Source organism: Streptomyces sp. NPDC016469 (genome assembly GCF_040632905.1).
Lineage (GTDB): Bacteria > Actinomycetota > Actinomycetes > Streptomycetales > Streptomycetaceae > Streptomyces.
Map to the genome: position 1 here is coordinate 1 of NZ_JBEYCQ010000010.1, position 114,426 is coordinate 114,426.

The window sequence follows — 114,426 nt, forward strand, 5'->3', positions numbered from 1 at the left end:
CCCCGATCTTCGACCTCGTCGACTACGGCGTCGTCGGCGACCTCTTCGACGTCGTCCCCCAGCTCACCGAGGAGATCAACACCCGCAAGGGCTGACGCTTCCTCAACTCCGGTGGCCGGCCGGGGCGGTGGGTGCGGATATCCGCTCACCGCCCCGGCCGGGCCCGTTTCAGCCGAGCAGTTCCTCCACCAGGTCGGCGGCCCGCCGGGTGCCGCCCTCCGCCCGGGCGTCCTCGCGCAGCCGCGCCGAACGCCGGGCGACCTCCGGGTCGGTGACGAGCGCGGTGAGCGCTTCCCGCAGGGCCTCCGGGGTGGCGTCGTCGGTGTCGACGCGGCGGGCGACGCCCAGCTCCACGAGCTTGTCGGCGTTCATGAACTGGTCGACGCCCTGCGGCACGGCGATCATCGGCACCCCGCTGTACAGCCCCTCGGAGCTGCCGCCCATCCCGGCGTGCGTGACGAAGGCGTCCGCCTGCTGGAGGATGGCCAGCTGCGGCACCCACCGGTGGACCTCGACGTTGCCGGGTACGGTGCCCAGCTCCGCCAGGTCCGTCTGCTTGCCGACCTGGAGCACCACGTGCCAGCCGGGCAGGTCGCCGTAGGCCGCCAGGCAACTGCGGTAGAACTCCGGGCGGTTGGTGTACGCGGAGCCCAGCGAGATCAGCAGCACCTTCTCCGCACCGGCGGGGCGGGTCCAGGTCTGCTCGTCTCCGCGTCCGGCGAAGCACGGCCCGACGAACGTGACGGTGTCCATGTCCACGTCGTCCGCGTGCGGTTGCATCGCCCGGGGGATCAGGGCGAGGGTGTGGCCGGGGCGCCCGGTGAAGTCCTCCAGGTCCAGCGTGGTCGCTCCGCAGCCGGCCAGCCAGTCGGTGAACCTCGCCCGGTAGGCGTCGGCCCCGGGCAGCGCCCACAGCCGGGCCGCCACGTCCTCCGCGTAACTCCGCCAGCCGACGAAGGTCGGGTAGAGCTGCATCAGGCGGCGGTTCTGGGACTCGGCCAGCACCCGGGCCGGGTACGCGCCGATGTCGTACAAGTACAGGTCGGCCGGGTCCTCGTCGTAGACGGCGCGCAGCTGCGGCAGGGCCTGGACGGCGTCGTCCAGGAAGAGGCCCATGGCGGCGATCGGGTCGTCGGGCCAGTTGCCGTCACCGGCCGGGAGCACGGAGTCGTACGGCACGAAGGTGGCGCCGGCGGCCTCGATGCGCTCGGCCATCACGGGGTCGTTGGCGTAGGTGACGCGGTGGCCGCGGGCCACCAGTTCGCGGATGAGCTCGATGCTCGGCAGCACATGGCTCACGACGGGAATGCCGACCATGGCGATATGGGCACGGCGAGGTGACATGAGGAATCACTCGTTTCAGTTCTGCGGCGGAAGTGGATACGGCAGACCGCCGCGTCGCCACCCCGGCGATGGCCGGGCGGTGGGCGCGCGTGCGCGGTGTGCCGGACGGGTCGGGGCGGAGCCCCCGCCGCGTCAGCCGTAGAGCTGGACGATGTTCATACGGCGACCCTAACCGCCGCCCATTCCGCGCGCACGTGGATTTTCGGGCGGCGGGGCCGTCACGCCCCGGGGGTGGCCGCTTCGAGGTCGTCCACCGTGCCGGACATGAGGGTCCGGATGTGGGCGGTGATGTGCTCGGCGGGCCAGTCCCACCAGGCGAGCGCGAGGAGGCGGGCGATGTCCTTCTCCTCGTAGCGGGTACGCAGCAGCCGGGCCGGGTTGCCGCCGACGATCCCGTAGTCCGGCACGTCCTTGGTGACCACCGAGCCGCTGCCGATGATCGCGCCGTGCCCGATCCGCACGCCGGGCAGCACCGTCGCCCCGTGCCCGAACCAGACGTCGTTGCCCACGACCGTGTCGCCCCGGTTCGGCAGCCCGGCGAGCAGGTCGAAGTGGTCGGCCCAGGAGCCGCCCAGGGTCGGGAACGGGAAGGTGGAGGGGCCGTCCATCCGGTGGTTGGCGCCGTTCATCAGGAAGCGCACGCCCGTGCCGAGCGCGCAGAACCTGCCGATGACCAGCTTCTCCGGGCCGTAGTGGTAGAGCACGTTGCGGGTCTCGAACGCGGTGGCGTCGTCCGGGTCGTCGTAGTACGAGTACTCCCCCACCTCGATCAGCGGCGAGGTCACCAGCGGCTTGAGCTGCACCACTCTCGGCTGGCCGGGCATCGGGTGGAGCACGGTCGGGTCTGCGGGTACGGGCAGCGGCATGGGGTCCTCACGGTCGCGGGGCGGTCCGCCGACCATGATCTCCGCGCCGCGGCCCGCACGACAGCGGTTTACGGGAAAGCCCGCCCCGGAAGGACCGGGGCGGGCGGGTGCGGGCGAGGGGTCAGGGCTGGATCGGCATCGACCAGCAGTTGGAGACGGACCGTTTTCCGGCGAGGCGGTCGGTCATCCAGGAGATGGCGTCGCCCTGGTCGGTGATGAGCGGGACCATGTGGTTGGTGAGGATCTTGTCGCCGAGGTTGGGCAGGATGACGGCGTCGTAGGTGACGTCTGCGCCCTTGCGGCACCAGTCGACGGCGAGTTGACGCGCCTGGCCGTGCGGCACTATGTCGTCCTGGGTGCCGGTCGCCACCCGCACCGGACCGGACGGCTTGAGGGTACCGATGCGCTGCTTGTCGAGTGCGGCCTGCGCCTTGGGCTCGGCGGCGATGATCTCGCCGAGGGACTTGCCGGTGGTGGTCCACTTGCTGCTCTTCGCGAAGCCGTAGCCGAGGATCGCGTCACCGACGCACATGGTCGAGGCGTCCTTCAGCGCGGCCCGCCCGGCGTCGTTGATGTTGGCCTCCACGACGTCCCGCAGATCTGCGTCGGCCTGCGCGAAACCGTTGATCGACCAGGCGAGGGCGCCGGCCAGGGCGCTGCCGTCGATGCCCTTCATGGTCGCCGTCAGGTCGGCGGGCGGGGCTCCGGCGTACGTCCCGGCGAGCTGGATCTCGGGGGCGTACGAGGGCTGGAGCTCGGCGGCGGACGCGCTGGCCCCGCCGCCCTGGCTGTAGCCGTACAGGCCCGTCCGGGAGTCGGGCGTGAGCGAGGTGGCGGGCAGCCGGTGGGCGGCGCGGACCGCGTCGAGCAGCGCGTGCCCCTCGTCCACCCGGTTGACGTAGGTGTGGAGGCGGTCGGTGGTGCCGAGGCCCACGTAGTCGGTGACGACGACGGCGACACCGGCGGAGAGCAACCGGTAGACGGACAGGGTCTCGTAGCCGATCGAGACGGTCTCCGTGGTGGCGGTCAGCGGGTGCTGGAGGGCCAGCGAGGGGGCGCACTGGTCGCCCTGCCCCATCGTGCCGGAGGCCAGCGCGACCAGCGGGCGGGCGCCGCCGCCCTTCCAGGCGGCCGAGGGTTCGATGTAGGCGCCGGTCACCGCGGCCGGCTGCCCGTTGGAGTCGGTCGTCCGGTACATGAGGCGGGTGGCGGTGCCCGGCATCGGGCGCCCGTCCAGGCCGGGCAGGCTCAGGGCCAGCGGCAGGGGCTCGGTCCGGATCAGCGCCCCGTTGGCGGCGGGCAGCTGGGCGGGCGGGTGGTAGAAGGCGGGGATGGTCACGCCCCGGGACACGACGGGCTCGGTGCCGTCCGCGGCGGACGCGGGCGCGGCGTACGCGGCCACGCAGGCCGCCGCGGTCACGGCGACGGCCGCGGCGCGCAGGGGACGGACGCGGCGTGGGGGAAGGGTGGAACGCGAACGGTCCTTGCGGCTCAAGGCTCACTCCTCGCTCTGCTCCGGAATACGGGTGAGCGCAAGCTAACAGCAGGGATTACCGGTGGTAACCCATCAGTAAGTTACGCATTGGTAACTGTCGTCGGCGGTCGAACTCTCCCTGCTCGGCGCCGGAGTTGCTTAAGGTGGGCCCGAGCTGATCATCCGCAGCCTCCCGCACCCTGGAGTTGGCCATGTCCCGACCGGAGAACGCCCCCACCGCCCCGCTCATCGACACCAGCAAGCCGCATCCCGCGCGGATGTACGACTGGTTCCTGGGCGGCAAGGACAACTACCCGGTGGACGAGGCCATGGGCCGTCAGATGCTGGCCGTCGAGCCGAACGTCCCGGTGATGGCGAAGATCAACCGCGCGTTCATGCACCGCGCCACCCGCTGGCTGTCCGCCCAGGGCGTCCGCCAGTTCCTCGACATCGGCACCGGTATACCCACCGAGCCCAACCTGCACCAGGTCGCCCAGGAGGCCGCCCCCGCCACCCGGGTCGTCTACTGCGACAACGACCCGATCGTGCTGGCCCACGCCGAGGCGCTGCTCAAGGGCACGCCCGAGGGCGTCATCGACTACGTCCAGGCCGACGCGCGGAACGTCGACACCATCCTCGAACACGCGGGCAGGACGCTGGACTTCAGCGAGCCGGTCGCGCTGTCGATGATCGCGCTGCTCCACTTCGTGAGCGACGAGGACGGCGCGTACGAGCTGGTGAGCCGGCTGACCGACGTCCTCGCGCCCGGCAGCTACATGGTCATCTCGCAGATCACCGCCGACTTCCACCCGGAGGAGGCGCGCCAGGTGGACGAGATGTACAAGGCCAACACCCTGACGCTGGCGCCGCGCACCCGCGACCAGTTCGGTGCTTTCTTCGACGGGCTGCAGATCGTGGAGCCGGGCATCGTCGCCGCCGAGGCCTGGCACCCCGAGCTCGGCGAGCCGGTCCCCGGCACGGGTGAGGTCGTCACCCCCGGGTACGTCGCGGTCGGCCGCAAGCCGTAGCCCGACGGGCCTCATCCACGGCAGCCCGGTGGGCACTTCGGTGTCACCGGGCTGTGTGATGATGCACGGAAAACGGACCGGCGGGCAGGCCGTGAGGGGCGGGAGCGCAGCGTGGGCCAGAGCGGGTCGTCCATACCGGACGAGGAGTGGGAACGCTTCCTGCGGGAGGCCGAGGCCGGGACCCCCGGCGCCCCCGAGGAACCGTCCGCCCGGGCCCGGATGGTGGCCCAGCGGCTGCGCGAGGAGACCGCCCCGCCCACGGGGTGGCGCACCCATCAGCCGTCCCGGCGACGCGGCAGGGTCTGGTACGTGGTGGGCCTGGTGGTCGTCGTCGCGCTGCTCGTCGTGGCGCTTGTCCCGGGCCGGGCGGCGGGCTGGCTCGGCTTCCACGGCGGGGGCGGCTCCGCGGCGGCGTCCGGACAGCCCACGCTGGACGACCCGTTCAAGGGGTCGCCGGCAGAGCACTGGGCCGCCGGGACGGCCGGGATCACGATGCCCTCGGCGCGGGCGACCGGGTGGATGAGCGAGCAGCAGGTGTCCGACGCACTCGACAGCAGCCTGGCCTTCCTCTCCGACGCCGGCCTCGATCCGGCGGTGCTGCGCGGGGAACGGCCGGTGAAGGCCATCGCGGCGCTCAACCCGAAGCAGGCCGACGTCAAGGAGTACCTGGCGCACGCCTTCGACACCCCCACCCGGAAGAACGACCCGCTGCTGCTGTTCAGCCGCTTCGACCCCTCGTACGCGCGCCTGGCCGGTGACGTGATCAAGACGCGCGGCGAGATCACCTACCGGGAGGGCGAGCGGGGCGCGGTCGAGGTCACCGCGGACGTCACCTTCGTCTACCCCGTCGTACGGGCCTCCGGGGACAGCGACGAGGTCGCCCGGACGATCGCCCGCCGGGAGATCGTGATGAGCTGGGACGACCCGGACAAGGTGATCATCGCGCCGGGGACCTTCTCGCTGAAGGCGTACCGGCTGGACTCCGCCAACGGGGGCTGCGAGAACACCACCGGCTACTTCGTCCCCGAGTTCGGCAAGGAGCGCGGGCCCTCGGACGACGGCACGAAGATCGACCCGTACGAGCGGAGCACGTCCATGGACGAGCGTATGGGGGACCGGGACGCCGCGGACTGCGACACCGCCACCCGCACCTGACTCGGGGGGCGCGATACCCGGGCGGGGCGCTCCCCCACGACGTACGCTTCGGGCGTGACGAGCAAACCCGACGCGGCACACGGCCTGCGCGACCTCGCGCGGCTGCGCCGGGTCCGCGACCGGATCGACCGCGAGTACGCCCAGCCGCTCAACGTCGAGGCGCTGGCGCGCGGCGCGCACATGTCGGCGGGCCATCTCAGTCGCGAGTTCCGGAGGGCGTACGGGGAGTCCCCGTACGGCTACCTCATGACCCGGCGCATCGAGCGGGCGATGACACTGCTGCGCCGGGGGGACATGAGCGTCACCGAGGTCTGCTTCGCGGTCGGCTGCTCCTCGCTCGGCACGTTCAGCACGCGCTTCACGGAGCTGGTGGGAATGCCTCCGAGCGTCTACCGGCAGGAGGCGGCGCAGGCGACCGCGGGAATGCCGTCCTGCGTCGCGAAGCAGGTGACGCGGCCGGTCAGGAATCGAGAAGCCCCGCTGCCGGGGACGCCGCTAGCGTGAAGGCGTGAACCGGGAAAGCAGCCGGTGACGACGGGGCTGTACGACGGCCCCGCCAATCCAGGGAGAGCACGATGAGCAGGGCCACAGGTACGCGGACGCACGCCGCCGACAGCCACGATCTGATCCGTGTGCACGGGGCACGCGTGAACAATCTCAAGGACGTCAGCATCGAGATCCCCAAGCGCCGGCTGACGGTGTTCACGGGCGTCTCCGGGTCCGGCAAGAGCTCACTGGTGTTCAACACCATCGCCGCCGAGTCGCAGCGGCTGATCAACGAGACGTACAGCGCCTTCGTCCAGGGGTTCATGCCCACCCTGGTCCGGCCCGAGGTGGACGTCCTGGAAGGGCTGACCACCGCGATCATCGTGGACCAGCAGCGGATGGGCGGCGACACCCGCTCGACCGTGGGCACGGCGACCGACGCCAACGCCATGCTGCGCATCCTCTTCAGCCGCCTCGGCACCCCGCACATCGGCCCGCCCAGCGCGTATTCCTTCAACACCGCGTCCGTGAAGGCGAGCGGTGCGATCACCGTCGAGCGCGGCAACAAGAAGGCGGTGAAGGCGACCTTCAACCGGACCGGCGGCATGTGCACCGAGTGCGAGGGCCGGGGCACCGTCTCGGACATCGACCTCACCCAGCTCTACGACGACTCCAAGTCCCTCGCCGAGGGTGCGTTCACCATCCCCGGCTGGAAGTCCGACAGCTTCTGGACCGTCCGGGTCTACGCCGAGTCCGGGCTCCTCGACCCGGACAAGCCGATCGCGAAGTTCACCAAGAAGGAGATGCAGGACTTCCTGTACCGGGAGCCCACCAAGGTCAAGGTGGAGGGCGTCAACCTCACGTACGAGGGGCTGATCCCCAAGATCCAGAAGTCGTTCCTGTCCAAGGACAAGGACTCTCTGCAGCCGCACATCCGGGCCTTCGTGGAGCGCGCGGTCACCTTCACCACCTGCCCGGCCTGCGACGGCACCCGGCTCAGCGAGGGCGCCAGGTCCTCGAAGATCGCGGGGATCAGCATCGCGGACGCCTGCGCGATGCAGACCAGCGACCTGGCCGCCTGGATCCGCGACCTGGACGAGCCCTCGGTGGCGCCGCTGCTCACCGCGCTCGGGCAGACCCTCGACTCGTTCGTGGAGATCGGCCTCGGCTATCTGGCACTCGACCGCCCCGCCGGCACGCTGTCCGGCGGCGAGGCGCAGCGCGTCAAGATGATCCGCCACCTCGGCTCCTCGCTGACCGACACCACGTACGTCTTCGACGAGCCGACCGCCGGGCTGCACCCGCACGACATCCAGCGGATGAACAACCTGCTGCTGCGCCTGCGCGACAAGGGCAACACCGTGCTGGTGGTGGAGCACAAGCCGGAGACGATCACGGTCGCCGACCACATCGTGGACCTGGGCCCCGGCGCCGGTGCGGCCGGCGGCACCGTCTGCTTCGAGGGCACCGTCGACGGGCTGCGCGCCTCCGGCACCGTCACCGGGCGCCACTTCGACGACCGGGCCGCGCTCAAGAAGTCCACCCGCGAGCCCAGCGGCACGCTGGAGGTGCGGGGCGCCTCGGCGAACAACCTGCGCGGCGTCGACGTGGACATCCCGCTCGGCGTGCTGACCGTCGTCACGGGCGTCGCCGGGTCCGGGAAGAGCTCGCTGATCCACGGCTCGGTCGCCGGGCGGGACGGCGTGGTCACGGTCGACCAGAGCGCGATCCGCGGTTCGCGGCGCAGCAACCCGGCCACGTACACCGGGCTGCTCGACCCGGTCCGCAAGGCGTTCGCCAAGGCCAACGACGTGAAGCCGGGCCTGTTCAGCGCCAACTCCGAGGGCGCGTGCCCCACGTGCAACGGCGCGGGCGTCGTCTTCACGGACCTGGCGATGATGGCGGGTGTCGCCACGGTCTGCGAGGAGTGCGAGGGGAAGCGGTTCCAGGCCTCGGTGCTCGAATACCGGCTGGGCGGGCGGGACATCAGCGAGGTGCTGGCGATGTCGGTTGCCGAGGCCGAGGAGTTCTTCGGCTCCGGTGACGCGCGTACGCCGGCCGCGCACCGCGTTCTCGAACGGCTGGTGGACGTCGGCCTCGGCTACCTCAGCCTCGGCCAGCCGCTGACCACGCTCTCCGGCGGTGAGCGGCAGCGGCTGAAGCTGGCGACGCACATGGGCGAGAAGGGCGGGGTGTACGTGCTCGACGAGCCGACCACCGGGCTGCACCTCGCGGACGTGGAGCAGCTGCTCGGGCTGCTCGACCGGCTCGTGGACTCCGGCAAGTCGGTCGTCGTCATCGAGCACCACCAGGCCGTGATGGCGCACGCCGACTGGATCATCGACCTGGGCCCCGGCGCCGGTCACGACGGCGGCACGCTGGTCTTCGAGGGCACCCCCGCCGACCTGGTCGCCGCGCGTTCCACCCTCACGGGCGAGCACCTGGCGCGGTACGTGGGCGCCTGAGCGAGCTTCCCGCGCGCGCCCGGCCCGTGGTGGCCGGGCGCCCGCGGACAGGGGTCCCTTCCTAGGATGCGGGCCATGACCGATCGTGTGCTCGAACTGCTCCGCAGCCGTCCCGACCTGGCGGAACTCGCCGCATTCCCCTTCGACTTCGATGTGGAGCGGGCCTACCACGTCGAGGCGGTGCACCTGGCGTCCGGGATGGAGCTGGAACCGGTCGCGGGGGACGACACCGGGGGTACGTACTTCCTGTGCGGCGGTACGGCGGTGCTGTACGCCTCCTCCGAGGGCGACGCGGTCCTGATCGCCGACAGCGTCTCCGAGGCGCTGGAGATGCTGGTGCGGCTGCCCGGTTGGTGCGAGGGGCTGTCCGCGGAGCTGGACGAGGAGGGGCTGCGGGCCGCCGTGCGCGCCGGGGACGCGGAGGCACGCGAGGAGTTCGCGCCCGAACTGGACGCCCAGCGCGCCGCGTTGATCGAGGGCCTGGGGCTCCCGGAGCGGCCGCTCACCGAGCTCTTCGCCCTGTCGGAGTCCGCCGCCCGGCGCACCGAGCCGGACTACCTGCTCCTCAACTCCGCTGAGCTGTGCGCCTACCGGCTGGACGAGAGGTACCGGATGCGCCTTCGGGACGTGGTGCGCGGGGAAGAGGGAACGGAGCCGGACGCGTTCGCCCTGGTCGAGCTGGCGTGCCGTCAGGGGATGTGGCAGCACGCCAAGGTGGCGCTGATCCGGATGCTGGACGACACGGGTCCCGACGCGGACCGGCTGCGGGCGCTGAGCCGGGCGCTGGAACGGCTGGGCGAGTACGGGCAGGCGGCTCGCGCCCAGTTCAACCTGCTCTCGCTCCAGGACACGGACCGGGACCGCGCGGCGGAGGCGTACGTGCTCGCCCGGATCGAGCGCGGCAAGGGCGATCTCCCGGCGGCGGCGCGCGCGTTGGGGCGGGCGCGTGCAGCGGTGGGGCCGGCTGGCGGGGATGGCCGCGGGCGTGGTTCCGGCGCGCCGGACGGCACCGCCGAGGAGTGGCATCGGCGCGGCCTCGGCCGCCTCATCGCGGAGCAGCACCTCGAACTCGTGCTGGCGGCAGCGGAGTCGGGCGATGCGGAGCTGGCGCGCACGGTGATGGGGGATGCCCGGCAGGTCCTGCGGCGGATCGCCAAGGGGTCGGCCAAGGCGCTCGCCCCGCTGTCCGCGCGGGCGCGGTGGGCGGTGGCCGCGCTGGAAGAGTGATCAGGTCAAGGCGGCGTGCCGTGGAGGTCATGTGCCTTTTGAGGATGGCCTGTTCACTGCGGTGCAGGGGTGGTGACGAACCATCGCCTTCGCTAATCGGACGCGACTTCTCCCGACATCACGCACCTTTGTGAAGCCTGTCGGGCCGTGCACACCGGGGCCAATCCGGCGCCCAACAGTCACACTTGACCGAATCCGACCGCATTCGCGCAACTAACTGAACGCAAATTTTCGACGCTGCACGCATCCGGCGTTGTGCACTAGGCATAGGATCAAGCCGCGCAATGTGAACCCCACCCACCCCACCCGTCCCATTCGTAACTGTGCGCACGATGTACGAGCGTCCCTACCGACACCCCACAACCCGTTAACAGGTATCTGCGTGTCACCGATACTCAAGCCCGGTTCCGGCGACGGAGCCGCGCAGTGAAAATCAATCGCCGCCTCGTCCTGCTGGTCACCGCTCCCCTCACCGTCGCGGTCGCGTTCTCGGCCCTGGCCCTCGCACCCGCGACCAATCAGGCACTGCAGGCGAACCGGCTGGCCGACATGGTCGACGTCGCCGCCGGTGCAGCCGACTTAACCCACCAGTTGCAGCGTGAGCGCGCGGCCGCCACCGCGCTGGTCTCGGACCAGGGGGACTCGTCCGCCTTCCAGGCGAGTTCCGACGCGACCGACAAGAGCATCGCCGCCTTCAAGAGCCGCACCGGCGGACTCTCCGAGGTGCCCGGAAGTGCCCGCGAGGCACTGGTCCGCGTCGACCGCTTCATCGATGAACTCCCCGCCCTGCGCGCCCAGGTGCGCTCGGGCAGCACCACCATCTCCGCGCTGGCCTTCGGCTACCGGATCGTGATCGCGGATCTCAACGGCTATCGCGACGGCATCGCGCAGGCCGACGGTGTCGACGCCGACATCGCCGACCGCATCCGCGCGGCCGCGGCGCTCTCCGAGGCCGCCGAGCACACCGCGCAGCAGCAGATCACCGTCATGAGGGCGCAGGCCGCGGGTGGTTTCACCGCGGCCTCCCAGCGGACCTTCGACGCCAGCCGGCTCGGCTACACCGAGTCGACGAGCGTCATGTTCAGCCTCGGCCCGAGCGAGTGGCGGTCCTGGCTGGAGCGCACCCTCTCCGGACCGAAGGCCCTGGAGTCCCGCAAGCTGGAGGACCGGATCGGTCGCACGGACACCAGCAAGCGGATCGGCGTCACGCCCGAGAAGTGGCAGAAGGCGTCCGACGACCGGCAGACCCTGCTGCACCAGGTGGAGGAGCGGATCGACGAGTCCGTCGCCGCCACCGTCGACGCGGAGCGCACCAGGCTGCTGTGGACCGCCGGGGGCGAGGTCGCCCTCGTGCTGCTGACCCTGGTCGGTGTCGTCCTCGTCGCCGTCCGCCTCGGCCGGGTCATGATCCGCCGGCTGCGCGACCTGCGCAACGCCGCGCACGAGGTGGCCCACACCCGGCTGCCCGCCATCATGAGCGAGCTGTCCCAGCCCGGCGCGCTGAGCGGCGCCACGCCCGAGCAGGTAGCCGAACGCACCGGCAACCCCGTCGAGACCACGAGCGGGGACGAGATCGGCGAGGTCGGCGAGGCGTTCAACGCCGTCCACCACGAGGCCGTGCGCCTCGCGGCCGAACAGGCCCGGGTGCACGAGCAGTTCGCCGAGACCCTGGTCCGGGTCGCCCGCCGCGGCGCCCAGCTGACCAGCGTCATGGTGTCCGAGCTGGACACGGTGCAGCGCGACGAGGCGGACCCGGAGCGCATGAAGACGCTCTTCGCCCTCGACCACCTCGCGATCCGCATGGAGCGCAACACCAACAACCTGCTGGTGCTGGGCGGTTACGGCAACGCCCGGGTGCGCTCCGCCGACATCGGCTGCTCCACCGTCATCGTGGCGGCCGCCCAGCAGATCGAGCGCTTCGACCGGGTGTCCCTGGGCGCGATCGAGGCGGGCATCGGCATCGCCGCCCGCGCCGTGCACGACGTCGCGCACATCCTGGCGGAACTCCTCGACAACGCCACCCGCTTCTCCCCGCCCGACGCCCAGGTCGGGGTCGCCGTCTGGCGGCTGTGGGACCGGGCCGTCGTCCAGATCGTGGACGAGGGCGTGGGCATCTCGGCGGACCGGCGTGCCGTGCTCAACGCCGGGCTGCGCGAGCCGAAGTCGGGCATCGGGGACGTGCGGTCCATGGGTCTGCACGTGGTGGCGCGCCTCGCCGCCCGCCACGGCATCGTTGTCGAGCTGCGCGACTCCTCGGGCCCCGGCACCATCGCCGAGGTCACCCTGCCCAGGGGCGTGCTGGCCGAGGTGTCCGAGGAGCCGGCCCCGCCGACGGAGAACGGCTTCGAGTCGCCCCGTACGGTCGTCACCCGCCGGAAGCCGGACCACGTACGCGGACCGGCCGGCCGCCCGGTCGGCGCGAGCGTCGGCGCCCGTGCGGGCGCCCCGGCGGCCCCGGGCACGCGCGAGGAGCACGAGGCCCCGGCCCGTACGGACGTCGCCGACGCGCCCGCCCCGCACCCCGTGCACGACGAGCCGGCCTCACGCATCGCGGGCGTCAGCGCGTCCGGCCTCCCGGTCCGCAAGCGCACCGCGCCCCAGCAGTGGCCCGCACGGGAGAAGCGGGCCGGTACCGAGCAGCGGTCCGGCGCCGGTGCGCCGCGGCCGACCCCCCGCCGCCGGGACTCCCGGCAGGTATCCGACGTCCTGGCGGCCTACGCCCAGGGCATCAGCCGGAGCACGAACCCCCGCGGGCGTCCCGCCAGCAACGACGACACCGAACGGACCATGAAATGACCTCACCCACCGACCTGAGCTGGATCCTGAGCGACTTCGCCGGACGCATCCCGGAAGTCACCCAGGCGATAGCCGTGTCCGTGGACGGACTCGCGCTCGCGTACACCGGCGTGGAGCGCGACGACGCCGACCGGCTGGCCGCCATCGCCTCCGGCGTCGTGAACCTGCTGTCCGCGGCCGCCCAGCTGACCGACACCGACCCGGTGGAGCACAGCCTCACCGCGATGGAGGGCGGCTACATGTTCTCCATGGCCGTCTCCAGCGGTGCCTCGCTCCTGGTCATGACCACCAGGGACGCGGACATCGGCGAGGTCAGCTACATGATGTCCGAGCTGATCAACCAGGTCGGTGACTCGCTTTCCCCCCAGGTCCGTTCCCCGCACACCTCCCCCACGCACTGACCCGGCCGTCCCCCACGGCCGTACACCGACCCGTCCGCGGAGCCCACGCCCCGCGGTCGGGTCACACCGTTGCCCAACCACTCCCCCGATGAGAGCACTCATGTTCTTCGACATACCCCGCCGCACCCGCCACCGCAGATTCGTCCGGCCCGTCGGTGCCGCCGCCCTCGCCCTCGGCCTGGCCGCCGTCACCGGCTGCAGCAGCGACAGCGGCTCCGGCGACGAGACCGTCAAGGTCGGCCTGGTCGCCTCGCTCTCCGGCACCTACAAGCCGGTCGGCACCGACCTGCGCGACGGCTTCCAGCTGTACCTGAAGACGCACGACAACAAGCTGGGCGGCCGCAAGGTCGACCTCATCGTGGCCGACGAGGGCGACGGCCCGCCGACCGCCGTCCCGGCCGCCACCAAGCTGGTCAAGAAGGACAAGGTCGACGTGCTGACCGGCCTGGTCAGCGGCGGCTCGGTCAACGCGGTCCTGCCCCTGGTCGGCCAGGCGAAGATCCCCTTCCTCGGCTCCAACGCCCGTCCCGAGGTCAAGGACCCCGAGTACGTGTGGACGACGAGCTTCATGTCCGACGAGCCGGGCAAGGCCATCGCCCCGTACGTCAAGGAGAAGGTGGACGGCCCGGTCTACGCGATCGGACCGGACTACCAGGGCGGTTACGACGAACTGCGCGGGTTCACCGACGAGTTCAAGCGCGTCGGCGGCAAGCTCGCCAACCCGGACGGCAAGACCAAGTGGACGCCGTTCCCGAAGACGACCAACTTCATGCCGTACTTCGCGGAGATCGCCAAGACCGACGCCAAGGCGGTCTACTGCTTCTACGCCGGCAAGGCCGCGATCGACTTCGCCAAGCAGTACGCGCAGTCCGACGTCGCCGACCTGCCGCTGTACACCGCCTTCGTCACCGAGGGCAGCGTGCTCCAGGCCGAGGGCCAGGCCGCCAAGGACATCTACTCCGTCCTGAACTACGCGCCGGACCTCGACAACGCGGCCAACCGCAAGTTCGCCGCCGACTGGACCGCCGAGCACGACACCCAGCCGACCACGTACGCCATGTCCTCCTACGACGCGGCCGCCGTGCTCGACAAGGCGATCGCGGACGCCGCGAAGAAGGGTGACGTGACGCCGCAGACGATCAACAAGGCCATCGCGGACCTGGGCCAGATCGACAGCCCGCGCGGCAACTGGGAGTTCAGCGACAAGGCGCACGCGCCGGTGCAGACGTGGTACCTGCGCCAGGTGCGACCGGACGGCAACCAGCTGTCCAACGTCATGGTCCAGGACCTGGCGACGCTCGGCGGCTGACATGGATCTGCTCGATGCCCACCTCGTGCCGGCGGTGGACGGAGTCGCCTACGGGCTGCTGCTGTTCGTGGTCGCCGCCGGCCTGAGTCTCGCGTTCGGCACGGCCGGCGTACTGAACCTCTCGCACGGCATGCTGTACGCGATCGGCGCCTACACCGGCGCCGAGCTGAGCGACGGAACCTGGGGCGGCCTCGCCCTCGGGCTCGCGGCCGGAACGGCGGCCGCCGCCCTCGCCGGGGCGGGACTCTCCGCCGCCACGGTTCCGCTCGCCCGGCGCGGGCATCTCGCCCAGGCCCTGCTGACGTTCGGGATCGCCCTCGTCGGCGGGGACCTGCTGATCCAGTTCTTCGGGGCGGACGAACTGCCGGTGCGCGTCCCCGGCGCGCTCGACTCCTCGGTCCACCTGCTGGGCCACCGCTACCCCGCCTACCGGCTCTGCTTCATCGCGATGGCCGTCGTCCTGGCGGCCTTCGGTACGTGGGTGCTCACCCGGACCCGGGTGGGTGCGGCGGTACGCGCGTCGGCGGACGACCCCCAGATGCTCGCCGCCACCGGCCACAACCCCCGGGCCGTGCACACCGGGGTGCTCGCGGCGGCGGGCGCGCTGGCCGGTGCGGCGGGCGTGCTCGGGGCGCCGATCATCGGCCCCGGGCCCGGCACCTCCGAGAACGTGCTGATGCTGTCCCTGGTGGTCGTCGTCCTGGGCGGGCTGCGCTCGCTGTGGGCGACGTTCGCCGCGGCGGTCGCCGTGGGCGAGGTCCAGACCCTGGGCGTCTCGGTGCTGCCGGACCTGGCGCCGTACCTGCTGTTCGCCGCGATGGCGGCGGTGCTGGTGTTCCGCTCCCGCTTCACGGAGCCGGAGGCGCACGAGGAAAGGGGCCCCGGCTCCGACCCGGTCTCCCGCCTGCGGCGGCTCCTCGCCGTCCGCTGGGAGAACCGGCCGCGCGCGGCGGCGACGCCCGCTCCGGCGGCCCCCGGGCGGCTCGCTGCCCGGCTGCACTCGGCCGGGTGGCGGCAGGCCGTCCCGCTGCTCGTCCTGCTGGTCGTCCTCTTCGCGCTCCCCGGGATGCTCGACTCGTACAGCATCTCGCTCGCCGGGTCCGCCCTGGCGCTCGGGCTGCTCGCGGTCAGCGTCACCGTGCTGACCGGGTACGCCGGTCTGCCCACACTCGGGCAGACCGCCCCGTTCGCCGTCGGCGCGTACGCCACCGCCAACCTGGCCGACGCCGGGTGGACGGTGGGCCCGGTCCAGATCGTCCTGTCGGCGCTCGCGGCCGCCGTGTTCTCGGCGGTGACCGGGCCCGCGGTCGTCCGGGCCCGGGGCACGACCGTGCTGATGATCACGCTGGCCGTCGGCGAGCTGACGAGTGCGGTGATCAACCAGGTCAAGTCCGTCACCGGCGGCGCCGACGGGCTGGTCGGCTTCCCGGCCACCCAGGCGCTGTGGGGCGGCGAGGGCATGACCGAGGAGCGCGAGCTGTACGTGTACGCGGCGGTCGTCGCGGTCGTCGCCGTCGCCCTCACCCTGCTGGTGCTGCGCTCCCCGGCCGGCAAGCTGCTCACCGGGACCCGTGGCGCCGAGGCGCGGATGCGCGCGTCCGGACACCCCGTGGGGCGCTATCTCCTGGTGGCCCACATCTGCGCCGGCGCGCTGGCCGGGGTGGGCGGCTCGCTGATGGTCACCGTGCAGCAGTACCTCTCCCCCGCCGACGTCGGTTTCGAGATCGCCGCGTTCGCGCTGCTCGCGGTCGTCATCGGCGGTACGACGTCGGTCATCGGCGCCCTCCTCGGCGCCGGGCTGATCGTGTTCACCCGGGACTGGGTCGCCGGCTCCTGGCCCGGCCACGGGCCGCTGCTGCTCGGGGCGCTGTTCATCGCCGCCGTGTACCTGCTGCCGCGCGGCCTGGCCGGCCTGCGCACCGTCGTCGGCCGCCCCGCCCCGGCCGCGCCCACCGTGTCCCCCGCCGGGAAGGTCTCCCCATGACGGCCGCGACCGAAGCGACGCCCGCACCCGGAGCCGCGCCGCCGGCCCCCGTGCTGGACCTCGACCACCTCACCCGCAGGTACGGCAGCCTCACCGCCGTGGACGACGTCGCGCTGCGGCTGCCCCCGGGCGCCCGGCACGCCGTGATCGGCCCCAACGGCGCCGGCAAGACGACGCTGCTCAACCTCATCGCCGGCACCGACCGGCCCGACCGGGGCACGATCGCCCTGAACGGTACGGACGTCACCCGGGCGTCCACCGCGAAGCGCAGCCGTCTTGGCATCGCGCGCAGCTTCCAGCAGCCGTCCGTCATCGGCGAGCTGACGGTGCTGGACAACATCGTGCTGGCCGGCTGGGCGCACCACCCGAAGCGCCGGGGCGCCTGGCGCAGCCCGTCCCGTTACCGGCTGCACACCGAGTCGGCGGGGCAGCACCTGGAGACCGTGGGGCTCACGCACCTGGCGCACCGGCCGGCCTCCGAGCTCTCGCACGGGCAGCGCCGCATGCTGGACCTGGCCGCGGCCCTGGCGGGCGATCCGCGCCTGCTGCTCCTGGACGAGCCGGCGGCCGGGCTGACCGACGGCGACATCGGCCGGCTGCTCGGCATCCTCGGGGCGCTGCCCGCGAGCGTGGCGGTCGTGCTGGTCGAGCACCACGTCGAGGTCGTCGCCCAGGTCGCCACGTCGGTCACCGTGCTGGCGGCCGGCCGGGTGCTGGTGACCGGGCCGACCGCGGAGGCGCTCGCCCACCCGGAGGTCCGCGACGCGTATCAGAACACGGTGTCGGACCTCGTCACCGACAGCCCCGAAGCGAGAGGATGACCGACCCCCGATGCTCGAACTCACGGGCCTGACCGCGGGCTACCACGGCGGCACGGTCCTCCACGGCCTCGACCTGTCCGTCCCCGCCGGCACGGTGCACGCCGTCGTCGGCCACAACGGCGCGGGCAAGACGACGCTCGTCCACACCGTCGCCGGTCTGATGCGTCCGGACGCGGGCACCGTACGGCTGGCCGGCCGGGACCTGACGGGGCAGCCGGCGCACCGGATCGCCCGCGCCGGCGTCGGCCTCGTGCCGCAGGGCCGCCGGGTCTTCGCGAACCTCAGTGTCGCCGAGCACCTGCGGCTCTCGCACCGTCCGCCGCGCCGGGGCGACGCCTCGCGGCCGAGTGTGTGGACGCCCGAGCGGGTCCTCGACCTGCTGCCGAGGCTGGGTGAGCGCCGGGGCAACCGGGGCACGGACCTGTCGGGCGGGGAGCAGCAGATGCTGGCCCTGGCGCGGGCGCTGCTCGGTTCGCCGAGCGTGCTGCTGCTGGACGAGCCGACGGAGGGCCTGGCCCCGGCCCTGGTCCGTCAGGTGCACGACCTGGTGACGACGCTGGCCGACGAGGGCATCGCCGTACTCCTGGTGTCGCCGAGTCCGGCGACGGCGGCCCGGTGCGCGGACACGCTCACGGTCCTGACGTCGGGCCGGGTGGCGCTGCGGCTGGACGGGGCGGAGGCCCGACAGGACCCGACGGCCCTGCACGCGGCGCTGGAGCTCGCGCCGACGGGCGTCTGACGGACCACGCGCGGAGGGGACTGCCCTGACGGGGCGGCCCCCTCCGCGTGTGTGCGGCTACTTCACCTTCAGGCTGTGGCCGCCGAAGCCGCTGCTGCGGTCGGAGCCGCTGTTCTGGTCCTGCCACCAGGCGTCGAACTCGGGCTGGTGCATGGCCGACCAGTCCGGGGTGTTCTCGACCTGGGTGCTGCCCATGCGGCGGGCGAGGGCCACCATGGCGGAGCCGACCGCGCCGCGCCCGGCGTCGTACCGTTCCAGCACGTCCTTCCAGCTGTCCCCGGCGGCCCAGGCCGCCTCCAGGGCGGTCGCGTCCTGGAGCGCCTTCACGCTCCCGGCACCGACATGCGGACGGGCGACACTGGCGGCGTCGCCGACGAGCGCCATGCGGCCCGAGGTGTAGTGCGGGACGACCAGGTCGTAGATGGGCTGGATGAAGGTGGTTTCGGCGGGCGTGCCGAGGACCTTGTCGGCCCAGAAGGGCGGGAAGTGGTCGGCGACGAGCGCGCGCAGCCAGTCGGTCAGCTCCGAGTTGAGGCGGCCCGGCGGGAGCGAGGTGGGGGTGCGCAGGTCGGGGTGGAGGCCGTCGGTCTGCGGGGGCGTGGTGTAGAGCACCCAGTTGAGGCGGTGGCCGCCGGTGCCGTCCGGGATGCGGTAGATCATGCAGTGGCCGCCGGGGAAGACGATGTTGTGGGCGTCGAGCCCCTCCGAGGGCAGCCCCTCGACGTCCTCGGACGCGCCCCGCCAGCCGATGTATCCGGCGTACTCGGGGCTGATGCCGGGGAACATGGCCTCGCGGACCACGGAGCGGTAGCCGTCGGCGCCGATGACCAGGTCGAACCGTTCCTCGTGGCCGTCGGCGAGCCGCAGGGTCACCCCGTCGTCGGCCGGCTCCACGGCGGTGACGACGGCGCCGGAGCGGTAGTCGACGCCCTCGGGCACCCGGCTGCGCAGCTCGCTCCACAGCGAGCCCCAGTTGTAGGCGCGGAACGGGAACGGCTGCTGTCCGAAGCCCCGGCCGTGCGGCGCGTCTCCGTCCCGTACGCTCCACACCCGCCGGGTCAGCGGTGCCCAGGGCATCTCGGGGGCGACGTACCCGGCCTCCCTCAGCTCCTCGTAGCGGTCGCTCTGGAGGGCGATTCCGACGCCCCGGTCCCGGAGTTCGGCGTCGGCGCGCTCGAAGACGGTGACGCGGTCCGCTCCGGCGCGCGACACGGCCAGGGCCGTGGCACACCCCGCTATGCTCCCGCCGACCACGGCGATGCTGCCTCCACGCATGACTGGCTCTCCACTCACTTGATGTCCCGCCCGGCCGCCCGGCCGCTCTCCCGCCGGGGCGCAGGCGCGGAAGTACGCTTGCGTTTGCGCTGGTTGGCCCGCGCCTTCGCGGTGGGGCCCGCACCGAATCCTAGCGAGGGACGCGTGGCGCGTGAGTGGCCAGGTGATGTCACTTTCGAGCCACCGATACATCGTCAATAGTCGTCCTGTGTGCGCTCCTTGGTCATTTATGTTTAGTGTTCTGTCATGTCCCCATCGCCGGTGAACCGCTCAGCCCCCCACCCGGCGGCCGGCTTCGGCAGCGGGTTGACCGGCCGCGGCGGCCCGTGTCCCGGCCTGCCCGCCGGTGCTCGCGCGGCCGGCGGACCCCTCCCCCTCACTTCCGCGAGGACCCCATGACCGAACCCATATTGATCCTGCTCGCGCTGGCAGCGGGAGCCTGCGCCTCGCTGTGGTTCCTGCGCCGCGCCCGCGCCGAGAAGCGGCGGGCGGACGAAATCCGGCAGCAGCGCGAGCAGTTGGCCCAGCAGATCCGGGCCGCCGAGCAGTACGTGGCGCATATCGCCCAGAGCGTCGTCCAGGCGGCCGCCTCCGAGGCGCAGACCGGCCGCCCCTACCAACTGGATTCGGCCATCCCGCCCCAGCTGGCCCACACTCAGCTCGCCAACGGGCTGACCGCTCTGGCGAATCAGGTGCGTTCCGCGATCACCATGACGGGCCGCCTCGCGCAGAGCGCCGCCGAGGAACAGCTCACCCAGGTATGGGCGGAGACGGAGCGTCAGATCGCTCAGGTCCGGCAGGAGTCGGTGGACACGGCACGGGCGGCGGTACGCGCCTTCGCGTCCAGCACCGTGCACCGCGCGGCGAAGCTGAGCAGCACGATCAGCGCCGGAGTGCGGCGCCATGTGTCGGACGACGCGTACGCGACGCTGGTCGAGATGGACCACCTGGCGCAGCAGATGCTGCTCACCGCGTCCGGCTACGGAGTCCTCGCCGGTGACAAGCTGTCGCGGCGCTGGCCCGCGACGACGCTGACCGATGTGGTGCGCACCGCCATGGGCCGGGTCGAGGGCTACCAGCGGGTCCAGCACACGGACCTGGAGTCGTTCGCGGTGCGCAGCCGGTCCGTGGAGGCGGTCGTCCACACCCTGGCCGTGCTGCTGGACAACGCCCTGCGCTACTCCCCGCCCAACGCCCTGGTGCACGTCTCCCTGGAGCACGGGGCGAACGCCGCGTTCCTCGTCGTGGACGACGCCGGTCTCCGGATGGAGGACGAGCGGCTGACCTGGGCCCGCGAGGTGATGTCCGGCGAGCAGCGGGACGACATCACGCGGCTGGGCGCCTACCCGCAGACGGGTCTGCGGGTGGCCTCGGTCCTGGCCCACCAGTACGGCTTCCGCGTCGAGCTGACCGCGCCGAACCTGTACGGCGGCACCCGCGCGATCATCGTGCTGCCGCAGGAGCTGCTGACGACGCCGGGGCCGTCCCGGCCGGTGTCCGCGCAGTCGCTGCCGACGGCCCGCAAGGCCACCGTCCCCCCGGCCCACCGGCCGGCCCCGCTCCCGGAGGCCCCGCACATGACCGGGTCCGCACCCGAGCCCGCCGCCCCCGCTCCCGCTCCCGCTCCCGCCGCAGCCGTAGAGCCCGCGCCCGCCCCCGTGTACCCGCCCGCCGATGAGCCCGCGTCCGGTCCGGCGCCGGCGACCACGGCCGGCGGGCTCACCGTCCGCCGGCGTGGGCCGCGGCCCGCCACCGGGGCGCGGCCGGGGCCCGAACCGGACGTCGGGCCGGGCAGGCCCGCGGTGGCCGCCGCGTGGATGGCGGGCAGCCGCCGCAGCCGGGACAACCAGAGCAATCCCCGTACGGACGAAGGACGTTGATCATGACGGACACGCACGCGAACACCCTGGGCTGGCTGCTGGACGAGCAGCTCGGATCGGTGGAGGGCGTCCGGTACGCCGTGCTGATGAGCGGCGACGGACTGCTGAAGGCGCGGACGCGCACCATCAGCCAGGAGGACGGCGAGAAGCTGGCCGCCCTGACCGCGTCGCTTCGCGCGTCGGGCCGGGCCTGGGACGAGTTCACCGGCGGGCAGGGCGTGCGCCAGCAGCTGATCGAGTCCGTGTCGACCATCGGGCTCACGACCGCGGCCGGGCACCACACCATGCTGTCCGTCGTCACCACGGGCCCGCACGCCGACGTCGGCCTGATCAGCCACCACATGGCCCTGCTGGTCGTCCGCCTGGGCGAGCAGCTGGGCACGAGGGAGCGCACCCCGGTGCTCCAGCCGGACGGGGGCCCCGCCGCATGAGCGGCCCACGGCACGATCCGGACATGGTCAGGCCCTACGTCCGTACCGGCGGACGGGTCCGCCCGGACCGGGACGTGCGCCTGGAGAGCGTGGTCGTCGCCGCGCCGGGCCCGGCCGGTGAGCTGGGACCCGACGCGCGGCGGGTGATGAGCCTGTTCGCGGTGGGCCGGGGCGGTCTGGCGGTCGCCGACATCGCCGCCGCGCTCCAGCTGCCGCCCTCCACCGTCCGGATCATCGTGTCCTCCCTGATGGACAGCGGCCATCTGGCCAGCCCGGCCGCCGCCGCCGGTGACCAGCCCCGAAACGACCTCCTCCAGAAGGTGCTCGATGGACTCCGAGAACTGGTCTGACGCCTCGAACGGCGTCTCGTACGTACCGGCCACGGTGACCCAGTCCGCCAAGATCGTGATCGCCGGTGGCTTCGGCGTCGGCAAGACCACCTTCATCGGCAGCGTCTCGGAGGTCCGGCCGCTGCGGATGGAGGAGCCGATCACGGAGGACAGCGTCGGCGTGGACGATCTGCGCGGGGTGCCGGACAAGACCACGACGACCGTGGGCATGGACTTCGGCCGCATCCACCTGGCCGGCGGCGCCCTCGCCCTCTATCTGTTCGGCCTGCCCGGCCAGGTGCGGTTCCAGCCGGTGTGGGAGGACCTGGCCCACGGCGCGCTCGGCTGCCTGGTGCTGGCCGACACGCGCGACCTGGACGCGAGCCACGAGGCGCTGGGGCTGCTGGAGGACCAGGGAATTCCGTACGCGGTCGCGATCAACGTGTTCCCGGACGCGCCCGGATACGACCTCGCCGAGATCCGCGAGGCCCTGGCGCTGGACCCGGAGACGCCCCTGACCACCTGTGACGCCCGGGACCGTACCTCCTGCGTGTACGCCCTGATCACGCTCACGGAATACCTCGCCGCGCAACGATCGGCCCTCTCCCTGGAGCCCACGCCATGACGTCCCCCAGCACCACCCTGCCGTCGGCCCCGTCGGGCCGGGTCGCGCTCTACGACCCGGCGTACGCCGCCGACCCGCATGCCGCGTACGCGAGCATGCGGGCGGCGTACGGGCCGCTGGTGCCCGTCGAGCTGTCCCCGGGCATCCCGGCCACCCTGGTGATCGGCTACTTCCAGGCCCGGCGCATCCTCAACGACCCCCTGTACTTCCCGCACGACCCGCGGATCTGGCAGGAGCAGGTGCCGGCCTCCTGCCCGGTGCGGCCGATGATGGAGTGGCGGCCCAACGCCCTGCGCAGCGGCGGCACCGCGCACGCCCGCTACCGGTCCGCCAACACCACCGCGATCGACGCCGTGGACCAGCACGAGCTGCGGGCCCGGGTGGAACAGCTGGCCGCGGCCGCGATCGCGGACTTCATCGCGGCGGGCCGGGCCGATGTGCTCACCCAGTACGCGTGGCCGATCGCCTTCCGCGTCCTCAGCTCCCTGCTCGGCTGCCCGGACGAGATCGGGGCGCGCATCGCGGACGGGATGTCCCGGATCTTCGAGGCCACGGACGCCCAGCGGGGCAACGAGATCCTGGGCCAGGCGGTCGCCGACCTCGTCGAGCTGCGCCGGCACCACCCCGCCGACGACATCACCTCACGGCTCCTCGCCCACTCGGCGCAGCTGACCGACGAGGAGATGAGCCACCAGCTGGTCACGTTGTACGGGGCGGGCATCGAGCCGCTGACCAATCTCATCGCCAACACCCAGCTGAAGATCCTCACCGACGAGGAGTTCTCCGCCGGGCTGCACGCCGGGCACTCCACCGTGCGGGACGCGCTCGACACCGTCCTCTACACCGACCCGCCGATGGCGAACTACTGCATCACCTATCCGCCCTACCCGGCGGACGTCGACGGGGTGCTGCTCCCCGCCCACCAGCCGGTCCTGATCTCGATGGCCGCCTGCAACAACGACCCGGCGATCGCGCGGGCGGCCGGCGGCATCGCGGGCAACCGGGCCCATCTGGCGTGGAGCATCGGCCCGCACACCTGCCCGGCGCGCTCGCACGCGTACCTGATCGCGGAGACCGCGGTCACCTATCTGCTCGACGCCCTGCCCGAGATGGACCTCGCGGTCCCGGCCGGCGAACTGCGCTGGCGCCCGGGCCCGTTCCACCGCGCACTGGAATCCCTCCCCATCGTCTTCCACGCCTCCCACTGAAGGAGACCCCCATGTCCGAGCAGCCGATCATCGTCCTCGATCCGGCCGGCACCGACCGCCACGCGGAGTACCGGGCGCTGCGCGAGCGCGGCCCGGCCACGCGCGTCGACGTCCTCGGGGTCACCGCCTGGTCCGTCAGCGACCCGGTCCTGCTGAAGGAGCTGCTGACCAGCTCCCAGGTCTCGAAGGACGCCCGCGCGCACTGGCCGGCGTTCGCCGAGACGGTGGCCACCTGGCCGCTCGCCCTGTGGGTGGCGGTGAACAACATGTTCACCGCGTACGGCGGCGACCACCGGCGGCTGCGCCGGATGATCGCCCCCGCGTTCAGTGCCCGCCGCATCCAGGACCTGCGCGCCTCGGTGGAGAAGGTCGTCTCCGAACTCGTCGACGGCCTCGCAGCCCGGCCCGTCGGCGAACCGGTCGACCTCCGCACCGAACTCGCCTACCCGCTCCCGATCGCGGTGATCGGCCGGCTCATGGGCGTCCCCGAGGACCAGCTCGACGGCTTCCGCTCCAAGGTCGACGGCGTCTTCGACACCACCCTCACCGTCGAGCAGGCCACCGCCAACACGGCTGCCCTGTACGAGGCGCTCGGCCGGCTCATCGCCGCCAAGCGGGCGCAGCCGGGCGACGACATGACCTCGCTCCTGCTCGCCACCCGCGACGAGGAGGGCGACGGCGGCCGCCTCAGCGACGAGGAACTGCGCGACACGCTGCTCCTGATGATCTCGGCCGGTTACGACACCACGGTCAACGTGATCGACCAGGCGATCACCGCCCTGCTGACCCACCCGGAACAGCTCGCCCACCTCCGCGAGGGCCGCGCCGACTGGAACGACGTGGTGGAGGAGACCCTGCGCCACGAGCCCGCGGTCAAACACATCCCGATGCGCTACGCCCTCGCGGACATCCCCCTGCCCGACGGGCAGAAGATCGCGCGGGGCGAGGCCATCCTGGTCTCCTTCGCCCCCGCCAACCGCCACCCCGACTGGCACGGCGAGACCGCCGACGACTTCGACGTGACCCGCACCGCCAAGGAGCACCTGGCCTTCGGCCACGGTGTCCACTTCTGCCTCGGTGCGCCGCTCGCCCGCCTGGAGATCGCCACGGCCCTCCGTCAGCTCTTCGACCGCTTCCCCGGCATCAGCCTCGCGGTCCCCGCCGAGGACCTGCTCCCGCTGCCGTCGCTGATCAGCAACGGTCACCAGACCCTTCCGGTCCACCTTCACCCGACGGCGGGCTGACGGGCCGCCGGTGACGGCGGTGGCTGGTGTCGCACCAGGGGTACACGCGGCTGCGGCGGCAGGTGCAGACGGCGACGACGAAGCGGTCGGAGGTGGCGGTCGAGCCGTCCTCCCGGACGATCTCGACCGGCCCCTCGATCAGCACGGGGCCGCCCGGCTCGATGGTGAGGCGACGGGGTTCAGGGGCGTTCGGCACGGATGACCACCAGTTCCTCGGTGTTGTCGTGGGGGCCGAGCAGACCCCGCGCCCGGAGCCACGGCAGGCGCTCGGTCATCACCGGCCCGAAGGGTACGGAGGACCGGCTCGTCACCGCGGCGCGCAGGCCGCTCGCGGTCAGCCGGGCCAGGGTCTCCTCCGCCCCGCACAGCCCGGAGTGAACGAGGAGCAGCACGCCGTTCGGGTGGAGGGCGTCGTGGGCGTGGGCGCAGATGCGGTCCAGGGCCTGCCGGCCGCAGAGCCCGGCGTCCCAGGCGACCTCGGGGCCGTGGCCGCGGGCGCGGCGGACGTGGGGGGCGGGGACGTACGGGGGGTTGCTCACGATCAGGTGGAAGCGCCGGCCGGCGACGGGTCCGGTGAGGTCGCCGCGCAGCACCCGGACGCGGTGGCCGGCGCGGGCAGCGTTCAGGCGGGCGGTCAGGACGGCCCGCAGGGAGATGTCGATCGCGGAGACCCTGGCCCCGCTGCGGGCGGCCAGCAGGGCGAGCGCGCCGCTGCCCGTGCAGACGTCGAGCACGTCCATGTCCGCGGTCGGGCCCTCGGCCTGGAGCGCCCGCGCCAGCAGGTGGGTGTCGGCCTGCGGGGCGTACACCCCGGGCAGGGTCCACAGCCTGCCCAGGTCCACGGGCGGAGCGGCGGCAGTCGTCATCCGAATCCTCCATGAGGGGGAAGGCGGTTCTCGTTCTCACCGGCGCGGGCTCGTCCAGTCCAGCGTGGCCGGGCCCGCCGTCCGCCGCGACCCGGGCGGCTGTCTACGGCCTCCTGCCCCGACCCCGTCACCGCATGCCGGGCCGCTCCCGCCGCGCGCATCCGGCACCCCCGGGTGACCATGGCCGGAACAGGGCGCCCCGGCCCTATGTCACCGCGAAGGAGTCCCGTGACTGACCGGAAGCACCTGCTGAGCGGCCGTACGGCCGTGGTGACGGGCGGAGCGCGCGGCCTGGGCAAGGCCGTGGCGCGGGAGCTGGCCGCCCGTGGCGCCCGGGTGGCCCTGCTCGGCCTGGAGGAGGAAGCGCTCGCCGGGGTCGCCGGGACGCTCCCCGCACCCTCCGGGCACTGGCACGTGGACGTCACCGACGACGCGGCGATGGTCCGCGCCGCCGATGAGGTACGCCGCCGGCTGGGCCCCGCATCGGTGGTCGTCGCCAACGCGGGCGTGGCCGAGGGCGGGCCGTTCGCGGACTCCGACCCGGCGAGCTGGCGGCGCGTGATCGAGGTCAACCTGATCGGCAGCGCGGTCACCGCCCGGGCGTTCCTGCCCCAGCTCCTGGACACCCGGGGGCACTACCTCCAGATCGCCTCGCTGGCCTCCATGGGGGCCGCGCCGATGATGAGCGCGTACTGCGCCTCCAAGTCGGGCGTGGAGGCCCTGTGCCACTCCCTGCGCGCGGAGCTGGCGCCGCGCGGTGTCGGCGTGGGCATCGCGTATCTGAACTGGATCGACACCGACATGATCCGCGACGCCGACCAGTACCCGGTGCTGCGTGAGCTGCGCGCCCATATGCCGCCGCCGGCCCGGAAGACCTACCCGGCCCCCTACGTGGCCCGGCGGGTGGTCGCCGCGATCGAGCGGCGGTCGCCGTCCGTGTACGTCCCCCGTTGGCTGCGCGGCGTCCAGGCCGTGCGGGCCGGGCTGCCGGGGGTGGTGGCCCTCGCGACCCGCAAGGAGCTGAACCGCTCCGAGTTCACGCCCACCGGCCTGCTCGGCGCGGGAGGCCGAGCGGCGGAGTCGGCGGGCCCCGCGCGACCGGACTGACCCGCGCCTCAGCGCCGCAGCCGCTTCCGCAGCGCCGCGCGCGCCGCGTTCGCGCCCGGGGCGCCGTGCACGCCGCCGCCCGGGTGCGCCGAGGCCGAGGCGAGGTAGAGGCCCCTGACCGGGGTCTCGGGGCGGCCGGTGCCCGGGGTCGGGCGGAACACCAGTTGCTGGTGCGCCGACGCCGTACCGCCGTTGATCGCACCCCCGGGGAGGTTGGCGTCCATGGACTCGATGGTCGGCGGTGCCAGCAGGCGGCGGGCCCTGATGCGGGAGCGGAAGCCGGGGGCCCAGCGCTCCACCTCGTGCTCCATGCGGTCGGCCATGGCTTCCTGCTCGCCCCGGTCCCACCGTCCGGTCAGCCCGTCCTCGCCCGCGTCACCCTTGATGCGGTGCGGGACGTGGGTGTAGGCCCAGGCGGCCTCGGTGCCGGCCGGTGAGCGGGTGGCGTCGGCGGTGCTCATCTGGCCGAAGAGCAGGAACGGGCGGTCCGGCACCTGTCCCATGGCGATCTGCGCCGCGAACCGGGTGAGGCCGTCGACGCCGTCCGCCAGGTGCACGGTGCCCGCCGTGGCGGCCGCGCGGGCGGTCCAGGGCACCGGGCCGTTCAGTGCCCAGTCCACCTTGAACGTCGCGAAGTCCCACTGGAAGCGGCGCAGGTCGTCCAGGAGCCGGCCGGGCAGGTGGCGTGCGTCGACCAGTCCGCCGTAGAGCGCGGGCGCGGACACGTCGGCGAGCACCGCGCGCGACGCGGGAACGGCCTCGCCCTTCGCGGTGCGTACGCCGACGGCGCGTCCGCCGCGCACGACGACCTCCGTGACCTGCTCACCGCAGCGGAGCACGCCACCGTGCCGTTCGAGCCGCCGCACCAGGGCCGCCGTGAGCGCGCCCGCGCCGCCGACCGGCACCGGGAAGCCGTAGGTCTGCCCGAGCATGGACATCAGCCAGCCGAAGCCGCCGCTCCCGGCCGCCTCGGGGCCCAGGTCCGCGTGGAGCGCGGTGCCCGCCAGCAGGATCCTGGCCGCCTCGCCGCCGAACCGCTCCTCCCCCAGGCGGCGTACCGGTAGCAGCAGGGTCCGCGCCAGGCGGAGGCCGCCGGCGGCCCGGAGCCGGGCGGCGAGACGGACGCCGGAGCGCACCGGCGGAAAGGGGGTGAAGAGGGCGCCCAGCACATCGCGGCGCACCCGGTCCCACGTGTCGCACAGCTCCAGCCACGCCGCCCCGTCCCCCTCGGCGAACGCGTCGAGGCCCGCCGCCGTGTCCCGCGCGTCGTCCTCCAGCACCGCGCACCGGCCGTCCGGCAGCGGGTGCGCCAGGACGCGGGGGGCACGCGACCAGCGCAGCCCCTCCTCCTGGAGGCCGAGCCCGCCGATGACCGGAGAGGCCGCCGCCAGCGGGTAGAACGCGCTGAACAGGTCGGTGACGTAATCGGGGTGCACCCGGCGGTCGCTGCGCACGGCCCCGCCGGGCTCGGGCTGCGCCTCCAGGACCTCGACGCTCCACCCGGCGGCGGCGAGCAGGTTCGCCGCGACGAGACCGTTGGGTCCCGCGCCGATGACCACGGCGTCCGGCATCGATGCCTCCAAGTGGGGTCGCTGGAAAGGCGTCAGACCGCTTCGCGGGCGCCCTTCGGGGCCGCCTCGACGGTCTGCGCCAGCTGGGCGAGGACACTGCGGTGACGGAGCTGGATCACGGCGTCGATCACGGTGTTATGGAGCTTTCCGGCCGGTCCGCGCAGGGGGTGTTCGTCCAGGGTGACCAGGGCGTTCTCGCCCCACTGCCGCACCTCCAGGGCGATCCGGGCGGTGCCGATCCGCCCGCTGTCGGCCTCCAGTTCCAGGATGTGCGGGGCCTCGCACCGCCGGACGATCGTCCGGCCCTGCACGGACCAGCGGCCGATGCCCAGGGTGTACGTGAGGCTGGCGCCGACCTCCGGCCAGGTGCCCCGGCGGGGGCGCGAGCCGGAGGTCCCGACCACCCAGTCGCTGTAGAGCGAGGGGTCCGCGAGGACCCGCCAGACGTCCGCCACCGTGGCCTCGATCAAGCGATGCCGTACCGCCATCGGTCCTCCAAGTTCTCGTGGGTCGCGCCGAGGTTCAGGGTGTGACGATCGCGAAGTCCGGATCCGATGCGTCGAGGTGGCCGAGGAGTTCGGCCAGCCGGCCGGCGTCCCCGGTGACCTCGACGCCGGGGCGGGCCGCCAGGTCGCCGGGCTGCACCGCGCCCATGAGGACGTCCCGCAGGTCCGCCTCCGTCAGCGCGAAGGCGACGTCGGGCTCGCCCGCGGCAGGTCCCGTGCCCACGACGTGGGTGAGGACGCCGTTGCGCAGCCGCATCGTGAGGGGTTCGGCGCCGGCGATGTCCCAGCGGACGGTGATGTCCGCGTCCCAGGCCCGGGGGCCGTTGACCCGGATCGCGAGCGCGTCGACCAACTGGTCCAGGGTCAGGGCCGCCAGAACGTCCGACGAGGCGGTGTCGGTGGGGGTGCCGAGGCTGCCGTGGCGCAGTTCCCGGGCGCCCATCAGGTAGACGTTGCGCCAGGTCCCGTTCTCACTGCCGTAGCCGAGCTGTTCCAGCGCGTCGGCCTGGAGGGCGCGTGCCCCCGCGTGGTCCGGGTCCGCGAACACCACGTGGTTGACGACCTCCGCCACCCAGCGGTAGTCGCCGTCCTCGAAGGAGCGCCGGGCCCTGCGCAGGACCTCGTCGGCGCCGCCCATGAACTCGACGTACCGGCGGGCAGCCACGACCGGGGGGTGCTGCCACAGGTGCGCCGGGTTGCCGTCGTACCAGCCCAGGTAGCGCTGGTAGACCGCCTTGGCGTTGTGGCTGACGGAGCCGTAGTAGCCGTGGGTGTGCCAGACCCGCTCCAGGGCCGGCGGCATCACGATCTCCTCGGCGATCTCCGGCGCCGTGAGGCCCTGGTTGAGCATGCGCAGCACCTGGTCGTGGAGGTACGCGTACAGGTCGCGCTGCTCCAGGAGGAAGGCGATCACGCGCTCCCGGCCCCAGACCGGCCAGTGGTGCGAGGCGAAGGCCACGTCGGACAGCTCGCCGAACAGGCTGACCGACTCGGTGAGGTAGCGGGACCAGACGTGCGGGTCGCGGACCTCGGCGCCGCGCAGCGTCAGCAGGTTGTGGAGGTTGTGGGTGACGTTCTCCGCCATGCACAGGGCGGAGAAGCCGGGGAAGTGGATGTTCAGCTCGGCCGGAGCCTCGGTGCCCGGGGTGAGCTGGAAGACCATGCGGATGCCGTCGACGGTCTCCGTCTGGCCGGTGCGGGTGATGTCGAGGGTGGGCGGGATCAGCCCGGGCGCGCCCGTCGAGACGCTCTGCCCGAGGCCCGCGCCGATCTGGCCCCGGGGGCCCTTCGGGAGGGCGGCGCCGTACATGTACGCCGCGCGCCGGCTCATCGCCGTACCCGCGTAGACGTTCTCGCTGACGGCGTGCTCCAGGAAGCCGTGCGGGGCGAGGACCGGGACTCCGGCTGCGACGTCCTCGTCGGTCAGCACGCCGCGTACGCCGCCGAAGTGGTCGACGTGGCTGTGGGTGTAGAGCACGCCGGTCACGGGCCGCTCACCGCGGTGGGCGCGGTACAGCGCGAGGCCGGCGGCCGCCGTGGCGGCGCAGATCAGGGGGTCGATGACGAGGACCCCCCGGTCGCCCTCGACGACCGTCATGTTGGACAGGTCGAAGCCGCGTACCTGGTAGATGCCCTCGGTCACCTCGAAGAGCCCGTGCTCGGAGCAGAGCCGGCTCTGCCGCCACAGGCTCGGGTTGGCGGTGTCCGGGCACTCCTGGTCGAGGAACCCGTAAGCTTCCAGGTCCCAGACGGCGCTGCCCGTGGCGTCCCGGATCACGGGGTCCTGCGCGGTGCCCATGAACCCGCGCCGGGCGTCCTCCAGGTCCTGGGTGTCGCCGAAGGGGTAGTCGCGCCCTACCGCTCGGTTCGCCTGGGCCACCGTGGGCTCGGCGGGCCTGGCGTCGGTGTCCTGCGGCATGTCGGCCTCCCTCACGGCGACGGCCCGGCTCCGCTCGGTGCGGGCATCGCCACCCTCACCCGGCGTACGGGGCCCCACAAGCGGGTGTACGCCGTACGGGGCACCGAACGGGGTAGGATATACCCCTAGGGGTATGAGACCCGTGGGGGTAGGCCCGTGCACTGGGAGGAACCGTGGAGCTGGACATGGCGGCCGACGAGCTGAAGTCGGTGCTCAACCGGCTGAAGCGGGCCCAGGGCCAGATCGCCGGGATCGTCAGGATGATCGAGGAGGGCCGGGACTGCGAGGACGTGATCACGCAGCTGGCCGCCGTCTCCCGCGCCCTGGACCGGGCCGGTTTCGCCATCATCGCGACGGGCCTCCAGCAGTGCATGACCGACGGCGACCAGCCCGCCGTGGACCGGGACCGGATGCGGGCCCGCTTGGAGAAGCTGTTTCTCTCCCTGGCGTGAGGACGTTTCCTCAGGCGGGGGCCGTCCCCAGGAGTGCCCGGGTCTCGGCGACCACCCGCGCGCTGAACTCGGGGTCGTGCACCTGTGTGGAACCCCGCATCGGACGCCCCTTCTCGTCGTAGTAGACGCCGGTGGCGTCCGACTCGTCGGTGAGGACCCGGGTGATCACACGAGCGGCGGCGCCGGGGTTGGTCCAGTACTTGATGAGCGGGGCCGGAGGCGAGAGCACGTACTTCGACAGCAGACGCAGGAACAGGCCGGCGTCGCGGCCGAGATTCGTGCCGGGGGCGAAGCCGGGTTCGATGGCGTTGAACCGCAGTCGGGGTGTTTCGCGGGCGAAGGCGAGCACCGTCGCCAGGTTGCACTGCTTGGATGTGGCGTAGGCGTCTCCGCCGGGCAGTTTCGAGCCACCGGGCCTCCACTCGCCTCGGGCGCTCGCTTCGGCGGAGACGTACCGGGCGCCGCGAAAACCGGACATCGTGGCGGGCTTGCGCTCCGGATCCTCCACAGCGGAGACGATGAACACCACCTGCGTGCCGTCTTCGAGGTGGGGCATGAGCGTCTCCGTGAACACGAAGGGCCCGATGTGGTTGGTCGCGTAGGCGGTGTCCCAGCCCAGGCCGTTCGTACCGGGCCGGCGGGGGAAGATGCCGGCGTTGTTGAGCACGCCGGTGATCGGGAGGCCGAGCTCGATGATCCGGGCGGCGGCGCGTCGCACACTCCTCAGGTCCGAGAGGTCGCAGACGACGGCAAGGGCTTCTCCACCCCTGCCTTCAATGCGTGCGCGTACGTCGTCGAGCTTGGCGGCGTCGCGCCCGACCAGCACGACGGTGCCGTGCCGGGCCAGTTCGAGGGCGGTGCGGCGGCCGAAGCCGGAGGTCGGGCCGGTGATGACGTAAGCCTTGTCCTTGTCGGGCATGACGCTCCTTAGCCATCTGACTAGTCAGTCATTCATGGGTATGCGTAAAACGAGGGGGTGGATCAGGGGCGGGGCAGTCAGCCGATCATGCGCCAGAGCGCGTCGAAGCCGGACCGCTTGTGCTCGTCGGCGCGATCCGGGTCACCGATGATGTAGTCGATCGTGGCCTCGGCCAGGGCATTGCACAGCATGAAGACCAGAGCCGCCGGGGCGTCGCGCATGGGGCCGTTCGCCCGGCTGCGCTCCATGACCTCTCCCATGCCCGACACGGTCCGGCTCGCGGACTCGTGGGTGGACGCCGTGATCTCGTCGGAGACCTGGAGCTGCGCCAGTGTGCGGCGCTTCTGAGGGTTGGCTGTCGCCCAGTCCATCCATCGCGACCACATGTGCAGCATCTGGGCGCGCGCGTCGGCCGCGGGCAGGCCGCCGAGAGCGGCCGCCCCCATCTCCCCCTTCAGCTCCAGGTAGAGCTGGTTGAGCAGATCCGCTTTGGTGTCGAAGTAGGTGAACAGCGACCCGTTGGAGACGCCGGCCTCCTTCGCGATCGCCGCCGTCGTCGCGCCCAGCCCCTGAGCAGCGATGATCCGCGTGGCGGCCGCGATGATGGCCGCGCGTTTGTCGTAGCTCCTCGGCCTGGGCATGAGTACAGCATGTAGGAGAGTGGCCAGTCAGTCAACTAGGGGGCGCGCCGCAGCGGCCATGACCGGCATCCCTGGTGCGGCAACCGCCCCAGCGTTACGCCTTGCGGGCGAGCAGGTGCACTTCCTGGAACTGGCGCCGGTCGTCCGGCCGGGGCTCGCGGACCATCCGGGCCGTCTCGGTCAGCCCGTGGGCGCGCAGCAGGCCGGCGAGATGGTCGGGCGACCACCGGTAGGCCGTAGCGACGGCGTGGTCGAAGGACTGCGTGGGGCGGTCGGGCCCGTCGGTGGCGGAGAAGCCGATGAGGAGGTGGCCGCCGGGCGCGAGCACCCGGCCGAACTCGGCGAGTACGGGCGGGAGTTCCGCCGGCGGGGTGTGGATGACGGACCACCGCGAGAGGACGCCGCGCAGGGCACCGTCGGCGATGTCGAGCGCGGCCATCGACCCGACGTCGAACCGCAGCCCCGGGCAGGCCGCCCGGGCCAGCTCGATCATGGCGGGCGAGGCGTCGACGCCGAATGCGTCGAGCCCCAGCCCGGCGAGGTGGGCGGTGACATGCCCGGGCCCGCAGCCCAGGTCCGCCACCCGTCCGCCCGCACCGACGGCCTCGGCGAAGACGTCCAGCATCGCGCGGTCCAGCGGGCTGTCGCGCAACGAGTCGCTGAAGAGCCGCGCGTACAGCTCCGCGGCGTCGTCGTAGGCGGCACGGGTGACGGAGAGGGCTTCGTGTTCGACCATGGCGGCGAGAGTAGTGCCCGGGCCGCGGACCCGTTACGGAGCAGGGTCCGTCACGAGCCTGGCGTGCGTCTCGACGTCGTAGCGGACACCGTCGTACTCCAGCTTCCGCCGCTGCAGCCCCTCGGCGGCGAATCCGGCGGCCAGTGCCACCCGGCAGGAGGCGGGGTTGTTGGTACGGTGTCCCAACTCCAGCCGGAAGAGATCCAGTTCGGTGAAGCACCGGTCGGCGAGGGCGCGGCAGCCGAGGGTCGCCACTCCCCTGCCGCGGGCCGTGGAGCCGGTCCAGTAGGAGACCCACCCGGCGGCGTGCCGGGCGTCCAGGCCGCTCACGGCCACACCGCCGAGCGCGGTGCCGGACGGGTCCGCGACGGCGAAGGCGAAGGCGGCCCTCCGGCCCCGCTGGCCCTGCCGCCGCCGCACCCACTGCTCGGCGTCGGACACCGTGGCGAGGGGCGTGTCGGCCTGCCGCTCCATCCCCGGCTCGGCGAACGCCTCCCGTACGGCGGGGGCGTCGGACATCTCCCAGGGGCGCAGGCTCAGCCCGCCCGGCAGTCGTATGCGGTCGCTCATCCCGCGGATTATCCGGGCAGCCGCCGGGGACCCGGGCGAGAACGGGCCGCGCCCTCGTTACGCGTACGGCTCAAGGCACTCTTCGGTCGTGCCGCCCGCACCCTGCGGACCCACGCTCCGCCGCACCCGGGCGGCATCACCGTCCACGAGGCGGGTGACCGCGTACGGAAGATCGCGGGCCGCTGCCGTACGCACCCCGAAGTACGCCTCGCTGCGGGGCCCCGGCGGACCGTGGGCCCGCCCTCCCGGGTTCAGGACTCGCTGTCCAGCAGCGCCATCAGGGGCGCCGCGTACCGCGTGCCGGCCACCGCGCCGGGTGGGACGGCCGCGTCGATCGCGGCCAGGTCGGATGCGGTCAGGGTCACCTCGGCCGCCTTCAGTGCCTCCGTGATGCGGTGCGGCCGGCGGGCGCCCAGGACGGCGACGACGTCGCCGGTGCCGCCGCCGCGGGCGATGACCCATGCGGTGGCGAGCTGCGCGACCGTGATGCCGTGCGCGTCGGCGAGCGGGCGCAGCCGGTCGACCAGGGCGAGGTTCGTGGCGAGGTTGCCGGGATGGAGGCGGGGCAGCCACCCGGCGCGGTGGTCGCCACCGGCGGGCTGCCGGTAGGCGCCGGTGAGCAGGCCGTGGGCGAGGACGCCGTAGGCGGTGACGCCGATCCCCAGCTCGCGGCAGGTGTCCAGGATGCCGTTGGTCTCGGGGCCCCGGCTGAAGAGCGAGTACTCGATCTGCACGTCGTGGACCGGGTGCACGGCGTGGGCGCGGCGGATGGTCTCCGCCCCCACCTCGGAGAGCCCGACGTGGCGTACGTGGCCGGCCTCGATCATCTCCGCGACGGCGCCGACGGTCTCCTCGACCCGGGTGTCGGGGTCGAGGCGGGAGGGGCGGTAGATGTCGATGTGGTCGGTGCCGAGGCGGCGCAGTGAGTAGGCGAGGGCGTTCTTCACATGGGCGGGCCGGCCCTCGATGCCGACGAAGGCCCCGTCCGGGTCGCGCAGCCCGCCGAACTTGACGCTGAGCACCGCCTCGTCGCGCCTGCCGCCGCGCAGCGCCCGGCCGATGAGGTCCTCGTTGTGGCCCATGCCGTAGAAGTCGGCGGTGTCCATGAGCGTGACCCCGGCGTCGAGCGCCGCGTGGATCGTGGCGACGGAGCCGGCCTCGTCGGCGGCTCCGGTGTGGTCGGACATGCCGGCACAGCCCAGGGCGACCGGGGCGACGTGCGGGCCGCCGTTTCCGAGGGTGCGAGTGCGCATGGAGATCCTTGCCCGGGAGGAGGGGCGGCCGCGTGCGGGCCGCGTACCACCGCTGCTAGCGTTGACATCTCAACACTAGGAACGGATGCGTTGATATGTCAACATCGGGCGGCGCGACTCCCGGCCCCGTGGACCTCTGGTCCGCCTTCAAGCGGGCCCACGAGGCGGTCAGGGCGCGCGTGATCGCCGACACCGCCGACGCGGCGGGCCTGTCCGAGCCGGACCTGACGATCCTGGTCAGCCTGAGCAAGGCGGGCGGTTCGCTGCGCCAGAGCGAGCTGGCCGCGTCGCTCGGCTGGGACCGTACGCGCGTCTCGCACCAGCTCACCCGCATGAGCAAGCGCGACCTCATCGCCCGCGAACGGTCCGGCGGCGTCACCGTCACGCTCACCGAAACGGGGCACCGGACCGTCGCCGCCGTACACCCCGGCCTGGAGGCCGCCGTACGACGCCACTTCACCGGCAAGCTGACGGCGCAGGAGACGGAAACCCTGGACGCGCTCCTCCGCCGGCTCTGAAAGCGCCGCTTTGCGCACGACCACCGGAAGCAGCCGAACGCCTGGGGGCACCATGTCATGGACCGAGCACACCGTCGTACGCGAAGGGGTCCGGCTCGTCTGCCGGGACCGGGGCGGGCCCGGCCGGCCCGTCGTCCTGCTGCACGGCCTCGCCGGCCACGCGGGCGAGTGGGACGCGCTCGCGGACCGGCTGGCGCCCCGGCACCGGGTCGTCGCGGTGGACCAGCGCGGGCACGGCGCGAGCGAGCGCCGGCCGGACGACGTCTCCCGTGCCGCGTACGTGGAGGATGTCGTCGCCGTCGTACGACGTCTGGGGCTTGAGCGGCCCGTCCTGGTGGGGCAGTCGCTGGGCGGCCACACGGCGATGCTGACGGCCGCCGCCCACCCGGACCTGCCGGGCGCGCTCGTGCTGGCGGAGGCGGGGTCCGGCGGCCCGAACCCGGGCGTCGCCGAGGAGATCGGCGGCTGGCTCGGCTCGTGGCCGGTGCCGTTCGCCTCCCGTGAGGCGGCGGCCGCGTTCTTCGGCGGGGGGCCGGGCGGTGCGGGGTGGGCGGCGGGACTCGATGAGCGCGAAGACGGCTGGTGGCCGCGGTTCGACCGGGACGTCATGACCGGTTCGCTCGCGGAGAACGCCCGGCGCTCCTTCCACGAGGAGTGGGAGCGAGTCGCCTGTCCCGCCCTGCTCGTCCTCGGCCGGAAGAGCTTCGTCCCGGCCGACGAGGTGGACGAGATGCTGCGCCGACGCCCCGAAACCCACGCGGTGAGCGTCCCCGGCACGGGCCACGACCTGCATCTGGAGCGGCCGGACGCGCTGTACGGGGCTCTCTCGGCGTTCCTGGACGGGCTTGCCTGACGGCCTGGGCCCCGCCGGGGGGACGAACCGGCGGAGGCCCGGTGCGCTGCCCGCCGAAGGCCACCTCCGCCGCGACCGGGGGCGACCCCCTGCCGTTCATCGTCGTGATTACGATCTGACGAGGGGCGCACCGGCCGCCCGGGCCGTCCCTCGTCGCCGCTCCCCGACGAAGAAGGCAACGATGAGCAACCGCCCCGAGGCCCCCAAGAGCTGCTGCACCCCGTCCCGGGGAGAGTCCGCCGGCGCCGAGCCGGTCCTGAGCGTCGGCCCGGTGGCCCGCCGTGCCCCGGAGGCGGCGTACGCGGACCGCGTCGAGCTGCCCGGCGGCACGTTCCGCATGGGCAGCGAGGACCCCGACGTCAACGCGGGCGACGCGGAGGGTCCGGTGCGCGAGGTGAGCGTCGGCGCGTTCGCGATCGACGCGTACACCGTCACCAACGACCGGTTCGCCGCGTTCGTGGAGGCCACCGGCTACCGCACCGAGGCGGAGGAGTTCGGCTGGAGCTACGTCTTCGCGAAGTTCCTTCCCGGCCACCTCCGCAAGGTCTCGCCCCGCCCGCAGCAGACCCCCTGGTGGTGCGGGGTGAACGGTGCCCGCTGGGACGTCCCCGAGGGGCCGGGCAGTCACATACGCGACCGGGGCGACCATCCCGTCGTCCACGTCACCTGGCGCGACGCGCTCGCCTACTGCCAGTGGGCCGGCGCCCGGCTCCCGACCGAGGCCGAGTGGGAGTACGCCGCCCGGGGCGGCCTCGACCAGGCCCGTTACCCGTGGGGCGACGAGCTCACCCCGGACGGCGCACACCGCTGCAACATCTGGCAGGGCTCGTTCCCCACCCGCAACACCGAGGAGGACGGGTACGCCGGTACGGCCCCCGTCCACGCCTACGCGCCCAACGGATTCGGGCTCCACAACACGGCCGGCAACGTCTGGGAATGGTCCGCCGACCCCTGGCAGCCCGGCACCCCGGACCGCCGCACCATGCGCGGCGGCTCGTACCTCTGCCACGACTCGTACTGCAACCGCTACCGCGTCGCGGCCCGCACCTCGAACACGGTGGACAGTTCGGCGGGCAACATCGGCTTCCGGGTCGTGTGGTCGCCGAAGGCCGCTTAGGGCTCGCCCGGGCGGTGCTCCCACACGGGAACAGCGCGCGGGGGTACGCCCCGCCGGGCGTACGAAAGTCGTACCGGACCCCCTGATCGACGCCCCCCAGGAGCAGCCCCGATGGACCCGACCACGGCAGACGCCCCGATCCCCCTCACCGAGGCGTTTCTCGACGTCCTGCGCGGGAAGCTGGGCGATCTCGTCGACGCTTCGGCCACGACCCGGGCGGTCTACTCGACCGACGCGTCGAACTACCGGATCGTCCCGGGGGCCGTGCTCATGCCGCGGACGAAGGACGACGTGATCACCGCGGTCGGGATCGCGCGGGAACACCGGGTTCCGGTCACCGTCAGGGGCGGCGGGACCTCGTGCGCCGGGAACGCGGTGGGGCCGGGGCTGGTGATCGATTTCTCGCGCGCGATGAACCGCGTGCTGTCCGTCGATCCGGTCTCCGCGACGGCCGTGGTCGAGCCGGGCGCGGTCCTGAGCACGCTGCAGAGGGAGGCCCTGCCGCACGGGCTGCGGTTCGGTCCCGATCCCTCGACGGCCACGCGCTGCACGATCGGCGGGATGATCGGCAACAACGCGTGCGGGCCGCACGGCCTCTCGTACGGGCGTACGGCCGACAACGTGGTGTCGATGACCTGGCTGACGGGCAGCGGCGAGGTGATCACGGCCGGCTCGGGGCCGGAGGCGCTCGCGGCGGTGCCGGGGCTGGACGCGTTCGTCGCGGAGAACCTGGCGGTGCTGCGCACCGAGTTCGGACGCTTCGGACGGCAGATCTCCGGTTACTCGCTGGAGCACCTGCTGCCGGAGAACGGGCGCAACCTCGCTGCCGCGCTGACCGGCACGGAGGGCAGCTGCGGCATGCTCCTCGAAGCCACGGTCGGGCTGGTCCCGCAGGCACCCGCTCCGGCGCTCGCCGTCCTCGGTTACGCGGACATGGCGACGGCCGCGGACGACGTGCCGCACCTGCTGCCGCTCCGCCCGCTCGCGCTGGAGGGCCTGGACGCGCAGCTCGTGGACGTGGTCCGCCGGGCGCACGGCGACGGCGCCGTCCCCACGCTGCCCGGGGGCGGCGGCTGGCTGATCGCCGAGGTCGGCGGAGCGACCTCGGCGGAGGCGGTCGAGGCGGCGCGGGCGCTCGTCGCGGCCTCGCACGCCGCCGACAGCGTCGTCCTGCCCGCCGGCCCCGAGGCGACCCGGCTCTGGCAGATCCGCGCCGACGGGGCCGGCCTGGCCGGACGCACCGCCGACGGCAAGCAGGCGTGGCCCGGCTGGGAGGACTCCGCCGTGCCGCCGGAACGGCTCGGGGACTATCTGCGCGGGCTCCGGGCACTGCTGGCCGAGCAGGGGCTCTCCGGCCTGGCCTACGGCCACTTCGGCGACGGGTGCGTCCATGCCCGTATCGACTTCCCGCTCGACGCCGGGGGCGCGCCCATGCGCGACTTCCTCGCACGCGCCGCCGCCCTGGCCGCCGAGCACGGCGGATCGCTCTCGGGCGAGCACGGAGACGGCCGCGCCCGCTCCGAGCTGCTGCCGGCCATGTACGGCCCCGAGGCGCTGCGCGCGATGGAGGCGTTCAAGGCGCTCCTGGACCCGGAGGACGTCATGAACCCCGGTGTCGTCGTCCGCCCGGCGCCGCTCGACGCGGACCTCCGGCGGCCGGGGGCGCGGCGGCTGCGGGCGACCGACGGTTTCGCCTTCGCGCACGACGGCGGGGACGTCACGGATGCCGTGCACCGGTGCGTCGGGGTGGGCACGTGCCGGGCGGACCTGCGCGGCCGGGGCGGCTTCATGTGCCCCTCGTACACGGCCACCCGCGACGAGAAGGACTCCACGCGGGGCCGGGCGAGGGCGCTCCAGGAGATGCTGAACGGCGGCCTCGTCACGGAGGGCTGGAGCTCCCCGGAGGTCCACGAGGCCCTGGACCTCTGCCTGAGCTGCAAGGCGTGCGCCAACGACTGCCCCACCGGGATCGACATGGCCACGTTCAAGTCGGAGGCCCTGCACCAGACGTACAAGGGCCGCCGCCGCCCACTGAGCCACTACACCCTGGGGAGGCTCCCGCAGTGGCTGCGCCTGCTCGCGCCCCTGGCCCCCGTGGTCAACCTGGCCGGCCGGGTGCCGGTGCTCCGGCGGACGATGATGGCCCTGATGGGCGCGGACCCCCGCCGCTCACTGCCGCCGTTGCCGGCGAGGCCGTTCCGGTGGAGCGGGGCGGGAAAGACCGCTTCGAGGTCCGACGGCCCCGAGGTGCTGCTCTGGGTCGACTCCTTCTCGGACGCCCTCGCACCGGACATCCCCCGGGACGCCCTGGAGGTCCTGACCGCGGCCGGCTGCGACGTGGAGATCGCCGCCCCGGGCGCCTGCTGCGGCCTGACCCTGATCTCCACGGGCCAGCTGACCGCCGCCAGGGCGAAGCTCCGCACCACGGTGGACCTGCTGCTCCCCCACGTCCGGGCCGGCCGGACGGTGATCGGCATCGAGCCGAGCTGCACGGCGACGCTCCGCTCCGACCTGGTGGAGCTCCTGCCGGACGACCCCCGGGCGGCGGAACTCGCGGGCGCGGTCAGGACGGTCGCCGAGTTCCTCACCTCGATCGACTGGACGCCCCCGCAGGCGGCGGAACGCCTCCTGGTCCAGCCCCACTGCCACCACTACGCGGTGATGGGCTACGAAGCGGACCGCTCGCTGCTGCGGTCGATGGGCTGCGACGTCGAGGTCTCGGCCGGATGCTGCGGCCTGGCCGGAAACTTCGGCATGGAGAGGGGCCACTACGAGGTCTCCGCGAAGATCGCCCAGGACGGCATCCTCACCAGGGCGGCCGCCCACCCGGACCGCCGTATCCTCGCGGACGGCTACTCCTGCCGCACCCAGGTCCGGGACCTGGCGGGCCTGGAGAGCCGGCATCTGGCGCAGATCATCGCGGAGGCGTTGCGGCGCTGACCGTCGCAGGTCAGGACACGGGAAACCACTTCGCCAGGCGCTTGGCGATCACCGGCACGTCGAGATGGTCCTGCGCGACGTCCTCGACGAACGGACCGGCGACGGCGACCGGCCGGCGGGACCGCAGCGGCACCAAGGCCGTTGAACCGCAGGAACACACGCATGGCCAGCCAGGCGGTGCGCTTGTTGCCGTCGGTCAGCGCATGGTTCCGGGCGAAGGAATGCAGCAGCGCCGCCGCCTTCTCGTACAGCGTGGGATACGGCTCGGCCCCGAACACATGCGTCCGGGACCGTTCGATCGCTGACACGAGGAGTCCCATGTCGCGCACGCAGTGCTCCGTACCGTTGACAGCGCGGGCGTTGGTCAGGATCTCGTCGATCCGGACGTCACGCATCTGGGTCGCATCAGGTAGTCCAGGATCTCCGCGTCGCTGACCAGGAGCTCGGCCAGGACGTCCCCGACCTTGAGCTCGGCCCTTCCTGGCCCTCGCGAATGGCCTCGATCGCCAGCTCCTGCTTGCTGCGTCCCTCCCGGCGGGCACGCTCGATGAGCTTCGCGTCGAACTCGTCCGGGAGCCGGAGTGTCATCGCCACACGGAGAGATACCGCGCGGGTATCTGCCACGCGGGTGCCGCTACCGCCGACAGCACGCGAGGGGACCCCGCGTGCCGGACCTCCTCGACGCCCCCGCCCCCGCCCCGCCCAGGACATCGGCTGCGGCAAGGCGGTACCGAACCGGCCGATGAGGGCTGGGCGCCCGGACGACCCCCCGGAATCCGCCAGTCATGCCCATTCACTGTATGTGACAACCACCAGGTGGGTAGGGTGCGGCGGAGCAACCGGGAGGCAACCGGGCGGGGCTCATCGGGGGGCGACGGATGGGATGGCGCGAGGAGATCGCCTCGGCGCTCGGCGAGTGGATCGCCGTCGAGGGGGGCGCGGGCAGGCAGCCGCGCTGGCAGCTCGTGGGCCGGGCGGCCCGGACCGGTGAACCGGGCTGTTACGTGGTCGACCTGCGCGGCTCCGACATCGGACCGGACCAGCTGGACGCCCTGAGGCTGGCCGGACCGGACGACGACGGCATCGAGACCAAGGGCTTCGCCGCCTCCGAAGCCGTCCAGAACGGTTCCCTGCTCACCCTGCGGGTTCCGGAGTTCGCCGAGGTCACCGACCCTCATCTCTGGATGCTCAAGCAGCCCCCCACCTTCCTGATCGAGGCCCTGCGCGACGGCATCACGGGGCTGGGCGAGCATCCCCTCGCCACTGCCCTGGCTACCGCGACGATCGGCGGCTCCTCGGCCCACGCCGTCGCGCCGCCGGGCTTCCATCCCGCCCAGGCGGACGCCTACCGGGCCTGCCTCGGCGAGGGCGTACACCTGGTGTGGGGGCCACCCGGCACCGGAAAGACCACCGTGCTCAAACGGGCCATCGGCGACCTGATCGCCCAGGGCCGGCGCGTGCTGCTGGTGTCGGCGACGAACATCGCCGTGGACAACGCCCTGCTGGGCGTCGTACGCGAGAAGCGCCACCGGTCCGGTGACATCGTCCGGGTGGGGCCGCCGCACCTGCGCGAGGTGGCCGACGACCCCTCGGTCTCCCTGCCCCTCATGGTCAGGGCCCGGCTGGCCGAGGCAGCGGAGCGGCGCACGGAGCTGGAGACGGCACTCGCCGGCATCGGCGAGCGGGCCCGGCAACTGGCGGCGCTGGAAAGCAGCCTCGAAGGATTCGACGCCCCGGCGTACTTCGCGGCGCTGAAGTTCGTGCGGACGCCCGGGCAGGACGTGGCCGCCACGCGGGCCCGGGCGACGGCGGCGGAGGAGCGGCTCGTCGGGGCGGCCCAACGCCTGGAACGTCTCGCCGACGCCGTCGGGACGGCCCGAGCACGCCGTAAGGCCGCCGAAGCGGCGAAGGCCCGCTGGCGCGAAGCCGACGGTCTCGCCGAGGAGATCGACCGGGTACGCGAGGCCGCGCAGAACAAGGAGACCGACGCCCTGCTGGCCGACGACCGCCGCCGCGCCCTGGAGCTGCGCCTGAAGGATCTCGCGGGCCAGGGCATCGTCGGCAGGTGGAAGCACCGTGACACGATCATGGACCTTCAGGACCGGCTGGCGGACGCCCGGCAGGCGGCCTCCGAAGCCCGCACGGCAGCGGAGGAGGCCCGCGCCACCGCCGCCGCCCACATCGCCCGGCTCAACGCCCGGATGGAAGCGACGACCGGAACAATCCCGCTCACCCGGGGGCAGATCGCCCGCATCGACGCCGACGCGGCGTCGCTCCTGGCCGAGACCGAGGAGGCGGAGCGGCAGGCACGCGCCCTTGAGAAGGATGCCGTCCGGGCCTCCGAGACCGCGGCCCGCGCCCGGAAGGCCCACGCCCTGGCCGAGGAGGCCGCCGCGCGGGGCTGGCCGGCCCTCCACGACCGGGCCGAACGGCTGCGTCCCGAGGCGACCGCCGGCCTCACCCGGCGTCCGGAGCTGGAGAAGCGGTACAAGCTGGCGCAGGAGGAGTACGACCGGCTCGCCCGCAACGCCCAGGGCGAGATCATCAAGTCGGCCAGGCTGGTCGCCACGACCCTGGCCCGGTTCCGCACCAACCGGACGGTCCTGGAGGGGCCGTACGACGTGGTGCTCGTGGACGAGGCGGGTGCCGCGACCCTTCCCGAAGTCCTGCTCGCCACCGGCAAGGCGGACCGGGCGGCCGTTCTGCTCGGGGACTTCATGCAGCTCGGACCGGTGATCCCGCCGGCCCTCGGCAACAACGACCGCCCGGACATCAAGCGGTGGCTGCAGCCGGACGTCTTCCAGCACTGCGGCATCCATGAACCGGCGGACGCCGAGGCGCACCCGTCGTGCGTCACGCTCACCGAGCAGCACCGGTTCGGCCCCGCCGTCATGCGCCTGGCCAACGACCTCGCGTACGGCGGTGTCCTCTCGGGCGGCCCCCAGGTGCGGCGGCAGCGGCCGGACAACGACCCCGAGATCGTCCTCATCGACACCGACGGCCTGGACGAGCTGGCGCGCGCCCACCCGACCGGGAGCCGCAAAGGCTGGTGGCCCGCCGGGTCGCTCATCGCCCGGGCTCTGGTGGAGCTCCACCGCGAGCAGGGCGAGGACGCCGGCATCGTCACACCGTACGGCGTCCAGGCCGAGGCCACTCTGGAGGCACTGCGCGACGTGGAGGACGCGGGGCGCCCGCTCGCGGAGGTCGGCACGGCCCACCGGTTCCAGGGCCGGGAGTTCGACGTCGTCGTCTTCGACACGGTGGAGGGCAGCGGCGACAGCCGTGAACTGTGGATGGCCCTCGCTCACCGGCAGCCCGGGGCCGACGCCTGGCACCGCAACGGCCTCCGCCTGTTCAACGTGGCGGTGACCAGGACGAAGACCCGGCTTTACGTCGTCGCCGGCGGCGCCCGCGTCAGGAACGCCAAGCCCGGAACGGCCCTGGCCCGGCTCGCCGCGCTGATCGGCTGCCCCGGCGTCCGGGTCCTGAAGGCCAACCACCTCGTCGCCCCGCCGACGGCTCCGGTCCCCCGCGGCACGTTCGGCACGGCCCTGGCGGAGGTCCTGGGCCGGCATGTGGAGGTGACCGACGTCCATGACGAGACGACGTTCTACGACACCTTCGCAGAGGAGATCAACCGCGCACAGCACTCCCTGTGGCTGTGGGCACCGTGGGTCGCCAGGCGCCTCCGTTCCCTGCTGCCCGCCCTCGCGGCCGCGTCCGGCCGAGGCGTACGGATCACGGTCTTCATCCGCGACGACACCGACCACTTGCAGCACAAGCCCGCGAACCAGGCTCTGATCGCCGATCTCCGCGCCGTGGCCCACACGGTGGTCCCGATGAACGTCATGCACCAGAAGATCGCGGTCTTCGACGAGTCGACCGTGCTTCTCGGCAGTCTCAACGCCCTGTCCCAGAGCTGGACAAGGGAGGTGATGGTCACGATGCGCGGCGCGCACTTCGCCCGCAAGCTGCTCGCACACGAACACGCGAAAACCTTCTCCCGCCCACCGAAGTGCGGCCGGTGCGGGGGCACGGAGATCGAGATCCGGCGCCGGAGGAACGGCAACTGGTTCTGGCGCTGTTACGCCACCGCGTGCAAGACGACCGCTACCGGCCGTTCCCACGCCTGGACGCAGGACATACGCCTACGAGGCAGCCGTTGACTCCCTCGGCCCCCGCGCACGGCCGCATCTCAGGCCGTCCCCTCCCCTCCGAAGACCTGGAGCTGCGTTGAACACGTCACCGGTCAACCCCGGGGCCGACCGTCCGTACCGGCTCGACCCGGCCGGGGGTTGCCCGCACGCACCCAACGCACGGCTGCTGGCGCAAGGGGCGGTCGCCCCGGTGGTCCTTCCCGGCGAGGTACGCGGGATGGCGGTGCTGGGCCACGACGTGCTGAAGGAATTCCTGGCGCACCCCGATGTCGCCAAGAACGCACGGCACTTCGCGGCGCTCCAGGCCGGGGAGATAGCCGACGGCTGGCCGCTGAAGACCTTCGCCACGGTGCAGGGGATGACGACCGCGGACGGCGACGACCACCGGCGGCTGCGGTCGCTGATGGGCAAGGCGTTCACGGCCCGCCGGGTCGAGGAACTGCGCCCTTACGTGGCGGAGCTGACGGCCCGTCTGCTCGACGGCCTGGAGGAGGCCGCCGCCGAGGACGGGGCGGCCGATCTGCGTGCCCACTTCGCGCTGCCGCTGCCCATGGGCGTCATCTGCGAACTGCTGGGCGTGGACGAGGCCCACCACGACCGGCTCCACCACCTCTCCAACCAGCTCGTAGCCACGGACATCGGCCCGGCCGAGGTGATGGCGGCCAACCGGGAGACGGCGGAGACCCTGAGTGCGGTCGTAGCCGCGAAAGCCGCCGATCCGGGGAACGACCTCACCAGCGCGATGATCGCGGCCCGTGAGGAGGACGGCGACCGATTCAGCCCTCAGGAGCTGATCGGCACACTCATGCTGACCATCGTCGCGGGGCACGAGACCACGCTGAACCTGATCACCAACGCCGTACGCGCCCTGTGCGCCCACCGGGACCAGCTCGACCTGGTGCTCTCCGGCTCGGCGAGCTGGGCCGACGTCGTGGAGGAGACCCTGCGCTGGGACAGCCCGGTCAGCTACTTCCCGTTCCGCTACCCGACCCGGGACCTGACCCTCGACGGCACCCTGATCCCCCGGGGCACGCCGGTCCTCGCGGGCTATTCGGCGGCCGGTCGTGACACCCGGGCCCACGGCCCGGACGCGGCAACCTTCGACATCACCCGCACCGGCCCCCGCCACCTCTCCCTGGGGCACGGCGCCCACTACTGCCTGGGCGCGCCCCTGGCCCGCCTGGAAGCCACCACGGCCCTGGAACAGCTCTTCACCCGCTTCCCGGCCCTGGACCTCGCCGCCCCGGACCCGGAACTGCCGCGCCACCGCTCGTTCGTGGGCAACAGCGTGCGGAGGCTGCCGGTACGGCTGCGGGGTTGAGACGGGCGCCCCGGAACCCGTGCGGGGTCACGCGTCCCCCGGCGTGGCGGGCAGGTCGCGTCGTGCGCGCAGCGGTCCGGCGAGAAGCAGCAGGGGGGTGACGGCGAGTCCGGCGGTCAGCAGCCACAGCGTCGGCCGCAGTCCGAGTGCCGTGCCGAGCACTCCGCCGAGCAGGGAGCCGAACGGGATGGCGCCGAAGCTCGCCACCGAGATGCAGGCCGTGACGCGGCCGAGGAGCCGTGCCGGGCAGTACTGCTGGCGGAAGGCGCCCTGGATCACGTTGGCGAGCACCACGCCGAGTGCGAGCAGGGCGTTGCCCGTCACGAGCGCGGCGAGGCTCCAGCCCTTGCCGCCCATCGGGATCAGGAGGCCGAAGGGTGCCGTGGAGGCGGTGGCGACCAGCAGGCCGCGGGCGGTGCCCCAGCGGGCGGTCACCTGCTTGACGCCGAGCGCGCCGAGGATGCCGCCGACGCTGCTGGAGGCCATGAGCCAGCCGATGGCGCCCTCCGGGACGTCCAGTTCCCGGATCAGGAACACCGGCATGATCGCCTGATACGCCGTCAGCAGGAGGTTGGTGACGGTGCCGTAGGCGGTCAGTACCCGCAGGTACGGGTCGCGCACGGTGTGGCGCAGGCCCTCGCCGACCTCCCGGCGCAGCAGAGCGCGTTCGGCCGGGGGCTCGGGCGTCCGCTCCCGGCTGCGGATGCCGAGCAGGCACAGCGCCGAGACGACGAAGGTGCAGGCGTTGACGAGCAGTCCGGAGACGGCGCCGAAGCCCTGGGCGAGGAGGCCGCCGCCGCCGAGGCCCGCCACCTGCGCCACCGACTCGCTGCCCTGGAGCCGGGCGTTGGCCTGCTGGAGGCTGCCACGGTCCACGATCGACGGCAGGTAGACCTTGTAGGAGATGCCGAAGAACACCGCGGCCAGGCCGTTGAGGAGGCCCACCACGAGGAGCTGGGTCATGGTGAGGACCCCGAGCCAGGCGGCGACCGGGACGCTGGCGAGCAGCACGACCGAGGAGGCGTTGCAGACCAGCATCAACGGGCGGCGCCGCATCCGGTCCACCCAGGCCCCGGCCGGCAGGCCGATCAGCAGCCAGGGCAGCCAGGGCAGCCAGGGCACGGCGGCCAGCACGCTGACCGCGAGCGTGCCGGCGTCCAGGGTGACCACGGCCACCAGCGGCATCGCGACGGTGGTGATGTTGATGCCGACGCGGTTGGTGGTCTCGCCGAACCACAGCAGGCGGAAGTCGCGGTGCCCGGCGAGCCCGGCCGGGCTGAGTGCCGCCCGCCGCCGCGCCTTCTGCGGCAGCGTGTCGGGGCCGGGTGCGGGATCGGAACTCATCGGTGCCTCCTCAAGGGGTGTCTGCCACGGAAGGAGAGTGGACGAGGCCGTTCCCGAACCGTTCCCGGCGCGGTACCGCGCCCTTTGGCGGGACGTTAAGATCGCCTCCGCGCGAAGCGGATCGCTCGGCGGCAGCGCAACCCAGGGGGAGGTCGGCGGTGACGGCGGCGCCAGGAGAACGGCTTCGGTTCAACGTCCTCGGCCCCATGGAGGGATGGTCGAACGGCGTACGGCTGAGACTCGGCGGGGTCATCCAGGAACGGGTTCTGGCCACTCTGCTGCTCGACCTCGGAAAGGTCCTTCCGGTCACCCGGCTGGTAGCGGCGGCCTGGGACGGGGACCCGCCGGCCACGGCGTCCCACCAGGTCCGCAAGGCCGTGGCGGACCTGCGGAAACGCATACCCGGCGGCGCGGACGTCCTGCTCACCGACGGTCCCGGCTATCGCCTGGTGCTGGAGGACGACCAGAGCGACCTGGCCGCATTCGGAGTGCTGGTCCGGAAGGCGAAAAGCGCCGTGGCCGGACATCGGCTTCCGGAAGCTGCCGAGATCCTGCGCTCCGCACTGGCGCTGTGGCGCGGGTCCGTTCTCTCGGGTACGGGTGGCCCGGTCGTCGAAGCCGCCGCGACGGCCATCGAGGAACACCGGCTCGGCGTCTGGGAGGAGTACCTCGCACTGCGCCTCTCCCTGGGCGAGTCCGCGGAACTCATTCCGGACCTGCGGGCGTTGACGTCCCAGCACCCGTTGCGGGAGACCTTGCGAAGCCAGTTGATGCTGGCGCTGTACCGGTCCGGACGGCAGGCCGAGGCGCTGGTGGAGTACGGGAAGGTGCGGGAGCTGCTGGCCGGGGAGCTCGGCGTCGACCCCGGTCCGCAGCTCACCAGGCTCTACGAGGACATCCTGCGCGAGAACCCGGTGCCGGGCGGCCCCGGGCCCGCCGCACCGACGCCGCCCGCCCCGCTCCCGGTCGCACCGCCGTGCACCCTGCCCCACGACCTGGCGGACTTCACCGGCCGCGAGGCGGAACTGGCCGACCTGCTGCGCCGGGCGACGCACAGGGACGTGCGGGGCCCCCGGATCGTGGCGCTCGACGGCATGGGCGGCAGCGGCAAGACCTCGCTGGCGGTACGGGCCGCCCACCGGCTGGTCGACGCGTACCCGGACGGCCAACTCCACATCGATCTGCGCGGTTACACCCCCGGTGACCAGCCGGTGTCCACCGGCGCCGCGCTGGACGGCCTGCTCCGGGCGCTCGGCGTCCCCGGTGACCGCATCCCCGACGACACGGCCGGGCGCACCGCGCTGTGGCGGGCCAGGCTCAGCGGCAAGCGGCTGCTGATCCTGCTCGACAACGCGGCCGACGCCGCCGGGGTCCGTCCGCTGCTGCCCGCCGGCAGCGGCTGCCTGGTGCTGCTCACCAGCCGCAGCCGGCTGATCGACCTGGACGGCGTGGACTGGATCTCGCTCGGCGTGATGTCGCCGCGCGAGAGCGCCGCGCTCGTCACCGAGACCCTGGGCCCGGAGCGGGTCGCCGCCGAGCCGGAAGCCGCCGCCGAGCTGACCCGCCTCTGCGACCATCTGCCGCTCGCGCTGCGCATCGCGACCGCCCGGCTGCGCAACCGGCCCCGCTGGACGCTGCGTTACCTCACGGAGCGGCTGCGGGACGAGACGCGCCGGCTGGACGAGTTCAGCGCCGGCACCCGCAGCGTCTCCGCCACCCTGCGGCTGTCGTACCAGGTGCTGGACGAGGAGAGCCGCGCCGCGTTCCGCGTCCTGTCGCTGCACCCGGGCGGCGACATCAACGTGTACGCGGCGGCGGCGCTGCTCGACTGCGGCACCCGGGACGCCGAGGACGTCCTGGAGCGGCTGCTCGACGTGCACCTGCTGCGCCAGCCGGACATCGGGCTGTATTCCTTCCACGACCTGGTGCGCAGCTTCGCGCAGAGTCTGTTCGACGCCGACGAAGCCCGCCGCGAGGAGGCGGGGGCCTCCGTGGAACGGCTGCTCCGCTACTACCTCACCGCGACCGAGGTGGCCTGCGGTGTCCTCTACCCCGGACGCCGTCACCGTCCCACCGGCGTCGAGGAGTCCGTGGCGGACCTGCCCGGCCTCGGCGACGCGGAGCGGGCGCAGACCTGGTTCACCCAGGAGCAGGACGCGCTGCTGGCCGCGGTGACCCTGGCCGAGCGGCGGGGCCTGGACCGGTACGTGGTCGGCCTGAGCCGCAACCTCGCCTTCCAGCTCAACTCGCGGGGCTACCTGGAGGAGTTCGGTGCCACCGGGCGGGCGTCGGTGGCGGCGGCGAAGCGGCTGGGCGACCCGGCGCTGCTGGGCATGAGCCTGTCCAACCTGGGGGTCGCCTGCTGGCGGCTGGGCCGGTTCGAGGAGGGACTGGAGGCGGCGAGGGAGGGCCGCGACCTCGCCGCCCGGATCGGCGACCGGCACACCGAGGCGCACAGCGAGTGCACCCTCGGCCAGTTCAACAGCCTGCTCGGCAACTTCCCCGAGGCGCTGACCCACCTGCGGCGGGCGATCGCCCACGAACAGGAACTGGGCATCCCGCGCGCCGAGGCGGACGGCCTCACCCTGCTCAGCACGCTCTACGAGCAGTGGGGCCGGCACGAGGAGGCCGCGGCGGCCGCATTGCGCGCGGTCGAACTCCAGTCGGCACTGGGCCAGTTCGAGAACCAGTTCACCGCCTTCACCGACCTCGCCTTCGCCTACGCCGGCCTGGGCAGGTGGGAGGACGCGGCCCTCACTCTGGACCGGGCCCGCGCCCACCTGAACGAGGGCGCCGATCCCGGCAACGCGGCAGTGACCCTGGCCCTGTCGGCCGACGTGGACCAGCACATCGGGCGGCCGCCGCACGTCCCGGACCTGGCGGACCAGGCCCTCCAACTGGTGGCGGCGAACGCGTCACCGCTGCGGCGTGCCAAGGTGGAGAACATCGTGGGGCGCCTGCGCAGACGGCAGGGCGACCACCACGCCTCCCGCGAACTGCACGCCAGTGCCCTGGAGTTGGCCGCCTCAATGAACTACCGGATCGAGGAGGCGTACGCCCTGAGCGGCCTGGCGGACGCGACGGACGACGACACGGACGCCGCCGGCCACCGGGCCGTGGCGGAGGAGTTGTTCGCGCGGATGGGCGTCCCGCCGGACCGGCGCCGTCGCTGAGCGGGCCCGACGATTCCGGACGCGGTGGGACAGGGTGACGCGCCCGGCCCCGGCGGGCCGGACGCCTCGGACCTAGCGGTTCTGCAGGGACTTGACGTTGTTGCCGAAGGACCAGCCCTTTGAGCCGTCCCAGTTCAGGGACCACGTCATGAGGCCCTTGAGCGAGCCGTTGAACGTGTTCCACGCCTGGCCGACCTGGCTGGGCGCCATGTAACCGCCGCCCGCGCCGGGCTGGGCCGGCAGACCGGGCACCTGCTTGTCGTAGGGCACCTTGATCGTGGTGCCCTGGATGGTCAGGCCGTTGTTGAGGCAGGTGGTCTGAGCGGCGAAGCCCTCCACCGTGCCGGCCTGGTACGAGTCGCCCGAGCAGCCGTACATGCTGCCGTTGTAGTACTGCATGTTGAGCCACCACAGCCGGCCGTTGTCGGCGTACTTCTTGATGATCGGCAGGTAGGCGCCCCAGATGGACCCGTAGGTGACGCTGCCGCCGGTGACGTACGCGGTCTCGGGCGCCATCGTGAGCCCGAAGCCCGCCGGCATCCTGGCCAGCACACCGTCGATGATGCGGATCAGGTTGGACTGGGAGGCGGACAGCGTGTTGATGTTCCCGCTGCCGGACAGACCGGTTTCGATGTCGATGTCGATCCCGTCGAAGTTGTACTTCTTGAGGATCGGGACGACCGTCTCCACGAAGCGGTCGGCGACCTTGCTCGACGACAGGTCGATGCCCGCAGCCGCACCGCCGATGGACATCAGGAGCGTGGCGCCGTTCGCCTTGGCCTCACACATCTCCGCCGGCGTCGACACCTTCACACCCGCGTCCATGCCGTCCTCCCACAGGACGGTTCCGTCCGAGCGGATCACCGGGAAGGCGGCGTTGATGACGTTGTAGCCGTGCTGGGCGATCCGGCTGTCGGTGATGGGGACCCAGCCCATGCCGGGGTGCACCCCGTTCGAGGCGCCGTCCCAGTTCTCCCAGTACCCCTGGAGCACCTTGCCGGCCGGCTTGGGCTTCGTGGCACAGGTGGCGTCGCCCGGCGGGTCGGTGGGCGGCGGTGTCGTCGGCGGGTCGGTGGGCGGAGGCGTGGTCGGCGGATCAGTGGGCGGTGGCGTCGTGCCACCGGGACCGGTGAGCGACACGTCGTCGGCGACGTACGCGGGCGTCCCGTACCAGCCGTGCAGGTAGACCGTCACCGATGTGGTGTTCGCACCGGTGGTGAAGTCGACGCTCAGCTCGCTGTACGAGGTGGAGCTGGGCGTCCAGGTCGACGGCTCGCTGGTGGCTCCCGTACCGCTGGCGCCGAGGTAGACGTAACTGCCCTGGACGAAGGCGCTCAACGTGTACGTCGAGTTGGGCTGCACGCTGACGGTCTGGGTGCACTGGGCATTGCCCAGGCCGGACGGCGTGGCCTTCAGCGCGGACGAGCCGGAGTGCGCCGGACTGCTGGTGACCGCACCGGAACCATTGGCGCAGGTCCAGCCGGAAAGGCCGCTCTCGAAGCCCGAGTTGGTCACCAGGTTGGTCGTGGCGGCATCGGCCGGACCGGTGCCGGCCATGGTGACGCCGGCACCGATGACGGCGGCGGCACTCACCCCGGCGAGCGTACGGGTCAGGGCGGTCGAGCCGGGCCGGGTCCGGACGGCGGTCGCATGCCCGTCACCCGCTTCAGGGAGAGCCCGAATCCTCCGACGGAACATACTGTGCTCCATTCTCGCCCCGCGCCACTGGCGTGGGCGTGCGTGAGGGGTCGTCGCCGCACGGCCCGGGATGAACTGGGGAAACGCGGTGTGGCGATCGACGGGAGCGTAGAAGCGGGGACCGGGCCCGTCAATAGGTCTGGACCAAAGATGGACGACTGCGGGATGCCGCTCTTGCCAGAAGTTGACAAACCCAGCACCGGCCGCCGAATCGCTTGAACGCGAGCCGGCTCCATGCGAGGGTGCGGCCTGTCAGGCGGCACGACATGCGTGCGCCCCTGCGGCCCATGCCGCAGGGGCGCGTCGTACAGAACGGTGAGCAGCCCCAGCCCCTGGCCCACCCGGTCCAGGGGCGCTACTCAGCAGGCTCCAGAATCGCCACGCACTCCGCATGATGCGTCGTCGCGAAACACGTGGAAGGGAAACGTGTGGAAGTCGTCGCAGGTCAGCGGCACACATGAGGAAGCCTGAACGACTGGCCGTGGTGCGTTACGTGCGCTGCGGACATCACGTGCGCGAATCCGACGCACGCCGCCGGCCGCGCTCGGCGGATCCCGACCTGTGGAGCTGCGAGGACGGGGTTCGCGGTCGCAGGCCAACAGACATCATGTCGTCAGGACCCGGGAACGAGGAAGGTCAGGCCGGAGGCGGGCTCCTCGATCAGCGGGGCGAGGGCGGAGTTGAAGGGGTCGGCGTACTGAGCCGTGAGGTGGCGTTGGAAGGCGGCCTCGTCCTGGTACGCCTCGAAGATGAGGTAGGCACGAGGGCTGGACGCGTTGGTGTAGACATCAAAGGACAGGTTGCCGACCTCCTTGCGCACTGTCTGGGCGTACTCCCGCAGGAGGTGTGCGACCTCGTCCTCCGCTCCTTCGCAGGCGGTGAACTCGGCGAGCAGGGTCTTCTTCACGTTCGGGCCTTTGCGGTCGGGGGTCACTCGCGTCACTTCCGGGAGGATGCGAGGTGCCAGACGCGGGCGCGGTCCAGCTTGACCGAGCCGTTCTCGGCGAAGACCTCCAATCCCTGACTGGAGGGGTCAGGGAAGATCTGGTCCGTGATCACCGCGTCACCGCTACCGCCGAACACCTCAACGGATGACCAGTCGACCACGACCCGCAGCTTCACCTTTCCGTTCACGGCGTGCAGGGGCGCCCGCTGGACGCCGGCGAAGGTGTCGCTGAAGTCCACGGCACCGGACCGGGTCCGGTCGACGTACAGCTCCTGCGTCGTGGTGTCGTATCCGATGACGGTCTCCTCTCCGCCGACGCCGGTGCGCACCTTGATGCCGAACCGCTCGGCGTCCTCGAGGGAGAAGGCCGCCTCGACATCGAGGGCCTTGCCCTGACCCGCGCCGCGACCCAGGGGCTGTGACGTGCTGGTCACCGTGATGCCGGCCGACACCGCCGGGCGACCCTCTCGCAGGGAGGTCAAGCTCCTCACCGGCTCGCTGGTCAGCTTGATCCGGCCGTCCACGGTGCGCAGGGCCATCTGGCGGGGGATGCTCTGGGCGCTGCGCCAGGGGGAGGTGGGGAGGGAACCGCTGTAGTCCCAGTTGTTCATCCAGCCGATCATGTTCCGCTTGTCGCCCGGTGCGTTCTCCCAGGACACGGCCGCATAGTAGTCCTTGCCGTAGTCGGCCCAGTCGGCGCGCTGCACGGCGGACTTGGCGGGTGTTGGCGCGGCGGTGAACTGGTCGGCCATGATCTGGCCCCAGCCGCTGGTGTTCATGTCGACGATCTGGATCCGTGCCCTCTTACCGGCGTACGGGCGCATGTCGATGGAGGCCCAGTCCAGCGTCTCGCTGTTGGAGCCGGTGGCGCTGCCGACGACCTTGCCGTCGACGACCAGGTTGACCGCCGTCTCCCGGGAGATCGGCTGGGCCCGGGTGTCGGAGAGCACGATGTGGTCGACGTTGATGTGGCCCCAACCGCTGGTGTTCTCGTCGACGATCTTGATCTGCGCCTGCTTGCCGATGAGTTCGCGGACATCCCAGGCGTCCCAATTGAGTGCCTCGCCGTCGTGCCCGGTGGCGCTGCGCACCGTCTTGCCGTCGACGAGAAGTTCGACGGCGGTGGGCGCGGCCTGGCTCGCAGGATGGTTGCCGCCGCCGATGAGGAAGTCGACGTAGTCCTTGTCGATGGTGAATTCCGGCGAGGTGAGGCTGCCGGTCGAGCCGTCGCCGTTGAGGAACGAGTTGGCCAGACCACTGCCGAGGAAGCCGGTGACCTCCTGCTGGCCCGCGTGGCTGCCGGTGGCCGGGGCGGTTCCGAAGGCGTCGCCCGTGACCGTCCAGTTGCCGTAGGTGCCGCCTTCGAAGTCGGTGAGGATCGTTCCCTCCGGCACGGGTCCCCGTTCCTGCACGGTGCCCGCCTGGTGGGGATGGCGTCCACCGGCGACCTTGAAGTTGAGGTACGGGCTGTCGACGGTGAAGGGCGGGGAGGACAGGGTGCCGGTGCCGGCGTCGCCCGCGTGGAAACTGTTGGCGAAGCTCTTGCCCTCGAAGCCGCTGACGGGTCCCTGCCCGGTCAGCGCCCCGGCCGTGGGTCCCTGGCCGAATGCGTTGCCGGTGGCTGTCCATGCACCGAAGTCGGGGTTCTCGAAGTCCTGCATGACGGTGCCGGTGGGCGGGGTGTAGGAGCCCTTGTCGTCGGCGGTGAACTTCGTGCCGTCGAAATCACCGACGAAGTACTGGGCGCCCGAGCCGCCGGCGATGCCGCCGGGGTTGATGTTGACGACGAGGACCCATTTGATCTTCTTTTTGTTCCCGTCGACCGCGAGGGGGAACAGGTCGGGGCATTCCCACACGCCGCCCGTCGCCCCGGCCGGCCCGAACTCGCTGAGCAGGTCCCAGTTCTTGAGATTCTTCGAGGAGTAGAACTGCACCTTGTGCTCGGTGGAGAGGGACACCGTCATCAGCCAGGTCTTGGTCGGGGCGTACCACTGGACCTTGGGGTCGCGGAATTCCTTGGAGCCGATGTCGATGACGGGATTGCCGTCGTACTTGGTGAACGTACGTCCGCGGTCGTTGCTGTAGGCGAGCGACTGGGCCTGGGTGCCGGTGCTCTTGTCGTAGCTGGTGTAGATCGCCACCATGGGCGGGTTCTTCTTCGTTCCGAAGCCGGTGGTGTTGCTCCAGTCGATGACCGCGCTGCCGGAGAACACCATCTCCTTGTCGTCGTGGGACAGGGCGAGCGGCAGCTCCTCCCAGTGCATGAGGTCGGTGCTCACCGCGTGTCCCCAGGACATGTCGCCCCAGGAGTTGCCGCTGGGGTTGTACTGGTAGAAGAGGTGGTACTCGCCCTTGTAGTACACCAGTCCGTTGGGGTCGTTCATCCAGTTCTTCTGCGGCGTGTAGTGGAACTGGGGCCGGTAGGTCTCCGTATACGGCCGGGTTCCGGCGGCGACGGCCTGAGGTGCCAGCAGTGCGGCGGACATGGCGCAGACGGTCGCCGTCGCGGCGATCATCCGCGTGCGGGCATGCCGGGGTACGCGTCTTGAGGTCATGGTGTCTCCTGGGCTGCGGCCGTTCCCGCGGCCGGGTGGTTCCCGGCGCGGGGAGGGAACGAAAGGGGAGTACTGCCGGCGCTGTGACAGCGCGTCAACGAGTGTCATCGTTGACTTATGTCAGCGATGACATCTGATGCGGCCGATGATGGACACACTCCGGCCGACGCGTCAACGGCTGGGACGCCTTTCCGTCGCTCGAACGGACCGCCTGTCACGCGATGATCTGTGAGGCGCGCTGCGGCAGTTGGCTCAGCCACGGAGGGTTCGGACCGGCGACCGAGCAGGTCAAGGCCGCGACATGGGCGGCGAACCGACAGGCTTCCGCCACCGCGTCCAGACGGAGATCGGTCAGCCGCCCCCCGAGGAGGCCACGTGCGCCCAGGTGGTGCAGCAGACCCGCCGTGAAGGAGTCACCAGCCCCGACCGTATCGACGACCCGCGTCGCCACGCCCGGCACATGCATCCGCTCGCCGTCCAGCGAGACAAAGGCACCATCTGCGCCACGCGTGACCACAACGAGCCGTGCGCCGGCAGCGTGCCAGACGTCGCACGCCTGCTCCAGGGGCGTTCTTGGCAGAAGGAATTCGAGGTCTTCCTCACTCAGCCGCAATATGTCCGCGAGGTCGCACCACTGCCGCAGTCTCGCGCGGTAGGACTCGGGACGCACCAGCAGCGGCCGGACGTTGGGATCAATACTGATGGTGGCTCGGGGCGAGGCAGTCGCCAGGAACTCCTCCACCGCCGCCGCCCCGGGCTCCCGGATCAGAGCGAGCGAACCCGCGTGCAGGCAGACGGTGGACGACAGGTCCACACCGGCCAGTTCAGCGCTCGACCACTGCCAGTCGGCCGTGCCTTGCGCGTGGAACGCATACGCGGCCTGCCCCTGGGCGTCCAGCTCCGCCACCGCCAACGTGCTCGGCTCCGACGCCACGACGGCCTGCGACAGATCCACCCCTGAAGCCTCCAGGTGAGCACGGAACAGCCGGCCGAAAACATCCCCGGACAGCCGCGCGAGGAAACGGGACGGAGTACCCAGCCGCGCCAGGGCCACGGCCGTGTTCGCCGGTCCACCACCAGGCAGTACATGCAGGTCCAGCTCGTTCGGAGCGCTTGCGGGCCGGGCGAACGCGTCTGCGACGCATTCACCCAGGACGGTGATCTGACGCGGGCTCATGGACTGCTCTTCTCTGACGAACGGACGGGCGAACCAGGTACGCCGCGACACGGACGTTGCGGCCGCGGGTGACCGACGGGCCGGGGACGTTGCCGATTTGTAACAGCGGCAAGGCATTGACGTGCCCGGGAAACGGAGTCCATCATCCTCGGCAAGCAGTGTCAACGATGACATAAGTCAACGATGACACCGTGGACGGCACGCTTCGTTGCCAGCAAGCCGCACGCGATTCCGCAGGAGCCCTTCATGTCTCGCACCACTCGTCCGACCCCCTCCCTGATCAGAGCCGCCGCATGCCTGGGCATCGCGGCCCTCACCCTGACGGCCTGCGGATCCGGTTCCGGATCGGATTCCGCCGGCTCCGGCTCGGGCAGCGTCAAGGTCGGCCTGATCACCAAGACCGACACCAACCCGTTCTTCGTGAAGATGAAGGAGGGGGCAGAGAAGGCCGCCAAGGACAGCGGTGCACAACTGATCACCTCAGCGGGCAAGTTCGACGGGGACAACGCCGGACAGGTCACCGCGATCGAGAACATGGTCGCCGCCGGGGTGAAGGGCATCCTGATCACCCCCAGCGACTCCAAGGCCATCGTGCCTGCCCTTGAGAAGACCCGTGCCAAGGGGATTCTGGTCATCGCCCTTGACTCCCCGACCGACCCCCAGAGCGCGGTCGACGCCCTCTTCGCCACCGACAACCTCAGGGCCGGCGAACTGATCGGCTCCTACGCCAAAGCCTCCATGAAGGGCAGGACGGCCAAGATCGCCACCCTCGACCTGGCTCCGGGCGTCGCCGTCGGTGTCCAGCGGCACAACGGCTTCCTCAAGGGCTTCGGCATCGGCGAGAAGGACCCCGCCATCGTCTGCTCCCAGGACACCGGAGGCGACCAGGCCAAGGGCCAGACCGCGATGGAGAACTGTCTGCAAAAGGCGCCCGGCATCAACGTCGTCTACACCATCAACGAGCCGGCCGCCCTCGGCGCGTACACCGCGCTGAAGGCAAAGGGCCGGGACAAGGACGTCCTGATCGTCTCCGTCGACGGCGGCTGCACCGGGACGCAGGCGGTCAAGGACGGCAAGATCGCCGCGACCTCCCAGCAGTACCCGCTGAAGATGGCCGCCGAAGGCGTCGGGGCCGTCGTGAAGTACGCCAAGGACGGCAAGAAGGCCAGCGGTTACACCGACACCGGCGTCAGCCTGATCACCGACAAGGCGCAGGCGGGGGTCGCGTCGAAGGACACCGAGTACGGCCTGGCCAACTGCTGGGGATGAGTCGCCCGCCTACCAGGCAGCCGCCGCCGAACCCCATGGACGAGGTGGCCGGCCCTGCCCCGACCGGGGACGGCCGCCCCCGTACGTCCTCCCCCGAGGACCTCTGCTTTTCCGACAAGGACTTCGTATGACAGCCACCACCGCGCCGTACGCCGATCTCGAAACACCGACCACGGCCCGCAGACTCCTCACCGCACCGACCACTGGCCCGCTGGCCGCGCTTCTTCTCGCCTGTGTGTTCTTCTCCCTGTCGACGGACCAGTTCCTCACGGGCGGAAACTTCTCGCTGGTCGTGCAGCAGGTCATGGTCGTCGGCACCCTCGCCATCGGCCAGACCCTGATCATCCTCACGGCCGGCATCGACCTGTCGTGCGGTGCCGTGATGGCGTTCGGCAGCATCGTGATCGCCAAGACGGCAGCCGAAGGCACCCTGCCCCCACTCCTCGCCATCACCACGGGCCTCGTCGTCTGCGGTGGCTTCGGCCTTCTCAACGGGCTCCTGGTCCAGAAGATCCCGCTGCCGCCGTTCATCGTGACGCTCGGCATGCTCAACGTGGCGTTCGCCCTGACGCACATCTACTCCGAAGAGCAGACCGTCACCAGCCTGCCCGGCCCGCTGACCGCGCTGGGCGAGACCTTCCCGCTCGGCGGCACGGACATCACCTACGGCTCGCTGCTCACCATCGCCCTCTTCCTGCTTCTGGCCTACGCCCTCAGCAGCACCGGATGGGGCCGGCATGTGTACGCCCTGGGCAACAGCCAGGAGGCCGCACGCCTCAACGGCATCCGCACCTCCCGTCTGACCATCGGCATCTACACCGTGGCCGGCGTCCTGTACGGTCTCGCCGCCCTGCTGCTCATCTCGCGCACCGGGGTGGGCGACCCGCAGGCGGGACAGACCGAGAACCTCGACAGCATCACCGCGGTGGTCCTCGGTGGGACCAGTCTCTTCGGTGGGCGCGGTTCGGTCCTGGGCACCTTCATCGGTGTCCTCATCGTCGGTGTCTTCCGCAACGGCCTCCAGTTGATGGGTGTGGCCTCGATCTACCAGACCCTGATCACCGGGATCCTCGTGATCCTCGCGGTGACCGTCGACCAGATGTCCCGGAGGAAATCCCGATGACCACTGCCACTCCCACCCCTGTTCTCCAGGCCCGCGGTCTGGTCAAGCGCTACGGGCAGGTCACCGCCATCGACGGCGCCGACTTCGACCTGATGCCCGGCGAGGTCCTCGCGGTCATCGGCGACAACGGAGCCGGCAAGACCAGCCTGATCAAGGCGCTCACCGGCGCGGTGACACCGGACGCGGGCGAAATCCGCCTCAACGGCGAGGTCATCCGGTTCACAGGGCCGCAGAGCGCGCGTGCCCACGGCATCGAGACCGTCTACCAGGACCTGGCGGTGGCTGCTTCGATGGACATCGCCTCGAACATGTTCCTGGGGCGTGAACTGCGCCGGCCCGGGTTCCTCGGCAACGCCTTCCGCATGCTGGACAAGAAGCGCATGCGCCAACAGGCCGCAGAGCACATGGCCGACCTCAAGATCGGACTGCGGTCGCTGACACAGGCGGTCGAAACCCTCTCCGGCGGGCAGCGGCAAGCCGTGGCCGTCGCACGTTCCGTCGCCTGGGCGCGCAGCGTCGTCGTCATGGACGAGCCCACCGCTGCCCTCGGCGTCAAGGAATCGGGGCAGGTCCTCGACCTGATCCGCCGCGTCCGCGACAAGGGCATGCCCGTCATCCTGATCAGCCACAACATGCCACACGTCTTCGAGATCGCCGACCGGATCCACGTCCACCGGCTGGGCCGTCGCGCCGCCGTGATCAAGCCCTCCGACCACACCATGGCCGAGGTCGTCGCCATTATGACCGGCGCGCTGGTCCTCGATGAGGCTGGAGGTACTGTCGTAGCGGATTCCGAGGCCGCCGAGGCAGCAGGGGTCCAGGCCACCTGACACGCGAAGAAACACTCACGGGTTCCGGCCGAGGCCGCGGCCGGAACCGACGAGCGCAGGGAGACTCCCGCTTCATGGCAGCGAACCGCCGCCCCACCCTGGCCGACGTCGCCCGTGAAGTAGGCGTCAGCGCCAAGACGGTTTCCCGGGTGCTCAACGAGGACGGCCCCGCCTCGGCCCGGACCAGGGAACAGGTTCTGGCCGCCGTGGCCAAACTCGGCTTCCAGCCGAACCTCATGGCCCGGAATATTCGTGTCGGAGGACCCGACACGACCATCGGGCTGGTCGTTCCCGACCTCGGGAACCCCTTTTTCGGCGCAGTGGCCGGTGGCATCGAGGACGTCGTGCGGGACCGCGGCCTGACCCTGCTCATGGGGTCGTCCGCGGACGAGCCCACGCGCGAAAGGGGGCTGACCGACACGTTCCTCGCCCGGCGCATCAGCATCCTGATGGTCATCCCCTCCGTCGGCTCCGACCACTCCCACCTGCGGAGCCATCGGAGCACGGGGCTGCCCGTCGTCTTCATCGACCGGCCGGGAGCCGGGCTGACCACGGACAGCGTCGTGAGTTCCAACCTCGCGGGGGCACACGAGGGTGTCGCGCACCTGATCGCCCACGGCCACCGCCGCATCGGCTTCGTCGGCGACCTCCCCACCCACCTCTACACCCGCCGTGAACGTCTGGCCGGATACCGCTCGGCCCTGGTGGAAGCCGGCCTCCCCCAAGACCGCTCCCTGGTCATCAACGCCCACGACCAGAACAGCGCCTCTGTCTGCACCTCCCGCCTGCTGGAGCTGGCGAGTCCCCCCACCGCTCTGTTCGCCGGCAACAACATCGTCGCGCTGGGAGTGGTCGCCGAGCTGGCCCGCGTCAAGCGGAAGGACGTCGCCGTGGTCGCCTTCGACGACGTGCCACTCGCCGAGGCCCTCGAACCCGCCCTGACCGTCGTGGCCCAGGACCCCGAAGAGATCGGCCGCAAGGCGGCGGAGACCGCCCTTGCACGGCTGGACGGCGACCGTTCCCGCGCCCGCACCATCACTGTCCCCACTCGGCTGATCGTCCGGGGCTCGGGAGAGCTCACTGCCTCGTAGGCACAGGAGGACGGAGACGGTGTGGGCCGGCACGCCTGTCCACCCGGATTCCCTCCACGTCTGTGATGCGCGTCGTGGCTGTCGCGGCGTCGCACGCTGAGGGACGGCGGGACTGCGGTGAACAGGTCCGGTCAGGCGTGCCCTGTCAGGCAGGGACTCAGTCGATCGGCGCCCGTCCCCGGCCCGTGAGGGTCGGCTCTCTCAGGGCGTCTGCCTGGGTCAGGTCCCAGGCTTCGACCGCGAATTCACTGCGCAGCGTGCCCGTCGTACGCGCCTGGAGCCGCCACGGCCCTTCACCCAGTGGGTAGAAGCGCAGGGTGAGGACCTGCCCGTCGGCCAGGTAGATCTCGGCTATCGAGTGGTCCACGATCACGCGCAGTTCGACGGGACTGCCGGGGCGCTTCATGGCTGGGAAGGGCAGGGTGTACGAGCCTCCCCGGGCTCGTGTGTCGAGCGACGCGTGGCTGCGGTCGACGGTGAGGTGTCCGACCGCGGGGTCGAGACGGATATCGAGGTATTCGGAGCCGTCGGCGGACGTGATCAGCCGCAGCCCGCTCGTCCCCGTGGTGTCGGGAACAAGGGCGGCGGTCAGGTCGAAGGCGGAATTGACCTGACCGAGCTCGACCGGCTCGGAGTGCGTGACGTGTCCCGTTCGGTGAAGCGTGCGCGCACCTCGCAGGGCAAGCACTTCGCGAGCGGGACGCTGGGCGACCCTTCCGTCGGCCGTCAGGCTCACCTCACGGGGAAGGGTGAGAACACCGGCCCATCCCGCCTCACGCGCCCAGGCGTCATCGCGAGCCTCCCACGCCCACGCCCACAGCAACCACCGGTCGTCCCCGGGAGCCTTCAGCAACGCGGGGGCGTAGAAGTCAGGGCCATGGTCCAGAGGGGCAGGGGGCGAGTCCGCCGCGAAGTGACCGTCCTTCTCGCAACCGGTGTGGACGGTGGTGCGGCAGGGGCCGTCCTGCGGGGTCCAGTCGCTGACGATCAGTGCGCTCCGGTCGCCGAACGTCGCGTACTGCGGGCACTCCCAGCCGATCGGGCCGGTGCCGGCCTCGGGGTCGCCGGTGTGGAAGGGGCCGCAGTAGGCCCAGTTCTCCAGGTCGTCGGACTCGTACAGCAACGCCGCGGCGCGGCCGTCGTCGAGGGCGGAGCCGACCAGCATTCGCCAGCGGTCGTCCTGCCGCCAGACGTAGGGGTCCCGGTACATGGTGGTGCCGGCAGGGGGCTCAGGGATGAGCAGTTGGGGGCGTTTGGCCCAGGTGCGGCCGTTGTCCTGTGACTCGGCCGTGGTGATGGGCTGCCACCAGCGGTCGTTGCGGTGGGCGGAGTAGAAGGCCACCATGCGGTCGTCGACGGAGACGGCGTTGCCCGAGTAGCAGCCGTCGGCGTCATAGCCGTCGGGTGTGGGCGTGAGGGCGACAGGGAGGGGTTCCCAGTTGATCAGATCGGGGCTGCGGAAGTGGCCCCAGTGCACGTTCGCGTGCTGCGGGCCGTGCGGGTTGTACTGGAAGAACACGTGGTAGTGCCCGTGGTGGAAGACCAGTCCGTTGGGGTCGTTGATCCAGTTGTGGGGCGGTCGCAGATGTATGGCCGGGAGGTGGGGGTCGGCAGGCAGCGCGGACACACAGGGCCTTTCTCGGGGTGCGCGAAGCACACGGGAGTCATCAGGAGGAGGGCGAGCGGCTTGGTGGTGCCGCGGGTCAGCCCTTGACGCCGCTGGAGGCGATGCTGTTGACGAAGGAGCGCTGGAACGCCACGAAGAGCGCCAGGATCGGCACGGTGATCATGGAGGAGTACGCCATGATCTGGCCCCATCCCACGTTCAGCTGGAAGAAGTAGGAGATACCCACCATCACCGGCCGCAGTTCCTCGCTCTGCACGACCATCAGCGGCCAGAGGTAGGAGTTCCAGGCCGGCAGGAAGGTCAGGATCGCCACGGTGGCGACGGCCGGCCCGGACAGCGGCATGACGATGCGGCGGTAGATGGTGAACCAGCCGGCGCCGTCCACGATGGCGGCCTCGTCCAGTTCCTTGGGGATGCTCTGGAAGTACTGGTGGAAGAAGAAGACGGAGAATGCGTTGGCGACGAACGGCAGGATCTGCACCTGGTAGGTGTCCATCCAGCCGGTGCTCCACTCCAGGTGGAATCCGTTGACGTTCAGCAGCGGAAGCTGGTTGACCCACCACACCAGCGGCAGGGCGAAGGTCTCGAACGGCACGATGAGAGTGGCGATGATCGCGGTCAGGACGAGCTTGCGGCCGGGCCACCGCATCCGTGACAGGGCGAAGGCGGCCAAGCTGTTCACGACGATGCCGAACACCACGGTGATCGAGGAGATCAGCACGGAGTTCAGCAGGAACCGTGCCGCCGGGACTCGCTCGAACACGGCTGTGTAGTTGTCCAGCGACAGTGCCCCGACCGGCAGGAAGGCGCGCAGGGAGTCCAGGTCTCCGAAGATCTGGTCGTCCGGCTTGAACGACGAGACGAACATGAAGACGAGTGGCAGTGCGAAGACCAGGGCCAGGACGATGCGGCCGGTGTGACCGCCGAGGTGCTTGAGGAAGGAAGTCATGTCAGTCCTTCTCCCGGGTCAGGAAACGCTGGACGAGGGACACGCTCAGTACGAGCACGAAGAAGATGAGCGAGACGGCCGCCGCGTAGGCGGTCTGCTGCTGGTCGTAGCCGCTGTGCACCGCCTGGTAGACGACGGTGGTGGTGGAGTCGAGGGGGCCGCCCTGCGTCATCACCCTGATCTGGGTGAAGAGGCTGAGCGCCGCGATCGTGATGGTGACGAGGACGAACGTGCGGGTGGCGCGCAGCCCTGGCCAGGTGACGTGGCGAAAGCGGTGCCGGCGGGTGGCTCCGTCGAGATCCGCCGCCTCGTACAGCTCGGCGGGGATGGTCTGCAGCCCGGCCAGCCAGATGATCATGTGGAAGCCGACACCCTGCCACACCGACATCAGGATGATGGCGGGCATCGCGGTGGCCGAGTCGCCCAGCCAGTCCGGTCCCTGGACATGGCCGAGGGTGAGCGTGGAGAGAACGTGGTTGACCAGTCCGTCCTCCCGGTACAGGAAGGTCCACAGGAGGGACACCACGACCATCGAGGTGACGACCGGCAGGAAGTACACGGTACGGAAGAAGTTGACGCCCCGGACCTTGGCGTTGACCAGCAGGGCCAGCACCAGGGCGAGCCCGGCCTGGAGCGGGACGACAACGGCGGCGAAGTAGGCCGTGTTGCGCAAGGACTTGTAGAAGGTCGGATCCTGGAAGAGCAGGGTGAAGTTCCTCAGACCCACGAAGCGGGCCGGAGTGGGTGAGACGAGTTTCGCGTCGGTGAACGCCAGGGTGAAGGCCAGAGCGACCGGTACGACGAGGAAGACGATCAGCAGCACGACGGCCGGCGTGGCCATACCGAAGGCGGTGAAGCTCTTACGGCGACGGGCGTTGGTCGTTCGGGGTCGCCGGACCGGACGCAGCCGCTCGCGGGCTGCGAACATGGTGGGCACGGTATCTCCAGGGGATCGGCCCGGTTCGGGCGGCGTGGTCGCACCCGAACCGGACCCGACGGGTCAGTTGGAGTAGTAGTTGTTCGTCTTCAGGTTGTTGTCGATGCCCTTCGCGGCCTGGCCGAGAGCGTCCTCCGGGTCTGCGCCGGCCAGGATGTCCTTGGTCGCCTTCTCGAACTCGGTGGAGATGTAGGGGTAGGCCGGGGTCGCGGGGCGCACCATGGCGTACTTACGCGCGAACTGGACCAGCACGTCGAACTTGCCGCCCGGCTGGTAGTCCGCGATCTGCTGCGCGGCGGCGTCGGTGGCGGGGATGGTGCTGGTGGCCTTGGCGTAGTCGACGAAGTACTTCGTCTGGCGGGAGAACTTCAGCCACGCCTGCGCGCCGGCCTTGTTGGAGCAGGTGGAGCTCATCCCCCACTGCCAGGACGCCCCGCCGATCTTGGGCCCGTCACCGAAGTCCACCGGCGGAATGATCGCCAGGTCGTCGCCGAGCTTCTCGGCGTTTTTGGCCGCGTTCCAGCTGCCGTCCCACTGGATGGCGCTCTTGCCGGCCAGGAAGTCCTTGTTGGGGTCGGCTCCGGACTTCTTCGCCATGTAGTCCTTGGCCACCAGCGAGTGGAACCAGGTGGCCCACTCCACGGCGCTCTCGCCGTCGAGGGTGCCCGAGGCCGTCTTGTAGCCGCCGCGGTCGATCAGGTCCCCGCCGAAGCTCTGCAGCTGCGGGGAGTAGGCGTAGGACCACCACTCGCCGGTGCCGCCGGTGCCCATCTCCAGCGGGTAGTCGAACTTGCCGCTCTTCTTGAGCTTGGCGAGCGCCGCGTCGAACTCGTCCTTGGTCCAGGGCCTGTCCATGGTGGGGACGCGGACGCCGTTCGCGTTCAGTACTGACTTGCGGGCGAAGTAGGCGAGCGAGACGTCGTAGAAGCCGAAGGCGTAGAGCTTGTCGTTGTAGCGTCCGACGGTGCTGGCCAGCTGGCTGAGCACGGGTACTTCGCTGCCGGAGACGTCGATCGGGTCGAGGTAGCCGCCCCATGCCCAGTTCGCCACGTTCGGGCCGTCCACGTCGAGCAGGCAGGGCAGCTTATGGGCGGAGGCAGCTGCGACGACCGAGTTGTTGTAGTCGCTCTGCGGGAACGCCTGCAGCTTGACCTTGTACTTGTCCTGGGAGCCGTTGAAGTCCTTGATGATCTTCTTGACGACGTCGAGTTCCACCGAGTTGCCGGCGTTGTGCGTCCACAGGGTGAGCGTGTTACCGCTGGCACCGGACGTGCTTGCGCTGCCGGACGTGCATCCGGCGACCAGCGCGGTCGCCGCCGTGACGGCTACACTGACGGCAGCGAGGCGTCGTGTTCTGAACAGCATGAGGTTCCTCCATCTCACTGAGACGGGTCTTGCAGGACCCGCCCTCGGCGACCGGTTACGACGGTCGCTGTTCTTGGTGGCCGTCCCGCCGCCCGCCCGGACTCATCGGTGCGGGCGGCGGGACGACTGTCTTCGGGGCCGGTGTCAGCCGCTGGTGGGTGCGGCGAGGGAGGCACGGCTCTGCAGCGGCATGGGCACGCGGTGCACCACTGCTTCGAGCGGGCCCGGGCGGAGGATCAACTCCATCGCAAGGTGTCCGAGCCGATAGTGAGGCAGCCGAAGTGTGGTGAGCGCCGGACGCAGCACGGAGGCGATGTCCTGATCGTCGAAAGAGATGACCGACACATCGCCGGGCACCGACAGACCTGCCTCGCCGAGTGCCTGGTATGCGCCGAAGGACACCCGATCGGCCAGGCACACCAAGGCTCGGGGCCGGTGACCCGCTGCCAGCAGGGCGGACACCTCGCGGTGTCCGTCGAGTGTGTCCCAGTCGCACTCGATGACGCCTTCCAGCCGGGCCCCGCCCTCGCGGAGGACCTCCTCCAGACCGCGCATGCGCTCGTTGCCGGCGATGATGCCCTCAGGGGTGGCCGGAACGGCCTGGTGGCCGCCGATCGCCCAGATGCCCTCACTGTGACCGGCCGCGAGCAGCGCCCGGGCCGCGTCCCGTCCGGCCTCGAACTCGTCCGGGACGACTGAGGGTGCGTCGAAGTCGGGGGCCAGGCAGTTGAGCAGGACCACGCGGCGCCCGAACAGCTCCTTGGGCGGAGTCACGTACCGGGTGAACATCGACGCGTAGACCACCGCGTCGACCTGCCGGTCCAGCAGCGCGTGGACCAGGGACGACTCGGCGGTGCGATCGCCGCCCGCCTCGGTGATGAACAACAGGTGGTCCCGCTCCCGGGCGGCCTCCATGGCTCCGCGGATCACTTCGCCGGCGAACGGTGTCGTGGTGATCCGGTCCGAAACGAGCCCGATCGTCTGGGTGGACTTCGTCCGCAGACTGCGCGCCGTGACGTTGGGGCGGTAGCCCAGATCCCGGGCGGCTGCCAGGACTCGTTCGCGGGAGGCGTCGGAGATGCGCATGTCGGTCCGGCCTGACAGGGCGAACGACGCGGTCGTCGGCGAGACGCCCGCCTTCCGGGCGACGTCGGCCATGGTCACGCGGCGTTCGGACATCAGCGGATCAGCCCCGTTCAGCTAAATCGGATTAGCAAGATGTGACGAGATTGCTCCACCCGTCATGCACTGTCAACACCCCGGACATCTCACCTGCATAACGACGACCTTATGTGCCTTTTTGGGCGCCTCCGAGGGGGCGAAATCGAGTTTCGCTTGCGTTAGCTCTTGCTTTAGCGGCTGCGCCGCACGAACCATGCCGACCCATGACCTAAATCGAATTGGCGAACCGTCAGGTGACGGTCGGCCACATGACCCGTAGGCACCTCTCGTGCCCGCGGGCACGGTAACGGCCGAGCCCACCGGCCACGGCACCGAGCAATACCTCCGTGCCGCCTCGGCCTCACTCTGCACATGGCGTCCGGATCCACGTGGAGCTCTCGGACCGGACCACCGGGGGCCTGAGACCCAGCACCCTCACCCATCCCGGCACCCGGCAGTGCCCGTAACTGCTCCCGCCCCCCTACCCGTTGCCCACGGACCGTGTCACATCCGAGGTCAGCGCCCTGCTCCACCCGCACACCTCAACCCCACACCACCGGAGGTTCGTATGCGAACCCGCTCTCCAGCAAGGACCGCGACGACGAGCAGAAGCAACGTGCTGCACCTGCTGCTGGCGCTCACCATCTGTCTCGGCCTGACATCCCCCCTGGTGTCGGAACCTGCCAGCGCCAGCGAGACCGCCCTTGCCAATCCCGGCTTCGAAACCGGCGACCTCAGCGGCTGGACCACCACCGGAACAGCCTTCAACGGAGCCGTCACTGACGACCCGGGCTGGGGGTGGGGGTGCTGCTTCAACCAGGAAGGCACCCACCACCTGTGGGGATTCGCCGGCGGCGGCGACGACGCCACCGGCACCGTCACGTCCCTGCCCTTCACCGTGACCGGTACGGGAATGATCAGCGCCCTGGTCTCCGGCGGCCGTAATGAAGCCCAGTTGTACGTCGCGCTGACCACGCTGGACGGAACCGTCCTCCACAAGGCCACCGGCACCGACGACGAGGCGTACCACCGCGTCACCTGGGACGCCCGCGACCACCTGGGCGAACAGCTGCGCATCACCGCGATCGACCACGCCACCGGCGGCTGGGGCCACATCAACCTCGACGACGTGCGCGTCGGCATCGACAAGGCCCCCACCCCCGCCGAGGAAGGGCTCGCCGCCTACTGGGACTTCGCCGAAGGCCGGGGAACCACGACCACGGAACAGATCAGCCAGGCCGCGGACCCCATCAGCTACGTCTTCAACGACGCGGTGTACAAGCCGGACAGCGACCCCCTGTGGCGCACCGAGCGCGAAGAGGAAGGCGTGCTGTCGGGCGCCCTCCTGTTCGACGGATACTCGACCTGGGTCACACGCGCCGCCTCACAAACGCAGATCCCCACCGATGGCATGACCGTCGAGGGGTGGGTCGCACCGCGGGCCTTCGAATGGGGCGACGACGGCAAGCCCTCCGCCCTCGTCAATCAGCAGGACAAGGCCGCGCGCCGCGGCTTCTCCCTGGGCGTCGGCCGGCACGGGGTATGGGAGTTCGGCATCGGCACCGGAGATGCCTGGTACGAGACGAAGGCACCCAAGTCCGCGGCCCTGGCCGCCGGGAAGTGGGCCCACCTCGCCGCGGTATTCGCACCTGGCGAAGGCGTCATCAGGCTGTACCTGAATGGAGAGCAGGTTGCCCAGACCGCCATCCCCACGAGTGCCCGGATGGCCAAGGCCGACGTCCCGTTGATCATCGGGCGCCACAACCAGCCCACCATCATCAACGGCACCTTCGCCGTGAACATGTTCAACGGCCTCATCGACGAGGTGAAGGTCCACACCGGCCCGCTCACCGCCGCCGCGGTCGCCACGAGCCATCAGCAGGACCTCCAGACATTCAGCGGCGGCAGCATTCCAGAGGCGCGAATGGCCATGGACCGCTCACGCTACGACGGTGACCGCTACCGTCCCGGCTACCACTTCACCGCCCCCAACCACTGGATGAACGAGCCCCACGCCCCCATCCAGGTCAACGGCAAGTACCACCTCTTCTACCAGCACAACTCCCACGGCCCCTACTGGCACAACATCGGCTGGGGGCACGCGGTCAGTGAGGACCTGGTCCACTGGCGGGACCTGCCCGTCGCCCTCGCCCCCACCGCCGACAGCGTGGCCCCCGACGGCGTCTGGTCCGGCGACTCGACCCTCGACGAGAACGGCGTCCCCGTCCTGCTGTTCACGGCAGGCAACGATTCCCAGCGCCCCAACCAGGCCACCGGCCTCGCACGCCCCGTCGATCCCAGCGACCCCGACCTGGTCGAGTGGAAGATGCACCCGACCCTGGTCACCAGCCAAAAGGCCGACCTGAACGTCGGTGACGGACGGAAGGTCCGCTTCGGCGACTTCCGCGACCCCTTCGTCTGGAAGGAGGGGGACACTTGGTTCCAACTCATGGGCTCAGGCGTCCAGACCGCGTCGGGCACCGACGTTGGCGGCACTGCTCTCCTGTACACCTCCAAGAACCTCACCGACTGGACCTACTCGGGCCCTCTGATGGTCGGTGACGTCGCTGCTCATCCGAAGACCGGCCAGGTCTGGGAACAGCCCACCTTCCTGCCCATCGGCAAAGACGCCCAGGGCCGCCAGCGGCGGGCACTGCTCGTCAACCCGGCCTTCCCTGCCGGTCCCGGCGAGTACAGCAGCAAGTACGTCTACTACTGGGTCGGCACCTGGGACGCCGGTGCCCGCCGCTGGACACCCGACACGACCGAGCCCAAGCGCATGGACTACGGCGACCACTTCACCGGCCCGAGCGGAACCGTCGACGACAAGGGACGGTCCCTCGTCTTCAGTATCGCCCAGGACCGGCGCACCGAACGGGCCCACTACGACGCCGGCTGGGCCCACAACGCCGGCCTCCCCATCGAACTGTCCATGCTCCCCGACGGAGACCTCGGCTTCAGCCCCGTGGAGGAAGTCTCCCGACTCCACACCGGCGCGCCGCTCCTGGACATCAGCGAGCCGACCTCCGTCGACGACGCCAACGCACGCCTGGCCGGCATCAAGGGCGACATGCTCCACGTCAAACTGACCATGGAGCGAGGCACCGCCGGCACCTTCGGGCTGGACGTACTGCGCAGCCCCGGAGACGAGGAACGCACCCGCCTGTTCTACGACGCCCCCGCAGGACAACTGGGCGTCGACCGCACACGGTCCGGGAACAACTCCAGCGCTGAAGGCGACCTCGGCGTCCAGAAGGGCCCGCTCACGCTCTCCAACGGAAACCTGACCCTCGACGTGTTCCTCGACCGCTCGATGGTCGAGGCTTACGCCAACTCGCACAAGTCCATCACCACCCGCGCCTACCCCTTCCGCCAGGACTCGCAGGGCCTGCACCTGTTCGGCGACGGCAGCGTCATCAAGTCCATGACCGTCTGGAGAATGGGCAACATGACCGAATGACCTGACCACGCGCAGAGGGAGCAGGTCAGCTCACTGTCTCCCTTGCCCACAACCTGTTCGGGCCGCAGCCACGTGGCTGCGGCCCGAACAGGCGTCTTCTCAGACGTCGGTTCGCCGCGTGTGCATAGTTCTGCCGCTTCGATGCCACGAAGCGGCACTCGGCATAGCTCCTGGACGACAACTACCAGTCTTCTGATCCCCCGCCGGCGCAAGGGTGAAGTGTCATCCGGCGACCGTCGGGTGACCCCCGCCGGGCAGGCGATTCATCGGATCCCGGGGAAGGATGGGAGAGCGCCCCCGACCACCTGCCGATACACCGCGTGAAACACTCGCAGACCGGCAAGCCAGGGAAGCCCAGCAGACTCCTGGGACCAGACCAAGCGCCTGACCGAATACGTCACAGCAGTACGCGACCACGCCACATCGCTGCCACCCGGAGCGGAAAGGACAGAGATCGAGGCGTGGCTCGCCTTCACGGACGCCCACCTCCAGCAGCTCGCCAGAGGCGCCTCGGCGCCGAAGCTACCCACGCCGCCACACCCCAGCCGCGCAGATCTTGAGCCGTACCTCGCCACCGTGAAGCCGTCCGCGAACCGAACTCCCGCTCAGCACCGGAGCCAGCCCAGCCAGAGGCCGTCGGACCGCATCTGACAGGCCGTCAACCACGTGGACGAACACCTGACGCACGTCACCCGTAACACACACTCGCTAAAACAGCAGCTCAGCGGCCCTTTTCGGCAGGCTCAAGGATCGCCACGCACTCCACATGATGCGTCATCGAAAAGACGTCAGCCGGCACCATATCAAGCAAAATGCGTGGTCAGAGGCGCGTTTCAGCTCATATCGGCGGCCATCCGGGAGCCGGAGCGTCAAACGAGCGTCATCGAACCACCTGCCCGACAGCCGTCGAGTGCAGGTAACCCGGACGCACCGACCTGCGGGAACTGTCCATCACCGGCTCGGCCCATCCGACCGAGACCCACACATCCGGTCACGCTGCCGCAATGACGGATGCGATGCTGCGGTGCCGGGCGACGCCGTGCGCGAAATCGGGTACGCGTGACGTGCCCTCCCGCAGGTCCTCCAGGAACTGCCGGTAGGCATGGGCAACTGCGTAGGCCGACGCGTCGGCCCAGGGGTCCAGTCGCGGGACGCGAACATACGGTTCCGGCACCGTCATGGGAGCGAGCACGGTGGACGTTCCGCGGCCGCCCTCCAAGGTGAGCGGGCTGAGCTGTGGGTGGCCGATCGGTGCGGTGAGGACGAGGTCGCCCTCGGTGCCGTTGATCTCCCAGCGGAAGTTGGTTCCCCGGGACATGCCTCCGCGATAGTGGAAGGTGGCCACCGCTCCGTCCGGCAGCCGTCCTGAGGCCACCACCTGGTCCGCGGCGGTCATCGGCACGGGCTGTCCGTTCTCGGTGTCCACGGCCGACGTACGCCTCGACACCAGTTGGATCCGCAGTTCCTCGGGCTCTCCCAGGACCGACGCGAGTCCGTCGAGAGCGTGGCTGAAGGGAATCGTCAGCAGTGTCGCGCCGTTCGCGGCGTCGAGCACATAGTGATCGCCGGGGCCGACGGTGGCACCCCAAGCGCCGCCGGAGCCGACCACCGTCGTGGACAGCACCTCCCCCACATAGCCGTCGGCCACGAGATGCCGTGCGTAGGTGAGCGCCGGGTGCGACCGCGCCTGGAGTCCGACGACGGTCGGCACGGCGCGACCGCGCGCCGACTGCGCCATGTCCTCGGCTTCCGCGAGTCCGTTGCCCAGCGGCCACTCGCACAGCACGCTCTTGCCGGCGCTCAGCGCCGTCCGCACCAGCTCCCGGTGGTGCGGCACCTTCACCGCCACGACCACCAGGTCCACCTCGTCGCAGGCCACCAGTTCGGCAGCCGTCCCGAAGGCGCGGGACACACCGTGCTTCTGTCCGGAGCGCTCCGCGGATTGTTTCGAACTCGCGCTCAGGGCCCTCAGCTCATAACCCGGGACGGCGCGCAGGGCGGGCAGGTGAGAGCGCTCGGCCCAGCCACCGTGCGCCCCGAGTCCTATGATCCCTACTCCGATCGGCTTCCCGGCTTGGGCCAGCTCGGCAAGCAGTGACTCGGATGTGTTCATGGTTCGTCACCTGTTCTTCGTGTGAAGGGCACGGACGTCGCTCGCAGTGGCCATGGAGCAGATACGGAAGCGACCCTCCACGTGCCCGGTTCATGAGAGGTGGGGTCGCGTGTCGAGCAGGCGCCGGTGTGGGAGATTCACGCCCGGTGGGTGCGGGGGTCAGCGGGTGATGCCGTGGACGGACGTGCAGGACACGGTGCTGTTGTGGGTGCCGCGGAACTTCCGGTTCGGCTCACCGAACACGCCGACGGAGACCGTGTCGCCGGAAGGCCCGATGCCGGAAGCCCGCCTGGCCGTCGGCGGTCGATTCCCCGTGCGTGCAGGTGGCTTCGGACCGCGCTCGCTGTCCAGCAGAGCCATGAGGGTTGCGGCGTAACGGGTTCCGGCCACCGCGCCGGCCGGGACGGCCTCGTCCATCCTGCCGAGGTCGGCCTCGGTGAGGGTGACGTCGGCCGCCGCCAGAGCCTCCTCGATGCGGTGCGGCCGGCGGGTGCCCAGGACGGCCACGATGGTGCCGCGCTCGCGGCCCCGGGCGATGACCCAGGCGGTGGCGAGCTGCGCGACGCTGATGCCGCGTGCGTCGGCGAGCGGTCGCAGCCGGTCGACCAGGGTGAGGTTCGTGGCGAGGTTGTCGGGGTGGGGGCGGGGCAGCCAGTGGGTGCGTGGGTCACCTCCGGCGGGTTGTCGGTAGGTGCCGGTGAGCAGACCGTGTGCGAGGACCCCGTAAGCGGTGACGCCGATCCCCAGCTCGCGGCAGGTGTCCAGAATGCCGTTGGTCTCGGGGCATGGCTGAACAGGGAGTATTCGATCTGTACGTCGCAGATCGGGTGCACGGCGTGGGCGCGGCGGATGGTCTCCGGCCCTACCTCGGAGAGTCCGACGTGGCGTACGTATCCGGCCTGGACCAGTTCGGAGATCGCGCCGATCCTGTCCTCGATCGGGGTGTCGGGGGCGAGGCGGGAGGGGTGGTAGATGTCGATGTGGTCGGTGCCGAGGCGGCGCAGCGAGTAGGCGAGTGCGTTCTTCACGTGGGCGGGACGGCCCTCGATGCCGACGAAGATTCCGTCGGGGTCGCGCAGGCCGCCGAACTTGACGCTCAGGAGCGCCTTTTCGCGATCGCTGTCGCGGAGTGCGCGGCGGATGAGGTCCTCGTTGTGACCCGTGCCGTAGAAGTCGGCGGTGTCGAGGAGGGTGACGCCGGCCGCGAGGGCCGCGTGGATCGTGGCGATGGCATCGGCCTCGTCAGCGGGCGCGGCGTGGTCGGACATACCGGCGCAGCCCAATGCGACAGGGGCGACTGGTAAGCCGCCGGTTCCAAGGGGTCGGGTTCGCATGAATCCTTCTCCGGGGTGGAGTGATGAGCGCGGCCGTCAGGGGCCGACGAAGCGGCAGGCGCCTGCTAGCGTTGACATCTCAACACTAGAGAGGCCGCGTTGATATGTCAACATCGGACGTCGGGACTCCCGAGCCGGACGAGGCACCGACCGAGGCCGCACTGGATCCCGTCGCCCTCTGGTCCGCCTTCAAGCGCGCCCACGAGATCATCCGAACCCGTGTGATCGCGGACGCCGCCGAGGCCGCGGGCCTTTCCGAGCCGGACCTGACGATCCTCGCCGCCCTGAACAAGGGCAGGGGGTCCCTGCGCCAGAGCGAGCTCGCCGCGTCGCCCGGCTGGGACCGCACCCGCGTCTCCCACCAGCTCACCCGCATGGGCGAACGCCGGCTCGTCATCCGCGAACGCGCCGGCGGTGTCATCGTCACCTTCACCGACGCCGGACGCCAGGCCGTCACCGCCGTGCACCCCGGCCTTTTGGAGTCCCGGGTCGCCGCCGACCACGTGACCGATCTCCACTGCCGCGCCGGCCGGGCCGCCGCGAACACCCGGCGGGCGGTTCAGTGCGGAAGGAGGCGGGACTCGCACGCGCGCCGCGTCCGTGAAGACGCTCCTATGCTCCTCGAGACGCTCGTTGACCTCGAAGTCGCCGATCTCGCGCCACACCGCCTGGTTCAGTGCCCGGGCATGAACGTACACAGGGGCATAAAGGCGAACAGGGCCAAGCGGAACAAGGTGCCACTCGGCGTCCCAGAGCCCGCCCATCACCGCCGCACCCCACATCACTTCTCCGGTCACCACAAGGGGAGCCATGCCCTCCAGCGCGCAGCGCCCCGGTTCCGGCCCGATCCGAGCAGGCCGGACGATGTGCGGGCCGGGCCCGCCCGTGCCCGGCCCGCACATCGTCGAAGGTCAAGAAACGGGGAACCAGGCCGCCAGGCGCTTGGCGATTACCGGTACATCGATGGTGTCCTGTGCGACGTCCTCGACGAACGGACCGGCAACAAAGACGGGCGGCGGGACGGTACTGGCGCTCACGCCGTTGAACCGCAGGAAGACACGCATGGCGAGCCAGGCGGTGCGCTTGTTGCCGTCGATCAGCGCGTGATTGCGGGCGACGGAGTGCAGCAGTGCCGCAGCCTTCTCGTGCAGCGTGGGATAGAGCTCGGCCCCGAACACATGGGTCCGGGGCCGTTCGATCGCCGACACCAGAAGCCCCATGTCACGCACGCTGTGCTCGGTTCCGTTGACCGCACGGGCGATGGCCAGGATCTCGTCGAGCTGGATGTAGCGCACGCCGGTCACTGCAGGTAGTCCAGGATCTCCGCATCGCTGTCCATCAACTCGGCCAGGACGTCATCGACCTTCAGCTCGGCCCGGTCCTGGGCGTCACGGATGGCCTCGATGGCGAGCTCCTGCTTGCTGCGGCCCTCCCGACGAGCCCGCTCGGTGAGCTTCGCGTCAAGGTCGTCGGGGAGTCGGAGTGTCATCGCCATACAAGGATGATACCTGACCGGTATCACAGTGCGCGGTCGAGCCGCGTTCCCTGGCAACGGGTGGTCGAAGATGGTGGCTCGCACCGCCCGCGGCGGTGCGGCAGAGACTTCCGCTTCGAGCGTCATCCGAGCGTCAAAAATCTTCGAACGACCCTCTGAAGGCGTCGCCCATGCAGGCACCTCGCTCACGGGTCCGCAGGTCAGCAAGCTGCAAAGATCAATCCTCCTGCTCGAACCGCTGCACGGAGGGAAACAGGTCGAGCAACCCACCCGGACAACAAAAGCGCAGGTCAAGAACCCTTGCTCGCACACTCCGGAATCGCCACGCACTCCACATGATGCGTCATCGCGAAACATGTGGAACGAACTCACGTGAAAGAAGCCGCAGGTCAGCACCCGGCAGCGGATTTTCTCGGCAAAACTCCCCTAACCTGGCCGCGGCACGCTCGCCGAGTGCGACCGCGTCGCAGACGGCAGGGCCGACTACTTCCCCCAGCACAAGCGGCAAGGCGTGAACGTGCAGGTCGTCACCGACCCGGTCGGCAAGATCCTGTGGCAGTCGCCGGCACTGCCCGGCAGGACCCACGACCTGACCGCCGCTCGCACCCGCAAGATCCTCCGGATCTGCGAGTGCCAGGGCGTCCCGGCCTCCGAGAGCTACCGCGGCGAGGGCAAGACCGACGCCAAGGACGCCGCCGTCATCGCCGATCAGGTTCGCATCCGCGGCGACCTGCAACCCTTACGGACCGGCGACGAGACGGTCACCGACCTCAAGATCCTCACCGGGCGGCGCATGGACCTGGTCGCCGACCGCACCCGCACCGTTAACCAACGGTTGGCGGACGCGAGAACTCCCATCCGGTTGCCGAGTTGGTCGAACGAGCGGCCGGATGGGCTGGCCCGCTCCGCGCGGTACGAGTTGGACACGAGTCTGGGCTGCACAGCTGTTGCCGTGCAGCCCAGATCGTGGGTGCCTCAGATCCCGCCGAGATCCGCGACGAGTTCAGCGGCGACGGCCACCGGGACGCCGCCCACCGCGGAGGCTTGTTGGAGCGGTGTGAGGTGATGCGTGGAGACGGTGTCCTCCCGCTGCTCGCGGCAGGTGAAGCCGAGCTGGGTCATGGCTCGCGTGACTTCGACGGCACTGAAATCGCGGCGGTCCTGGCGCGTGACGACCTGCCCGACCTGCTTGACCGGGTACGTGCGGCGGCCGACGGTCACCGACGCCCCGAGGGCCTTCTCAGGCTTGACGCCCCTCATCGTTTCCAAGACGCCGCTCTTGGTGAGTTCGAACGGGAAGCGGGCGATGACACAGCGCATGATGCCTCACAGGGGAAGCGGACGGGGAGCGGTGGTGAGGCGCTTCAGCGCGCGAGGGCGAGGACGCCCAGAGCGCTTCCCTGCTCGTCGACGACGGGCAGGGCGTCGAGGCCGCGGTAGCGCATGGCGTGTTCGGCCTCGGCCATCGTGGTCCTGGTCGAGGTGAACGGCCCGCGGTCGCCGAGAACAGCGCGCAGACGGACGTGGTCCGTGCATGCGGCGGTGTCGCGGAGGGCGGTGAGCTGGCCTGGGTGTCCAGCCCGGCAGGGAGGCCGTCCTCGTCGCAGTCGAGCAGATGGTCCGTGCGGGCACTGGCCATGATGGCCAGGGCCACTTCGACCGTCGTGTCATCACAGACCTGCGGAGCGGCCGCCTCCATCGCGGTGTCCACCGTGCGGCGCGCGGGATTGACGTTCGCCGGGCGGGGCTGCATCTGGACCAGCGTCAACACGTGCCTGCTGCAGAGGTGGGCCGGTTTCCGAATCACTGGGCTCTCAGGCCGCCGCATCGAAGGCAGGCTGTCGCACCGCTACGCGCCGGGCGCCGGAGGCGGGGCTGCGCCGGCCGCGGGGGGCGGCGCTGCGTGCGCGCCGTTCGGCGACCGGTGTTGTGATGACGACCGGGATGCCGGAGGGAGTCTGGGCGCCGGTGATCCGGTTCAGGGCTTCCTCGCCGGAGCGGACCTGGGTGGTGAGCGCGGTGATGCCTGCGGCCGCCATCAAACGCGTCATCTCTCGACGCTGATTGGACATGACCAGGGTGACGACGCTGCCGGACTCGCCCGCCCGGGCGGTGCGGCCGCCGCGGTGCAGGTAGTCCTTGGGGTCGGTCGGCGGGTCGACGTTGACGACGAGGTCGAGGTTGTCGACGTGGATGCCGCGCGCGGCGACGTTGGTCGCGACCAGCACGGTGACGTGGCCGGTTTTGAACTGGGTCAGGGTGCGGGTCCGCTGGGGCTGGGACTTGCCTCCGTGCAGCGCGGCGGCCCGTACGCCGTTGCTGAGCAGGTGTTCGGTCAGGCGGTCGACGGCGTGCTTGGTGTCCAGGAACATCATCACCCGGCCTTCGCGCGCCGCGATCTCCGTCGTCATCCGCTGCTTGTCGGCGCCGTGGACGTGCAGTACGTGGTGCTCCATCGTCGTGACCGCGCCGGCCGAGGGGTCGACGGAGTGGACGACGGGGTCGGTGAGGTAGCGGCGGACCAGCAGGTCGACGTTGCGGTCCAGAGTGGCAGAGAACAGCATGCGCTGCCCCTCGGGCCGTACCTGGTCCAGCAGGGCGGTGACCTGCGGCATGAAGCCCATGTCGGCCATCTGGTCGGCCTCGTCCAGGACGGTGATCGCGACCTGATTCAGGCGGCAGTCACCACGGTCGATGAGGTCCTTCAGCCGGCCGGGGGTGGCGACGACGACCTCCGCACCGTTCCTCAGCGCATTGGCCTGGCGGCCGATGGGCATACCGCCCACCACCGTCGCCAGGCGCAGCTTCGCCGCGCGGGCGTACGGGGTCAGCGCCGTAGTGACCTGCTGGGCGAGCTCGCGGGTGGGCACGAGGATCAGGGCCAGCGGCTGCCCGGGCTCGGCGCGTTGCCCCGCCGTACGGGCCAGCAGGGCCAGACCGAAGGCAAGGGTCTTGCCGGAGCCGGTGCGGCCGCGGCCCAGGACATCACGGCCGGCGAGGGTGTTGGGCAGCGTCGCGCCCTGGATCGGGAACGGGACCTTCATCCCTTCGGTGCCCAGAGCGGCCAGCAGCGGGGCGGGCATGTCCAGGTCCGCGAAGGTCTCGACCGCGGGCAGCGCCGGAGTGACCGTCTTCGGCAGGGCGAACTCACCCTGCACCGAGGCGGGGCGGCGGTCGCCATGGCCCGAACGGGCGGAGAAGCTGGAACGGGCGGGAGCGCCGGTACGGCCCGTGCGGGGAGAACCGCTCTGGCCGCCGGTGCGGGTGCGGGAATAGCGGTCGTTCGTGCGAGTGCTGCGGTCCATGCGGAACCTTCCTCGATGCGGCACGTATCGAGGAATTCCCCTGACGGGTATTCGCGAGAACGGGCCGAAGAAAGACGGGGGCAGAGCCGTGCCGCGAGAAGAGCGGATAGGGCTTGCGGAGATAGTGCCGCGCAGTGCGTCAAGGAGGCCGGGTAAACGGCGGACGGCTTACAGGCGACAGGGGCGGGGCGGGCGCTGCGTGAGAACGTATCCGCCGGGCCGGACAGTGGAGCGGGTCGGCGCGAGGCGCCGCCAACCGCCGCTCACACTGAAACGTCGGGATGCGACGTGGAGTGTGAGGGGGAAAAGCAACGAGCTGGGGCCCGCACCCCAAGGTGCGGGCCCCAGCTACGTATACGCGTCAGCGTCAGGCGGGGACGATGTTCTCGGCCTGCGGGCCCTTCTGGCCCTGCGTGACGTCGAAGTTCACCTTCTGGCCTTCCTGAAGCTCGCGGAAGCCAGAGGAGGCGATGTTCGAGTAGTGAGCGAAGACGTCAGCGCCGCCGCCGTCCTGCTCGATGAAGCCAAAACCCTTTTCCGCGTTGAACCACTTCACGATGCCAGATGCCATATTAATCTCCTTTGGGGCAGTGCCCGGAATCACACTGTGCGGTTCCGGAGTCGCCGCGATGATTGCCCCGACCGGAAAATCGGCGGAAACACAAAGCGCTTCCAGCGGGCGAGAAGGCCGGCGAGGGAAGCGCTTGAATCTTTGCGAACCAAGACTGCAACTGAGATCGACTGTAGCACGCCGGAGCGGCCCCCGCGCGCAAGGCTATTCTACTCACCCCCCGGCGATAAAAACCCTTACCTTTATGCGCGGAAAATTCTCACCTAGCGGCCACAGACTTTCCCCCGCACGGAACGAATGCACGAGACCCAACCGGCCGAGCTCTCCCGTAGAGACGCCGTTGAGCGGGTCACCGTTCGGGGCTGGTCCCCGTGGTTGAGGGGAGTGAGGCGTCGGTGAGGTTGGCGCCGGTGGCGGCGTCCCGTTGGGTCGGGGCGGTGCCATGCCAGTCAAGGCACATGACGGTCGCGTCGTCCTCCAGGTGCCCGTCGCCGGCGTCGACGATCGCCCCGATGAGGGTGCGGGCGGCTTCCCGGGGATGCAGGTCGCGGGTGCGGACGATGAGCCCGGACAGGTCCACGGTGTCGGCGTTGCGTTCCAGCATGCCGTCCGTCAGCATCACCAGCCGGTCGCCGGGCCGCAGGTCCAGTGACTGCACCCGATAGTCACGGGGGCCGAGGATGCCGAACGGCAGATCGACCTCCGGAACGATCTGGGTCACTTCGCCGTCGCGCATCCGCAGCGGCCAGGGGTGTCCGGCGTTGATGAACTCGGTGGATCCGTCGAGCAGGCTGATCCGCAGCAGCTGACCGGTCACGTAGCCTTCGCGGCCGTGCTCGCGCATGGCTTCGTCGGCCTGTCGGGCCTGTTCCCGGAGGCCCTCGCCCGCCCGCCGGGCCCGGCGCAGGGCGCCCACCACGAGGGTGGCCAGCAAGGAGGCGGCGACGTCGTGCCCCATGGCGTCGGTGACGGACAGCTGGACGGTGTCCCGGTCGACCACGTAGTCGAAGGTGTCCCCTCCCACGTGGTCGGCGGGTTCCAGCGCCCCGGCCACCGCGAACTGCGCGGCCTCGCACGCCAGCGACGCAGGAAGCAGCCGGTGCTGGATCTCCGCGGCCAGATTGAGCGGGCGCGTACGCCGGCCCCATTGGTATACGTCGGTGAAGGATCGGTTCGCGATCACGATGTAGGCCAGCGCATGCGCCGTCTCACCGATCTCCCGCATCACCTGCGCGTCCGGCGGCGCGGGCAGGAACAGTTCCATAAGCCCGATGGCATCCCCGCGGTTGGTCACCGGAGCGACCACCCGCACGAGCGCACCAGACCCTTCGTCCTGCACGTTCGGACGCTGGCTGCGGATCACGTCGTCGTACAGCGTGCCCCGCAGCGTGATGCGCTGGGCGCGCTCACCCGTCTCGACGCTGCCCGCGGCACCCAGCCGTACGACCGAGCCACCTGTGAAGTCGGTGATCAGGAAGGACACCGACACTGCCCCGAGGCGCTCCTTGAGCGTGCGCGCGACCACGTCAAGGGCTTCCACGGGCGCCGCGGCCTCCGCCGCCTCCAGTATCCCCGCGAGCGTCATCCCCTCACGCACAGGGCCACCCTTCACACGGAGACCAGAGTGTGGCCCGCCGTTCCCGCCTGGCTCTCCTGCGATCACAGACCCTCCTGAAGCGACAGTGCCCTCGCCAGTCAGCCGCCCCTGCGACACCCGGCGCCCGGAGCACTCACATTGCACCACGGGAGAACGGACCGGCGGGCACCCGCCCGCCGGACACCCAAGACCTGCACGGCCAGGGCGACCCAGCCCGCCCTTCAACTACACCCTCGCCTGGAAAAGCCGCCCTTCAGGCGATGGCCCGGGCGCGCGCCCCGCCACCGCACTGTTCCGCATTGAGGTTCCGGGCTTCCTCGGGCTGGTCTTCGGGGATGACGATCCGGCAGGCAGCCTCGATCGGGGCGCCCTGGTCGACGAGTTCGCGGGCGCGGGCGGCGAGAACTGCAGCTGGAGTACCGGGCGCAGACGATCCTGGCGATGCCGGAAGGTGCAAGCCGCCCTGCTCGCGGACGCGGTCGTGGACGGTCGAAGGACGCGTCAGCTGGCCCGAAGGCCGACCGCGAGCGTCAGTTCGAGGACCCGGTGTGGCGATGCGAGATCCGGAAACAGCTCCCGCAGCTGCGACATCCGGTACCGGACGGTCTGGGGGTGGACGAACAGCGCCGCCGCCATCTCGTTCCGCCTGCCATGGTGCAGCAGCCACGCCCGCAACGTCTCCTTCAGCCGCCTCGCGGTCGCGGCAGGCAGGGTCTGCAACGGTGCGAGGGCTCGGGCGCGCAGATCTGCGAAGGCGTCCGCGTCGGCGCTCAGTACCAGCTCGGGCAGGTGGTCCTCGGTGTCGCGGATGTCAGGGGAGAGGGAGCGGGCTCGGAGGGCTCGTGCGTATGAGGCGGACGCGCGAGTCCATGGCCGGGGGGGACCGACCACGGCGGTGCGGTCGGTCAGCTGCCGCAAGAGATGTGACCGGTCGGCATCGGGGACGAGCAGCACACCGGTGGCGTCCGGCAGGTCGTCGAGGACGAGGGTGCTCGGGTCGAACTCGCGGTAGGCGGGCCGGGCCTGGGCGGCGGGCAGCAGGACCGCGGTCAGCGAGACCGGAGGCTGCCACCCGGCCCGTTGGACAGAGACCAGCAGCGCGTCCGGGTTCGCACCGGCGAGGAGGTCGCGGGCCAGGTATTCCAGGTGGCGCTCATGGGCCCGGCCCTGGGCGGCCAGTTCGTCGGCGTGGCCCGCAGCGCTCGCGGCGGAGAGCTCGTCGATGTAGGCGAAGGTCAGCTCGGCGAACTTGGCGACCTCGGCGGCGGGCAGACCTGCGGGTACGGCGCCCGCTGCCAGACATCGCCAGGCCACGCGGGCGCCGACGCGGTAGGCGCTGAGGAGGGCGTCCATCGAGCGGCCGGCGCGGACCTCGCCGCGGCCCAGCTCGTAGGCTGCGTCACCGGCGTCGCCGCCCGTGGCGTTGCCGCTCGCGAGGTTCAGGTAGTGCCCCAGGGCGGTGCGGACGGCTCGGCGGATGGTGCCGCCCATGCGGCCCGACAGGGCGTTGGCGTAGGGAGGGACCTCGTCGATGATCGCTTGGACGACCTCGTCGGCGGTCGCCTTCAGCGTGGCCCGAAGTGCGGTGACCGTCGTCTCGTCGAGGGCCAGTTCGCTGGCCTTCCGGATTGCATGGTTCACGTTTTGTTCCCTGCGAACAATTCAGCCGACCAGATTTACATCCTGCGGTCAGGACTTTACGCCTTGAGGCGCAGCAAGCTGGAGTCATGACGAGTGCAGCCCTCCGCAGCAGGGCGTGGAAACTGCTGGAGATGGTCACGACGCCGCTGCTGCCGTCGGACTACCTCGACCTGGTCAGTCCGCTGCGTGCGGGCGCCGACCTGCGTGGGCGCATCGAGGCCGTGCACCCCGAGACGGGTGACGCCGCGACGGTCGTGATCAGGCCGGGACGGGGCTGGCGCGGTCACACAGCCGGGCAGTACGTGCGGATCGGGGTCGATGTCGACGGGGTGCGCCTGTGGCGTGCCTACTCGATCACCTCGCCGACGGACCGCCGGGACGGCCGCGTCACGATCACCGTGAAGGCGATCCCGGCCGGCAAGGTCAGCAATTACCTGGTCCGCAGGGCGAAACCGGGCACGCTGATCCAGTTCGACCAGGCGACCGGTGACTTCGTAATGCCGCAGATCAAGCCCGCGAAGGTGCTCTACCTGACGGCCGGCAGCGGCATCACGCCGGTGATGGGCATGCTGCGCGACACCGAACTCGACGACGTCGTCATGGTCCACTCCGCGCCACGCCCGCAAGACGTGCTCTTCCGCAACGACCTGCACGACCTGGTCGCGGCCAAGAAGCTGCGTCTCACCGAGGTGCATACCGACACGGACGGAACGCTCGACATCGCGCGTCTCGACGAACTCGTGCCTGACTGGGCCGAGCGCGAGACCTGGGCCTGTGGGCCTGCGGGCCTGCTCGACACCGCCGAAGATCACTGGACCGAGCACGACGTCCAGGAGCGCCTGCACACCGAACGCTTCCGCCCCGGCATCGTCGTCGCCCGCGACGGTGGCGGCGGCGAGGTCACGTTCAGCACCACCGGCAAGACCGTCGACGCCGACGGCGCCACGCCGTTGCTGGACATCGGCGAGGAGGCCGGCGTGCTCATGCCCTCCGGGTGCCGCATGGGCATCTGCTTCGGCTGCGTCACGCCGCTCACGGCGGGCGCCGTCCGCGACCTGCGCACCGGCGAGATCACCGAAGCCGAGCCGGGCGTCCTCATCCAGACCTGCGTGTCCGCCGCGGCGGGCCCCTGCGACATCGAACGATAGGAGCACCTTGACCGCCATAGACCCCACCGCCCACCTGACCGCGGAGCAGATCGAGGAGCTAGGCCGCGAGCTGGACGCGATCCGCGACGAGGTGATCGCCGGCCGCGGCGAGAAAGACGCCGCCTACATCCGCAAGGTCATCGCGGCGCAGCGCAAGCTCGAGCTGGTCAGCAGAGGCGTGCTGCTGTTCTCGATCTTCCCGCCCGCGTGGCTGATCGGCACCGCCGGCCTGTCCGTGGCGAAGATCATGGACAACATGGAGATCGGCCACAACATCCTGCACGGCCAGTGGGACTGGATGCGGGACCCGAAGATCCACTCCACCACCTGGGACTGGGACCACGTCTCGCCGGCCGACCAGTGGAAGCACTCGCACAACGAGCTGCACCACACGTACACCAACGTGATCGGCAAGGACAACGACCTCGGCTACGGCATCATGCGCGTCGACGAGGACCAGCAGTGGCACCCGCTCCACCTCGGCCAGCCGCTGTGGAACTTCATCAACGCCTGCTTCTTCGAGTACGGCATCGCCGCCTACGACATGGAGCTCGGCAAGAACCTGCACAAGAGCCGCCGCAAGAACCCGGAGTTCCGCGCGCGGGCCAGGGCCGTGGGCCGCAAGATCCGCAAGCAGGTGCTCAAGGACTACGTGATCCACCCGCTCCTTTCGGGCCCGTCGTTCCTCACCACGCTCGCCGCCACGTTCACCGCGAACCTGGTCCGCAACATCTGGTCCCACTCGGTGATCATGTGCGGGCACTTCCCCGAGGGCGTGCAGGTCTTCGAGCGCCGGTCGATCGAGGGCGAGACGCGCGGCCAGTGGTACCTGCGCCAGATGATGGGCTCGGCGAACATCAGCGGCAGCAAGGCCATGCACTTCATGACCGGCAACCTGTCGCACCAGATCGAGCACCACCTGTTCCCGGACCTGCCGAGCAACCGGTACGCCGAGGTCGCGGTGAAGGTGCGCGCACTGTTCGAGAAGTACGAGCTGGAGTACGTCACCGGGCCGCTGCCCAAGCAGGTGCTCTCCGCGTGGCACAAGGTCTTCCGGCTCTCGCTGCCGAACAAGAAGCCCAAGCTCAACACGCCGGACCGCGAGCAGGAGCTCGTCGCGGCCTGACTCCCGGCATTGGTTCAGATCTTTCGGCCGTACCGGCGGCACCACCGGTTTCTGTGAGATCCGCTGCGGACTGCGGGCGACCGCGACGGCAGACCGTACGACACGGGACCCGGGGCAGCCCGGTGTCCGACTTTGCTACTACCTGGACGTGCACCAGGAACTCAGCTCACAGCGCCCGGCAAGCGCGCCCGACGAGGTGGTGTAGTGCGCTGACCTGACATCGTCGGGCCGACGGGCGAGTGCGTACACGCACTCGGTTTGCCGACGGGCGGGCTGGGCGATGGCCCACGACGTGGGGAACTCCTTCAACCGGATCGCCGAAGCACGACCACCACCACTGACGCCGACGACGGGACAGACGGCCGCGGAGGCGTGGTCCTCGGCGCGCTCGTCATGATCCTCACGCAGCTCGTGATGTTCGCCATCATGACCATGACGCCGGTCCACATGCACGGCCACGGCACCGCCGCCGGCCTCGTCATCACCATCAACATCGGCGCCATGTACCTGCCCTCACCGCTGACGGGCTGGCTGGTCGACCGCTACGGTCGCTTGAAGATCGCGGCTGCCTCCGGAATCGTCCTGCTGGCCTCCAGCATCCTCGCCGCCGCGGCGCCCGGCGCCTCGATCGCTCTCCTCTCGCTCGCCCTCGCACTGCTCGGCATCGGTTGGAACTTCGGCCTCGTGGCCGGCACCGCGATCATCACCGACACCGTCCCCCTCGCCACCCGGGCCAAGACCCAGGGCCTGGTCGATGTCTCCATCGCGGTCGCCGGAGCGACCGGTGGCACGGCCTCCGGCATCATGGTCGCCGCGCCCAGCTACCCCGCCCTCGCCCTCACCGCCGAGCCGACGCCGGCCCGGTCCGACGCGCCCTGGCACCAAGCCGGGTGACTTCTCCGCTGCTTGCGGCCGGCCGTACCGCCTGCGCTGTGAACGCTCACGCCGCCCACCGGGACTGTGTGTGCGATGCCCGCCCATCCAGGCGGGCACGCTCATCTCACGCCGCGGTCGTCCGACTGGATCGGGCGGCGCGGTGTTCGCTGTTGATGCGCCGGGCTTCCTCGAGCCGGTCTTCCAGCATGACGATGCGACAGGCGGCCTCGTCCTGCCCGCCGCAGTACGGCAGGCAGGAACCCGGCCGTCCTCCTTCAAGTCCCGTAAAGACAGCCCGCGGGAACGCGCCCGCCACCCGGCACGACCTGCACGATCAGCTAGGTGACGCACCATCAGAACGAGCGTCAAATGAGCGTCGCGAGCGTCATTTCAGCGTCAAGATATCGCCCGTAACGCCCACACCGCCCATCATGCACACGCACGAAACCGCAGGTCAGGAGCCCTTCGCGGCCGGTTCAAGGATGGCAACACACTCTACGTGGTGGGTCATCGGGAACAGGTCGAACGCCCGCAGCGTCCGCACCCGGTACCCCCCGTCCCGGAAGTACGCCAGGTCCCGCGCCAGCGCCGCCGGGTCGCAGGCCACGTACGCGATGCGGCGGGCGCCCAGCGCGACCAGCTGCTTCACCGTGGCCTTGCCGGCGCCCGCGCGGGGCGGGTCCAGGACGATGAGGTCGCATTCGGTGATGCCGGTGCGGGGCAGGACCTGGTCGACCTTGCCGTGTTCGATGCGGACGCGGTCCAGGTCCGCCAGGTTGTGACGGGCGTCCTCGACCGCGCGCTTGCCGGACTCGATGCCGAGGACCGCGCCCTTCTCGCCGATGCGCTGGCCGATGGCGCCGGCGAAGAGGCCGACGCCGCAGTAGAGGTCGAGGGCGGTGTCGTTCTTACGCGGCAGCAGGCCCTGCATGACCGCGCGGACCAGGGTGTTCGCGGCCTGCGGGTGGACCTGCCAGAAGCCGCCGGAGCCGACGCGGTACGTGCGGTCGTCGGCGCGCTCGCGGACGAAACCGCGGCCGTGGACCCGGTGGACGCCGCCGTCGCGCTCGTCCACGCGGAGGACGGAGACCGGCTTGTCGAGCTCGACCAGGGGCAGACGGCCGCCCGGGCGGGGCGTGAGGATGACCTGGCGGTCGTGGGAGCCGGTGGCGGCGATGGCCTCCACCGTGGCCATCTGGGGCCAGTCCTGCTGCTCGACGCCCAGCTCGGAGACCCCGGGCGCGGCGATCATGCAGTGGTCGATGATCTCGATGTCGTGCGAGCGGTGCTTGCGCAGGCCGACGCGGCCGTCCTCGTCGATCGCGTACTGGACGCGGGTGCGCCAGGCCGGCACCTCGCCCGCGGGGACCTTGTCGCCCTCGGCCGGCATGACCGTGCCGTCCCAGCCCGCCTCCTCCGGGGTGAGGCCCGCCAGGCGCTGGAGCTGTTCGGCGATGACCTCGCCCTTCAGGCGGCGCTGGGCCCCCGGCTTGGCGTGCTGCCAGTCGCAGCCGCCGCACTTCCCGGGTCCCGCGAACGGGCACGGGGCCGGCACCCGGTCCTTGGACGCCTCGATGATCTCCACCGCGTCCGCGCGCAGGAAGCGCGCGTCGTCGGAGCCGTCGGTGATCCGGGCGACCACCTTCTCGCCCGGCAGGGTGTGGCGTACGAACAGGACCCGGCCCTCGTCCGTGCGGGCGATGCAGTGGCCGCCGTGCGCGACCGGGCCGACCTCGACCTCGTACTCCCGCCCGACCAGCGACTCCGGCTGTGTCTCCCCGGTCTGCGGCGACGTGGATTCGTTCTGCATGAGGGGATGGCTCCAGGAGGGGAAGGGGGGCGGCCGGCGGCCGGACGACAACAACCTACGAGTCTACGTGCGTGTCGTCCGCCCGCCGACCACACGCGGGGGACCCCCTTCTCAGCCCTTCGGCGTCGGTTCCTTGTGCTTGCGCTCCACCGGACCCCGGCGCACCGAGCCCGGAGCGCTCCAGTCGGCGCGCTTGCGGGCGCGCTTCTTCGCAACCTCCGAGGACTCCAGCTGGTACGGGACCGAGGTGACCATCACACCGGGGGTGAAGAGCAGCCGGCCCTTGAGCCTGAGGGCGCTCTGGTTGTGCAGCAGGTGCTCGTACCAGTGCCCGACGACGTACTCGGGGATGTAGACGCTCACCACATCGCGCGGGCTCTCCCGGCGCAGGCCCTTGACGTACTCGATGACCGGGCGGGTCACCTCGCGGTACGGGGAGTCGAGGATCTTCAGCGGTACGTTGATGCCGCGCCGCTCCCAGTCGTCCCTGAGGGCCTTCGTCTCGGCCGGGTCCACGCTGATGGACAGCGCCTCCAGGTGGTCCGTGCGGATCAGCTTGGCGTAGGCGAGGGCGCGCAGGGTGGGGCGGTGGAGCTTGGAGACCAGGACGATCGCGTGGACCCGGGAGGGGCGGATCGACTCGTCCGGGGCGGTCTCGTCGGCGGCGATCTCCTCGGCGACCCGGTCGTAGTGCTTACGGATCGCGGTCATCGTGCCGTAGAAGATGACCATGCCGAGCAGCGCGACCCAGGCGCCGTGGGTGAACTTCGTGGCGAGGACGACGACGAGCACCAGGCCGGTGAAGAAGGCGCCGAAGGTGTTGATCGCCCGCGAGCGGATCATGTGGCGGCGCTTGACCGGGTCCTTCTCGACCGCGAGATGGCGGTTCCAGTGCCGGACCATGCCGGTCTGGCTGAGGGTGAAGGAGACGAACACGCCGACGATGTACAGCTGGATGAGCCGCGTCGAGTCGGCCCCGTAGATCACGACCAGCAGGATCGCGGCGCCGGCCAGCAGCACGATGCCGTTGGAGAAGGCGAGCCGGTCGCCGCGGGTGTGCAGCTGGCGGGGCAGGTAGCGGTCCTGGGCCAGGATCGAGCCGAGCAGCGGGAAGCCGTTGTACGCGGTGTTCGCGGCCAGGAAGAGGACGAGGGCGGTGGCGGCGGCGAGGATCACGAAGAAGAACGTGCCGTCACCGAAGACCGCGGCCGCGACCTGCGAGATGACCGGGTCCTGGACGAAGCCCGAGCCGACCGGACTGCCGTTGCTGATGAGGTCCTTCGCCGGGTTCTCGGCCATCTTGACGTCGGTGGCCATGGCCAGCGCGATGATGCCGCAGAACATGGTGACGGCGAGCAGGCCCATCATCGCCAGCGTCGTCGCGGCGTTCTTGCTCTTCGGCTTGCGGAACGCGGGCACGCCGTTGCTGATCGCCTCGACACCGGTGAGCGCCGCACAGCCGGAGGAGAACGCGCGCAGCAGCAGGAAGACGAGCGCGAAGCCGGCCAGGCCCTGGTGCTCGGCCTTGATGGTGTACCCGGAGGTGGGGGCGTGCATGGTGTCGCCGAGGACGAGCCCGCGGAAGGCGCCCCAGACGATCATGATGAAGACGCCGGCCACGAAGAGGTACGTGGGGATGGCGAAGAGCTTCCCGGACTCCTTGACCCCGCGCAGGTTCATCAGGGTCAGCAGGACGATGGCGGTGACCGCGCACGCCGTCTTGTGCTCGACGACGAAGGGGATCGCGGAGCCCAGGTTCTCCACGCCGGAGGCGATCGACACGGCCACGGTCAGGACGTAGTCGACCAGCAGTGCGCTGGCGACGGTGAGCCCGGCCTTGGGGCCGAGGTTGGTGGTGGCGACCTCGTAGTCGCCGCCGCCGCTCGGGTAGGCGTGGACGTTCTGCCGGTAGGAGGCGACGACCGTGAACATCAGGACCACGACCGCGACCGCGATCCAGGGGCTGAAGTGGTACGCCGACACGCCCGCGATGGACAGCACGAGGAGGACTTCTCCGGGTGCGTACGCCACAGAGGACAGCGGGTCGGATGCGAAGACGGGGAGCGCGATGCGCTTGGGGAGGAGCGTCTCCCCCAGCTTGTCGCTGCGCAGGGCCCGTCCGATCAGGATCCGTTTGGGCACGTCGGTCAGTTTGGACACGCAGAGGATCGTAAGGGTTCCGTATGGGGCTCGCCCCCGCTTGGGGGGCGTGGCCCCCCAATCTCCTGCGCTCGGCCGGAAACGCCACGGAATCCTTAACGCAATCCTTGCGCCACGCCCGCGGTAAGCGCCCCGGGCACGTCGTCTTTGCCACACCCGCGCCGCGATGCGCACACTCGGATGAGGCGACGCGACCGGCGCCGCATAAGCTCGTAACCGGGCGACGGGACACACCGTTGCCCCGTTGTTTGCCCGGCCAGCCGAGGAAAGAGTGTGAGCAGGGTGTTTTCGCAGGTCAGCCGGACGACCAGGACGGCGAGGTAGGCGCAAGGTGCACATCGTCATCATGGGCTGCGGGCGAGTGGGAGCCGCTCTCGCGCAGACCCTGGAGCAGCAGGGGCACACGGTCGCCGTCATCGACCAGGACCCCACGGCGTTCCGGCGCCTCGGCTCCGGGTTCGGCGGCCGTCGCGTCACCGGGGTCGGGTTCGACCAGGACACGCTGCGGGAAGCGGGGATCGAGGAGGCCGGCGCGTTCGCGGCGGTGAGCTCCGGCGACAACTCCAACATCATCGCGGCCCGGGTGGCGCGCGAGATGTTCGGCATCGAGAACGTCGCGGCCCGGATCTACGACCCCCGGCGCGCCGAGGTGTATCAGCGTCTCGGCATCCCGACGGTCGCGACCGTGCGCTGGACGGCGGACCAGATGCTGCGCCGGCTGCTGCCGTCGGGCGCGGAGCCGCTGTGGCGCGACCCGAGCGGCGGGGTGCAGCTGGCGGAGGTGCACACCACCCCGTCCTGGATCGGCCACAAGATCAGCACGCTGCAGGAGGAGACGGGCGTGCGCGTCGCGTTCCTCACCCGGTTGGGCGAAGCCATACTGCCGTCGTCGCAGACGGTGCTCCAGGAGGGCGACCTCGTCCACGTGATGATGCGTACGGACGAGATCGCGAAGGTCGAGGCGGCCTTCGCCGAGGGCCCCGAGGAGGGCGGTCACTGATGCGTGTCGCGATTGCCGGGGCCGGTGCGGTGGGGCGTTCCATCGCGGGCGAGCTGCTGGAGAACGGGCACGAGGTGCTGCTCGTGGACAAGGCGCCCACCGCCATCTCCGTGGAACGGGTGCCGATGGCCGAGTGGCTGCTGGCGGACGCCTGCGAGATCACGTCGTTGGACGAGGCGGCGCTCCAGCGCTGCAACGTCGTGATCGCGGCGACCGGGGACGACAAGGTGAACCTGGTCGTCTCGCTGCTGGCCAAGACCGAGTACGGCGTGCCGAGGGTCGTCGCCCGGGTGAACAACCCGAAGAACGAGTGGCTGTTCAACGAGTCGTGGGGCGTCGATGTCGCGGTGTCCACGCCGCGTCTGATGTCGGCGCTGGTCGAGGAGGCGGTGAGCGTCGGCGATCTGGTCCGGCTGCTGCGCTTCAGCCACGGCGACGCGAACCTTGTGGAGCTGACGCTGCCGCCGGAGTCGGCGCTGGCGGGGACCCAGGTCGGGGAGGTCGCCTGGCCGGAGGACACCTCGCTGGTGACGATCATCCGGGGGCAGCGGGTGCTGACGCCGAGCCCGGAGGAGAGCCTGGAGGCGGGTGACGAGCTGCTGTTCGTCGCCGCGCAGGCGCGCGAGGAGCAGCTGGAGGACCTGCTGTCGGTGCGCCGGGGCGACTCGGAGGCGTAAGCATGCGAGAGGGGCCCGGTCACCGCTGGTGACCGGGCCCCTCTGGTACGTCTCAGAACTCCTGGCCCCTGGCCGCTTCGGCGGCGGCCGTCTTACGGGCCTTCTCGGCCTCCTCCTCCGCCTCCATCTCGGCGAAGACGTCGATGGGCGGCGGTGCCTTGGCGAGGAAGACCCAGGTCAGGTAGACCGCCAGCAGGAACGGCGGGATCTTCAGGGCGACCAGCACCCAGCCGAGCTGGGTGGTGTCGGCCCACCAGTACAGCGGGAAGAGGATCGCGCACTTGGCGAGCAGGATCAGCCCCCAGGCGTAGCTGGCCTTGGTGTACGCCTTCTTGCGGCCGGGGTTGCGGGTGCGCCAGGAGAGGTTCTCCTTGAACACCGGACCCAGGATGAGGCCGATCAGCGGCAGGCCGGCGACCGCGGTGACCAGGTAGGCCAGGGCGAGGCCCAGGGTGTAGAGCATGCCCGGGAGGTAGAAGTCCTTGGCGTTGCCCGTCATCTTGGCGAAGACCACGCCGAAGGCCACACCGAAGACGCCGCTGAAGGCGTGCTTGACGGTGTCCTTGCGGACCAGCCGGACCACCACGAGCGCCAGCGACACCGCCAGGGCCGCGATGGCCGAGTAGGTGAGGTTCTTGTTGATGGTGAAGATCGTGACGAAGAGCAGCCCGGGCAGGACCGTCTCCACCATGCCCCTCACGCCGCCGAAGGCTTCGAAGAGCGCGGCCTCGGTGACCGCCCTGCTGTCGGCCTCCTGCTGGTCGGTGGTGCGGTCCGTGTCGGACGTCGGCTTGTCGAGAGACGTCACCGGCTACTCCTTGCCGAGCGGTCGGAGTTCGTATGTGGGGTTGAACAGCACCCGGCGGCCGTGGCTCATGGCGATCCGGCCGGACACGATGAGCTTGCGGCCCGGCTCTATGCCCTGGATGGAGCGGCGGCCGAGCCAGACCACGTCGAGCGGTGCGGTGCCGTCGAAGAGCTCCGCCTCCAGGGCGGGCACTCCGGCGCGCGGCCGCAGGGTGACCGTCCGCAAGGTACCAGTGACCTTCACGATCTGGCGGTCGGTGCATTCGGAGATCCGGGTGCACCCCGACGCCTGCGAGTCCTCCTCCAGCTCCTCGCACTCCAGGTCCTCCTGGGAGCTGGAAAGCCGGTCGAGCATGCGCCGGAAGCGACCGGAAGGCCGGTCGCCCTTGTGGGGCTTCTCGGAACGAGGAACAGCACTCATACCCGAAGGGTACCGGTCCCGCGAGGTCATGGCGGGTGGCCGCCGTCTCACCCGTACGGAGGACACGTGCGCGTCCGTCCGCCGGTTTCAGGCGCGCTCGAAGCGGTAACCCATGCCGGGTTCGGTGACGAAGTGGCGGGGGTGGGAGGGGTCCGCCTCCAGCTTCCGCCTGAGCTGGGCCATGTAGACGCGCAGGTAGTTGGTCTCGGTGCCGTACGAGGGCCCCCAGACCTCCTGGAGGAGCTGGCGCTGGCTGACGAGCCGGCCGCCGTTGCGGACCAGGACCTCCAGCAGGTGCCATTCGGTGGGGGTGAGCCGTACGTCGCGGCCCTCGCGGTGGACCTTCTTCGCGGCGAGGTCGACGGTGAAGCCCTCGGTCTCCACGACGACGACCTGGTCGCCCCCGTCCTGGCCGACCGGCTCGGCCCGGCGCACCGCGGCCCGCAGCCGGGCCAGCAGCTCGTCCATGCCGAAGGGCTTGGTCACGTAGTCGTCGGCCCCCGCGTCCAGCGCCTCGACCTTCTCGTCGGAGGTGTGGCGGGCCGAGAGGACCAGGATCGGGACCCGGGTCCAGCCGCGCAGGCCCCTGATGACGTCGACGCCGTCCATGTCGGGCAGCCCGAGGTCGAGGACGACGACGTCGGGGTGGCGGGCTGCGGCGAGCTGGAGGGCGGTGGCCCCGTCGGGCGCGGCGTCCACCTCGTACTTGCGCGCCTTCAGGTTGATCACGAGGGCGCGAACGATCTGCGGCTCGTCGTCGACCACAAGCACCCGGGTCATCGGGGTCCTGCCTTTCTGCTGGGCGTACGTCGGTGCGGGGAGCTCCGGGCGGTTCATGAGGTGATCCGCGCGGGGAGGCCGGGGGCGGCCGGGGCGTGGCCGGGGGCGGCCTTGAGGGTCAGGACCATGGTGAGGCCGCCGCCCGGGGTGTCCTCGGCGTCGAGCGTGCCGCCCATGGACTCGGCGAAGCCCCGGGCCACCGCGAGGCCGAGGCCGACCCCGGCGCCGCGTGGGGCGTCTCCGTACCGCTGGAAGGGCTCGAAGATGCGCTCCTTGCCCTCGTCGGGGACGCCCCGGCCGCGGTCGGCCACGCGGAGTTCGACGCGGGCGCCGAGCGCACTGGCCGCCACGGTGACGCGGTCGCCGTCGGGGCTGTACTTCACGGCGTTCTCCACGATGTTGGCGACGGCCCGTTCCAGGAGGCCGGGGTCGACGGCGACCATGGGCAGCGTCTCGGGTATGTCCAGGTCGACGCTGCCCTCGGGGACGCCGCCGAGGGCCATGGGCACCACCTCGTCCAGGTCGATCTCCCGGATGAGCGGGGTGACCGTGCCGGTCTGGAGGCGGGACATGTCCAGGAGGTTCCCGACGAGGTGGTCGAGGCGGTCGGCGCCGGCCTCGATGCCTTCCAGGAGCTCCGCCTCGTCGTCGTCGGACCAGGCGACGTCGTCGGAGCGCAGGGAGGAGACGGCGGCCTTGATCGCGGCGAGGGGCGTGCGCAGGTCGTGGCTGACGGCGGCCAGGAGCGCGGTCCTGATGCGGTTGCCCTCGGCGAGTCTGCGGGCCTCCTCGGCCTCGCCCACCAGCCGCTGGCGGTCCAGGACGACGGCCGCCTGAGCGGCGAACGCGCCGAGTACCCGGCGGTCCTCGGCGGGCAGCACCCGGCCGGTCAGGGCCAGGGCCATGTGGTCGCCGACGGGCATGTCCACGTCGGCGTCCTCGGGCCGGGCGGCCGGGGCCGGGCCGACGCTGCCGGCGCAGGTCCAGGGGTCGACGTCGCTGCGGCGCTCCAGCAGGGCGACGGACCCCATGCCGAAGGTCTCCCGTACCCGGTCCAGGAGCGCGGCGAGCGTGGTCTCGCCGCGCAGCACGCTGCCGGCCAGGAACGACAGGATCTCGGACTCCGCGCGCAGCCGGGCGGCCTGGTGGGTGCGGCGGGCGGCGAGGTCCACCACGGAGGCCACCGCGACGGCCACCGCGAAGAAGATCACGATGGCGACCAGGTTCTCCGGGTCCTGGACGGTGAGGGTGTGGGTGGGCGGGGTGAACCAGTAGTTCAGCAGCAGGGAGCCGACGGCCGCCGAGGCGAGGGCGGGCAGCAGTCCGCCGATGAGCGCGGCGGCGACGGTCATGAAGAGGAAGAGCAGGACGTCGTTGGCGAGCCCCGGTCCGCCCTCCAGGGCCTTGAGGAGCACGGCGAGGAGGACCGGTCCGCCGACGCCGACCGCCCAGCCCCAGAGGATGCGGGCGCGGCCGAGGCGGGCGCCCCGGGCGATGGGCAGGCCCCGGCCCTTGGCGACCTCGTCGTGGGTGACGATGTGGACGTCGAGGTCGGTGCCGGACTCGCGGGCGACGGTGGCGCCGACGCCGGGTCCGTAGATGTACTGCCAGGTCTTGCGGCGGCTGGAGCCCAGGACGATCTGGGTGGCGTTGACGCCCCGGGCGAACTCCAGGAGCGCGGAGGGTATGTCGTCGCCGATGACGTGGTGGAAGGTGCCGCCCAGGTCCTCGACGAGGGTGCGCTGGACGGCCAGTTCCTTGGGCGAGGCGGAGGTCAGCCCGTCGCTGCGGGCGATGTAGACGGCCAGGATCTCGCTGCCGGAGCCCTTGGCCGCCATCCGGGCGGCGCGGCGGATGAGGGTGCGGCCCTCGGGGCCTCCGGTGAGGCCGACGACGATGCGTTCGCGGGCCTGCCAGGTGGTGCGGATGTTGTGCTCGCCCCGGTACTGCTGGAGGTATTCGTCCACGCGGTCGGCGACCCAGAGGAGGGCCAGCTCGCGCAGGGCGGTGAGGTTGCCGGGGCGGAAGTAGTTGGAGAGGGAGGCGTCGATCCGGTCGGGCTTGTAGATGTTGCCGTGGGCCATGCGGCGGCGCAGGGCCTGGGGCGACATGTCGACCAGTTCGAGCTGGTCGGCCCGGCGTACGACCTCGTCGGGCACGGTCTCGCGCTGGCGTACGCCGGTTATCGACTCGACCACGTCGCCGAGGGATTCCAGGTGCTGGATGTTGACGGTCGAGACGACGTCGATGCCGGCCTGGAGCAGTTCCTCGACGTCCTGCCAGCGCTTGGCGTTGCGGGAGCCGGGCACGTTGGTGTGGGCCAGCTCGTCGACCAGGGCTACGGCCGGGGCGCGCTCCAGGACGGCGTCGATGTCCATCTCGGTGAAGACGGCCGAGCGGTGCTCGATCTCGCGGCGCGGGACCACTTCGAGGCCGTGCAGCAGCGTCTCGGTGCGCGGGCGGTCGTGGTGCTCCACAAAGCCGACGACGCAGTCGGTTCCGCGTTCGACGCGCCGGTGCGCCTCGGCGAGCATCGCGTACGTCTTGCCGACGCCGGGTGCCGCACCGAGGTAGATCCGAAGTTTGCCGCGCGCCATGGCCCCATCGTCTTCCGAAACCGGCGGCCGCCGCCGTGGCGGCCATGGTTCGAAAGTACCTGGTGGATTTCCGGCGTATCGGACGGAGGGTGGGGAAGCGGCGGGATTTGACGTAACTCTGATACCGCTTCCGGGCCGCCGGTCAGTGCTCGACGATGTGGCCGTCGCTGAGTTCGAGGACCCGGTCGGCGAGGCCGAGGAGCTGGGCGTCGTGGGTGGCGACGAGTGCGGTGACGCCCTCGCTGTGCACGACGGCGCGCAGCAGCTCCATCACCGCGAGGCCGGTCTCCGCGTCGAGCTGTCCGGTCGGCTCGTCGGCGATCAGCAGGGCGGGCCGGTTGGCGAGCGCGCGGGCGATGGCCACGCGCTGCTGCTGGCCGCCGGAGAGTTCGCCGGGGCGCTGGGCGGCGTGGTCGGCGAGGCCGACGAGGGAGAGCAGCAGCGACACCCGCTCCTCGCGCTCCTTGGGGTCGGCCTTGCGCAGCCGCAGGGGCACGCCGACGTTCTCGGAGGCGGTCAGGATCGGGATCAGGCCGAACGACTGGAAGATGAAGCCGACCCGGTCCCGGCGCAGCTCCAGGAGCCCGTTCTCGCCGAGCGAGGAGAGGTCGGTGCCGTCGACGGTGATCCGGCCGCCGTCCGGGGTGTCGAGGCCGCCGACGAGATTGAGCAGGGTCGTCTTGCCGGAGCCGGAGCGCCCCTTGAGGGCGACGAGCTCGCCGCGCGGCACCTCGAAGGAGACACCGCGCAGCGCGTGCACCGCTCCCGCGCCGGAGCCGTAGGAGCGGTGCAGGTCCTCGACGCGGACCATGGGGGCGTCGGCGACGGCCGTGCCGGCGCCCCCGCCGGTGCTGGTGTCGGCGGTGTTCTCGGTCATGGCGCTCCCCCGTGGGTCCTCGGTCCTGTCGGCCGCCAGTATGTGCGGGTGGCGGGGAAGCGGGCAATGCCCCTCCGTCAGCGCACCCCGGTCACCAGCTGGCGCAGGGCGATGTTGAGCCGGAGGACGTTGACGCGCGGTTCCCCGATGAAGCCGAGACCGCGGCCTTCGGTGTGCCGCTCCACCAGTTCGGTGACCTGTCCGGCGGTGAGGTGGTTGCGTGCGGCGACGCGGCGGACCTGGAGGTGTGCGTACGCCGGCGAGATGTCCGGGTCGAGCCCGGAGCCGGACGAGGTGACCGCGTCGGGCGGCACCGTGGCGGGGTCCACCGGATGGCCGGGGACGGAGTTGTCCCGGACGACGGCCTCCTTGGCGGCGGTGACCCGGTCGATCAGCTCGGGGTTGTCGCCGGCGAGGTTGGACGCGCCGGACACCAGCAGCGAGTACTGGGTGTTGCGGCTGTTGGTGCCGAGCCCTGCGGAGGGGCGCGGCTGGAACCACTTCGGATCCGGCCCGCCTCCCGGCAGGACGTAATGCTGGCCGATGAGGGCGGAGCCCACGACCTTGCCGTCGGAGGTGATCTCGGAGCCGTTGGCGCGGCCGGGCATGAACGCCTGGGCGGCGCCGGTGACGGCGAGCGGGTAGAGGACGCCGCAGACCAGGGTGAGGGCGAGCAGGGCGCGCAGGGCGGCCCAGACCTGGCGGACGGGGTTGCGTACGGGTGTGTTCATGGCGGGTCAGCCGATTCCGGGGACGAGGGAGAGGAGCAGGTCGATGAGCTTGATGCCGGCGAAGGGGGCGATCAGGCCGCCGATGCCGTAGACGGCGAGGTTGCGCCGGAGCATGGCCGCGGCGCCGCCGGGCCGGTAGCGGACGCCCCTGAGGGCGAGCGGGACGAGCGCGACGATGATCAGCGCGTTGAAGATCACCGCGGAGAGGATCGCGGTGCGCGGCGAGGACAGGTCCATGATGTTGAGCCGGTCCAGGCCCGGGTAGAGCGCGGCGAACATCGCGGGGATGATCGCGAAGTACTTCGCCACGTCGTTGGCCAGGGAGAACGTGGTGAGCGCCCCGCGTGTGATCAGCAGCTGCTTGCCGATCTCCACGATCTCGATGAGCTTGGTCGGGTCGGAGTCCAGGTCGACCATGTTCCCGGCCTCCTTGGCTGCCGAGGTCCCCGTGTTCATGGCGACGCCGACGTCGGCCTGGGCGAGCGCCGGGGCGTCGTTGGTACCGTCACCGGTCATCGCGACGAGCCCGCCGCCGGCCTGCTCGCGCTTGATGAGGGCCATCTTGTCCTCGGGCGTGGCCTCGGCGAGGAAGTCGTCCACCCCGGCCTCCTCGGCGATGGACTTCGCGGTCAGCGGGTTGTCGCCGGTGATCATGACGGTACGGATGCCCATGCGGCGCAGCTCGGCGAACCGTTCCGGCATGCCCTCCTTGACGACGTCCTTGAGCTGGACGACCCCCAGGACCCGCGCCCCGTGCCCGTCCTCCACGGCCACCAGGAGCGGGGTGCCGCCGGCCGCCGCGATGCGGTCGGTGAGGGTCCGGGCCTCGTCGGGGACGTCGCCGCCGCGCTCCTCGACCCAGGCGACGACGGCTGCGGTGGCGCCCTTGCGGACCTTGCGCCCGTCCACGTCCACGCCCGACATGCGGGTGCGGGCGGTGAAGGCGACCCAGGTGGCGCCGGACAGCTCGCCCGCGTGGCGTTCGCGCAGCCCGTACCGCTCCTTGGCGAGGACGACCACGGACCGGCCCTCGGGCGTCTCGTCGGCCAGCGAGGCGAGCTGGGCGGCGTCCGCGAGTTCCGCGCCGGTGACCCCCGTGACGGGCAGCAGGTCGGTGGCGCGGCGGTTGCCGAGGGTGATGGTCCCGGTCTTGTCGAGCAGCAGCGTCGAGACGTCCCCGGCCGCCTCGACGGCCCGTCCGGACATCGCGAGCACGTTGCGCCGGACGAGCCGGTCCATGCCCGCGATGCCGATCGCGGAGAGCAGCGCGCCGATGGTGGTCGGGATGAGGCAGACCAGGAGCGCGGTGAGCACGATCATGGACTGCGCGTCGCCCGCGTAGACGGCGAAGGGCTGGAGGGTGACGACGGCGAGCAGGAAGACGACGGTGAGGGACGCCAGGAGGATGTTCAGGGCGACCTCGTTGGGCGTCTTCTGCCGGGCGGCGCCCTCGACCAGGGCGATCATGCGGTCGATGAACGTCTCGCCGGGCTTGGTGGTGATCCGGATGACGATCCGGTCGGAGAGCACCTTCGTCCCGCCGGTGACGGCGCTGCGGTCGCCGCCGGATTCGCGGATGACCGGGGCGGACTCGCCGGTGACGGCGGACTCGTCGACGCCGGCCACACCCTCGACGACGTCCCCGTCGCCGGGCACGATGTCGCCCGCCTCGCAGACGACCAGGTCGCCGACGCGGAGGTCGGTGCCCGCGACGCGCTCCTCGCGGTCGCCGGTGAGGCGGCGGGCGACGGTGTCCGTCTTCGCCCGGCGCAGGCTGTCCGCCTGGGCCTTGCCGCGGCCCTCGGCGACCGCCTCCGCGAGGTTGGCGAAGACCGTGGTGAGCCAGAGCCAGCCGGTGATCGCCCAGCCGAACCAGTCGCCGGGGTCCCGGGCGGCGAGGACGGTGGTGAAGACGGACCCCACGAGGACCACGAACATGACCGGTGAGGCGGCCATCGCGCGGGGGTGCAGCTTGCGCAGTGCTCCGGGCAGCGCGGCGAGCAGCGTCTTCGGGTCGGACAGCGCGGCGCCGGCGGTCATCGGGCCCTCCTGCTTCGTACGAGTGGTCATGACGCCAGCCCTTCGGCCAGCGGGCCCAGGGCGAGGGCCGGGAAGTAGGTCAGGCCGGCGACGACCACGACGACCGCGGCCAGCAGTCCGCTGAACAGCGGGGTGTGGGTGGGGAGGGTGCCCGAGGTCGCCGGGACGGGCCGCTGCTCGGCGAGCGAGCCGGCGAGGGCCAGGACGAACACCATGGGCAGGAACCGGCCGAGCAGCATCGCGAGCCCGATCGTGGTGTTGAACCACGGGGTGTCCGCGGCGAGCCCGGCGAACGCCGAGCCGTTGTTGTTGGCGCCGGAGGTGTAGGCGTACAGGATCTCGGAGAAGCCGTGCGCCCCCGGGTTGGCCACCGAGTGGGGAGGGGTGGGCAGCGCGACGGCCGCAGCGGTGAAGCCGAGCACCAGGGCCGGGGTGATCAGGAGGTAGCAGGCGGCGAGCTTGATCTCGCGGGTGCCGATCTTCTTGCCGAGGTATTCGGGCGTACGGCCGACCATCAGACCGGCGACGAAGACCGCGATGAGCGCCATGATCAGCATGCCGTAGAGGCCGGAGCCGACGCCTCCGGGGGCGATCTCGCCGAGCTGCATGCCGAGCAGCGTGATGCCGCCGCCGAGACCGGTGAACGAGGAGTGGAAGGAGTTCACCGCGCCGGTCGAGGTGAGCGTGGTGGCCACGGCGAACAGGGAGGAGCCGCCGACCCCGAACCGGGTCTCCTTGCCCTCCGCCGCCCCGCCCGCGAGCTCGAAGGCCGGGCCGTGGTGGGCGGACTCGGTCCACATCATCAGCGCGGAGAAGCCGAGCCAGAAGACCAGCATCGTGGCGAGCAGCGCGTACCCCTGCCGGACCGAGCCGACCATGCGTCCGAAGGTGCGGGTGAGGGCGAACGGGATGACGAGGATCAGGAAGATCTCGAAGAGGTTGGACAGGCCGTTCGGATTCTCGAAGGGGTGCGCCGAATTGGCGTTGAAGTAGCCGCCCCCGTTGGTGCCCAGCTCCTTGATGGCCTCCTGGGACGCGACCGCGCCGCCGTTCCACTGCTGCGCACCGCCCGTGAACTGCCCGACCTCGTGGACGCCGGAGAAGTTCTGTACCGCCCCGCAGGCAACGAGGACGAGGGCGCCGACGACCGCGATCGGCAGCAGGACGCGTACGGTGCCGCGCACCAGGTCGGCCCAGAAGTTGCCGAGCTCCCCGGTACGGGAGGCGGCGAACCCTCGTACGAGGGCGACCGCGACGGCCATGCCGACGGCGGCGGAGACGAAGTTCTGCACGGCGAGGCCGCCGGTCTGCACGACGTGGCCCATGGCCTGCTCGCCGGCGTACGACTGCCAGTTGGTGTTCGCGACGAACGAGGCGGCCGTGTTGAACGCCTGGTCCGGGCTGATCGAGGAGAAGCCGAGCGAGCCGGGCAGGGCCCCCTGGAGCCGTTGCAGGAGGTAGAGGAAGAGGACGCTCACGGCGGAGAAGGCGAGGACGCCGCGCAGGTAGGCGGCCCGGCGCATCTGCCTGCCGGGGTCGGCGCCTATCGCCCGGTAGATCCACCTCTCGGCCCGCAGATGGCGGGTCGAGGTGTAGACGCGGGCCATGTGGTCGCCGAGCGGTCGGTACGCCAGCCCCAGCGCGACGACGAGCGCGAGGAGCTGGAGCACACCGGAGAGGACGGGGCTCATGTCGGGCTCAGAACCTCTCCGGGAAGAGGAGGGCCAGGACGAGGTATCCCAGCAGGGCGGCGGCCACGACGAGGCCGGCCACGTGGTCCGCGGTCACAGCTTCGCCACCCCCTTGGCGACGAGTGCCACCAGCGCGAAGACCGCGATCGTGGTGACGACGAAGGCCGCATCGGCCATCGGATGCTCCTGAATGAGGTGTCGATGAATCGGACCCCTTGAGCAAACCGCCGGCCGGCACCGCCGTGACCTGCGTTGATGCCTCTCTTACGGAAGTGGGCCCGGCCTTGACGACGCCTGTACGCCGCCGATACGCGCCCTGTACGCGCCGGCACACGCAAAAGCCGGTGGGCCGCACCCCGGGGAAGGGGTACGGCCCACCGGCCGGTGTCCGCGGGTGCGGGTCAGCGCACCTCGGTGATCTCGGGACCGCGCTGGAGGCCCGCCATGCCACCGGAGAACTTCGAGCCCTCCTGCTCCTCCTGCTGCACGCCCTCGGGAACCATCTGGGCGTCGTTGGGGAGCTTCAGGACGATCGGGTCGCGGGGGGCCATGGGGCCATCGCCGCGGACGACCACGGTGTCCCGGAAGACCGACTCCAGGAGCCCGGCGGCCTCCGGCTGCACGGCGCCCTGGCCGGAGATCACGCCCCGCAGGAACCAGCGCGGACCGTCGACACCGACGAAGCGCACCAGCTGCACGCCGTTCGCCCCGTCGGGAAGCTGTACGGGGACCTGAGCACGCAGCTCCCAGCCGAGCGGGCCCTCGACCTCGTCGATGATGCCGCCCTGCTGGGTGATGCCCGTGGCGATCTCCTCGCGGACCTCGCCCCAGATGCCCTCCTTCTTGGGGGCCGCGAACGCCTGGAGCTGGATCGCGCTGTCGCGCATCACGACGGTGGCGGCGACGATCGCGTCACCGGCGACCTCCACGCGCAGCTCCATGCCCTCGACGCCGGGCACGAGGATGCCGCCCAGGTCGACCCGGCCGTCGCCGGGCTGGGACACCTCGCTGATGTCCCACGGGCCGTCCGGGCGCGGCGCCGGCGGAAGGTTCGTCCGGCGGGACTCGCCCTCGGCGTCATCCTGCTCGTCGACGACCTGCTCGGCCTCGCGCGCCTCGGCCGCCGTGTCATCGGCGGCACCACTGTTCTTGCGACGTCCGAACACGTCACTGTCCTTCCCGGTCGGATTCGACCGAAGCGTAGCTGTTCCCGCCCTGGGGAACCCCGCCCCGGACGCCATCAACATCAACGGCGGCATGGCCGCCGGTGGACCCGAAGCCCCCTTCGGCCCGCGCCGAGCCGGGAAGCTCCGACACCTCGTGGAAGCGCACCTTCTCGACCTGCTGCACGACCAGTTGGGCAATCCGGTCGAACCGCTCGAACCGCACGGACTCGCGTGGGTCGAGATTGATGACGATCACTTTGATCTCTCCACGGTACCCGGCATCGACCGTCCCCGGGGCATTCACCAGGGCGACTCCGCAGCGGGCGGCGAGACCGGATCGTGGGTGCACGAACGCGGCGTACCCGTCGGGCAGGGCGATCGAAACCCCGGTGGGCAGTACGGCCCGCTCCCCCGGTGCCAGTTCGGCGGCCTCGGTCGTCACCAGGTCCGCGCCGGCGTCCCCGGGGTGCCCGTAGGAGGGCAGCGGAACGTCCGGGTCGACCCGGCGGATCAGGACGTCGACGGGGTGCCGCATCACGGGTTCACCTCGAAGGCGCGGGCCCGCCTGACCTGGTCGGGGTCGGCCATGGCGGCCTGGATCTCGGCCGGCCGGCCGTTCTCGATGAAGTGGTCGACCTTGACCTCGATGAACAGGGCGTCGGCCCGCACCGCGACCGGCCCGTCCGGGCCGCCGATCCGTCCGGTCGCCCGGGAGTAGATCTTCCGCCCGTGCACGGCGGTGACCTCGGCGTCGAGGAACAGCACGGTGTCGACGGGGACGGGCCGTACGAAGTCGGTCTCCAGCCGCCCGGTGACCGCGATGACCCGCAGCAGCCAGTTCAGCGAGCCGAGCGTCTCGTCCAGCGCCGTGGCCAGCACCCCGCCGTGCGCGAGGCCCGGGGCGCCCTGGTGAGCCGCCTTCACGGTGAACTCGGCGGTCACCCTGACGCCCTCGCCGGCCCGCGCCTGGAGGTGGAGGCCGTGGGGCTGGCCGGAGCCGCAGCCGAAGCAGTGCTCGTAGTGCGCGCCGAGGAGTTCGCCGGGGGCCGGGGCGTCGGGGTGCCGGACCGGTTTCACCGCGTCGGCCGGGGGCGTCAGAGCCGCAGATGTTCCACTCACAGGCGCAGACCTTACCCGCGCGGGTACCTGCCGGTCGCGCCGTGCCAAGCTGGAGCCATGCAGCCTTCGACCCCGCCCTACGACGAACGCCTCACCGCACCCCGTTCGTGGTGGCTGATCGCCGTCCTGATCGGCATCGCGTGCGCGCTGATGCTGCTGCCGCTGGGCACCCTGCCGCTCCTCGCCGGCCTGGCCGGCGGCACGGTCCTGTCGGCCGTCGCGGTCAGTTCGTACGGCTCCGCCCGCATCCGGGTGGTGGCGGGCGCGCTCGTCGCCGGGGACGCCCGGATCCCGGTCTCGGCGCTCGGCGAGGCCGAGGTGCTGGACGCCGAGGAGGCGCGCGCCTGGCGCACGCACAAGGCGGACACCCGGGCCTTCATGCTGCTGCGCAGCTACATCCCGACGGCGGTCCGGGTGGAGGTCACCGACCCGGAGGACCCGACCCCGTACGTCTATCTCTCGACGCGCGACCCGAAGGCCCTGGTGTCGGCGCTGAACGCGGCGGTCCGGGCCTGACGGCCTTCAGGTTTCGGGTTTCAGCGGAGGCTGGTCCGGGAGGCGGTCCCAGGGGATCTGCTTCTCGCGGAGGTCCTTCCTGACCCGTTCGGCGAGTTTCCTGGTGTCGCGCCGGTTCATGGACGCGCCGACGGCGGCGCCGACCATGAACGGGATCAGGCTCGGCAGGTCGCGCACGGTGCGCTTCATGATCTGGCGGCGGAGTTCGCGCTTCATCCGGCCGCTCAGCGCCGAATCGACGGAGGCGGGGCGGGTGACCTCGATGCCGCGCTCCTCGGTCCAGGCGGTGAGGTAGGCGGTCGAGCGCCGGGCGATGCCGCCCGGGGGACGGCGTCCGTAGACCTCGTGCAGTTCGGCGACGAGTTTCATCTCTATGGCGGCGACGCCGGTGACCTCGGCGGCCAGCTCGGCGAACATCGCGGGCGGCACGGGCATCATGGCCGCCGCGCCGATTCCGGCGCCGACGGTGGCGGTCGCGCGGCTCGCGCCCACGACGAGCCGGTCCGCGATCTCCTCCGGCCCGAGGCCGGGAAAGTGCTCGCGCAGGGTGGCGAGGTCGCGCACAGGGACGCGGGGAGCGATGTGGATGATCAGGTCCGCGATATGACCGATCGCTTCCTTGGCGCTCTCCCCGCCCTTGCGTACGCCCCGTTTCACTGAACTCAGACGGCCTGCCCCGGTCACGGGCTCCGTCCTGCCGACCTGTCCGGCCCCATCGGCCGTGTCGACTCCAGCAGCCTCACGGGCTGCGCGTACCGCTACTTCGGCCGCTTCGAGCGAGGCCGCCTGCAGGCCCCGCTCGTCGTCCTGTCCGTCCGGCGAGGGTGGCAGGGCGGACCGCTCGGCAGGCGCCTGGGCGCCTTCTGCCGGGCGTGTACCGCCCTGGTGCGCCTCCGAGGACCTTCTGCCCCAGGGGCGCCGCTTGCGGAACGGTGTGTCCCCTGCCACGGCCGACCGGATCTCAGTCGCAGTCGCGGCAGATCGGCTGGCCGTTCTTCTCGCGGGCCAGCTGACTGCGGTGGTGCACGAGGAAGCAGCTCATGCAGGTGAACTCGTCGGCCTGCTTGGGCAGGACCCGTACGGCCAGCTCCTCGTTGGACAGATCCGCGCCGGGCAGCTCAAGGCCCTCGGCCGCGTCGAACTCGTCGACGTCGACGGCGGACGCCGTCTTGTCGCTCCGGCGCGCCTTCAGCTCTTCAAGGCTGTCCTGATCGACGTCGTCGTCGGTCTTGCGTGGGGTGTCGTAATCCGTTGCCATGTCGCTCTCCCCCTCTGGGTGTCTGCGGTGTCTCAGCGCTCGTAACGCGTGAGAGGCCGGACTTGTGCCCGACCTGAGGCGGAGATTTTGCCTCACATCAAGGTCTGTTACTCAATCGACACCCAAAAGGACCGCTCGGGAGTGATCGGCTTGGGTGGCGATGGGGACCGTACACGGTCCCGGCGGCGCCCTTCGCAGGCGCCACCCCGTGTACTTCCCGTCATCACTGCCCCGGAAAACCCGGTGTTTCGCCGGGTTTCCGGTGAGTTCCCTGGTCACGGAGCGTGGACAGGGAGATATTCGCTCGTGTGATCGATCACACATGGTCTCTTCGGGATCAGGTCCCGAAAATTCCGCTCAAAGCGAACAAAAAATAATCAGCGCGCAAAGCTCCTCTCGCGCCGGTCAGACCGGCAGTGAGACGCGCATCACAAGACCACCGCCTTCACGGGGCTCGGCGATGATACGGCCGCCATGGGCGCGGGCGACGGACCGCGCGATCGACAGACCGAGCCCGACCCCCTTGTCGCTGCCCGTCCGCTCCGTACGCAGCCGTCTGAAGGGCTCGAAGAGATTGTCGATCTCGTACGCGGGGACCACGGGGCCCGTGTTCGAGACGACGAGCACCGCCTGCCCGGGCAGCAGCGCCGTACTCACCTCGACCCAGCCGCCCTCCGGGACGTTGTAGCGGACGGCGTTCTGCACGAGGTTCAGCGCGATGCGCTCCAGCAGGACGCCGTTGCCCTGGACGATGGCCTCGGCCAGGTCCTCGCGCATCTCCACGCCCTTGGTCTCGGCCTCGCCGCGCGCCTGGTCCACGGCGCGCGAGGCGACCTCGGCGAGGTCGACCGGTTTGCGCTCGACGATCTGGTTGTCGCTGCGGGCCAGCAGCAGCAGGCCCTCCACCAGCTGCTCGCTGCGCTCGTTGGTGGCCAGCAGCGTCTTCCCCAGCTGCTGGAGCTCGGGCGGGGCCGCCGGATCGGAGAGGTGGACCTCCAGAAGCGTGCGGTTGATGGCGAGCGGCGTGCGCAGCTCGTGCGAGGCGTTGCCGACGAACCGCTGCTGCGCGGTGAAAGCCCGCTCCAGCCGGTCCAGCATGTCGTCGAAGGTGTCGGACAGCTCCTTGAGCTCGTCGTCCGGCCCGTCGAGCTCGATACGGCGGGCCAGGTCCGTACCGGCCACGGTCCGGGCGATGCGGGTGATCCGGCCCAGCGGAGACAGCACCCTGCCGGCCATTCCGTAGCCGAAGGCGAAGGCGATGATGCTGAGGCCCACCAGGGCCAGCAGTGACCGGTTGAGCAGCGTGTCCAGGGCCTGCTGGCGCTGGTGATTGACGCAGGAGTTCATCGCCGCGTTGACCGCGCTCGGCGAGTTGCCCTCCTCCAGAAGGTTGCAGACGTCGCTGGAGACGTGACCGTCGACGATCTTGAACGGGAGGTCGCTGCCCACATGCAGAGCCTGGGCGGCCAGCATGTAGATGATCGACAGCAGCAGGATGCCCGCGATGAGGAACATGCCGCCGTACAGCAGCGTGAGCCGTATCCGGATGGTCGGGCGCAACCACGGGTAGGGAGGCTCCTGCTGTTTGGGCTCCCAGGTGGGTTTGGGGGGTGCCCCCATGGGCGGCGGGACGGTGGGCACCGGCGTCAGATCCGGTAGCCGGAGCCGGGCACGGTGACGATCACCGGGGGCTCGCCGAGTTTGCGGCGCAGGGTCATGACGGTCACCCGGACGACGTTGGTGAACGGATCGGTGTTCTCGTCCCACGCCTTCTCCAGCAGCTGCTCCGCCGAGACGACGGCGCCCTCGCTGCGCATCAGGACCTCCAGGACGGCGAACTCCTTGGGCGCGAGCTGGACCTCCTGGCCGCCCCGGAACACCTCCCGGCGGTTCGGGTCCAGCTTGATGCCGGCCCGTTCGAGGACGGGCGGCAGGGCGACGGTCGTCCGCCGGCCGAGGGCCCGTACCCGGGCGGTCAGCTCGCTGAACGCGAAGGGCTTGGGCAGATAGTCGTCGGCGCCGAGCTCCAGGCCCTCCACCCGGTCGCTGACGTCCCCGGACGCGGTGAGCATGAGGACCCGGGTCGGCATGCCGAGCTCGACGATCCGGCGGCAGACGTCGTCACCGTGGATCAGGGGGAGGTCACGGTCGAGCACCACCACGTCGTAGTCGTTGACCTCGATGCGCTCCACGGCCGCGGCCCCGTCGTACACGACATCGACGGCCATGGCCTCACGGCGCAATCCGGTGGCCACCGCATCGGCGAGCAGCTGCTCGTCCTCCACGACGAGTACGCGCACGGCGCTTCCTTCCCTAGAACTTCGCAAGCGGTCTGCACGGCGGGGTCCGGGGCGTCCGGGGACGGCCCGGCCGCCCGCGACGCGGGCACGGCCCCGGCACACTTGTGCGGCTCCATCCTGCCCGTAACCCGCATAAACCGGCGGTAAGACGTCCCGCCCCGACCTGCGGCTTCGAGGAAGCGACGGGATTTCCCGGCCAGTTGAGGTTTCTCTGAGCTTCGGGCGGGGGAGTACGCATTCACACCCGCGATCACGTCTTCCCATGTGGCGTTGTCACAGGCCCCTCCGTCCCCCGGAGAGTGCGTGATCACCCGCCCTACCGCCTCGGCGGAGGGAAACCCGGGCACACCCCCGTGCCACCGACCCACGATGAGGGGGCGCTTCATGGACGCTTTCACCGCAGGTCTGCTGCAACGCATCAAGACGACCGAGGACGACCTCACGAAGGCCCGCGAGACGGGCGACGACTTCCTCGCGGACGTCGAGCAGAGCGAGCTGGACGACCTCCGTCGTCTCGCCGCCGAGCACGGTGTGCGGATCAGCACGACGACGAACGCCTGACCTTCCCTATGGGCCAAGGGCCCCGCAGCCGCCCCACGGTGGCTGCGGGGCCCTTCTGGCACCCGCGGGGCCCCTCGGGCCCTCCGCGTCAGTCGTGCCAGGCGCCCAGGTCCTCCAGGAGGGCCTGGAGCGGTTCGAAGACGCCGGGGGACGCCGCGACGGTCAGGTCCCCGTCGGCCGGCCGGCCCGGGCGCCCGCCGGTGAGGGCGCCGGCCTCCCGGGCGATGATGTCGCCCGCCGCCAGGTCCCACGGGTGCAGCCCGCGCTCGAAGTAGCCGTCGAGCCGGCCGGCGGCCACGTCACAGAGGTCGATCGCGGCTGAGCCGCCCCGCCGGATGTCCCGCACCTGCGGGATGAGGTCGTGCGCCACCTCGGCCTGGTGGGCCCGGACCTCGGCGACGTAGTTGAAGCCGGTGGCCACCAGCGCCTCGGCGAGCGGTGCCGTGGGCCGGCACCGCAGCCGGACGTGCTCGTCGCCGTACGGGCCGCCGGTGACGAAGGCTCCGTGGCCGCGGCGCGCGAAGTACGTCTCGCCGCGCATCGGCACCTCCACCGCACCGGCGACCCGCTCGCCGTCCACCTCGACGCCGATGGAGACGGCCCAGGACGGGAGTCCGTAGAGATAGTTCACGGTGCCGTCGAGCGGATCGATCACCCAGCGCACTCCGGTGCTGCCCTGGGCGGTCGCGCCGCCCTCCTCGCCGAGGTAGCCGTCCAGGGGGCGGCGCTCGATCAGGAACTCGGTGATCAGCTTCTCGGCGGCGATGTCCATCTCGGTGACGATGTCGACCGGGCTGGACTTGGTCGCGGCCACGCCCAGCCCCGCCGGACGCCCGTCGCGCAGCAGCCGGCCGGCGAGTCGCGCGGCTTCCAGGGCGAGGTCGAGCAGGTCGTCCGATGAGTGGTCGGTTTCGGTCACGGCGCTCCCTTGAGGAGGTTGAGGGCGGGCGAGAGAGGTTGGGAGAGAGACGGACAGGGAAGGGCGAGGGCTTACGTGTAGGGGCTGTCGGCCCCTGCGGCGGCGGGCTTGGGCGCCCGGGCCGGGCAGCAGCCCACCGGGCAGAGGTCGTGGCTCGCACCGAGCGTCCCGAGGGCGCACCGCTGCGGCTCCCGGCCCTGCTCGGCGGCGGCCCGCTCCAGGACGAGCTCGCGCACCGCGGCGGCGAACCGGGGGTCGGCGCCGACCGTCGCGGATCGGCGCACCGGCAGGCCCAGCTCGGCGGCCTTGGCGGTGGCCTCGGTGTCGAGGTCGTACAGGACCTCCATGTGGTCCGAGACGAAGCCGATGGGCGCCATCACGACGGCGGGGACCCCGTCGCCGTGGAGCGCGTCGAGGTGGTCGCAGATGTCCGGCTCCAGCCAGGGGATGTGCGGCGCGCCGCTGCGCGACTGGTAGACGAGCCGCCAGGGGTAGGCCGTGCCGGTCCGCTCGCGCACCGCGTCCACGATCAGCCGGGCCACCTCCAGGTGCTCGGCGACGTACGCGCCGCCGTCCCCGTGCACCTCCACGGGGCCCGAGGTGTCGGCCGCCGAGAGCGGGATGGAGTGCGTGGTGAAGGCCAGGTGCGCGCCGGGGCGCACGTCGTCGGGCAGGTCAGCCAGCGAGGCGAGGACGCCCTCCACCATGGGTTCCACGAAACCGGGGTGATTGAAGTAGTGCCGGAGTTTGTCCACGCGCGGCACGGGAAGGCCCTCGGCCTCCAGGGCGGCCAGTGAGTCGGCGAGGTTCTCGCGGTACTGCCTGCAGCCGGAGTACGAGGCGTAGGCGCTGGTCGCCAGGACGGCAATGCGGCGGTGGCCTTCGGTGATCATCTCGCGCAGCGTGTCGGTGAGGTACGGGGCCCAGTTGCGGTTGCCCCAGTAGACCGGCAGGTCCAGCCCGTGTGCGGAGAAGTCCTTGCGCAGCGCGTCGAGCAGGGCCCTGTTCTGGGCGTTGATCGGGCTGACGCCCCCGAACAGGAAGTAGTGCTTGCCGACCTCCTTGAGCCGTTCCTCGGGGATGCCCCGGCCGCGGGTCACGTTCGCCAGGAACGGGACCACGTCGTCCGGGCCTTCGGGACCGCCGAAGGAGAGCAGGAGCAGGGCGTCGTAGGGGGCGGGATCGCGCAGATCGGACATGCCGTCGATCCTGCCACCCGCACCGGGGCGGGGTCGCACCGACGTCCGGAGCAGGCCCTTCCGGCCCTCGGGCGAGGTGGCGGAGGGGTGGATGAATGTGCGGGAGCCGTGAGTATGATCCCCCTCCAACCGGCCGGTAACCCGTGGTTGCCGTGCGGGGGAAGCGCCGGCTGGGTGGGCCGGTTCCTAGGGAAGGGCGCGGGGAAGATGACCGAGACCTACGCACGGACGGCGACGAGCCCATGGCGCAACTGGGCGGGGACCGTCACCGCCCGGCCGGCCCGGACCGTGTCCCCCGCCTCCGTGGACGAGCTGGCCGAGGCGCTGCGCAGGGCGTCCGAGGACGGGCTGCGGGTGAAGCCGGTCGGCACCGGGCACTCGTTCACCGCGACCGCGGCCACCGACGGGCTGCTGATCCGGCCCGATCTGCTGACCGGCATCCGCGAGATCGACCGCAAGGCGATGACGGTGACGGTCGAGGCGGGCACCCCGCTGAAGCGCCTGAACACCGCGCTGGCCCGCGAGGGCCTCTCGCTCACCAACATGGGCGACATCATGGAGCAGACGGTCGCCGGAGCCACCTCCACCGGGACGCACGGCACCGGCCGTGACTCGGCGTCCATATCCGCGCAGATACGCGCCCTGGAGCTGGTCACCGCGGACGGCACGGTGATGCGCTGTTCGGAGACCGAGAACGCCGATGTGTTCGCGGTGGCGCGGATCGGGCTCGGCGCACTGGGCGTCATCACCGCGATCACCTTCGCCGTGGAGCCGGTCTTTTTGCTGACCGCCCGCGAGGAGCCGATGAGCTTCGACCAGGTGACGACCGAGTTCGATCAGCTCGTGGCTGAGAACGAGCACTTCGAGTTCTACTGGTTCCCGCACACCGGGAACTGCAACACCAAGCGCAACAACCGCAGCGCGGGCCCCGCCGCCCCGCCCGGCAAGGTCAGCGCCTGGATCGAGGACGAGCTGCTGTCCAACGGCGTCTTCCAGGTCGCCTGCGCGCTCGGCCGGGCCGTGCCCGCCACGATCCCCTCGATCGCCAGCATCTCCAGCCGGGCCCTGTCGGCGCGTACGTACACCGACATCCCGTACAAGGTGTTCACCAGCCCGCGCCGGGTGCGGTTCGTGGAGATGGAGTACGCGCTGCCGCGTGAGGCCGCCGTCGAGGCGCTGCGCGAGGTCCGGGCGATGGTGGACCGCTCGCCGCTGCGGATCAGCTTCCCGGTGGAGGTGCGCACCGCGCCCGCCGACGACATCGCGCTCTCCACGGCGTCGGGCCGGGAGAGCGCGTACATCGCCGTCCATCTGTACCGGGGCACGCCCTACCAGGGGTACTTCACGGCGGTGGAGCGGATCATGACCGCGCACGGCGGCCGCCCGCACTGGGGCAAGATCAACACCAGGGACGCCGCGTACCTCTCCGGGGTGTATCCGCGTTTCGGTGAATTCACGGCCGTACGGGACCGGCTGGACCCGGACCGGTTGTTCGGCAACGACTACCTGCGCCGGGTGCTGGGCGACTGACCCCGGGCTCACTCCCCCGCTTCGGTGCCCGCGGGCGCCGGGGCACCGTCCGTGGCCGTCGGGTCGGGCGCCGCGCTCTCGCCGCCGTCCGTGGTGCTCGGGGTGGGCGTGGGCGTGGGCTCGACGCCGCCGTCCGCCGGGTCCGACGGGGTGGGCGAGGGCGTCGCTCCCCCGGTGGGGCCGCCGCTCCGGCCCGGCTGCGGGGCGGTGCCGTCGTCGTCCTGGGCACCCGTGCCCGGGGTCTCCGTGCCCTGGTCGCGCTGCGCCGGGTCCGACGCGTCCTGACCGGGGCGGGTGGTTTCGGCGGGCGTGGGGGTGGAAGGGCCCGCGTCGCGCTCACCGCGTACGACGGATCCCACGGTCGTCCCGTGGCCGCCGCTCAGATCACTGCCGGAGATCAGTTCGTACGTGGTGATGCCGGCCATCGAGACCACGAAGACCACGGCCGCGCCGATGGCCGACCGCTTCCAGCCACGCAGCCGGGTGCCGTGCGTGGTCGCCTCGGAGAACTCCTCGTCCGGCCCGGTTCCCGCGGCGGGACCGCGCAGCACGGTCGTCGCACCGGGCTCCACCCGCCGCAGCACCGTCGTCACGTCCGGCTCGACACGGCGTCGCAGGAGCGTCGTCTCGTCCGACTGCGGGCCCACCCGGCGCAGCATCGTCGTGGCGTCGTCCACCGCCCCCGGCAGGACGGTCTCCTGCGGCAGCAAGGGCTCCGGGTGCCGCGCCCCGGTCTCGCGGGTGTGGACGGTCACCTCGCGGTCCGGGTGCTTCACCTGGACGGTGACCTCGCGGATCTGTTCCCCCGTACGACGGAAGAAGTGCTGGAAGACCGAGCCGCCGCAGGTCGCCACGACGCTCATCACTCCGGCGCCCGCGATGGTTCCGTACACACCGAGCTGGGAAGCCGCGACGGCCGCCGCCACCGCGGCGACCGCACTGCCCGCCACTTGGGGCAGGCTCAGATCGATCCGCCTCTCCTTAAGTTCTATGTCGCTTTCCGGCTTCTGCACCATTTCCAGCCCTTGATTGACATCTCTCCCACCATGCACCAACTAGGGACACGCGAGCGAAGCCGAAAGTTCCGGTTGCGTGGATTGTGTGAAGCACGACACGGATCATGAGCGGGAAGCACCGAGAGGGGTAGGCAAGCTCCCGCACCTCAAGAGAACTTCGACGGCGCGGCGGTCCACCCACATGGCCCGAATGGAGTACTGTGGCGAGCCCTGGGGCCGGACACCCGCGCGGGCGTCCGGAACCTTCGGGAGGGGGCCGAAGGAGGCACTCGATCCGGCGGCGCACGGCATCGCACGGCGGCCAGCCACGCGGAGTGACCATCGGTCACTTTGCGTTGCGCAAGGGCTACCGTGGCATACCGGCGATCAAGGGCTCACGCCCGACACGCCGGGCAACACGGCAATGTTGTGGCAGGCTGCACCCGGGCAGGCCACACTCGACTAGCGGAAGCAGCGACGCACGTGACGTCGGCAGGCACCACCCGGGAGGTCCCCATGCCCGAACTGCGTGTCGTGGCCGTCTCCAACGACGGCACACGACTGGTGCTCAAGGCTGCGGACAGCACGGAGTACACGCTTCCGATCGACGAGCGGCTGCGAGCCGCCGTGCGCAACGACCGCGCCCGGCTCGGCCAGATCGAGATCGAGGTGGAGAGCCACCTCCGCCCGCGCGACATCCAGGCACGGATACGAGCAGGCGCCTCCGCCGAGGAGGTCGCCCAGTTCGCCGGGATCCCCGTCGACCGTGTCCGCCGCTTCGAGGGCCCCGTGCTCGCGGAGCGCGCCTTCATGGCCGAGCGGGCCCGGA

At 71.1% G+C, this 114,426-nt stretch carries 94 protein-coding genes and 8 pseudogenes (1 of these 102 only partly in view); 42 read left to right on the plus strand and 60 right to left on the minus strand.

Annotation, left to right across the window (positions count from 1 at the left end; translation table 11 throughout):
• Nucleotides 1-168 precede the first annotated feature (168 nt).
• From ABZ565_RS13435 to ABZ565_RS13445, 3 genes are all read right to left on the minus strand, one after another.
• Complete coding sequence (locus ABZ565_RS13435) at nt 169-1,344, minus strand: macrolide family glycosyltransferase (RefSeq protein WP_361024782.1); 1,176 nt, start codon at nt 1,342-1,344, stop codon at nt 169-171.
• Between the two features lie 218 nt (nt 1,345-1,562).
• Nucleotides 1,563-2,204 carry a CatB-related O-acetyltransferase gene (locus ABZ565_RS13440; protein WP_361025272.1) on the minus strand — a complete coding sequence of 214 codons (642 nt, stop codon included), beginning with the start codon at nt 2,202-2,204 and terminating at the stop codon, nt 1,563-1,565.
• A gap of 127 nt (nt 2,205-2,331) precedes the next feature.
• Nucleotides 2,332-3,705, minus strand: coding sequence for a lipase family protein (locus ABZ565_RS13445; RefSeq protein WP_361024785.1), 1,374 nt, complete (start codon nt 3,703-3,705; stop codon nt 2,332-2,334).
• Nucleotides 3,706-3,896: 191 nt separating this feature from the next.
• Here ABZ565_RS13445 and ABZ565_RS13450 point away from each other — a divergent pair, with 191 nt between their 5' ends.
• From ABZ565_RS13450 to ABZ565_RS13500, 11 genes are all read left to right on the plus strand, one after another.
• Complete coding sequence (locus tag ABZ565_RS13450; protein ID WP_361024788.1) at nt 3,897-4,712, plus strand: SAM-dependent methyltransferase; 816 nt, start codon at nt 3,897-3,899, stop codon at nt 4,710-4,712.
• Between the two features lie 111 nt (nt 4,713-4,823).
• On the plus strand, nt 4,824-5,867 hold the full coding sequence (locus tag ABZ565_RS13455; protein WP_361024791.1) for a hypothetical protein: 1,044 nt from the start codon (nt 4,824-4,826) through the stop codon (nt 5,865-5,867).
• A gap of 54 nt (nt 5,868-5,921) precedes the next feature.
• Complete coding sequence (locus tag ABZ565_RS13460; RefSeq protein ID WP_361024794.1) at nt 5,922-6,371, plus strand: helix-turn-helix transcriptional regulator; 450 nt, start codon at nt 5,922-5,924, stop codon at nt 6,369-6,371.
• 71 nt (nt 6,372-6,442) lie between these two features.
• On the plus strand, nt 6,443-8,818 hold the full coding sequence (locus ABZ565_RS13465; protein WP_361024797.1) for an excinuclease ABC subunit UvrA: 2,376 nt from the start codon (nt 6,443-6,445) through the stop codon (nt 8,816-8,818).
• 75 nt (nt 8,819-8,893) lie between these two features.
• On the plus strand, nt 8,894-10,045 hold the full coding sequence (locus tag ABZ565_RS13470; protein ID WP_361024800.1) for a hypothetical protein: 1,152 nt from the start codon (nt 8,894-8,896) through the stop codon (nt 10,043-10,045).
• A gap of 426 nt (nt 10,046-10,471) precedes the next feature.
• A complete protein-coding gene (locus ABZ565_RS13475) occupies nt 10,472-12,841 on the plus strand; it encodes a nitrate- and nitrite sensing domain-containing protein (RefSeq protein WP_361024802.1) in 2,370 nt (789 codons plus the stop codon).
• Nucleotides 12,838-13,242, plus strand: coding sequence for a roadblock/LC7 domain-containing protein (locus ABZ565_RS13480; RefSeq protein WP_361024805.1), 405 nt, complete (start codon nt 12,838-12,840; stop codon nt 13,240-13,242). The genes ABZ565_RS13475 and ABZ565_RS13480 overlap by 4 nt, the downstream gene beginning before the upstream one ends.
• A 100-nt stretch (nt 13,243-13,342) precedes the next feature.
• Complete coding sequence (locus ABZ565_RS13485; RefSeq protein ID WP_361025274.1) at nt 13,343-14,551, plus strand: ABC transporter substrate-binding protein; 1,209 nt, start codon at nt 13,343-13,345, stop codon at nt 14,549-14,551.
• 1 nt (nt 14,552) lies between these two features.
• Complete coding sequence (locus ABZ565_RS13490; protein ID WP_361024808.1) at nt 14,553-16,535, plus strand: ABC transporter permease; 1,983 nt, start codon at nt 14,553-14,555, stop codon at nt 16,533-16,535.
• Complete coding sequence (locus tag ABZ565_RS13495) at nt 16,532-17,356, plus strand: ATP-binding cassette domain-containing protein (RefSeq protein WP_361024811.1); 825 nt, start codon at nt 16,532-16,534, stop codon at nt 17,354-17,356. Before ABZ565_RS13490 ends, ABZ565_RS13495 begins: the two co-directional genes overlap by 4 nt.
• A 10-nt stretch (nt 17,357-17,366) precedes the next feature.
• Nucleotides 17,367-18,095: an ABC transporter ATP-binding protein gene (locus ABZ565_RS13500; protein WP_361024814.1), complete on the plus strand. Its 729-nt coding sequence runs from the start codon at nt 17,367-17,369 to the stop codon at nt 18,093-18,095.
• A gap of 57 nt (nt 18,096-18,152) precedes the next feature.
• Here ABZ565_RS13500 and ABZ565_RS13505 read toward each other — a convergent pair whose 3' ends face one another.
• Entirely contained in the window at nt 18,153-19,370 is a 1,218-nt protein-coding gene (locus tag ABZ565_RS13505) for an FAD-dependent monooxygenase (protein WP_361024817.1), read from the minus strand.
• A gap of 395 nt (nt 19,371-19,765) precedes the next feature.
• Between ABZ565_RS13505 and ABZ565_RS13510 the strand changes: the two genes are divergently transcribed.
• From ABZ565_RS13510 to ABZ565_RS13535, 6 genes are read left to right on the plus strand one after another with little or no spacing between them, the layout of a single operon-like run.
• Nucleotides 19,766-21,250 (plus strand): hypothetical protein, encoded by a 1,485-nt coding sequence (locus tag ABZ565_RS13510; protein WP_361024820.1) that lies wholly within the window; start codon nt 19,766-19,768, stop codon nt 21,248-21,250.
• Nucleotides 21,251-21,252: 2 nt separating this feature from the next.
• Nucleotides 21,253-21,681: a roadblock/LC7 domain-containing protein gene (locus ABZ565_RS13515; RefSeq protein WP_361024823.1), complete on the plus strand. Its 429-nt coding sequence runs from the start codon at nt 21,253-21,255 to the stop codon at nt 21,679-21,681.
• Nucleotides 21,682-21,704: 23 nt separating this feature from the next.
• Complete coding sequence (locus ABZ565_RS13520; RefSeq protein ID WP_361024826.1) at nt 21,705-22,031, plus strand: DUF742 domain-containing protein; 327 nt, start codon at nt 21,705-21,707, stop codon at nt 22,029-22,031.
• Entirely contained in the window at nt 22,009-22,635 is a 627-nt protein-coding gene (locus tag ABZ565_RS13525) for an ATP/GTP-binding protein (RefSeq protein WP_361024829.1), read from the plus strand. The genes ABZ565_RS13520 and ABZ565_RS13525 overlap by 23 nt, the downstream gene beginning before the upstream one ends.
• Nucleotides 22,632-23,843, plus strand: a complete 1,212-nt coding sequence (locus tag ABZ565_RS13530; protein WP_361024832.1) for a cytochrome P450 — start codon at nt 22,632-22,634, stop codon at nt 23,841-23,843. The genes ABZ565_RS13525 and ABZ565_RS13530 overlap by 4 nt, the downstream gene beginning before the upstream one ends.
• 11 nt (nt 23,844-23,854) lie before the next feature.
• Nucleotides 23,855-25,087, plus strand: coding sequence for a cytochrome P450 (locus ABZ565_RS13535; protein ID WP_361024835.1), 1,233 nt, complete (start codon nt 23,855-23,857; stop codon nt 25,085-25,087).
• Here the strand turns inward: ABZ565_RS13535 and ABZ565_RS13540 are convergent.
• Together ABZ565_RS13540 and ABZ565_RS13545 are read right to left on the minus strand one after the other, a co-directional pair.
• Entirely contained in the window at nt 25,035-25,283 is a 249-nt protein-coding gene (locus tag ABZ565_RS13540; protein ID WP_361024838.1) for a CDGSH iron-sulfur domain-containing protein, read from the minus strand. The two genes, ABZ565_RS13535 and ABZ565_RS13540, sit on opposite strands and share 53 nt — an antisense overlap.
• Nucleotides 25,267-25,953 carry a HemK2/MTQ2 family protein methyltransferase gene (locus tag ABZ565_RS13545; protein WP_361024841.1) on the minus strand — a complete coding sequence of 229 codons (687 nt, stop codon included), beginning with the start codon at nt 25,951-25,953 and terminating at the stop codon, nt 25,267-25,269. Before ABZ565_RS13545 ends, ABZ565_RS13540 begins: the two co-directional genes overlap by 17 nt.
• 228 nt (nt 25,954-26,181) lie before the next feature.
• Here ABZ565_RS13545 and ABZ565_RS13550 point away from each other — a divergent pair, with 228 nt between their 5' ends.
• Complete coding sequence (locus ABZ565_RS13550; RefSeq protein WP_361024844.1) at nt 26,182-27,060, plus strand: SDR family oxidoreductase; 879 nt, start codon at nt 26,182-26,184, stop codon at nt 27,058-27,060.
• 8 nt (nt 27,061-27,068) lie between these two features.
• On the opposite strand, the gene ABZ565_RS13555 is transcribed toward ABZ565_RS13550, so the two are convergent.
• The 3 genes from ABZ565_RS13555 to ABZ565_RS13565 are packed head-to-tail and all read right to left on the minus strand — an operon-like array spanning nt 27,069 to nt 31,055.
• Nucleotides 27,069-28,631: an NAD(P)/FAD-dependent oxidoreductase gene (locus tag ABZ565_RS13555; RefSeq protein WP_361024847.1), complete on the minus strand. Its 1,563-nt coding sequence runs from the start codon at nt 28,629-28,631 to the stop codon at nt 27,069-27,071.
• Nucleotides 28,632-28,663: 32 nt separating this feature from the next.
• Nucleotides 28,664-29,119: an SRPBCC family protein gene (locus ABZ565_RS13560; protein ID WP_361024850.1), complete on the minus strand. Its 456-nt coding sequence runs from the start codon at nt 29,117-29,119 to the stop codon at nt 28,664-28,666.
• Nucleotides 29,120-29,153: 34 nt separating this feature from the next.
• Nucleotides 29,154-31,055: an alkyl sulfatase dimerization domain-containing protein gene (locus ABZ565_RS13565; RefSeq protein ID WP_361024852.1), complete on the minus strand. Its 1,902-nt coding sequence runs from the start codon at nt 31,053-31,055 to the stop codon at nt 29,154-29,156.
• A gap of 173 nt (nt 31,056-31,228) precedes the next feature.
• Here ABZ565_RS13565 and ABZ565_RS13570 point away from each other — a divergent pair, with 173 nt between their 5' ends.
• Entirely contained in the window at nt 31,229-31,507 is a 279-nt protein-coding gene (locus ABZ565_RS13570; RefSeq protein WP_361024855.1) for a metal-sensitive transcriptional regulator, read from the plus strand.
• A gap of 10 nt (nt 31,508-31,517) precedes the next feature.
• Here the strand turns inward: ABZ565_RS13570 and ABZ565_RS13575 are convergent, their stop codons facing one another.
• The 5 genes from ABZ565_RS13575 to ABZ565_RS13595 form a co-directional block, all read right to left on the minus strand.
• Nucleotides 31,518-32,426: an SDR family NAD(P)-dependent oxidoreductase gene (locus ABZ565_RS13575; protein ID WP_361024858.1), complete on the minus strand. Its 909-nt coding sequence runs from the start codon at nt 32,424-32,426 to the stop codon at nt 31,518-31,520.
• Between the two features lie 77 nt (nt 32,427-32,503).
• The gene (locus tag ABZ565_RS13580) at nt 32,504-33,067 is read right to left on the minus strand and encodes a TetR/AcrR family transcriptional regulator (protein WP_361024861.1); all 564 of its coding nucleotides are present in this window, start codon (nt 33,065-33,067) and stop codon (nt 32,504-32,506) included.
• 94 nt (nt 33,068-33,161) lie between these two features.
• The gene (locus tag ABZ565_RS13585; protein WP_361024864.1) at nt 33,162-33,803 is read right to left on the minus strand and encodes a class I SAM-dependent methyltransferase; all 642 of its coding nucleotides are present in this window, start codon (nt 33,801-33,803) and stop codon (nt 33,162-33,164) included.
• 33 nt (nt 33,804-33,836) lie between these two features.
• A complete protein-coding gene (locus tag ABZ565_RS13590) occupies nt 33,837-34,373 on the minus strand; it encodes a GNAT family N-acetyltransferase (RefSeq protein ID WP_361024867.1) in 537 nt (178 codons plus the stop codon).
• 251 nt (nt 34,374-34,624) lie between these two features.
• Nucleotides 34,625-35,626: an aldo/keto reductase gene (locus ABZ565_RS13595; protein ID WP_361024870.1), complete on the minus strand. Its 1,002-nt coding sequence runs from the start codon at nt 35,624-35,626 to the stop codon at nt 34,625-34,627.
• A gap of 95 nt (nt 35,627-35,721) precedes the next feature.
• Here ABZ565_RS13595 and ABZ565_RS13600 point away from each other — a divergent pair, with 95 nt between their 5' ends.
• From ABZ565_RS13600 to ABZ565_RS13615, 4 genes are all read left to right on the plus strand, one after another.
• The gene (locus ABZ565_RS13600) at nt 35,722-36,144 is read left to right on the plus strand and encodes a MarR family winged helix-turn-helix transcriptional regulator (RefSeq protein ID WP_361024873.1); all 423 of its coding nucleotides are present in this window, start codon (nt 35,722-35,724) and stop codon (nt 36,142-36,144) included.
• Nucleotides 36,145-36,196: 52 nt separating this feature from the next.
• Entirely contained in the window at nt 36,197-36,997 is an 801-nt protein-coding gene (locus tag ABZ565_RS13605; RefSeq protein ID WP_361024876.1) for an alpha/beta hydrolase, read from the plus strand.
• A gap of 181 nt (nt 36,998-37,178) precedes the next feature.
• Nucleotides 37,179-38,114 carry a formylglycine-generating enzyme family protein gene (locus ABZ565_RS13610; RefSeq protein ID WP_361024879.1) on the plus strand — a complete coding sequence of 312 codons (936 nt, stop codon included), beginning with the start codon at nt 37,179-37,181 and terminating at the stop codon, nt 38,112-38,114.
• Between the two features lie 111 nt (nt 38,115-38,225).
• Entirely contained in the window at nt 38,226-41,054 is a 2,829-nt protein-coding gene (locus ABZ565_RS13615) for an FAD-binding and (Fe-S)-binding domain-containing protein (protein ID WP_361024882.1), read from the plus strand.
• 10 nt (nt 41,055-41,064) lie between these two features.
• Here ABZ565_RS13615 and ABZ565_RS13620 read toward each other — a convergent pair.
• Together ABZ565_RS13620 and ABZ565_RS13625 are read right to left on the minus strand one after the other, a co-directional pair.
• Nucleotides 41,065-41,449, minus strand: a pseudogene (locus ABZ565_RS13620) (type II toxin-antitoxin system death-on-curing family toxin).
• A pseudogene (locus ABZ565_RS13625) lies at nt 41,419-41,648 on the minus strand (hypothetical protein). The pseudogenes ABZ565_RS13620 and ABZ565_RS13625 overlap by 31 nt, the downstream one beginning before the upstream one ends.
• A 284-nt stretch (nt 41,649-41,932) precedes the next feature.
• Between ABZ565_RS13625 and ABZ565_RS13630 the strand changes: the two are divergent.
• The gene (locus ABZ565_RS13630) at nt 41,933-45,220 is read left to right on the plus strand and encodes an AAA domain-containing protein (protein WP_361024885.1); all 3,288 of its coding nucleotides are present in this window, start codon (nt 41,933-41,935) and stop codon (nt 45,218-45,220) included.
• Nucleotides 45,221-45,287: 67 nt separating this feature from the next.
• Nucleotides 45,288-46,532, plus strand: coding sequence for a cytochrome P450 (locus ABZ565_RS13635; RefSeq protein WP_361024888.1), 1,245 nt, complete (start codon nt 45,288-45,290; stop codon nt 46,530-46,532).
• A gap of 27 nt (nt 46,533-46,559) precedes the next feature.
• Here the strand turns inward: ABZ565_RS13635 and ABZ565_RS13640 are convergent, their stop codons facing one another.
• Entirely contained in the window at nt 46,560-47,876 is a 1,317-nt protein-coding gene (locus ABZ565_RS13640; RefSeq protein WP_361024891.1) for an MFS transporter, read from the minus strand.
• A 158-nt stretch (nt 47,877-48,034) separates the two neighbouring features.
• Between ABZ565_RS13640 and ABZ565_RS13645 the strand changes: the two genes are divergently transcribed.
• Nucleotides 48,035-51,049 carry a BTAD domain-containing putative transcriptional regulator gene (locus tag ABZ565_RS13645; RefSeq protein ID WP_361024894.1) on the plus strand — a complete coding sequence of 1,005 codons (3,015 nt, stop codon included), beginning with the start codon at nt 48,035-48,037 and terminating at the stop codon, nt 51,047-51,049.
• A 72-nt stretch (nt 51,050-51,121) separates the two neighbouring features.
• Here the strand turns inward: ABZ565_RS13645 and ABZ565_RS13650 are convergent, their stop codons facing one another.
• The 4 genes from ABZ565_RS13650 to ABZ565_RS13665 all read right to left on the minus strand — a co-directional run bounded on the left by ABZ565_RS13650 (nt 51,122) and on the right by ABZ565_RS13665 (nt 57,425).
• Complete coding sequence (locus ABZ565_RS13650; RefSeq protein WP_361024897.1) at nt 51,122-52,747, minus strand: glycosyl hydrolase family 18 protein; 1,626 nt, start codon at nt 52,745-52,747, stop codon at nt 51,122-51,124.
• 613 nt (nt 52,748-53,360) lie between these two features.
• The gene (locus ABZ565_RS13655) at nt 53,361-53,654 is read right to left on the minus strand and encodes a putative quinol monooxygenase (protein WP_361025277.1); all 294 of its coding nucleotides are present in this window, start codon (nt 53,652-53,654) and stop codon (nt 53,361-53,363) included.
• A 32-nt stretch (nt 53,655-53,686) separates the two neighbouring features.
• Nucleotides 53,687-56,248: a GH32 C-terminal domain-containing protein gene (locus ABZ565_RS13660; RefSeq protein WP_361024900.1), complete on the minus strand. Its 2,562-nt coding sequence runs from the start codon at nt 56,246-56,248 to the stop codon at nt 53,687-53,689.
• A gap of 214 nt (nt 56,249-56,462) precedes the next feature.
• Entirely contained in the window at nt 56,463-57,425 is a 963-nt protein-coding gene (locus ABZ565_RS13665; RefSeq protein ID WP_361024903.1) for a carbohydrate kinase, read from the minus strand.
• Between the two features lie 246 nt (nt 57,426-57,671).
• Between ABZ565_RS13665 and ABZ565_RS13670 the strand changes: the two genes are divergently transcribed.
• From ABZ565_RS13670 to ABZ565_RS13685, 4 genes are all read left to right on the plus strand, one after another.
• Nucleotides 57,672-58,694, plus strand: coding sequence for a sugar ABC transporter substrate-binding protein (locus tag ABZ565_RS13670; protein ID WP_361024905.1), 1,023 nt, complete (start codon nt 57,672-57,674; stop codon nt 58,692-58,694).
• Between the two features lie 127 nt (nt 58,695-58,821).
• On the plus strand, nt 58,822-59,817 hold the full coding sequence (locus ABZ565_RS13675; RefSeq protein WP_361024908.1) for an ABC transporter permease: 996 nt from the start codon (nt 58,822-58,824) through the stop codon (nt 59,815-59,817).
• Nucleotides 59,814-60,647 (plus strand): ATP-binding cassette domain-containing protein, encoded by an 834-nt coding sequence (locus ABZ565_RS13680; RefSeq protein WP_361024911.1) that lies wholly within the window; start codon nt 59,814-59,816, stop codon nt 60,645-60,647. The genes ABZ565_RS13675 and ABZ565_RS13680 overlap by 4 nt, the downstream gene beginning before the upstream one ends.
• Nucleotides 60,648-60,721: 74 nt before the next feature.
• Nucleotides 60,722-61,738 (plus strand): LacI family DNA-binding transcriptional regulator, encoded by a 1,017-nt coding sequence (locus ABZ565_RS13685; protein ID WP_361024914.1) that lies wholly within the window; start codon nt 60,722-60,724, stop codon nt 61,736-61,738.
• A gap of 157 nt (nt 61,739-61,895) precedes the next feature.
• Here ABZ565_RS13685 and ABZ565_RS13690 read toward each other — a convergent pair whose 3' ends face one another.
• The 5 genes from ABZ565_RS13690 to ABZ565_RS13710 form a co-directional block, all read right to left on the minus strand.
• Nucleotides 61,896-63,365, minus strand: coding sequence for a glycoside hydrolase family 32 protein (locus tag ABZ565_RS13690; protein ID WP_361024917.1), 1,470 nt, complete (start codon nt 63,363-63,365; stop codon nt 61,896-61,898).
• 76 nt (nt 63,366-63,441) lie between these two features.
• Nucleotides 63,442-64,314: a carbohydrate ABC transporter permease gene (locus ABZ565_RS13695; protein WP_361024919.1), complete on the minus strand. Its 873-nt coding sequence runs from the start codon at nt 64,312-64,314 to the stop codon at nt 63,442-63,444.
• A 1-nt stretch (nt 64,315) separates the two neighbouring features.
• Nucleotides 64,316-65,242: a sugar ABC transporter permease gene (locus ABZ565_RS13700; protein ID WP_361024922.1), complete on the minus strand. Its 927-nt coding sequence runs from the start codon at nt 65,240-65,242 to the stop codon at nt 64,316-64,318.
• A gap of 72 nt (nt 65,243-65,314) precedes the next feature.
• On the minus strand, nt 65,315-66,616 hold the full coding sequence (locus tag ABZ565_RS13705; protein ID WP_361024925.1) for a sugar ABC transporter substrate-binding protein: 1,302 nt from the start codon (nt 66,614-66,616) through the stop codon (nt 65,315-65,317).
• Between the two features lie 144 nt (nt 66,617-66,760).
• Nucleotides 66,761-67,795: a LacI family DNA-binding transcriptional regulator gene (locus tag ABZ565_RS13710; RefSeq protein ID WP_361024928.1), complete on the minus strand. Its 1,035-nt coding sequence runs from the start codon at nt 67,793-67,795 to the stop codon at nt 66,761-66,763.
• A gap of 598 nt (nt 67,796-68,393) precedes the next feature.
• Between ABZ565_RS13710 and ABZ565_RS13715 the strand changes: the two genes are divergently transcribed.
• Entirely contained in the window at nt 68,394-71,237 is a 2,844-nt protein-coding gene (locus ABZ565_RS13715) for a GH32 C-terminal domain-containing protein (RefSeq protein WP_361024931.1), read from the plus strand.
• Between the two features lie 991 nt (nt 71,238-72,228).
• Here ABZ565_RS13715 and ABZ565_RS13720 read toward each other — a convergent pair.
• From ABZ565_RS13720 to ABZ565_RS13740, 5 genes and pseudogenes are all read right to left on the minus strand, one after another.
• Entirely contained in the window at nt 72,229-73,350 is a 1,122-nt protein-coding gene (locus ABZ565_RS13720; protein ID WP_361024934.1) for a Gfo/Idh/MocA family oxidoreductase, read from the minus strand.
• 336 nt (nt 73,351-73,686) lie between these two features.
• Nucleotides 73,687-74,684: pseudogene (locus tag ABZ565_RS13725) on the minus strand (aldo/keto reductase); the annotation flags it as partial.
• 107 nt (nt 74,685-74,791) lie between these two features.
• Nucleotides 74,792-75,496, minus strand: coding sequence for a hypothetical protein (locus ABZ565_RS13730; RefSeq protein WP_361024937.1), 705 nt, complete (start codon nt 75,494-75,496; stop codon nt 74,792-74,794).
• Nucleotides 75,497-75,595: 99 nt separating this feature from the next.
• Entirely contained in the window at nt 75,596-75,988 is a 393-nt protein-coding gene (locus tag ABZ565_RS13735; protein ID WP_361024940.1) for a type II toxin-antitoxin system death-on-curing family toxin, read from the minus strand.
• On the minus strand, nt 75,985-76,179 hold the full coding sequence (locus ABZ565_RS13740; protein ID WP_361024943.1) for a ribbon-helix-helix protein, CopG family: 195 nt from the start codon (nt 76,177-76,179) through the stop codon (nt 75,985-75,987). The genes ABZ565_RS13735 and ABZ565_RS13740 overlap by 4 nt, the downstream gene beginning before the upstream one ends.
• Nucleotides 76,180-76,618: 439 nt before the next feature.
• Between ABZ565_RS13740 and ABZ565_RS13745 the strand changes: the two are divergent.
• A pseudogene (locus tag ABZ565_RS13745) lies at nt 76,619-77,245 on the plus strand (transposase); the annotation flags it as partial.
• Here ABZ565_RS13745 and ABZ565_RS13750 read toward each other — a convergent pair.
• The 7 genes and pseudogenes from ABZ565_RS13750 to ABZ565_RS13780 all read right to left on the minus strand — a co-directional run bounded on the left by ABZ565_RS13750 (nt 77,155) and on the right by ABZ565_RS13780 (nt 83,293).
• Nucleotides 77,155-77,499 (minus strand): SCO5918 family protein, encoded by a 345-nt coding sequence (locus tag ABZ565_RS13750; protein ID WP_361024946.1) that lies wholly within the window; start codon nt 77,497-77,499, stop codon nt 77,155-77,157. The pseudogene ABZ565_RS13745 and the gene ABZ565_RS13750 overlap by 91 nt on opposite strands.
• 44 nt (nt 77,500-77,543) lie before the next feature.
• Nucleotides 77,544-77,947: pseudogene (locus ABZ565_RS13755) on the minus strand (CBS domain-containing protein).
• Nucleotides 77,948-77,993: 46 nt separating this feature from the next.
• The gene (locus ABZ565_RS13760) at nt 77,994-79,484 is read right to left on the minus strand and encodes a DEAD/DEAH box helicase (RefSeq protein WP_361024949.1); all 1,491 of its coding nucleotides are present in this window, start codon (nt 79,482-79,484) and stop codon (nt 77,994-77,996) included.
• Nucleotides 79,485-79,851: 367 nt separating this feature from the next.
• Nucleotides 79,852-80,055: a cold-shock protein gene (locus tag ABZ565_RS13765; RefSeq protein WP_361024952.1), complete on the minus strand. Its 204-nt coding sequence runs from the start codon at nt 80,053-80,055 to the stop codon at nt 79,852-79,854.
• A gap of 349 nt (nt 80,056-80,404) precedes the next feature.
• Nucleotides 80,405-81,640, minus strand: coding sequence for a PP2C family protein-serine/threonine phosphatase (locus ABZ565_RS13770; protein WP_361025280.1), 1,236 nt, complete (start codon nt 81,638-81,640; stop codon nt 80,405-80,407).
• A 265-nt stretch (nt 81,641-81,905) separates the two neighbouring features.
• A pseudogene (locus tag ABZ565_RS13775) lies at nt 81,906-82,055 on the minus strand (MerR family transcriptional regulator); the annotation flags it as partial.
• A gap of 98 nt (nt 82,056-82,153) precedes the next feature.
• On the minus strand, nt 82,154-83,293 hold the full coding sequence (locus tag ABZ565_RS13780) for a helix-turn-helix domain-containing protein (RefSeq protein WP_361024955.1): 1,140 nt from the start codon (nt 83,291-83,293) through the stop codon (nt 82,154-82,156).
• An 86-nt stretch (nt 83,294-83,379) separates the two neighbouring features.
• On the opposite strand from ABZ565_RS13780, the gene ABZ565_RS13785 reads away from it, so the two are divergent.
• The 4 genes and pseudogenes from ABZ565_RS13785 to ABZ565_RS13800 form a co-directional block, all read left to right on the plus strand.
• Nucleotides 83,380-84,441: a ferredoxin reductase gene (locus tag ABZ565_RS13785; RefSeq protein WP_361024958.1), complete on the plus strand. Its 1,062-nt coding sequence runs from the start codon at nt 83,380-83,382 to the stop codon at nt 84,439-84,441.
• Nucleotides 84,442-84,448: 7 nt separating this feature from the next.
• A complete protein-coding gene (locus tag ABZ565_RS13790; protein WP_361024961.1) occupies nt 84,449-85,567 on the plus strand; it encodes an acyl-CoA desaturase in 1,119 nt (372 codons plus the stop codon).
• 70 nt (nt 85,568-85,637) lie between these two features.
• Nucleotides 85,638-85,772, plus strand: a complete 135-nt coding sequence (locus ABZ565_RS13795; protein ID WP_361025283.1) for a DUF6207 family protein — start codon at nt 85,638-85,640, stop codon at nt 85,770-85,772.
• A gap of 152 nt (nt 85,773-85,924) precedes the next feature.
• Nucleotides 85,925-86,461, plus strand: a pseudogene (locus ABZ565_RS13800) (MFS transporter); the annotation flags it as partial.
• Between the two features lie 106 nt (nt 86,462-86,567).
• On the opposite strand, the pseudogene ABZ565_RS13805 reads toward ABZ565_RS13800, so the two are convergent.
• From ABZ565_RS13805 to ABZ565_RS13815, 3 genes and pseudogenes are all read right to left on the minus strand, one after another.
• Nucleotides 86,568-86,672, minus strand: a pseudogene (locus ABZ565_RS13805) (MerR family transcriptional regulator); the annotation flags it as partial.
• Nucleotides 86,673-86,897: 225 nt separating this feature from the next.
• On the minus strand, nt 86,898-88,253 hold the full coding sequence (locus ABZ565_RS13810) for a class I SAM-dependent RNA methyltransferase (RefSeq protein ID WP_361024964.1): 1,356 nt from the start codon (nt 88,251-88,253) through the stop codon (nt 86,898-86,900).
• Between the two features lie 111 nt (nt 88,254-88,364).
• Nucleotides 88,365-90,413, minus strand: coding sequence for an APC family permease (locus ABZ565_RS13815; protein WP_361024967.1), 2,049 nt, complete (start codon nt 90,411-90,413; stop codon nt 88,365-88,367).
• 331 nt (nt 90,414-90,744) lie between these two features.
• Between ABZ565_RS13815 and ABZ565_RS13820 the strand changes: the two genes are divergently transcribed.
• Together ABZ565_RS13820 and ABZ565_RS13825 are read left to right on the plus strand one after the other, a co-directional pair.
• Complete coding sequence (locus ABZ565_RS13820; RefSeq protein ID WP_026242838.1) at nt 90,745-91,413, plus strand: TrkA family potassium uptake protein; 669 nt, start codon at nt 90,745-90,747, stop codon at nt 91,411-91,413.
• A complete protein-coding gene (locus ABZ565_RS13825; RefSeq protein WP_018105403.1) occupies nt 91,413-92,090 on the plus strand; it encodes a TrkA family potassium uptake protein in 678 nt (225 codons plus the stop codon). Before ABZ565_RS13820 ends, ABZ565_RS13825 begins: the two co-directional genes overlap by 1 nt.
• Before the next feature lie 52 nt (nt 92,091-92,142).
• Here ABZ565_RS13825 and ABZ565_RS13830 read toward each other — a convergent pair whose 3' ends face one another.
• The 12 genes from ABZ565_RS13830 to ABZ565_RS13885 all read right to left on the minus strand — a co-directional run bounded on the left by ABZ565_RS13830 (nt 92,143) and on the right by ABZ565_RS13885 (nt 104,319).
• The gene (locus tag ABZ565_RS13830; RefSeq protein ID WP_361024971.1) at nt 92,143-92,898 is read right to left on the minus strand and encodes a DUF3159 domain-containing protein; all 756 of its coding nucleotides are present in this window, start codon (nt 92,896-92,898) and stop codon (nt 92,143-92,145) included.
• A gap of 3 nt (nt 92,899-92,901) precedes the next feature.
• Nucleotides 92,902-93,318, minus strand: coding sequence for an OB-fold nucleic acid binding domain-containing protein (locus ABZ565_RS13835; protein WP_361024974.1), 417 nt, complete (start codon nt 93,316-93,318; stop codon nt 92,902-92,904).
• A gap of 87 nt (nt 93,319-93,405) precedes the next feature.
• Complete coding sequence (locus ABZ565_RS13840; protein ID WP_361025286.1) at nt 93,406-94,098, minus strand: response regulator; 693 nt, start codon at nt 94,096-94,098, stop codon at nt 93,406-93,408.
• Between the two features lie 53 nt (nt 94,099-94,151).
• A complete protein-coding gene (locus ABZ565_RS13845; protein WP_361024977.1) occupies nt 94,152-96,695 on the minus strand; it encodes a sensor histidine kinase KdpD in 2,544 nt (847 codons plus the stop codon).
• Nucleotides 96,696-96,837: 142 nt separating this feature from the next.
• Entirely contained in the window at nt 96,838-97,572 is a 735-nt protein-coding gene (locus tag ABZ565_RS13850) for an ABC transporter ATP-binding protein (protein ID WP_361024980.1), read from the minus strand.
• Between the two features lie 77 nt (nt 97,573-97,649).
• Nucleotides 97,650-98,303 carry a potassium-transporting ATPase subunit KdpC gene (gene kdpC / locus ABZ565_RS13855; RefSeq protein ID WP_361024982.1) on the minus strand — a complete coding sequence of 218 codons (654 nt, stop codon included), beginning with the start codon at nt 98,301-98,303 and terminating at the stop codon, nt 97,650-97,652.
• Between the two features lie 6 nt (nt 98,304-98,309).
• Complete coding sequence (kdpB, locus tag ABZ565_RS13860) at nt 98,310-100,373, minus strand: potassium-transporting ATPase subunit KdpB (RefSeq protein WP_361024985.1); 2,064 nt, start codon at nt 100,371-100,373, stop codon at nt 98,310-98,312.
• Nucleotides 100,370-102,034 carry a potassium-transporting ATPase subunit KdpA gene (kdpA, locus tag ABZ565_RS13865; RefSeq protein WP_361024988.1) on the minus strand — a complete coding sequence of 555 codons (1,665 nt, stop codon included), beginning with the start codon at nt 102,032-102,034 and terminating at the stop codon, nt 100,370-100,372. Before kdpA ends, kdpB begins: the two co-directional genes overlap by 4 nt.
• A 7-nt stretch (nt 102,035-102,041) precedes the next feature.
• Nucleotides 102,042-102,131 carry a K(+)-transporting ATPase subunit F gene (kdpF, locus tag ABZ565_RS13870; protein WP_361024991.1) on the minus strand — a complete coding sequence of 30 codons (90 nt, stop codon included), beginning with the start codon at nt 102,129-102,131 and terminating at the stop codon, nt 102,042-102,044.
• 304 nt (nt 102,132-102,435) lie between these two features.
• Complete coding sequence (locus ABZ565_RS13875; protein WP_361024994.1) at nt 102,436-103,200, minus strand: DUF3710 domain-containing protein; 765 nt, start codon at nt 103,198-103,200, stop codon at nt 102,436-102,438.
• A 1-nt stretch (nt 103,201) separates the two neighbouring features.
• The gene (gene dut / locus ABZ565_RS13880; protein WP_361025289.1) at nt 103,202-103,735 is read right to left on the minus strand and encodes a dUTP diphosphatase; all 534 of its coding nucleotides are present in this window, start codon (nt 103,733-103,735) and stop codon (nt 103,202-103,204) included.
• Nucleotides 103,735-104,319 carry a PaaI family thioesterase gene (locus ABZ565_RS13885; RefSeq protein WP_361024997.1) on the minus strand — a complete coding sequence of 195 codons (585 nt, stop codon included), beginning with the start codon at nt 104,317-104,319 and terminating at the stop codon, nt 103,735-103,737. Before ABZ565_RS13885 ends, dut begins: the two co-directional genes overlap by 1 nt.
• Nucleotides 104,320-104,376: 57 nt before the next feature.
• On the opposite strand from ABZ565_RS13885, the gene ABZ565_RS13890 reads away from it, so the two are divergent.
• The gene (locus ABZ565_RS13890; protein WP_361025000.1) at nt 104,377-104,835 is read left to right on the plus strand and encodes a DUF3093 domain-containing protein; all 459 of its coding nucleotides are present in this window, start codon (nt 104,377-104,379) and stop codon (nt 104,833-104,835) included.
• A 6-nt stretch (nt 104,836-104,841) separates the two neighbouring features.
• Here the strand turns inward: ABZ565_RS13890 and ABZ565_RS13895 are convergent, their stop codons facing one another.
• The 4 genes from ABZ565_RS13895 to ABZ565_RS13910 all read right to left on the minus strand — a co-directional run bounded on the left by ABZ565_RS13895 (nt 104,842) and on the right by ABZ565_RS13910 (nt 108,393).
• Nucleotides 104,842-105,783 carry a hypothetical protein gene (locus ABZ565_RS13895; protein ID WP_361025003.1) on the minus strand — a complete coding sequence of 314 codons (942 nt, stop codon included), beginning with the start codon at nt 105,781-105,783 and terminating at the stop codon, nt 104,842-104,844.
• Between the two features lie 13 nt (nt 105,784-105,796).
• Nucleotides 105,797-106,093, minus strand: coding sequence for a DUF4193 domain-containing protein (locus ABZ565_RS13900; protein WP_003965732.1), 297 nt, complete (start codon nt 106,091-106,093; stop codon nt 105,797-105,799).
• 405 nt (nt 106,094-106,498) lie between these two features.
• The gene (locus ABZ565_RS13905; RefSeq protein WP_361025006.1) at nt 106,499-107,713 is read right to left on the minus strand and encodes a HAMP domain-containing sensor histidine kinase; all 1,215 of its coding nucleotides are present in this window, start codon (nt 107,711-107,713) and stop codon (nt 106,499-106,501) included.
• Nucleotides 107,714-107,739: 26 nt separating this feature from the next.
• The gene (locus tag ABZ565_RS13910) at nt 107,740-108,393 is read right to left on the minus strand and encodes a response regulator transcription factor (protein ID WP_361025009.1); all 654 of its coding nucleotides are present in this window, start codon (nt 108,391-108,393) and stop codon (nt 107,740-107,742) included.
• 384 nt (nt 108,394-108,777) lie between these two features.
• On the opposite strand from ABZ565_RS13910, the gene ABZ565_RS13915 reads away from it, so the two are divergent.
• Complete coding sequence (locus ABZ565_RS13915; protein WP_018105385.1) at nt 108,778-108,954, plus strand: hypothetical protein; 177 nt, start codon at nt 108,778-108,780, stop codon at nt 108,952-108,954.
• A gap of 88 nt (nt 108,955-109,042) precedes the next feature.
• Here the strand turns inward: ABZ565_RS13915 and ABZ565_RS13920 are convergent, their stop codons facing one another.
• Together ABZ565_RS13920 and ABZ565_RS13925 are read right to left on the minus strand one after the other, a co-directional pair.
• Nucleotides 109,043-109,873: an inositol monophosphatase family protein gene (locus tag ABZ565_RS13920; RefSeq protein WP_361025012.1), complete on the minus strand. Its 831-nt coding sequence runs from the start codon at nt 109,871-109,873 to the stop codon at nt 109,043-109,045.
• Between the two features lie 71 nt (nt 109,874-109,944).
• Nucleotides 109,945-111,072 (minus strand): ferrochelatase, encoded by a 1,128-nt coding sequence (locus tag ABZ565_RS13925; protein ID WP_361025015.1) that lies wholly within the window; start codon nt 111,070-111,072, stop codon nt 109,945-109,947.
• A gap of 207 nt (nt 111,073-111,279) precedes the next feature.
• On the opposite strand from ABZ565_RS13925, the gene ABZ565_RS13930 reads away from it, so the two are divergent.
• A complete protein-coding gene (locus tag ABZ565_RS13930) occupies nt 111,280-112,602 on the plus strand; it encodes a D-arabinono-1,4-lactone oxidase (RefSeq protein WP_361025018.1) in 1,323 nt (440 codons plus the stop codon).
• 8 nt (nt 112,603-112,610) lie between these two features.
• On the opposite strand, the gene ABZ565_RS13935 is transcribed toward ABZ565_RS13930, so the two are convergent.
• Complete coding sequence (locus ABZ565_RS13935; protein ID WP_361025021.1) at nt 112,611-113,618, minus strand: hypothetical protein; 1,008 nt, start codon at nt 113,616-113,618, stop codon at nt 112,611-112,613.
• Nucleotides 113,619-114,113: 495 nt separating this feature from the next.
• On the opposite strand from ABZ565_RS13935, the gene sepH reads away from it, so the two are divergent.
• Nucleotides 114,114-114,426 carry the 5' end (the start) of a septation protein SepH gene (gene sepH, locus ABZ565_RS13940; RefSeq protein ID WP_019521018.1) on the plus strand. It continues 746 nt past the right edge of the window, so 313 of the gene's 1,059 nt are visible here — the first part of the coding sequence; the start codon lies at nt 114,114-114,116; its stop codon lies beyond the right edge, outside the window.

Excerpts from the sequence above, each read along its gene's own strand:
- ABZ565_RS13605 (WP_361024876.1), top strand. The coding sequence starts at position 36,197 with ATGTCATGGACCGAGCACACCGTCGTACGCGAAGGGGTCCGGCTCGTC.
- ABZ565_RS13765 (WP_361024952.1), bottom strand. The coding sequence starts at position 80,055 with ATGGCATCTGGCATCGTGAAGTGGTTCAACGCGGAAAAGGGTTTTGGC.
- ABZ565_RS13845 (WP_361024977.1), bottom strand. The coding sequence starts at position 96,695 with ATGGCGCGCGGCAAACTTCGGATCTACCTCGGTGCGGCACCCGGCGTC.
- ABZ565_RS13610 (WP_361024879.1), top strand. The coding sequence starts at position 37,179 with ATGAGCAACCGCCCCGAGGCCCCCAAGAGCTGCTGCACCCCGTCCCGG.
- ABZ565_RS13810 (WP_361024964.1), bottom strand. The coding sequence starts at position 88,253 with ATGCAGAACGAATCCACGTCGCCGCAGACCGGGGAGACACAGCCGGAG.
- ABZ565_RS13720 (WP_361024934.1), bottom strand. The coding sequence starts at position 73,350 with ATGAACACATCCGAGTCACTGCTTGCCGAGCTGGCCCAAGCCGGGAAG.
- ABZ565_RS13525 (WP_361024829.1), top strand. The coding sequence starts at position 22,009 with ATGGACTCCGAGAACTGGTCTGACGCCTCGAACGGCGTCTCGTACGTA.
- ABZ565_RS13670 (WP_361024905.1), top strand. The coding sequence starts at position 57,672 with ATGTCTCGCACCACTCGTCCGACCCCCTCCCTGATCAGAGCCGCCGCA.
- ABZ565_RS13685 (WP_361024914.1), top strand. The coding sequence starts at position 60,722 with ATGGCAGCGAACCGCCGCCCCACCCTGGCCGACGTCGCCCGTGAAGTA.
- ABZ565_RS13555 (WP_361024847.1), bottom strand. The coding sequence starts at position 28,631 with ATGCCGGACGCCGTGGTCATCGGCGCGGGACCCAACGGTCTCGTCGCG.
- ABZ565_RS13680 (WP_361024911.1), top strand. The coding sequence starts at position 59,814 with ATGACCACTGCCACTCCCACCCCTGTTCTCCAGGCCCGCGGTCTGGTC.
- ABZ565_RS13545 (WP_361024841.1), bottom strand. The coding sequence starts at position 25,953 with ATGACGACTGCCGCCGCTCCGCCCGTGGACCTGGGCAGGCTGTGGACC.
- ABZ565_RS13700 (WP_361024922.1), bottom strand. The coding sequence starts at position 65,242 with ATGTTCGCAGCCCGCGAGCGGCTGCGTCCGGTCCGGCGACCCCGAACG.
- ABZ565_RS13915 (WP_018105385.1), top strand. The coding sequence starts at position 108,778 with ATGGACGCTTTCACCGCAGGTCTGCTGCAACGCATCAAGACGACCGAG.
- ABZ565_RS13560 (WP_361024850.1), bottom strand. The coding sequence starts at position 29,119 with ATGGCGGTACGGCATCGCTTGATCGAGGCCACGGTGGCGGACGTCTGG.
- ABZ565_RS13770 (WP_361025280.1), bottom strand. The coding sequence starts at position 81,640 with ATGACGCTCGCGGGGATACTGGAGGCGGCGGAGGCCGCGGCGCCCGTG.
- ABZ565_RS13695 (WP_361024919.1), bottom strand. The coding sequence starts at position 64,314 with ATGACTTCCTTCCTCAAGCACCTCGGCGGTCACACCGGCCGCATCGTC.
- ABZ565_RS13600 (WP_361024873.1), top strand. The coding sequence starts at position 35,722 with ATGTCAACATCGGGCGGCGCGACTCCCGGCCCCGTGGACCTCTGGTCC.
- ABZ565_RS13675 (WP_361024908.1), top strand. The coding sequence starts at position 58,822 with ATGACAGCCACCACCGCGCCGTACGCCGATCTCGAAACACCGACCACG.
- ABZ565_RS13435 (WP_361024782.1), bottom strand. The coding sequence starts at position 1,344 with ATGTCACCTCGCCGTGCCCATATCGCCATGGTCGGCATTCCCGTCGTG.
- ABZ565_RS13615 (WP_361024882.1), top strand. The coding sequence starts at position 38,226 with ATGGACCCGACCACGGCAGACGCCCCGATCCCCCTCACCGAGGCGTTT.
- ABZ565_RS13495 (WP_361024811.1), top strand. The coding sequence starts at position 16,532 with ATGACGGCCGCGACCGAAGCGACGCCCGCACCCGGAGCCGCGCCGCCG.
- ABZ565_RS13935 (WP_361025021.1), bottom strand. The coding sequence starts at position 113,618 with ATGGTGCAGAAGCCGGAAAGCGACATAGAACTTAAGGAGAGGCGGATC.
- kdpB (WP_361024985.1), bottom strand. The coding sequence starts at position 100,373 with ATGACCACTCGTACGAAGCAGGAGGGCCCGATGACCGCCGGCGCCGCG.
- ABZ565_RS13480 (WP_361024805.1), top strand. The coding sequence starts at position 12,838 with ATGACCTCACCCACCGACCTGAGCTGGATCCTGAGCGACTTCGCCGGA.
- ABZ565_RS13590 (WP_361024867.1), bottom strand. The coding sequence starts at position 34,373 with ATGAGCGACCGCATACGACTGCCGGGCGGGCTGAGCCTGCGCCCCTGG.
- kdpC (WP_361024982.1), bottom strand. The coding sequence starts at position 98,303 with ATGAACACACCCGTACGCAACCCCGTCCGCCAGGTCTGGGCCGCCCTG.
- ABZ565_RS13535 (WP_361024835.1), top strand. The coding sequence starts at position 23,855 with ATGTCCGAGCAGCCGATCATCGTCCTCGATCCGGCCGGCACCGACCGC.
- ABZ565_RS13485 (WP_361025274.1), top strand. The coding sequence starts at position 13,343 with ATGTTCTTCGACATACCCCGCCGCACCCGCCACCGCAGATTCGTCCGG.
- ABZ565_RS13840 (WP_361025286.1), bottom strand. The coding sequence starts at position 94,098 with ATGACCCGGGTGCTTGTGGTCGACGACGAGCCGCAGATCGTTCGCGCC.
- ABZ565_RS13490 (WP_361024808.1), top strand. The coding sequence starts at position 14,553 with ATGGATCTGCTCGATGCCCACCTCGTGCCGGCGGTGGACGGAGTCGCC.
- ABZ565_RS13710 (WP_361024928.1), bottom strand. The coding sequence starts at position 67,795 with ATGTCCGAACGCCGCGTGACCATGGCCGACGTCGCCCGGAAGGCGGGC.
- ABZ565_RS13900 (WP_003965732.1), bottom strand. The coding sequence starts at position 106,093 with ATGGCAACGGATTACGACACCCCACGCAAGACCGACGACGACGTCGAT.
- ABZ565_RS13515 (WP_361024823.1), top strand. The coding sequence starts at position 21,253 with ATGACGGACACGCACGCGAACACCCTGGGCTGGCTGCTGGACGAGCAG.
- ABZ565_RS13785 (WP_361024958.1), top strand. The coding sequence starts at position 83,380 with ATGACGAGTGCAGCCCTCCGCAGCAGGGCGTGGAAACTGCTGGAGATG.
- ABZ565_RS13580 (WP_361024861.1), bottom strand. The coding sequence starts at position 33,067 with ATGCCCAGGCCGAGGAGCTACGACAAACGCGCGGCCATCATCGCGGCC.
- ABZ565_RS13585 (WP_361024864.1), bottom strand. The coding sequence starts at position 33,803 with ATGGTCGAACACGAAGCCCTCTCCGTCACCCGTGCCGCCTACGACGAC.
- ABZ565_RS13730 (WP_361024937.1), bottom strand. The coding sequence starts at position 75,496 with ATGGCTCCCCTTGTGGTGACCGGAGAAGTGATGTGGGGTGCGGCGGTG.
- ABZ565_RS13750 (WP_361024946.1), bottom strand. The coding sequence starts at position 77,499 with ATGCGCTGTGTCATCGCCCGCTTCCCGTTCGAACTCACCAAGAGCGGC.
- ABZ565_RS13650 (WP_361024897.1), bottom strand. The coding sequence starts at position 52,747 with ATGTTCCGTCGGAGGATTCGGGCTCTCCCTGAAGCGGGTGACGGGCAT.
- ABZ565_RS13510 (WP_361024820.1), top strand. The coding sequence starts at position 19,766 with ATGACCGAACCCATATTGATCCTGCTCGCGCTGGCAGCGGGAGCCTGC.
- ABZ565_RS13925 (WP_361025015.1), bottom strand. The coding sequence starts at position 111,072 with ATGTCCGATCTGCGCGATCCCGCCCCCTACGACGCCCTGCTCCTGCTC.
- ABZ565_RS13705 (WP_361024925.1), bottom strand. The coding sequence starts at position 66,616 with ATGCTGTTCAGAACACGACGCCTCGCTGCCGTCAGTGTAGCCGTCACG.
- ABZ565_RS13520 (WP_361024826.1), top strand. The coding sequence starts at position 21,705 with ATGGTCAGGCCCTACGTCCGTACCGGCGGACGGGTCCGCCCGGACCGG.
- kdpA (WP_361024988.1), bottom strand. The coding sequence starts at position 102,034 with ATGAGCCCCGTCCTCTCCGGTGTGCTCCAGCTCCTCGCGCTCGTCGTC.
- ABZ565_RS13905 (WP_361025006.1), bottom strand. The coding sequence starts at position 107,713 with ATGGGGGCACCCCCCAAACCCACCTGGGAGCCCAAACAGCAGGAGCCT.
- ABZ565_RS13630 (WP_361024885.1), top strand. The coding sequence starts at position 41,933 with ATGGGATGGCGCGAGGAGATCGCCTCGGCGCTCGGCGAGTGGATCGCC.
- ABZ565_RS13740 (WP_361024943.1), bottom strand. The coding sequence starts at position 76,179 with ATGGCGATGACACTCCGACTCCCCGACGACCTTGACGCGAAGCTCACC.
- ABZ565_RS13595 (WP_361024870.1), bottom strand. The coding sequence starts at position 35,626 with ATGCGCACTCGCACCCTCGGAAACGGCGGCCCGCACGTCGCCCCGGTC.
- ABZ565_RS13450 (WP_361024788.1), top strand. The coding sequence starts at position 3,897 with ATGTCCCGACCGGAGAACGCCCCCACCGCCCCGCTCATCGACACCAGC.
- ABZ565_RS13500 (WP_361024814.1), top strand. The coding sequence starts at position 17,367 with ATGCTCGAACTCACGGGCCTGACCGCGGGCTACCACGGCGGCACGGTC.
- ABZ565_RS13760 (WP_361024949.1), bottom strand. The coding sequence starts at position 79,484 with ATGGACCGCAGCACTCGCACGAACGACCGCTATTCCCGCACCCGCACC.
- ABZ565_RS13640 (WP_361024891.1), bottom strand. The coding sequence starts at position 47,876 with ATGAGTTCCGATCCCGCACCCGGCCCCGACACGCTGCCGCAGAAGGCG.
- ABZ565_RS13470 (WP_361024800.1), top strand. The coding sequence starts at position 8,894 with ATGACCGATCGTGTGCTCGAACTGCTCCGCAGCCGTCCCGACCTGGCG.
- ABZ565_RS13660 (WP_361024900.1), bottom strand. The coding sequence starts at position 56,248 with ATGACCTCAAGACGCGTACCCCGGCATGCCCGCACGCGGATGATCGCC.
- ABZ565_RS13465 (WP_361024797.1), top strand. The coding sequence starts at position 6,443 with ATGAGCAGGGCCACAGGTACGCGGACGCACGCCGCCGACAGCCACGAT.
- ABZ565_RS13850 (WP_361024980.1), bottom strand. The coding sequence starts at position 97,572 with ATGACCGAGAACACCGCCGACACCAGCACCGGCGGGGGCGCCGGCACG.
- ABZ565_RS13825 (WP_018105403.1), top strand. The coding sequence starts at position 91,413 with ATGCGTGTCGCGATTGCCGGGGCCGGTGCGGTGGGGCGTTCCATCGCG.
- ABZ565_RS13835 (WP_361024974.1), bottom strand. The coding sequence starts at position 93,318 with ATGAGTGCTGTTCCTCGTTCCGAGAAGCCCCACAAGGGCGACCGGCCT.
- ABZ565_RS13575 (WP_361024858.1), bottom strand. The coding sequence starts at position 32,426 with ATGCCCGACAAGGACAAGGCTTACGTCATCACCGGCCCGACCTCCGGC.
- ABZ565_RS13565 (WP_361024852.1), bottom strand. The coding sequence starts at position 31,055 with ATGCCGCAGGACACCGACGCCAGGCCCGCCGAGCCCACGGTGGCCCAG.
- ABZ565_RS13665 (WP_361024903.1), bottom strand. The coding sequence starts at position 57,425 with ATGAGCCCGCGTCAGATCACCGTCCTGGGTGAATGCGTCGCAGACGCG.
- ABZ565_RS13930 (WP_361025018.1), top strand. The coding sequence starts at position 111,280 with ATGACCGAGACCTACGCACGGACGGCGACGAGCCCATGGCGCAACTGG.
- ABZ565_RS13890 (WP_361025000.1), top strand. The coding sequence starts at position 104,377 with ATGCAGCCTTCGACCCCGCCCTACGACGAACGCCTCACCGCACCCCGT.
- ABZ565_RS13530 (WP_361024832.1), top strand. The coding sequence starts at position 22,632 with ATGACGTCCCCCAGCACCACCCTGCCGTCGGCCCCGTCGGGCCGGGTC.
- dut (WP_361025289.1), bottom strand. The coding sequence starts at position 103,735 with ATGCGGCACCCCGTCGACGTCCTGATCCGCCGGGTCGACCCGGACGTT.
- ABZ565_RS13505 (WP_361024817.1), bottom strand. The coding sequence starts at position 19,370 with ATGCGTGGAGGCAGCATCGCCGTGGTCGGCGGGAGCATAGCGGGGTGT.